The sequence below is a fragment of the Dolomitihabitans soli genome (assembly GCF_022213955.1).
GTDB classification, from domain to species: Bacteria; Actinomycetota; Actinomycetes; order Streptosporangiales; family Streptosporangiaceae; genus Streptosporangium_A; species Streptosporangium_A soli.
Genome location: NZ_JAKNTW010000018.1, coordinates 57,672 through 172,324, shown reverse-complemented (window position 1 = coordinate 172,324; position 114,653 = coordinate 57,672). Strand labels below are relative to the sequence as shown.

Genomic DNA, 114,653 nt, shown 5'->3' with positions numbered 1-114,653 from the left:
GAGTCCCTGCCGTTGTCGAAGGCGTTGGCCGCCTCGCCGAAGTTCATGTGCATCCGCATGTCGATGACGTTCATGCCGGACGCCTTGCTGTGGTCGGGCGCGTGGTAGGAGTTGCCGTTCAGGAAGGCGTTGGTGCTGGTGGGCTGGTTGCCCGTGCCCATCAGGTTCTCGTGGTCGAACTGTTCCACGACGGCCTTCGCGTCGTCGGGGTCGAACTCCCTGCGCTCCTTCCAGGTGTAGAACTGCGCGGAGTGGTTGACCGAGCCCCGGTTCCACTTGTCGTGCACGAACGCCGCGACCTCGCCGAAGACGTAGAAGTCCTTGCCCTTCTCCCCGTGCCTGCTCACCGCGTGCTCCCGCAGGGCCGGCAGGAAACGCCGGTTCCACATCAGCCGTGAGACGTGCACGGCGGTGTCCACCCGGAAGCCGTCGACGCCCATGTCGATGAACTTGTTGTAGACGTCGATCAGGTAGTCCTGGACGACCTTGCTCTCGGTGTTGAGGTCGGCCAGGTCGTCGTGCAGCCAGCAACTCTTGGAGTCCGCGCCCTCCCAGTTGCCGATCCAGCACTGGTGGTAGTAGCTCGCGGGGAACATGCCCGAGGTCGGGTTCGGCCACTGGCAGTTGTGGATCCGGAAGCCCTCCGGGCTGGTGTACTGGGTCGGCGTGCCGTAGTCCCTGCACGTGTTGCCCGCCGGGGCCGCGGTGGACCACTGGTCTCCGTTGTACGGCCGGCCCTTGGCCAGCGCGTTCTGCTGCGGCGTCAGGCCGGGGTCGTTCCCCTGGTGCTCCACCATCGGGTCGTACTCCCGGCCCGGCTCCTTCTCGTTGTAGAGCCACTTCCACTCGTCCCGCGCCCCCCACACGGTGGGGGTGAACAGATCCTTGACGCCCCACCGGGAGCTGTGGTTGTAGACCACGTCCTGGAAGATCTTGATGCCCTTGGCGTGCGCCTTGTTGATCAGATCCTGGTAGGTGGCGCCCGGGGTCTCCAGCCGGGTGTCGATCCGGTGGAAGTCCCACCCGTGGTAGCCGTGGAAGTCGTAGTCGGACCGGTTCAGCACCACCGGGGTGATCCAGATGGCGGAGAAGCCGAGCGCCTTCACGTAGTCGAGCTTGTCGATCAGCCCTTTGAAGTCGCCGCGGAACATCGGGTCGCCGTTCGCCGCGTTCCCCGACCGGACGTGCTGGCTGCCGCCCCGGTTGTTCGCCGGGTCGCCGTCGTTGAAGCGGGCGGTCATCACGAAGTAGATCGAGTCCTCGCGCGGGTCGCCGCCCAGCGGTGAGCCCTCGGCCGGCGCCGGCGGGGCGTCGCCCGTCGTGGCCGGGACCGCGCCGCCGTCGGCGGAGGCGTTGCCCGCGGCGTCGAGTGCCCTGACCCGGTAGGTGTAGGCCGTCCGCGGGTCGAGGCCCGCGTCGGAGTAGGACGTGCCGCCGGCCTTCAGCACCACCGGCGTGCCCGCGCCCTTCGCCCGTCTGATCTCGTAACCGGTGACCCCCACGTTGTCGGTCGCGGCCGTCCAGGACAGCTTGACGGTCGTGCCGCTCACGGTGGCGGTCAGCCCGGCGGGCACGGAGGGAGCGGTCTCGTCGGGAGTCGCCGGCGCGCAGGGTTCGGCGGCCCCCGCCACCACCACCCCGCCCTTCACCGTCGTACGGCCGAGCCCGATGGTGTAGTCGGCGCCGTTGTTGTTGTCCCAGGTGCCGGAGCCGTTGTTGAAGGCGGCCTTGAGGCCGGTGGCGGTGCCGAGGTCGATGGTCCGCTTCGCCCAGTCGGCGCAGGCGGTCTCGTTCATCGCCACGCCCGGCACCGGGGTCCACGAGCCGCCGGTGGGCTGGTAGTGGACGTTGGCCGAGGTCCAGCCCTTGGTCTTCGTGTGGAAATAGACGATGGCCTGGTTGCCGCCGGTCCCGGCGCACGGGTCGCCTGCCGTGACCTGGCCGTTCCGCACCATCACGGTTCCGGTGCCGAGGGTGTGGTCGGCGCCGTTGTTGTTGTCCCAGGTGCCGGAGCCGTTGTTGAAGGCGGCCTTGAGGCCGGTGGCGGTGCCGAGGTCGAGGGTCTTCTTCTTCCAGCCCGCGCAGGCCGTCTCGTCCATGGCGACGCCGGGGACGGCGGTCCAGGAGCCGCCGGTGGGCTGGTAGTGGATGTTCGCGGTGGGCCAGGAGGTGGCGTAGTAGACGGTCGCGGTGTTGGCGGCGTGCGCCGTCGTGGTGGGGACGAGCGCGGAGGTCAGGCCGACACCCGCCACGCAGAGCAGGGTGAGCGTCCGCCGGGGAAGGGCGCGCATGCCGTCACCGCCGGCCGTCGGCGAGGCGGGGCGGGGAGATCAGCGGACGGGGCCGCGTGACGGGCTGATCGTCCTGCTGCCGCCGGCGACGCGGCCGCGCGTCCGACGCGGTGAGCAGGCGGCCGGGTAACGCCGGCGGTCGTTTGTAGGATCTCAACGGGGGCCTCCAGGTTGTGTGGAAGGGATCCCTGGCCGGGCCGGGTGCGCCAACACCCGGCCCGGCGCTCAGGTCAGGATTGGACGAACACCGCCACCGTGCGGGCGGGCACCGTGATCGTGCCGGTCGCCCGGTCGAAGGCGGACTGCTTGACCACGGGGTCGCCGCCGGCCCGCTGGACCGGATGCAACTCCGCGGCCGTTCCCCTCAGCGCGGCGACCGTCTGCGGCCGTGCCTGGGGGGTCGCGTTGAAGACGACCGTGATCGACTTCCAGCGCGGATCGAGGCCCGCGGCGTCCAGGTGCATCGCGATCACACCGGGAGCCGCGGAGGCGGGGAAGGACAGCCGGCTCTGCACCTCGGCGAGCGAACCGAGGGCGAAGGCCGGTGAGGAGGAGCGGATCCGCAGGAACTCGCCGAACCCCGCCCTGGTCGCGCCGATCTCGGCGCAGCCCGGCTTCAGCGCGGGGTCGGCGAGCAACGGCCGGGCATAGGGCCACTTGGCCTCGTTGTCGGCCCGCGGCGGCAGCCCCGAGCCGAAGCCGTTGCCGTCGGCGCAGTCCCACAGCAGCCGGTTGAACCAGTCGCCCGAGTCGTAGGAGTTGCGGTCGAGCGACTTCGACCGCAGCCGCTCGCTGCCCGCGTGCACGAACGCCGTGCCCTGGGCGAGCGTGGCCGCCGCCAGCGACAGGGTCTGCATCCGCACCCGGTCGGCCATCGGGGCCGAGGCGGGCAGCTTGTAGGCGAGCGCGTCGAAGAGGGTCTCGTTGTCGTGGGCGTCCACATAGGTCACGGCCTCGCCCGGGGCCGCCGTGTAGCCGGCGGGGGAGCCGTTGTAGTCGACCTGCCCGCCGGTCACCTCCTTGCCGCTGGAATCGGTGAACCGGTAGTCGCGGAGGTTGCCGGTCAGGCCCACCTTGATCAGGTCGTGGTAGGCGAGCAGGCGGGCCTCCTGCTGCTGGGCGGTGCCGTTGGCCGGGGAGCCGTTGGGCGCGCCGGCCAGGCCGGAGCCGAAGCCCTGCACCCGGGGGTCCTCGTCGAACGGGCCGCCGCCGCGTACGGCGTCGCGCAGGCGGTCGTTGAAGGTGCCGACGCCGGTGCCCGCCATGTTCGCCTGGGTCGCCTGGACGAACCTGGCGTCGTTCGCCACCTCGCCGAAGTTCCAGCCCTCGCCGTACAGGATGATCGACCTGCCGTCCACGCCGTCCTCGCGGACGGTCAGCGCGTCGAGGGCGCGCCGTACGGCCGTGATGTTGGCCTTGGGGTGGTGGCCCATCAGGTCGAACCGGAAGCCGTCGATCTTGTAGTCGCGGGCCCAGGTGACGATGGAGTCGACCACCAGCCTGCCCATCATCAGGTGCTCGGGGGCGGTGTTGGCGCAGCAGGTGGAGTTCGCGACCGAGCCGTCGGGCAGCAGCCGGTGGTAGTAGCCGGGCACGATCCGGTCCAGGACCGACAGGGGGTCCTGGCCGGCGGCGTGGGTGTGGTTGTAGACGACGTCCATCACCACGCGCAGGCCGGCGGCGTTCAGGCCCATGACCATGCCGCGGAACTCCTTGGTCCGGGCGTCGGGATCGGTCGCGTAGGAGCCCTCGGGCACCGTGTAGTGCAACGGGTCGTAGCCCCAGTTGAAGGAGTCGCCGGCCGCCGTGGCCGTCACGCACGCCTGCTGCTCCTCCGAGTCGGGGGGCATGGCGGCCAGGTCGCAGCGGGGCTCGGTCCGGTCGGCCCGCCGCTCGGGGATGGTGGCGAGGTCGAAGACCGGCAGCAGGTGGACGTGTGTCAGGCCGTCCGCCGCCAGTTTCCGCAGCTCCCTCATGCCCGCCCCGTCGCCGGAGAACGCCGCGTAGGTGCCACGCTCGCCGGCCGGGACGGTCTTGTCGGAGGCGGAGAAGTCGCGCACGTGCAGCTCGTAGACGGACGTCGCCTTGCGCGGCTCCGGTTTGCGCAGGGCGGACCATCCGTCGGGCCGTTGCGACCGGCTGGACAGGTCGGCGAACCGGCTGCGGGCCGAGCCGGTGGCCAGCGCCAGGCTGTAGGGGTCGGTCACCTCGTTGGTGACCACCCGGCCCGCCTCGCGGGAGAAGACCGTGACCAGGAACGTGTAGTAGCGGTTCCGCCAGGTGGGCAGCCCGCGCACGGACCACACGCCGGTCTCGTCGTCGCGCCGCATCTCGTGGGTCGTACGGCCGCCGCCCGTCGCGTCCCGGTAGAGGGCGAGCGAGACCTTGTGCGCGGTCGGCGCCCAGACCGACGCCCTGGGCAGCAGCCCCGGCTTCGGCCCCAGCTCGGCCGTGGCCGCGCTCGCGTAGACGTCGTCGAGCACGCCGGGGATCTGCACGCCCGTGGCGGTGAGCAGCGCGCCCGAGGCGTCGCGCTCGACGGCGACCATCTGGCCGCGCAGCGCCCGCTTCACCAGGTCGGCGTCGCGCGGATCCACCGTGAGCGCGGTGTACGCGGCCAGGTGCGGCCACTTCTCCCGCTGCGCCGTGGTCAGCGCGCCCGGCTTGAGCCGGATCAGGCGCAGGTCACCGGTCAGATCGCCGTCCTCGTAGGCGAGGTCGCCCTTGCCGGAGAAGGCGAGGGAGTAGTGCTGCGATCCCGGCACCTGCCAGGCGATGGTGCCCGCGTCGATCCAGTGCGCCTTCGCCTTCGTCAGGTCGGCGTCGGCGACCGCGGAACGCGGCTGCGGGAGCAGCAGACCCTCGGTGCCGGCGAGCCGCCACACCTCGTGCCCCGTCGTGGCCAGATCGAGCGACTGGTCGGTGGGCAGGTCCTTCTCGTCGCCCTTGTGGATGATGTAGCTCAGGCTCTCCGCGCCCGGGGCGAGCGGCACCCGGAACGTCGCGCCGAACCCGTCCGTGCTCTCGGGCATGATCGGAGCCGCCCACTCGGTCGGTTCGGCCGCGCCGGACCACACGTGCAGGCCCCAGCCGTCGTAGTCGCCCCGCGGGCGGTGGTAGTGCACGACCGCGACGTTCCGCGCCGCCGCGCCGGTCGGGTGCACGGCCGCCTGGCCCGAGTTCACGTGCCCCTCGGGCGTCACCGCGGGCACGAACGACTGGTCGGCACCCGGATCCTTGGTGTCGCCCTGGTGAATGATGAAGTTCAGCGGAGCCGAGGCGTCCTTCAGCGGTACCTCCCAGAACGCGCCGGCGGCGTCGGTGCCGTCCGGCATGCGCGGTGCGGCCCAGTCGGTGCCCACGCCGTCGGCGAGTCCGTCTCCCCACAGGTGCAGGCCCCAGCCGTCGTACTTCGCGTCGGGCCGGTGGTAGCGGACCGTCGCGAAGCCCTGGGCGGCCGCGCGGGAGGTGTATACCCCGTCGTGGCCCTCCACCAGCCATATCTCGCCGGTTCTCGCCGGGTTGACCGTACGGTCGCCGCCGTCCTTCTCCTCCCCCTTGTGGGCGATGAGGCCCACCTCGGTGGCGCCGGGCTTGAGCCTGATCCAGGCGAACCGCCCGAACTCGTCCACGCCGTTCAGGGGCAGCGGGCTCGCCCAGTCGGTCGGCTGCTCGACGTCGCCCCAGGTGTGCAGGCCCCAGCCGTCGTGGTCGGCGCGCTGGTAGTGGACGAGCAGCCAGTCGCGGGTGACCGTGCCGGGATCGGGCTGCCCGGGTTCGGCGCCGACCGTGGCCGCGGCCTTCGCGGCGGCGAACCGGCCGGCGGAGTCCTTCACGACCGCCTTGTAGGTGATCGTCGTCCCCGGCGGAATATCCCTCAGATCATGAAATATCCGGAAGGTGCGGCCATTGGGGGCGTCATCGGTCCCCAGCACCCGCCAGTCGCCGTCCCCCGCCTTCGCGGCGAAGGTGACCTGGTCGAACCCGTCCCCGGGCACGGTCGCGGTGATCGGCACCCGGTCGTCCTCCGCGGTGCCGCGGATCTCGGCCCCGGGCAGGGTGATCGACACGGCGGGCTCCCGCGCGGGTACGGCGAGCTTCGCGGCGGCCCGGTAGACGACGGCCCCGAGCGCGGGCACCGTGACGGTCAGCCTCCCGTCCGCCCCCGAGGTGCGGGGCGCGGTCTCGCCGTACACGCCGGTGAAGGACATGGCGGGGGAGTAGGTCGGGACCGCGGCGGTCGCGGGGACTTCGGCGTTGTTGACCGCGACCACGTACTCGATCCCGGCGCGGGCGTCGATCCGGGAGAAGGCGTAGAGGCCGTCGGCGGCCAGCCGTTCCACCTGGGCGCCGTCGGCCAGCGCCGGATGGGCGTCCCGCAGTTTCGCCAGGGCGGAGATGCCCTGGTAGAGCGGGTGCGCGGGGACGCGGTTGTCCTGGGCGTGGGTGGCCTCGGTGCCGATCAGGTCGTCGGTCAGGTAGCTCTGGGTCGCCGAGGCGAACATCGGCTGCCGGGCGTCCTGGTCGCCGCCCTTGCCGGTGAAGCCCTGCTCGTCGCCGTAGTAGACGACCGGCTGGCCGCGGGTGAGATACATCAGCTCGTGGGCGAGCAGGTCACGCCGCAGCAGTTCCGAATCGGACGCGCCAGGGTTGTCCTGCGCGACGAACCTGCCGATCCGGCCCATGTCGTGGTTGCCGAGGAAGGTCGGCGCGGACGCCGCGTTGCCGTCGGCGTCGATGTGGTGGTCGTCGTCGGCGTAGAGCCGGGCCAGCCGGTCGGCCCGCGCGGTGCCGCCGCTGAAGGACCTGGCGGCCTCCTGGAACGGGAAGTCCAGCGTGGCGTCCATGCCGCCGCGGGTCGAGTAGCGGCTGGTCAGAGCCGGTTCGCTGGAGTAGACCTCGCCGAACATGAAGAACCGCTCGTTGCCGAGCCGGGCCGCGTAGCCGTCGAGGGCAGGGGAGAAGCGCTCCCAGAACCTCATGTCGACGTGTTTGGCCGTGTCGATGCGGAAGCCGTCGATCCCGGTGTCCCGCACCCAGGTCCGGTAGATGTCCGTCATCCCCTCGACCACCTCGGGGCGCTCGGTCCACAGGTCGTCGAGCCCGGAGAAGTCGCCGTACTCCGCGCTCTCCCCGGCGAAGGTGGAGTCTCCCCGGTTGTGGTACATCGTGGGATCGTTCAGCCAGGCGGGCGTCTTGGCCTTCGCCGGAGCCACCGGGCTGTAAGGGAAGGAGTCGGTGGTGACCTTCGGAAAGGGGCCGGCGCGATCGTCGAACGGGGCGCCGTCGGCGTCGAGGTAGGGGTAGGCCGCCTTGGACCGGTAGCCGTACGTCTGTTCCCGGTAGTCGATGACGTCGGCCGTGTGGTTGGTGATGATGTCGAAGAAGACCTTCATGCCCCGCTTGTGTGCCTCCTTCACCAGGTCCTTCATCTGGCGATTGGTACCGAGATGCGGGTCGATCCTGGTGAAGTCCGTGATCCAGTAGCCGTGGTAGCCGGCGGAGGCGTCCGCGTCCATGCCCTGGACGGGGCGGTTCTCGAACGCCGGGGTGATCCAGATGGCGGTGCTGCCCAGGTTCTTGATGTAGTCGAGCCCGCCGATCAGCCCCTTGAGGTCACCGCCCTGGTAGAAGCCCTTGTGGGCCGGGTCGAAGCCGGTGTTCAGCCGGTCTCCCGCGAGGCCGCCCCGGTCGTTGCCGGGGTCGCCGTTCGCGAACCTGTCGGTCATGGCGAAGTAGAAGCGCTCGCGTGACAGGTCGTCCCGCAGGGCGTTCCGCGCCAGGTCCTTGTCGGAGGGTTCGGCCTGCCGGCTCATCGGCGAGGTCACGGGCCTTTGCGCGGGCCGTACGTTCGTCGCGGTCGCGGTCGCGGTCGTGGTGCTCGCCGGTTGCCGTGGCGCGAGGGTTCCGGCCGTTCGCGTGGTGGCGGACGCGGGGGGAGGGGAGAGGGATAACAGGAGGGTGGCCGCGAGGGTGGTGGCGGCGATCCTGGTGACAGGGCTCGCGTGGGGGGTCCTCGCGTGCCGTGGGGCTAGTGGCCAGACCACCGGAACCTCCACGGGTTCAGTGTTTCAAGGGCGTTGCCCGGAAGTTACTCAGAAGAGCCCGCCTGTGCAATCCTTTGCTGAAATTTCCAGAAAAGTGGAGACCGCCCGTTTCGGGCGATTTGGCTACTCAAAGTAACCAAATGATCACGATTAGCGGCTTCATTCTTCCATTAGGGCACATCGGGGGAGAGTGGGCCTGTAGCGGATGCCCGGGTAGGTCATGCTTTGTAACGACTTTGCAGACGCTTGCAGAAAGTTCTTCCAATCGCGTTCACGTCGGCGTAACGTCCGGCGTACTTGAACCCCGGGCCGGGTGGCGGAGGTCCGCCGGCGGGCCGGACCCCCTGGATCATGAGGAGAATGTGATGCGGCGAGCCTTCTCGGCTGCGACCATCGTCGCGGCTCTGGCGCTGGCGGTCTCCGCCTGCGGCGGCGGTGAGGGTGAGGGGACGGCGGCTCCGGCGCAGAGCGCCGCCGCGGACCCGTCGGCGATCGCCGGCGAGATCACCTGGTGGGACACCGTACGGCCGGACAGCGAGGGCCCGACGTTCCAGGCGCTGATCAAAGAGTTTGAAGCGAAATATCCGAAAATAAAGGTCAAGTACGTCAATGTGCCGTCGGATCAGGCGCAGAACCAGTTCCAGACGGCGGCGCAGGCGGGCACGGGGGCGCCCGACGTGATCCGTTCGGAGGTGGCGTGGACCTCGCAGTTCGCCTCGCTGGGCTATCTGCAGCCGCTGGACGGCACGCGGGCGATCGACGCGGCGTCCGACTTCCTGCCCGGTCCGCTGAGCAGCACGAAGTACGACGGGAAGTCGTACGCGGTGCCGCAGGTCACCGACACGCTGGCGCTGATCTACAACAAGCGGCTGCTGAAGGAGGCCGGTCACGAGAAGGCTCCCACGACGGTCGAGGAGCTGAAGCAGGCCGCGCTGGACGTGAAGAAGAAGACGGGTGCCAACGGCCTGTCGCTGAACGTGGACGCCTACTTCCTGCTGCCCTTCATGTACGGCGAGGGCGGCGACCTGCTGGACGTGGCGACCAAGAAGATCACGGTGAACTCGCCGGCGAACGTCAAGGCGATGGCGTCGGTCGCGGATCTGGTCACCTCGGGCGCGGCGGCCAAGCCGGCCATCCAGGACAGTTACGCGAACGCGATGACTGCGCTGAAGGACGGCAAGACCGCGATGATCTACAACGGCCCCTGGGCGTTGTCGGAGATCTATCAGGGGAAGGAGTTCAAGGACAAGGAGAACCTGGGAATCGCACCGGTTCCGGCGGGGTCGGTGAAGGCCGGTGCGCCGACCGGCGGCTGGAACCTCGCGATCTACGCCGGCTCCAAGCACCTGAACGCCACGTATGAGTTCGTCCGGTTCATGAGCACGGCCGAGGCACAGGCGAAGGTCGCCAAGGAGATCAGCCTGCTGCCGACCCGCGCGTCGGTGTACGACAACCCGGACGTGCAGGGCAACAAGGACGTCGCGGTGTTCAAGCCGATCATGGACACGGCGACCGCGCGGCCGTGGATTCCCGAGGGCGGCCAGTTGTTCCAGCCGCTGCTGGAGGGTTACCAGGCGCTGGTGAACGGTTCGGCGACGCCGCAGGCGATGCTGGGCAAGGTCGACGAGCAGTACCGGGGCATCTTCAAGGACTGGAGCTGACCTGGTGCCGACCTCCACTGGGCGTGTGACTCGCGCGACCGGTGGCCGGGCCGCGGATGGTGACGCCACCCGCGGCCAAGGCCGGAGTCACCGCCGCGGCGAGCCGGGACGGTTCCGGCGATCGACCGGCCGGCACTGGTACGCCTGGGCCATGGTCACCCCCGTGCTGATCGTGGTGGGCGTCCTGGTCGGATGGCCGCTGGCCCGCGGCCTGTACCTGTCGATGACCGACGCCACCGAGGCCACCATGGGCCGCACCATCGGCGTCAACGTCATCCCCTCGACGTACGAGTTCGTCGGGATCGACAACTACCTCGCGATCCTCACCGGCGGCCTGTTCTGGCAGAAGCTGGCCTGGACCGTCGTGTGGACCGTCGCCTGCGTCGCGCTGCACTACGGCATCGGCCTCGGCCTGGCCCTGATGCTGCACCGCAAGCTGAGATTCCGCTCGGCCTACCGGCTGCTGCTGATCCTGCCGTGGGCGATCCCCGCCTTCGTGTCCGCCTTCATCTGGCGCTACCTCTACAACAGCGACTACGGCGTGATCAACGGGATGCTGGAGGCGGTCGGGCTCGGCGCGGTCGGCTGGCTCAACGACCCCTCCACCGCGCGGATCGCGGTGATCGCGGTGAACGTCTGGCTCGGCGTGCCGTTCATGATGGTCGCCATGCTGGGCGGCCTGCAGGCGATCCCCGGCGAGCTGTACGAGGCGGCCGAGGTCGACGGCGCGTCGCCCTGGCAGCGGTTCCGGCACATCACGCTAGCCGGGCTGCGCACCGTGTCCAGCACCGTCGTGCTGCTCGGCACGATCTGGACGTTCAACATGTTCCCGGTGATCTTCCTGATCAGCGGGGGAGGGCCGGGCAGCTCCACGGAGATCCTGGTGACCTACGCCTTCCGTGAGGCCTTCACCGGCGTGCGGAACTACTCGGGCTCCGCGGCCTGGGGCGTGATCATCCTGCTGGTGCTGATCCTGCTGGCCCTGGTCTACCGCCGCGCGTTGCGCAAGCAGGGGGAGGTCTGGTGAGTTCGACCACCGCGGGTACGGCCCGCCGCGCGAGAGGCAGGGGCGAGCGGAGCGTCGGCGCCTCGATCCTGCTGCACGGCACCCTTCTCGTCGCCGTCGTCATCTCGCTGTTCCCGATCGTCTGGCTGGTGCTGACCTCGCTCAAGCCGCGGGACGGATGGCTCTCCACCGAGTTGCAGTTCTTCAACCAGCCCTCGCTCGACAACTACACCCGGGTGCTGTCGGAGACGGCGTTCCCGACGTGGCTGCTCAACTCGGTGCTCGCCGCGGCGCTGACCATGATCCTGGGCGTGTTCATCGCCTCGACCACCGGTTACGCGATCAGCCGCTTCCGCTTTCCCGGGCACCGGGGGGTGATGTGGCTGCTGCTGATCACCCAGATGTTCCCGATGGCGATCCTGATCGTGCCGCTGTACAACCTGATGGCCTCCCTCGGGCTGCTCAACCAGATTCCGGGGCTGGTCATCGCCTACATGACGGTGGCCGTGCCGTTCTGCGCGTGGATGATGAAGAGCTACTTCGACTCCATCCCCATCGAGATCGACCAGGCGGGACTGGTCGACGGGCTGACCCCGTTCGGCGCGTTCTGGCGGGTCATCCTGCCGCTGGCCCGGCCCAGCCTCGCGGTCACCGCGTTCTACTCCTTCATGACCGCCTGGGGCGAGGTCGCCTACGCCACGGTGTTCATGTCGACGGAGGAGAAGCGGACCCTGGGCGTCGGGCTGCAGCAGTTCGTCGGGCAGCACTGGTCCGACTGGGGTCTGCTGACCGCCTCGGCCGTGCTGATCGCGGTGCCCGCGTCCATCGTGTTCCTTCTGGTGCAGCGCCATCTGGTGACCGGTCTGACCGCCGGCGCCACGAAGGCCTGACCCGCTGACGTGACCACTCATCCTGATCGGGGGAGCCCAATGACCGAACTGATCCAGCAGCACTCGCCGGACCCGGCGGCTGGAGAAGCGACCCGCTGGTGGCGGGATGCGGTGATCTACCAGGTGTACGTCCGCAGTTTCGCCGACGGCAACGGAGACGGGATCGGTGACCTGCTCGGCGTGCGCAGCCGGTTGCGTTACCTGTCCGGCCTCGGCGTGGACGCCATCTGGCTGACCCCCTTCTACACCTCGCCGATGGCCGACTTCGGCTACGACGTGGCGGACTATCGCGACGTGGACCCGATCTTCGGCTCGCTCGGCGACGCCCGGGCGCTGATCGGCGACGCGCACGCGCACGGCCTCCGGGTGATCGTGGACGTGGTGCCGAACCACAGCTCCGACCGGCACGAATGGTTTCGCGCCGCGGTCGCCGCCGATCCGGGCGGCCCGGAGCGGGAGCGGTACATCTTCCGGCCGGGCAGGGGAGAGGCGGGCGAGCTCCCGCCGAACGACTGGGAGTCGGTGTTCGGCGGGCCCGCGTGGACCCGGCTGGCCGGCGGCGAGTGGTACCTCCACCTGTTCGCCCCGGAGCAACCGGACCTGAACTGGGAGAACCCCGAGGTCCGCGCCGAGTTCGAGGACATCCTGCGGTTCTGGCTCGACCTCGGCGTCGACGGCTTCCGGATCGACGTGGCCCACGGCATGGTCAAGGCCGAGGGCCTGCCCGACATCGGCCACCACGACCAGGTGCGGCTCCTCGGCTCCGACGTCCTGCCGTACTTCGACCAGGACGGCGTGCACGAGATCCACCGCTCCTGGCGGCGGCTGCTCGACTCCTACCCGGGCGAGCGAATCGGTGTGGCGGAGGCGTGGGCGCCCTCGGCGGAGCGGCTCGCCCGCTACGTCCGCCCCGACGAACTGCACCAGGCGTTCAACTTCGGTTATGTGAACGCCGAGTGGGACGCCGGCTCCTTCCGCACCGTCATCGAGGAGTCGCTGGCGACGACCGCGCCGGTGGGGGCGCCCACGACGTGGGTGCTGTCCAACCACGACGTCAAACGGCACGTCACCCGGTACGGCGGCGGGGATCTCGGGGTGCGCAGGGCGCGGGCCGCCGCGCTGCTGACCCTGGCCCTGCCCGGCTCGGCCTACCTCTACCAGGGGGAGGAGCTCGGCCTGCCGGAGGTGCTCGACCTGCCGGAGGAGTTCCTGCGCGACCCGCAGCGCCTGCGCGGCCCCGACTCCGGCCGGGACGGCTGCCGGGTGCCGATTCCGTGGGGCTACACCGAGCCGCCGTTCGGCTTCTCCCCGCCGGGGATCTACCAGAGCTGGCTGCCGATGCCGGAGTCGTGGGGCCCGCTGAGCGTGGAGTCCCAGCTCCGCGACCCCTCCTCCACGCTGAACCTCTACCACGCGGCGCTCCGCCTGCGCCGGGAGCACCCTGGGCTCGGCGACGGCTCCCTGACCTGGCTCGACTCCCCGCCGGACACGCTGGCCTTCACGCGCGGCTCGCTGGTGTGCACGGTCAACCTCGGCCCGGAGGCCGTCGAACTGCCGACGCCGGGCAGGCTGCTGCTGGCCAGCGCCGAGCCCGCGACCGCCGGCGACGCCGTACTGCTGGCCCCCGACTCGGCCGCCTGGTGGGAGAGCCATGGTGGCTAACGGTCCGTTCAGCGGCGGGTTCGCCCGGCTGTCCGACATCGCCGCGCAGGCCGGGGTCAGCGAGGCGACGGTCAGCCGGGTGCTGAACGGCAGGCCGGGCGTGTCGCCGGCGACCCGGCAGGCGGTGCTCGTGGCGCTGGACCTGATGGGCTACGAGCGGCCGCAGCGGCTGCGCCGGCGCAGCAACGGGCTGATCGGCCTGGTGACCCCGGAACTGGACAACCCGATCTTCCCCGCCTTCGCCCAGGCCTTCGAGAAGGCGCTGACCCAGCACGGCTACACACCGCTGCTGTGCACCCAGCTTCCGGGCGGCGCGGTGGAGGACGAGTTCACCGAGCTTCTCGTGGAGCGCGGGGTGAGCGGCATCATCTTCGTCTCCGGGCTGCACGCCGACACCACCGCGCGCGCGGCCCGCTACACCACGCTCATCGGTCAGGGCGTGCCCATCGTGCTGCTCAACGGGCACGCGGGCGAGATCCAGGCGCCGTTCATCTCACCGGACGACCGTACGGCGGCGCGGCTCGCCGTACAGCATCTGGTGGATCTCGGGCACGAGCGGATCGGGCTGGCGGTGGGGCCGGCCAGGTTCGTGCCGGTGATCCGTAAGATCGACGGTTACCGGCAGGCCATGGCGCAGCTGCTCGGCGCCGAGCAGGTGGACGATCTGATCCAGCACTCGCTGTTCTCCGTGGAAGGCGGTCAGGCGGCGGCGGCGATCCTGCTGGACCGGGGTTGCACCGGCATCGTGTGCGCCAGCGACCTGATGGCGCTCGGGGCCATCAGGGCGTGCCGGGAACGCGGGATGCCGGTCCCCGGTGACGTCTCCGTCGTCGGCTACGACGACTCGCCGCTGATCGCCTTCACCGATCCGCCGCTGACCACCGTGCGCCAGCCCGTCCAGTCGATGGTCACGGCGGCGGTGCATACCCTGCTCGAAGGCGTCGCGGGGGCTCCGCCGCGGCACTCCGAGTTGATCTTCCAGCCGGAGTTGATCGTCAGGGGTTCCACCGGCTCCGGGCCGAAGGTCATCCGCTAGCCGTACTGCCCGGGCGTTCCGCATTCTGATCTGGATTCGGTTCCGCCCGCCATGGGGCAGAGCGGAATTTGGCTGACATGTACCTGGAATCCGGTGGAAACCTGTGTGCGAGAGTGTTTGTGTCGTCGTTAGGGGGTGATGGGCGATGCTGATGCGGCTGCGAGTGTCGATTCCCGACCGCCCGGGATCACTCGGACAGGTGGCCAGGGTTCTCGGGACGCTGGGAGCGGACATTCACCAGGTGACCGTCCTGGAGCGCGAGGGTGGCAGGGTCGTGGACGATTTCACGGTGTCCTGGCCGGGTCCGCCCGTGGTGGCGGATGTGCGCGACCGGCTCTCGGCGGTGCCCGGGGTGCAGGTGGAGGGGGCCTGGCTGACCAGGGAGGTGCCCGGGTCCGCCCCCGACCACGATCTGCTCAGGCAGGTGGTGACCGATCCCGCGCGGGCCTTCGCGACGCTCACGGACGCGGTGCCCGACCTCGCGGGGGCCGACTGGGCGGCCGTGGTCACGGCGGAGACGCCGCCGCCCGCGGTGGTGCACCGGAGTTGGCGCACGCCCCGGACCTACGTGCCTGTGGAACCGGTCCGGCGTCCCGCCGTGTTCGTGGACGGGGAGACGCGGTTGATGAGCGTGCCGCTGACGGGGGCCGGGCTCTGCCTGGTGGTCGCCCGCGAACAGGGCCCCGCCTTCCACCGCGCGGAGCTGGACAGGATCGCCCGCGTGGCGGAGATCGTCACCCTGCTCGCCATCGCGGGCGCCAGCCGTACCCTGGCTTGAGCGAGCTTCCCGGCGTCAGCGACGGGGTGGGTCGATGCGGTTGCCCTCGCTGGTGAAGAGCATGAGGCGATTGAGGTCGATGCCGACTCTGGCGGTCTCGCCCGCCCGCCAGACGGGGCGGGAACCGAGCCTGACGATCAGGTCGGCGCGGCGGTGGGTGCCGCTGAGGGCCTGGCCGTTGGTCTCCGGCGGTGTCTCGGGCTCGGGCTCGGCGCCTCCCGAGAGCAGGCGGCGCATCATCGAACGGGCCTTGCCGCCGGTGGCCCCGGCGGCGGCGGGGCCACCGGCGGCCCGCGGGTCGGGGGGCTCGGGAACCGTGACGGCGGGCAGCCCGGCTTCGACGTAGGCGAGCCACTCGTGGCCGTGGTACTCAAGCGTGCGGACCCTGCCGTGGAAGGACGGTCCGTCGAAGGTGTCCGGGACGGGGGCCAGGGCGTCGGGCCTGATGCCCACGATGATGTGGCCGCCGGTGTGCTGGGAGACCGCGTAGGCGCGCGGATCGGTCCACGGGATGGTGATCTGGTGCGGGCCGAAGTCGAGCAGGATGTACTCGTTCTGCGGGGTGCGCACCTGCGGGGCCAGCAGGTTGATCTGCTGGGAGCTGAGGAAGGCGGCCACGAACGCGGTCGCCGGGTCGTTGTAGATCTGCCCGGGGGTGCCGACGTCCTGCAGCACGCCGCGGTTCATGATGGCGATGCGGTCGGCGAGGGTGAGCGCCTCGACCTGGTCGTGCGTGACGTAGATCGTGGTCACGCCCAGCGCGCGGACCAGCGAGGAGATCTCCATCCGCAGTTCGGTGCGCATGCCGGCGTCGAGGTTGGACAGCGGCTCGTCCATCAGGAACAACGACGGCTGGCGCACGATCGCCCTGCCCATCGCCACCCGCTGGCGCTGACCGCCTGAGAGCGTTCCAGGGCGGCGCTCCAGCGTCTCGTCGATGTGCAGCGCCTTCGACAGTTCGGTGACGCGTTCCTTGACGAGCGCGGGGTCGGCCTTGGCGATCTCCAGCGGGAAGGCGATGTTGCCCCGCACGGTCCGGTGCGGGTAGAGGGCGCCGTTCTGGAAGACCATGGCCACGTCGCGGTCGCGGGGCGCGAGGTGGTTGGCGATCCGCCCGTCGAGCCACAGGTCGCCGGAGGTGATGTCCTCCAGACCGGCGATCATCCTGAGCAGGGTCGATTTACCGCATCCGGACGGGCCGAGCAGGACGAGCAGTTCGCCGTTCTCGGCGCGCAGGCTCAGCCGATCGACCGCTAGGTGCCCACCCGGGTACACCTTGGTCACGTCATCGAGGACGACCGTACTCATTGGTCTGCTCCGCCCGCATCCTGAAGGTTCTGATCATCCCCCCCACAGTGGGGCCGCGGATCCGCAGGTCGGAGGGCGGGCGAGAGACGCCGGCTGTGGCGGTGCTGATTGATGAGGTAGTACATCGCGCGGGGACGGCCTGTGTCCATACATGGCAGACAATTTTCGTATCCGTGATGTTTCGTAGGCGTCTTTTCGGTCGGCCGCTAATGCATTAGCAGTCAGGCCGCAGCTGTGCGCGCCCACCACGATCGGCGTCTGCCGCTAGGCTGTTCGTCCAGCTCATTCCCATGTTGACCTGCGTCCGCCCAGCCGTGGAAGTGGTTGCCGAAATTTTCGGCAACCGATTTATGGGTTCACACTTTTGTCATCCACTTGGTTACCATACTTCGGGCTACATGTCCGTTATGTCGGATGTCTTGCCGGTGATCCGGTGCGAAATCGGAGCGGGGGGCCCGCGTAAAGTACTCCTCATGAACGGCACCCGGCTCTCCGACATCGCAGCCCAGGCAGGGGTCAGTGAGGCCACGGTCAGCCGGGTTCTGAACGGCAAGCCGGGGGTGTCCGCCGCCACCCGGCAGGCGGTGCTCGCCGCGCTCGACCTGATGGGCTACGAGCGCCCGCAGCGGCTGCGGCAGCGCAGCAACGGCCTGATCGGCCTGGTCACCCCGGAGCTGGACAACCCGATCTTCCCGGCCTTCGCGCAGGCCGTGGAGAAGGCCCTGACCCAGCACGGCTACACCCCGGTGCTGTGCACCCAGCTTCCCGGCGGCGCGCCGGAGGACGAGTTCACCGACCTGCTGCTCGACCGCGGGGTCAGCGGCATCGTGTTCGTCTCCGGCCTGCACGCCGACACCACCGCCCGGATGGACCGCTACACCAGGCTGATCGACAGAGGCCTGCCGATCGTCCTCGTCGACGGCTACAACGACCGGATCCAGGCCCCCTTCATCTCGCCCGACGATCGGCTCTCCTCCCGCCTGGCCGTGCAACACCTGGTGGACCTCGGGCACGAGCGGATCGGCCTCGCCGTAGGGCCCCGCAGGTTCGTGCCGGTGATCCGCAAGATCGAGGGCTACCGGCAGGCGATGACCAGGCTGCTCGGCGTGATGGAGGAGGATCTGGTCGCGCACTCGCTGTTCTCCGTCGAAGGCGGGCAGGCGGCGGCGGGCGTGCTGCTCGAACGCGGCTGCACGGGCATCGTCTGCGCGAGCGACCTGATGGCGCTGGGCGCCATCCGCGCCTGCCGGGCCCAGGGACTGGCCGTCCCCGGCGAGGTGTCGGTGGTCGGGTTCGACGACTCGCCGCTGATCGCCTTCACCGACCCGCCGCTCACCACCGTGCGAAAGCCGATCGGAGCGATGGCCGCGGCGGCCGTCGAAACCCTGCTGGAGGAGATCAACGGAGCCCCGGCCAAGCACGTCGAGCTCGTCTTCCAGCCGGAACTCGTGGTACGCGGCTCCACCGGCTCCGGCCCGCTGGTCAACCGCTGAACAGAAGGAGACCGATTGAACCTCGATGTGCTGGTGATCGGGGGCACGGGCGTCGACACGACCGTCTACGTGCCCGAGCTGCCCCTGCCGTACGCCGACACCTACGCCGTGCCGCCCGTGATCGACCGGATCGGCAACACCGGCTCGGGCGTCGCGCTCGGCTGCCAGGCGCTCGGCCTGCGGGTGCGGCTGGCCGACATCATCGGCGACGACCCGCAGGGCCGTCTGATCCGTGACGTGCTCGCCGCCCGGGACGTCGATTTCAGCTGGGAGACCTCGCCCGCGGGCACCCGGCGCAGCGTACTGCTCGTCGGCCCGGACGGGCGCCGGCTGTCGTTGTTCGACCCGCGTGAGACGCAGGGCGAGCGACTCTCGCCGGACTACTACCGCGCCGCGCTCGGCCAGGCCCGGCACGTACACCTGTCGATCAACGACTTCTCCCGCCATCTCTACCCGGAGATCCGCGAGCTGGGCGTTCCCTGCTCGACCGACCTGCACGACTGGGACGGCCGCAACGACCATCACAAGGACTTCGCCTACGAATCCGACCTGGTCTTCCTCTCCTCGACCGCGCTCACCGACGTCGAGGCCACCATGCGCGACATCCTGGCGAAGGGGCGGGCCGAGGCCGTCCTGTGCACGGCCGGAGCCGAGGGAGCCTACCTGCTGACCCGTGCCGGCGACACCCTGCACCACCAGCCCGCCGCCCCGCTGCCCGGCCCGGTCGCCGACAGCAACGGCGCCGGCGACGCGTTCGTCTCGGGGTTCCTCTACGGCCGGCTGCGGGGCCACGGCGAGAGCGAGTGCATGCGGCTGGGCGCCGTCGCCGGGGCCCACGCCTGCGTCTCGGCCGGCACCCACGAGAATCCGATCACCGAGAAGGAACTGCTCACCCAGGCCGGGTGAGCAGTCCTCCGATGAGAAAAGGCCCGTGGCCGCATGGTGCGGCGGCCACGGGCCGTGCAACCTTGAGGACGGCACCGGGTCGCGGCGCCGTCCTCTGCCTGGTGGTCGCCCGCGAACAGGGCCCCGCCTTCCGCGCCTGGCACGTCGGCGGGGCCGAGAGCGGAAGGAGCCCGGCCGGCGTCGCCTATCTCAGCGCCGCCGCCTGCGCCGCGAGCTTCTCCACGCGGGCGAAGTCGCGGCTCGCGAGAGCGTCGGCGGGGGTGAGCCAGGTGCCGCCCACACAGCCCACGTTGGGCAGGGCCAGGTAGGCGGGCGCGGTCTCCAGCCGGATGCCCCCCGTGGGGCAGAACCGCACCTCGGGCACCGGCCCCGACAGCGCCTTGAGGTACGGCAGGCCGCCGGCGGCCTCGGCGGGGAAGAACTTCATCTCGGTGATCCCCTGCTCGGCGAGGGCCAGCACCTCCGACGCGGTGGCCGCCCCCGGGAGGAAGGGCACGCCGCTCGCCAGCAGCGCGGTGGTCAGCGCGGGCGTCGTCCCCGGGCTGACCAGGAACTTCGCGCCGGCCTTGATCGAGGCCGTCACGTCGTCGGCGGTGCGCACGGTGCCCGTGCCGATCACCGCGTCGGGAACCTCGGCGGCGATCCTGGCGACGGCCTCCAGGGCGGGGGCCGTGCGCAGGGTGACCTCGATCACCGGCAGCCCGCCCGCGACCAGCGCGCGGGCCATGGGTACCGCGGTCTCCAGATCGTCGATGACGACGACGGGCACCACGGGGGCGAGGTCGAGCAGGCTCATCCGGTCCTCCAGAGTCATGTCAATTCCATTCTGGCCGATCGCTGGACCAGGCACGCCGCCGCTCCCAGGAGCGCCGGATGACCGCCGACGATCAGGCGGGTCGGGATGGCGGTCAGATAGTCGCCCAGGTCGGGGGTGAGTTCGAACCTGCGGCGGAAGTCGCTGGCGCGCAGCCGGTCGGCGATCCGGGGCAGCACGCCGCCGCCGAGATAGACGCCGCCTCGGGCGCCGAGGGTCAGCGCGGTGTTCCCCGCGAAGCTGCCGAGCAGCCCGCAGAACACCTCGATCGTCTCGGCGCACCGCGTGTCGTCCCGGCGCAGCACGATCTCCGAGGCGGGCAGGGGGGTGGCCGCGACGCCGTCGACCAGCGCCAGCCCGTGGTGCAGCCGGCTCAGCCCCGGGCCGGACAGCAGGTGCTCGGCCACGATGACCTCCCTGCCCTGCGCGCGCAGGGCGCGCACGACCTCGATCTCGCGTTCGGTCACGACCGGCGCGGTCACGTGGCCGCCCTCGCACGCGATCGGCACCCACTCGCCGCCCGCCGGTACCAGCCCCGAGACGCCCAGCCCGGTGCCGGGCCCGAGCACGGCCTTCACCCCCCGCACCGGCTCCGGGCCGCCCAGCGACATCAGCATGTCGTCTTCGAGGTACGGCAGGGCGAACGCCAGCGCCTCGAAGTCGTTGAGCAGCACCGCGCCGGGCACACCGAGGTCGCGGGCCGACCCCGACCAGGCGGCGTTGGTGAGGTGGTAGCGGTCGCCGTCCACCGGTCCCGCGATCGCGAGGCATGCCGCGCCCGGCCGAACTCCGCCCGCATGATCTGCGAGATAGGCGGCTACGGCTTCGGGCAGGCCCTCGTGATCGGCCACGCGCAGGACGGCGATCGCCTCCGGATGCCCGTCCGGCCGGGTGACCAGGCCGAAGCGGGCATTGGTGCCGCCGATGTCGGCGACGAGCCAGGGAAGTGCGGGATGGGTCAACGGGCCGCGCCGTTCAGGGCGAAGATCCCCGCGCCGCGTTCGGCGGGTGCCGACGCCGCGCGGAACGCCGCGAACAGCTCGCGGCCGGTGCCCACCCACTGCGCGTCGGTGAGCGGCGCGCCCTCGGGGGTGCGGCGGGCGAGCTCCTCCTCCGCCACGAGGAGGTCCAGGGTCCCCTGCGCCGAGTCGAGCCTGATCGGGTCGCCCTCGCGGACCAGCCCGATCGGGCCGCCGCGCGCGGCCTCCGGAGAGAGGTGGATCGCGGCGGGCACCTTGCCGGACGCGCCCGACATCCGGCCGTCGGTGACGATCGCGACCCGCTGTCCCCGATCCAGCAGCACGGCGAGCGGCGAGGTGAGCTTGTGCAGCTCGGGCATGCCGTTCGCACTGGGTCCCTGGTGCCGGATGACGGCGACGAAGTCCTGCCCGTCGAGCTCGCCGGCCTCGAAGGCGCTCAGCAGTTCGAGCTGGTCCTCGAAGACCTTGGCGGGCGCCTCGATCAGCAGGTGCTCGGGCTTGACCGCGGACACCTTGCTGACGGCGCGGCCGAGGTTCCCGCTGATCATGTGGATGCCGCTGTCGGCGGAGAACGGGTCGGCCACCGGGCGCAGCACGCCGAGGTCGCCGCTGCCGGTGGTCCGCTCCTCCCAGACCAGGCCGCCGTCCTCCTTCAGCTCGGGGGCCGAGCGGTAGTGGTCCAGCCCCCGGCCGGCCACCGTGAGCACGTCGCCGTGCAGCAGCCCGGCGTCCAGCAGATCGCCGATCAGCACCTGCATGCCGCCTGCGGCCTGGAAGTGGTTCACGTCGGCCTCGCCGTTGGGATACATCCGGGTCAGCAGCGGCACCACCTTCGACAGCGCGGCCAGGTCGTCCCAGAGCAGCTCGATGCCGGCCGCCGCGGCGATGGCGACCAGGTGCAGGGTGTGGTTGGTGGAGCCGCCCGTCGCCAGCAGCGCCACGACGGCGTTGACGATCGCCCGCTCGTCCACGACATGCCCGGCCGGGGTGTACTCCCGCCCGTGCACGGTCAGCTCGACCGCGCGGGAGCCCGCCGCCCGGGTGAGCGCCTGGCGCAGTTCGGTGTGCGGGTTGATGAAGGTCGAGCCGGGCAGGTGCAGCCCCATGACCTCGACGAGGACCTGGTTGGAGTTGGCGGTGCCGTAGAAGGTGCAGGTGCCGGGGGAGTGGTACGACTTCGCCTCGGCGTCGAGCATCTCGCCTCTGTCGATCCGGCCCTCGGCGAAGAGCTGGCGGCTGCGCGCCTTCACCTTGTTGGGCAGGCCGGAGGTCATCGGCCCGGCCGGGACGAACACGGCGGGCAGGTGGCCGAAGTGCAACGCGCCGATCAGCAGGCCGGGCACGATCTTGTCGCACACGCCCAGCATCAGCGAGGAGTCGAACATGTCGTGCGACAGCGCGATGGCGGTGGCCATCGCGATCACCTCACGGCTGTAGAGCGACAGCTCCATGCCGGCCCGCCCCTGCGTGATGCCGTCGCACATCGCGGGCACGCCACCGGCGACCTGTGCCACCCCGCCCGCCGCCCGGACCGCGTCCTTCAGCGCCCGCGGGTAGGTCTCGTACGGCTGGTGCGCGGACAGCATGTCGTTGTAGCTGGTCACAATGGCGACGCCGGGCTTGGCCGAGCCGCGCAGGTCGCGCTTGTCCTCGGCCGGGCTGCCCGCGAAGCCGTGCGCCAGGTTGGCGCACCCCAGCGAGGCCCGCGCCGGACCGCGCTCCCGTGCCTCCCGCGCGGCCACTTCGATCCGCTTCAGATAGGCGGTACGGCTGGCGAGGCTGCGCGTCCGCATCCTGTCCGTGACCTCTTCGACGATCCTGTTCACGCCAAGTCCTCCTCATGCCAGGTGCGGTCGCTGCGGGCGAGTAGTTCGTGTGCCGAGGCGGGGCCGGAGCTGCCCGCCGGGTAGGGCTCGGGCGGCGTGCCGTTCGCCTCCCAGGTGGCGAGGATCGGGTCGATCCACCGCCAGGCCGCCTCCACCTCGTCGCGGCGCATGAACAGCGTCGGGTTGCCGCTCAGCACGTCCATGAGCAGCCGCTCGTAGGCTTCGGGGACCCGGGTGGCGAAGGTCTGCGCGAAGCTGAGGCTCAACGGCACCGGGCGCAGCGCGATCTCGCCCGCCCCCGGCTCCTTGGCCATGATGTGCAGGTGGATGCCCTCGCTCGGCTGTAGCCGCAGCACCAGCCGGTTCGGGGCGCCGCCGGGGAAGATCGAGTGGGGCACGTCCTTGAACTGCACCACGATCTCCGACCGGCGGCTCGGCAGCCGCTTGCCCGTGCGCAAGTAGAAGGGGACTCCGGCCCAGCGCCAGTTCTTGACCTCGGCGCGGATCGCGGCGTAGGTCTCCACCTGCCGGGAGGCGTCGGTCGGCGGGGTGCTCGCCGGCTCCTCCAGGTAGCCGGGCATCCCCGGCCCTTCGGTGTACTGGCCGCGCACGGTGAACCGGTCGGCCTCGGTGCCGGTGATCGGTCTCAGCGACTGCAGCACCTTGACCTTCTCGTCGCGGATCGACTCGCGGTCGTTGCGCGACGGCGGCTCCATGGCGACCAGGCACAGCAGTTGCAGCAGGTGGTTCTGCACCATGTCGCGCAGCGCCCCCGCGTGGTCGTAGTACCCGCGCCGGCCGGGCGTGCCGACGGTCTCGGCGACGGTGATCTGCACGTGGTCGATCCAGAGGGAGTTCCAGATCGGTTCGAGGAAGGCGTTGGCGAAGCGGAGGACCAGCAGGTTCTGCACGGTCTCCTTGCCGAGGTAGTGGTCGATCCGGAAGATCTGCGCCTCTTCGAAGATCTCGCCGACCTCGTCGTTGATGGCCTGGGCGCTGGCCAGGTCGCGCCCGAGCGGCTTCTCCAGCACGACCCGCGAACGCGGCGTCACCAGCCCGGCCGCGTCCGCCTCCCGGCAGAACGGGCCGAAGGTCATCGGCGGGCTGGCCAGGTAGAAGACCCGGTCACGCTGCTCGTGTCCGTGGAGCAGGGCGGCCAGTTCGGTCCAGCCGCCGGCGGCGTCTCCGCCCACGTCGACGGTCACGTGGTGGAGCCGGTGGAGGAAGCGCTGCCAGCCCTCGGGGTCCTCGGCCGGCACGGCCCCGGCGGTGTGCACCTCGGCGTCCACCTTGCCGCGGAAGTCTGCGTCGGTCAGGCCGCCGCGTGACAGCGCGATGATGCGCGTCTCGGGGGCCAGCCGGCCGTCACGGTCGCTGTGGTACAGGGCGGGGATCAGCTTCCGCATCGACAGGTCGCCGGTGCCACCGAAGACGACGAGGTCGGCGGCGTGCGGGACGAACGGGGGCGGCAAGGGGGACACGGCAGAAGCTCCGATGATCTACCAAGAAGAGGACAGATCGGACACTAGCCACATCTTCGGCTTCATACAACCTGAGTTTTGCTATTTGAGATGAATAAGTGGTGACTTCTCATTACCTAACAGGGTGTGATTCACTAAGCCGATGCCACGACGTTCCGCCGCCGCGCTCGCCACCAGCGGTGAGGTCCTCCGCCTCATCCGCACGGGCGAGGCTGTCACGCGTGCCGAGATCGGCAGGGTGACCGGACTATCGCGGCCGGCCGTGGCGCTCCGGGTCACCGAACTGCTCGAACGTGACCTGGTGGTGGAGGACACGGAGGGCCCTTCGACCGGCGGCCGTCCCCCGGCCCGGCTGGCGTTCAACGCCGCGGGCGGGGTCGTGCTGGCCGCCTCGCTGGGGGCGAGCCGTACCCAGATCGCGGCCTGTGACCTCGCGGGCGCCGTGCTGGCCCAGGCGGAGGTGGCGATCGACGTCGAAGAAGGCCCGGGAGTCGTCCTGCCGCTGCTGCTGGACACCTGGGAGGGGCTGCTCGGCGAGCTGCCCTCGGCGCGGGTGCGCGGCATCGGCATGGGGGTGCCCGCGACCGTGGAGTTCGCGGCGGGCCGTACGGAAAGCGCGCGGGTGATGGCGAGCTGGACCGGCGTGGTGATCCCGCCGATCCTCGCCGGGCGCTTCCCGGTGCCCGTCTTCGTCGACAACGACGTGAACGTGATCGCGATCGGCGAGCATCACGCGGCCTATGCCGGCGAGATCGACGACCTGCTGTTCGTCAAGGTCTCCACCCGGATCGGCTCCGGCGTCATCTCGGGCGGCCACATCCTGCGCGGGGCGCTCGGCGCGGCGGGCGAGATCGGGCACATCCCGGTCCGCGACGGCGGCGGCGTGCTGTGCCGATGCGGCACCATCGACTGTCTCGACTCGGTCGCCAGCGGCACCGCGATCCTGCGCGACCTGCGTGCCAAGGGCCGCGAGGTGGCCACCCTGTCCGACGTGGTTGCCCTGGTGCGAGCCGGCGACGCCGAGACGATGTCGGTGGTCCGCGAGGCGGCCCGCCAGCTCGGCGAGGTCGTCGCCAGTGCGGTCAACCTGCTCAACCCGGCCGTGGTGGTGCTCGGCGGCGACGTGGCGGAGACCTTCCAGCCGATGGTCTCCGGCGTCCGCGAGGTCGTCTACCGCAGGTCCACCGCCCTGGCCACCCGCAACCTGCGGATCGAGCGCAGCCGCCTCGGCCCCGGCGCGGGCATCACCGGCTGCGCCCTGATGGTCCTCGGCCAGATCCTGGCGCCCGACGCCGTCGACGCCTCCCTCGCGCGCTCCGTGCCCCGGGTGGCGCAGCTGCGGTGAGCTTGACGCCGCATCACATCAGGGCTGGATCAGGGCGCGTAGTGCGCTCTCCAGGGCGCCTTCGCAGGCGGCGGGTTGTGACCACGGCAGCCGGATGAGGTGCGGGTCGTCGAGGCCGGCCCGGAGCGTCGCGCCGTAGCGGTCGAGCTCCCACAACCAGACGTCGGACGCGATCGGCCCCGCGAGCCGGCCGGCCGTCCGCTGGAGTTGGGCCCGGTGGCAGGAGTTGACGTGCCTGATCATGCTCTCGGCCGCGTCGAGCAGCGGGTCGGGGGAGGCGCCGAGATAGTCCTCCGCGTCGAGCATTCCCGAGTCCTGCCCGACGAGGTAGATCACCTGCCCCACGTCCACTCGCAGCAGCCGGGGGGCGCCGGGCTCGCCCGCCCGCTCCACCGCCTCGAAGAGCGCCTCGTCCGGACAGCGTTCGGCGACGGCGACCGCGGCCTGCCGTGCCTCGCCGGGGGGTACGGACTCCAGCCAGCCCTGGGTCTTGAGCATGCCGCGCGGGCGCTCGGCGCCGCCGAGTTCACGGGAGGCGACCAGGTCCACGGTCACCACGATCTGCTCGGCCGTACCGTGCAACGGGTCTCCCGGCAGGGCCAGGAGGACGGGGCGGCCCGCGTGGTCCACGCCACCCCGCGCCGGTACGGCGGGCCGGTCGGGGGCGGCGAGCGCGACGTGGGTGGGCACGGCGGTCGCGGCGAGCGTGCGGACCCGCTCGGGGATGGGCGGAGCTGCGAGGGGCTGCATGGCCGGCCTCCTTGAGAAGCGCATTGTTATGAGGTTAGGCTAACCTTAGTAAGCATTACCTAATCACAAAGGGGTGAACGTGCGCTACACCGGTCCGAAGGTAAGGCTGTCCCGCCGGGCAGGCGTCCCGCTGACCAAGAAGGCGGTGCGCTACTTCGAGCAGCGGCCCTACCCGCCGGGCGAGCACGGGCGCAAGACCAACCGCCGCAGCACCGGCGACTACGGCCTGCGCCTGATGGAGAAGCAGAAACTGCGCTGGTACTACGACGTGTCGGAGAAGCAGCTGCGCAGATACTGGGACCTGGCGGCGCGCAGGCCGGGCAAGTCGGGGGCCGAGCTGGTGGTGCTGCTGGAGTCGAGACTGGCCTCCCTGGTGCTCCGCGCCGGCATCGCCCCCTCCATCTACGCGGCCAGGCAGTACGTCAACCACGGTCACATCACCGTGGACGGCCGCAAGGTCGACATCCCCAGCTACATCGTCAAGCCGGGCCAGACGGTCGCCGTGCGGCAGCGGTCACGGCTCATGCAGCCGTTCGTGGCGGCGGCCGAGGGCGTCCACGCCGACGACGTGACCGCGCCCTACCTGAACGTGAACCACGGTGAGCTGCGCTTCACCCTGGTCACCCGCCCCGAGCGGGAGCAGGTGCGGGTGCCGGTCGACGAGCAACTCGTGGTGGAGCACTACTCCCGCTGAGCGGGGACGACGGCCTCGCGGAGCAGGCTCAACTCCGTCCGGACCGCGGCCAGTTCCGCGAGGACCGTCTTGTTGAAGTCGTCGTTGGCGTGCAACGCGGCGTCCACGTGCTCCTCCTCCATCGCGCTGACCACCACGGCGATGAACAGGTTCAGCACCACGAAGGTGCACACCAGCATGAAGACGACGAAGAAGATCCACGCCGTGGAGTGCTCGTCCATCACCTCACGGGTGATGTCGGACCAGGCGTCGCCCGTCATCATCTGGAACAGCGTGAACAGCGAGGTCGGCAGGCTGCCGAAGTACTCGGGCGCGGTCTCGCCGTACAGTTTGGTGCTCATCACCGCCGCGACGTAGAGCACCAGGGAGAGCAGCACCACGATCGACGTCATCCCCGGAACCGCGGTGAGCAGCGCCGAGACCACCTTGCGCAGGCTCGGCACCACCGAGATCAGCCTCAGCGCGCGGAGCACCCGGAGGGCGCGCAGCACCGACATCCCGCCCGCGGTCGGCAGCAGCGAGATCCCGACGATCGCGGTGTCGAAGAGGTTCCACGGGTCGCGGAAGAAGCGCCACCCGTAGACGTACATCTTGGCGGCGAGCTCGGCGACGAAGATGTAGAGGGCGACATGGTCGACCAGGGCGAGGAACGTTCCGTAATTCGCGATCATCTCCTTCGAGGTCTCGAAGCCAAGGGTCGCGGCGTTGGCCACGATCACCGCGGTGATGAACCGCTGGAAGCCGGTGGACTCCACTGCGGCGCGGACGCGCTCGCGCATCGGCTGGAACTCTCCTGAAGATCGGGTGTGCGGCAAGATCCTAGTGGATCTTCTGTGAGTCACCGGTGAAAACGGCGCGTCTGCCCTGCTCTGTCCTGGATGGGGTCGCCTTCTCACAGAGACCTCCCAGGTTCTCTCCGGAACGCCTCAATCTGGTCGGCGAGTCTTCCGCCCATGAAGAGGCACACGTCATGATCGAGCTACGCGGGCTCACCAAGCGCTACGGCGACGTCCTCGCCGTCAGCGACCTCACCTTCGACGTACGGCCCGGCATCGTGACCGGGTTCCTCGGCCCGAACGGCTCGGGCAAGAGCACCACGATGCGGATGATCCTCGGCCTCGACGCGCCCAGTGCGGGCACCGCCGCCGTCCGCGGCCGCCGATACGCCGACCTGCCCTGCCCGATGCGCGAGGTCGGCGCCCTGCTCGACGCCCGCGCCGTGTACGGCATGCGCAGCGCCCGCACCCATCTGCGCTGCCTGGCCCAGAGCAACGGCATCCCGCCCGCCCGGGTGGAGGAGGTGCTCGACCTCGTCGGGCTGACAGGGGTGGCCCGGCGGCGCGTCGCCACCTTCAGCCTGGGCATGAGCCAGCGGCTGGGCGTCGCCGCCGCCCTCCTCGGCGACCCCGGGATCCTGATCTTCGACGAGCCGGTGAACGGGCTCGACCCCGAGGGCATCCGGTGGATCCGCACCCTCATGCGCGACCTCGCCGCCGAGGGCCGCACCGTGCTGGTCTCCAGCCACCTGATGAGCGAGATGGCGCTCACCGCCCACCACCTCGTCGTCATCGGCCGCGGCCGCCTCGTGGCCGACACGCCCCTCGACGACTTCGCCGCCACGGCCACCGTCCTGGTCCGCACGCCCGACGCAGCCGCCCTCGCCGCGCTCCTGACCGCGCACGGCGCCGACGTGGACCCCGGGCCGGGCGGGGTACTCCTGGTGACCGGCATGGACGCGCCCGGCATCGGTGAGCTCGCCGCCGCGGACGGCCTGGTCCTTTACGAGCTCACTCCTGGACGTGCCTCTCTGGAGGAGGCGTTCATGGAACTCACCCGGGACACGGTTGAGTACGCCCCTCGGGAAGGCGTGACACGATGACCAGGACGACACCCGCCCCCGCGACCTTCCTGGACGCGCTGCGCTCGGAGTGGTCGAAGTTCCGCACCGGCCGCGCCACGGTGGTCAACGCGCTGGTGACCGTGGTCCTCGGCACGGGAATCGCCGCGCTGTTCGGCTCCGCGGGAGCACGCGAGTACGCCGCCATGCCCGTCGCGGAGCAGACGGCCTTCGATCCGGGCGGCACCGTCTTCCGCAGCCTGCTCCTCTCACAACTCGCCCTCGCGGCGATGGGCGCGCTCACGGCCACCGCGGAGTACCGCGCGGGAACGATGGGCGTCAGCGTGACCGCGGTTCCCCGGCGTGGGCGCCTGCTCGCCGCCAAGGCCGCCGTGGTGGCGCTGGCCGGCCTGGTGGTGGGCGAGATCACCGCGTTCTCCGTGTTCCTGGCCGGCAACGCCATGCTGGCGGGACAGGGAGCCCCCCATCTCACGCTCGGTGATGACGGCGCGCTGGGCGCGGTGGCCGGCGCGGGCCTCTACCTCGCCTTGATCGGACTGCTCGGGCTCGCCACCGGGGTCCTGCTGCGCGCCTCCGCGGGGGCGATCACCGCCCTGGCGGCCGGCATCGTGCTGCTCCCCGCCCTGGCCACCAGCTATCCGGAATGGCTCGCCTCCCTGGTGCTGAGGTACTGGCCCTCCGTCGCGGGCTCCCAGATCTTCGCGTTCAGCCCGGATCCCCGCTTCCTGCCTCCGGGCCCGGGTTTCGCGCTCTGCTGCGCGTTCGTCGCCGTACTCGCGGCCGTCGCGCTGGCCGTCTTCCGGACCCGTGACGTCTGACCGGCGCACTCCGCGGGGCCATCGCAGGCGGTGCGCGGGCTTGGCACCACGATCCTGACCTATGGTGGCGGCCGGGCGGTTTCGACCGGATGTCCCGGCCGTGGCGGGAGATCTGGCGGGACCGGCCCGCTCTCGGCGCGGTGGGGGAGGAGGATCGTGAACATGCGGATCTCGGGGGCTGGGGAACGGTTGCTGGTAGTGGACGACGAGCCGACCGTACGGGAGTTGCTGTCGGCGACGCTGCGCTTCGCCGGGTTCGCGGTGGAGTCGGCGGCGACCGGTGCCGAGGCGGTGGAGACGGCCCTGAGAGAGGCGCCCGACCTGGTGCTGCTCGACGTGATGTTGCCCGACATGGAGGGATTCGAGGTCGTACGACGACTGCGTGCCCCCGTCCGGGGCCGGGCGCGGGAGGTGCCCGTGCTGTTCCTGACCGCGCGGGACTCCCCGGCCGACAAGATCAACGGATTGTCGCTCGGCGGCGACGACTACGTCACCAAGCCCTTCGACCTGGAGGAGCTCATCGCGCGGATCCGGGCGATCCTGCGGCGCACCGGTGGCGGACGTCTCGCGGGCACGCTGGTCGTCGGCGACCTGGAGGTCGATCCGGAAGGTCACCAGGTGCTGCGGGCGGGCGGGCAGGTCCGGCTGTCGCCGACCGAGTTCAGACTGCTGCACTACCTGGCGTCGAACGCGGGCCGGGTGGTCTCCAAGGCGCAGATCCTCGACCACGTCTGGCACTACGACTTCAACGGCGACGCCAGCATCGTCGACACCTACGTCAGTTACCTGCGCCGCAAGCTCGACACCACCGAGCCCAGGCTGATCCACACCGTCCACGGCGTCGGCTACGTCCTGCGCAGGCCGCGGGCATGATCGGCGGCCGGCCGTGGCGGCGGACGTCCCTCCGGGTACGGCTGCTGGTGATCACACTGGCGTTGCTGGCGGTGGGGCTGCTGGTCAGCTCGGCGGTGGTGATCGGGATGCTCAGGACGCATCTCGTCGGTCGGGTGGACGAGCAGCTCCGGCCGATCACCCGGTTGCTGGCCCGGCTGCACCCCGAAGCGCTGGGGCCGATGTCCTCAGCGGAGGGCAGGCAGGTGGTGCGGGCGCTGACCGGCGGGCTGGACCTGATCGACGGCGTCCACACCGTCTACCTGAACGCGGACGGCACCACCGGGATCGGCCCGGCCGATCCGGCACGCATGCCCGAGCTGCCGCGGCTCGACGCCGTGACCGTGGCCGGGCTGCGCGGCGAGCCGTTCGAGACGGATGACGGGGACTGGCGGGTGATGGCCCTGCCGAGGACGACCGCGCAACTGCCGGCGGACTCGTCTCCCGCCCCGCCCGGTAGCAGCGTGGTGGTCGCCGCCACCCTCTCCGGGGTCGACTCGACGGTCGCCAGACTGAGCGTGGTGTGCCTGTTCACGGCGGCGACCTTGCTGTCCCTGCTGACCGCGGCCGGATGGTACGCCGTGCGGGCCGGGCTACGGCCGCTGCGCCGCATCGAGGAGACCGCGGCGGCCATCGCCGGCGGGGACCTGTCGCGAAGAGTGCCCGAGACGGCCTCGCCGAGCAGTGAGGTGGGCCGGTTGTCGGCGTCGCTCAACGGCATGCTCGGCCAGATCGAGGAGGCGTTCGCGGCCAGGGCGGAGTCGGAGGCCCGGATGCGGCGCTTCGTCGCCGACGTCAGCCACGAGCTGCGCACCCCGCTCTTCGGGATCAAGGGCTTCTCCGAGCTGTACCGGATGGGCGGGCTGCCGGAACCGGACGACGTGGACCGGACCATGGAACGCATCCGGCGCGAGTCCGGCCGCCTGACCGGGCTGGTGGAGGACCTGCTGCTGCTCGCCCGCCTGGACGAGGGCCAGGCCGTGCTCCCGATGGACCTGGCCCCGATGGACCTGCGCGCCCTGGCCGCCGACGCCCGCCACGACCTGAGAGGACTCGACTCCTCCCGGCCGATCACCCTGACCGGCGTCGAAGGGGGAGCCCCCGCGAGCGCGCCCGTGCTGGCCGACGAGGCGCGGTTGCGGCAGGTCGTGACGAACCTGGTCGGCAACGCCGTCCAGCACACGGCTCCGGGCACGCCGATCCGTCTGGGCGTCGGCACCGAGGGCGGCGAGGCCGTGCTGGTGATCGCGGACGAGGGGCCGGGGCTGACCGCCGAGCAGGCCGCCCGGGTGTTCGACCGGTTCTACCGGGTGGACGGCTCGCGCGGCCGGGGGGCCGGCGGCGGAGCCGGTCTCGGGCTGGCCATCGCGTCGTCGATCGTGGGCGCCCACGGCGGCCGTGTCGAGCTGCGAACCGCTCCGGGAGCGGGCGCCGCGTTCCGGGTCGTGCTACCGGCCGTGACGGCCTGAGGGCCTGAGGGCCTGAGGGCCGCGACGGTCCGTGGGTCGCGACGGTCTGCGGGCCCGAGACGGTCTGTGGGTCGCCATTCCGCCGTGTCGCCCGCTCGCGCGGGATCTCGCGCCAAGCCGTACGCAATCAACCCTGGCACACACTGTTACTGAACCAATACTCTATGTGATGATGGAAGAGGTTCCCGTTACCTGTTCATGGAGGTCTTCATGCGTCACATCGCTCGTCTCGTTCTTACCGCCGCCCTCGCCACCGTCGGGTTGATCGCCGTCGGCTCCGCGGCGGGCGCCCAGGTTCCCGACCCCGCGGCGTTGGTCACCTGCCTGACCGAGAGCGCGCCCACCGCCCCCGAAGTGGCCGTCCCCAGTGAGGTCCCCGGGCTCGCCTGCGTCACCGCCCCCTGACCGGCTCCGATGGCGCGCGGCCCCGGCGCGGCGGAGCGCCGGGGCCCTTGCCGGCCTGCCCGGCGATCGCATGACCGCAGCCTGGCCGGCACCCCGACCCGTACCGGCGTGGCCGAGGGCCGGAGGTTCCGGCCTTGAGGCCGATTCGGATGCTGACCCTGACGTGCAAATCACAAAGTGATCGGAGACATCATGTCGAAGTCGAAAGTAGCGACCTTCGCAGCCGCCGTGGCCGCGGGCCTCACGCTGGCCGCCCTCACCGGCCCACCGGCCCTGGCCGCCTCGGCTCACCTCGTGGGCGGCAACCCTTCCCCGGTAGCCGTTGAAGCGGTCATCCACAGCGTCAACGCGAATCTTCTCACGTCATAGGGAATACCGAGTGCCTAAGCTACTTTCGGTCACTCAACCGGCGCTCGGGCCGGGCTCTATCAAGCGTCTTGGCTACTACATGTTCCTCAGTCGGTGGATACAAGCACCGCTCTATCTCGGGCTGATCGTCGCGCAGATCGTGTACGTATGGCGGTTCATGGTCGAGCTGAAACACCTGATCATGGTCGGGTTCGGCGGCATGGTGGCGGAGACCACCATCATGCTGATCGTGCTGGGCCTGGTGGACGTCGTGATGATCTCCAACCTGCTCATCATGGTGATCGTCGGCGGTTACGAGACCTTCGTCTCGCGGCTGCGTATAGAGGGACATCCGGATCAGCCCCAATGGCTCTCCCATGTCAACGCCAATGTCCTCAAGGTCAAACTGGCCATGGCGATCATCGGCATCTCCTCGATCCATCTGTTGCAGATATTCATCAACGCGGCCCAGCCGGGCATCACAGACAGGGAGCTGCTGTGGAAGACCCTGATCCACCTGGCCTTCATCATCTCGGCGGTCGCGTTGGCCGTGATCGACCGCATCATGATGGTCGGCCGGCCCGAGAACGCCATGTCCGTTCCGGGACAAGCCATGCCCGGTATGGACCAGGCGTCGCTGAAGGACCGGGTCGCCGCCGCCTGACGACGGCACGAGAAGGGCTCACGCCCGTCGGGACGGGCCGAGTGAGCGACCAATCGGGGCCGTGCGCCCGCGACACGCCACCAGGAGGTGTTCGATGCTCGGAAAGCCTCTGCTGAGGGTGACTTTCGGTGCCGTCACGGCAGCCCTGCTCGTGGCCGCTCCCGTCCATGCCGACGCTCCCGAACCACGGAAAAACTCCCCCCTCATCGGGAACACGGTGATCTTCAACGACGAGATCGTCGAACCCGTGTCGGTGCCGGTGGTCACCTGTGGGACCGCGACGCCGGTGCTCGGCCGTGCGAAAACGGTGTGCAAGGAAGGCGCGTCCGTGTCCGACGACGACGCCTGATCCGGCGGGTCGCCGGTCAGCAGGAGGTGCCGTTCGGTCTGCCGGGGCGACCAGATGGCGGTCCCGTTTCGACCGGTCAAGCAGGAAGCAGGTAGGTCGGGGCGGCCGGAAGGTCGCCGCCTGGCCCATCAGGAGGTGCCGCCCTTGCCGGGCACGAGAATCGGATGCGGGGCCGGACAGCCGGGGGCTGTCCGGCCCTGAACCGTTCGCGCCTCGTTCCGCCGTGACCTCGTTGCGCCGTTCCGCCGTGACTTGAGGTCATAAGTTCTGCGGGCATAGTCGCGGGCGCCGGATTCCAGGAGGGCGAAGGCGCGTTCGCCCTGGGCGAGGAGGACAGGGAGATCTCGGACCAGGTCTCGCCGGGGGCCTGCGCTGGGACCACCGCTTGGTGAGGACGCGGCAGCAGGCGGGCATTCTGTCCGGCGCCGGCCAGCCGCTGCGCTAATTGGTGATGTTCGGGCCGCTGTCCGCCGCCGCCCTCGTCACCGGGAGGTGCCGGTGCACGGCCTGATCATGCAGCACGCGAGGGTCAGCGCCGGACCGGCCGAGTCCGGCATCGACCGCGACGCGGGATCCGGCGCGCTGGATCGGCTGCGGGCGACCCGGCCGAGCAGGCGCTCGCGCTGCTGCCCGGCCGGGTGCTCTTCAAACGGGAGAACTCAATCCGGAGAACGCTTGACCGGCCCGTAAGGCTCGATCACCGGGTCGGCGTACGGCCCGGCCTCGCCCTCCATCCGGCCGCCGGCCTCGTCGGCGACGCGCAGGGCGTAGAGCCCCTCGGCGGGGTCGATGAGCACCAGCCCGTAATCGAGGTCCACCTCGCGCTCGGCCAGCCCCAGGCGCTCCCTCGCGTCGTCGATCGTGGCGCCTGGCGGCAGCCGTACGGTGACCAACACCATGTCCTCCACGCTACGCGCCGGACTCACGCGCGGTGCGTCCGGGCCGCCTAGGCCGCGCGCTTGGCCTTTCTGCGCAGGGCGGCGATCACTCCGGCGGCGTCGATGACGCCGTAGCCGTAGTCGTTGTCGAAGCCGACGTCGCTGCGGTCGTCGGCGGTGCGGCAGAGCAGGGAGCGGAGCTGTGCGGGGGACAGGCGCGAGGCGGGCCAGGCGGTGCGGACGGCGGTGACGAGGCCGGCCGCGACGGGGCAGGCGGCCGAGGTGCCCGAGTCCGGGGAACCGGCGCCGAACGCCTGGGAGCCGGCGAAGTGGGTGTAGGCGCACAGATCGGGCTTGCGGACGGCCAGCCGTCCGGGCCCCTGCGAGGAGTAGCCGACCCGCTCGCCACGGGTGTCGACGCCGCCGACCGACAGGACCCGCGGGTGGGAGTTGGCGCCCACGATGGGCCGCTCGGGGAAGGCGCAGCGGCCGTCGGGGCAGTCCCTGCCGCAGTTTCCGGCGGCGAACAGCACGTCGGCGCCCGCGCCGTCGAGGGCCGCCACGATGAGGTTGAACGGGTGGGCCGGGTTGTCGGAGTAGTTACCCGGATGTCCGGGCGGGAAGTCCCAGTGCGGGGAGAAGGATCCCCAGCTGTTGTTGACGACCAGTGCCTTCGTGTCGGCCGGCTGGGCGTCGATCACGGTCCGCAGGTGGGCGTAGGCGGCCACCGCGTCGGACAGCAGACCGTCGAGCGCGGAGCCGCCCGGGCGCCGCGACAGCAGCAGCGGGAGGTCGAGCAGGGTGGCCTGCGGCGCGCCGATCAGCGTGTCGAACGCGCACATCGAGCCGTGGTCGACCTCGAACTCGCCGGGACGGCCCTTCACGCTCGACGGCGACCAGCTCCGCTTCGCGTCGAGCGTGGCCTTGCGCCCCAGCACGCGCTCGACGTGCGCGAGGTTGATGCCCGAGTCGAGGACGGCGAGCGCCACGCCCTCGCCGTCGAGCCCTTCCTCCTTCAGCTTCGCCACGTCGAGCAGCCGCTCCACGTCGTGCCAGTCGCCGACCGGCGCGTCACCGCCGCACGTCGGGCTCGCCTCGATCACCGGGTCGGCGAACACCCCGACCACGTTGCGGTGTTGCGAGGAGAGCATGGAGAGACGGGTGGACAGCTCGTCGTCCGCGACCTCGCCGCGGACCAGGACCGTGGCGTCCGCCGCGGCCAGCGAGTAGCTCACATCATGGGCGAGCGAGAGCGGGTCGCCTCCCGGGCGCGGCATCGGCCTGGGCACGGCGACCGGGGTGAACGCCGAGTCGAGAACCACCCCCTGCAGCCCGTCCGCGACGTCGGCCACCGTCGCCGTGGCGGCGGGATCGGCGACGGCCGCGACGACGTCGGCCGAGGGGCGGAGCTGGATCATGACCCGCATTGCGCATCACCTGGTTTCCGTGGAGGGTGCTGACACGACTACGTTGCGTCATCGATCTGCTTTCCGTCCACCCGTCGAAACACCTCCCGACCGGTACGTCTGTCTGCAAACCGGCATGAATTTTTCGGCGTTCCGCTGTTCGAATCGATCTGCTTCCGTCCACCCATCGAAACACCTCCGACCGGTACGTCTGTCTGCAAACCGGTCTGAATATCCGGCACTCCGCCGTTCGAACGTTCGACGCGCAGGTTCGAAACCAGTGACCCCGAAGCCTCGGGCCACTACGGTTTGGGCATGACCGCACCGGCCGAGGCGCCGTCCACCCCCCGCCCTCCCGACCGCCCCGCGCACTGGCTGCCCGTCCGGTGGCGGCTCGTGGTGGCGAGCGCGTTCATGCTCTTCCTGGAGCTGGCGCTGATCAGGTGGACCGGGTCCAACATCGTCCATCTGAGCTACTTCACCAACTTCGTCCTCTTGGGGTCCTTCCTCGGCATCGGGCTGGGATTCCTGCGGGTGGGCAGGACCAGGCGCGAGCCGTACTACTCGCCGATCACGCTGGCCGTGCTCGTGGTGATCATCCTGCTGTTCCCCGTCACCGTGGACAGGAACACCGAGGGGGTCCTCTACTGGACGAGCCTGTCCACCGTCGGCCCGCCGCCGTGGCTGATCCTGCCGGTGATCTTCTGCGCGGCCGCGATCGTGCTGATGGGCCCGGCCGAACTCGTCGCGCGTTGCTTCCCCGAACTGCCCAGGCTCGAGGCCTACCGCTACGACCTGATCGGCAGTCTGACCGGGATCGCGCTGTTCACCGGGCTCTCGTTCATGAGCGCGCCGCCGGTCGTGTGGGGCTTCGTGGCCGCGGTCGCCTACGCCGCGCTGTTGTGGCCGCGCCGCCCGCTGGGCAGGCTGCTGATCGTGCTGCCGTCGCTGGTGGTGGTCGGCGCGCTCGCGATGGAGACGCTGACGGCGGGCGCGCTGTGGTCGCCGTACTACAAGGTGACCAACCACCGCTTCGACCGCGACGGCGTGCCGGTGATGGACATCCAGGTCAACGGGATCCCGCACCAGCAGGCCATCCCCGCCGCGAAACGGCTGGAATGGGAACAGCAGTACGCGCTGCCGTACGAGCGGGCGGCCTCGGGAAAGCTCGACGACGTGCTGATCGTGGGCGCGGGCAGCGGCACCGACGTGGCCATCGCCCTGCTCAAGGGCGCGAAGCGGATCGACGCGGTGGAGATCGACCCGCAGCTTCGCGGGCTGGGCGGTGACTTCCACCCCGACAAGCCGTACGAGGACCCGCGGGTCACCACGCACGTCACCGACGGGCGCGCCTTCCTGGAACGCACCTCGAAGAAGTACGACCTGATCCTCTTCGCGCTGCCCGACTCGCTCACGCTCGTGTCGGGGGCCAGTTCGCTGCGGCTGGAGAGCTACCTGTTCACCCAGGAGGCCATGGAGGCGGCCCGCGAGCACCTCAAGCCCGACGGCGCCTTCTCGATGTACAACTACTACCGCGAGCGCTGGCTGGTGGACCGGCTCGCGCTCACCGTGCAGACCGCGTTCCGGCACGCGCCGTGCGTCGACGTGGTCACCGAGGCCGGGCAGCAGGCGGTGATCACCGCGGGGTTCACGGCCGAGGCGCAGCGTTGCGGCATGCCGTGGGCGGGCGCCACCGCCGACACCCCGCCGCCGAGCGGTGACGACCGGCCCTTCCTCTATCTCAAGGACCGGACGATCCCGCAGATCTACATCATCACCCTGCTGCTCATCCTGATCGTCAGCCTGCTGGCCGTGCGCGTCGTCGCCGGACCTTATGGGCGCATGCGTCCCTACGGCGACCTGTTCCTGCTCGGGGTCGGCTTCATGCTGCTCGAAACCAAGAGCGTGACCGGGTTCGCGTTGCTGTTCGGCACCACCTGGGTGGTCAACGCCATCGTCTTCGCGGGGGTGCTGGTCGCGGTCCTGGCCGCCGTCGAGGTCACCCGCCGCTTCCGCACCCCGCCGCTACCCGTCATGTACGGCGTGCTGGCCGCCGGGCTGGTGCTCGCCTGGCTGGTGCCCAACTCGTGGCTGCTGTCGCTGCCCCTGCCGTTGCGGGCGGTCGCGGCGGTGGTGGTGGCCTTCCTGCCGATCTTCGCGGCGAACGTGGTCTTCGCCAAGCGCTTCGCCGACAGCTCCGACGGCACCCTCGCGTTCGGCGCCAACCTGCTGGGCGCGATGGTCGGTGGCTGCCTGGAGTATCTCGCTCTGCTGATGGGTTACCAGGGCCTGCTGATCATCGCCGCACTCGTCTATGTGGGCGCGTTCGCCCTGTTGCCGAAGAAGGCCGTGGCGACGCTCTGACGTGAAGCGGGGTCGGTGCCGGGCGGTGGACCATGCCCCCGTGTTGTCCGGGAAGGCCGTGAAGTGTTGGTGCGGGCCGGACTACACGGGGGCGGGCCTTCGTCTGCGCGGGTGCGTTCGTCCTGATGCCCGCGCAGGCCATGACGAGGCTCTGATCGGGGCGGGGTGCGGGCCCGTTGACGCGGGCCGATGCGTGGTGACGGGCTCACCGACCCACGGGCTCACGACCCACGGGCTCACGAACCACTGCCTCATCGAACCACGGGCGGGTCGCATCGTGCCGGGCGCCTGAACCCGGGCGGGCCGGGTTCAGGCGCCGTGCGTCAGAAGCCGCAGAGCTCGTCGAGCCCCTTGGCGCCCTTGTTGTTCTTGGTGGGCGTGGCGGTCGGCGACTTGGGCGTCTTGCGCGTGGGGGTCGCGCTCGGAGACTCGGCACCGGGAGAGGCGGTGACGTTGGCGGCCAGCGGCCGTCGGTCGGGCTGGAGCGACTGTTCCAGCGACTTGGCCGACTCGCGGCGGATCTTGGCCCAGTCGGGCGCGCCGGGCCAGAACTGCGGCGGGACGAACTGCAGGCTGGTGATCTTGGCGCCCCGGACCTTGAGCGCCAGATCGGCGAGGTGCTCAAGGAGGGCTCGCGGAATGTCGGTCGACGCGAGGCGCTTGGTGGCGTTGGCGATCTTGTTGAAGTTGGCCAGCACGACGGCCGGGGTGGCCTGCTGGGCGAAGGCCCCGATGACGCACCGCTGACGGGCCATCCGGGAGAAGTCGTCGCTGCCGACCCGGGAACGGCCGTACCACAGGGCCTCTTCACCGGAGAGCTTCCGGTATCCCGCCCTGATCGTGCCGGCCGTGCCGTAGTGGCCGCCCCACGGGATGTCACGCTCGACGCGGATCTTCAGCCCGCCGATGGCGTCCACCAGGTCGGCGAAGCCGTACATGTTGACCAGGGCGTAATAGTCGATCTTCATGCCCAGGGTGTGGCCGATCGCGTCCTTGAGGGCCTTCGGTCCCTGGTTCTTGCCGCCCATGATTTCCGGATGGTCGTTGGCGTACTGCCAGACCTCGTTGAGCAGGCCGCCGGCGCCCAGTTCGGCCATGAATCCGTTGGGGAACTGCTTGGCCAGCGGGCTGCTCGCGGGGAAACGGACGTGCTGGAGATTGCGCGGGAGGCTGTACATGACGGTGTTGCCGGTTTTGACGTGCACGCTGGCCACGTTCATGCTGTCGGTCCTGACGCCCGTCCTGTTGCCGGCCGCGTCACCGCCGACGAGCAGGAAGTTCACCCGGTCCTTGCCGTTCCACGGGTCCTCGTGCTTGATCGGGGCCGCGTTGCCCAGCGGTTCGTCCCGGAAGATCGAGTTGGCCAGTTCGCGGGCGGTGAGCACGCTGTTGGCCGTCAACGCGAACGGTGTCATCACCAGCACGCAGAGCACCCCGACCACGATGCCGGAGACGATCTGCCCGGCGCCGGTGAGCCGGTTGGGCTTGAGCGCGACGTAGGAGGTGAGCAGCAGCAGGAACCAGGCCAGCGCGCCCACCCCGGCCAGGACCGCCACGGTGATCAGCGTGCTGTCCCGTACGGCGAAGCCGACGCTGTCCATGTTGGCCAGTGCGACGGCCGCCCCCGCCAGCAGCAGGACGGCGAACGCGCCCAGCAGGGCGAAACCGGTACGGCGGCGCCCGGCGCGCAGGTGCGCCGCCCCCGGCACGAGAGCCGACAGGCTGGTCCAGCCGATGATCGAGGCGGTGGTCGGCTTGGTGGCGAATCGCGGCCCGGCCGGGGGTTTGGCCGACTGCCCGGGACTCCGGCGCTTCCTGCCCTGGCCCGGTGCGGAGGGGCGTCCGCGCTGTCTGCCCGCCGGACCGCTCCTGGCGGGTTTCGTGTACTGCTTGTCCGGAGGGCCGTCGTGCTCGTTCCCGTGGGCGGGCGGGTCGAGCGATGGGTAGGTGTGGGTCTCGCCCTGCGCGCCGCCGTGCTCGCCGCTGGGCGCGTCGGTGGAGCCCTCACCTGGCGCGTCCGGGCCGTCGGGGGCGGGCCGATCCTGTGGCCTTCCGCCCTCGCCCGGGCCTTTCCGGCGCGGCGGCGGACCCGGGCCGTCCTGGGGTGGGCGCGGTGCGCCCGCCTTGCCGGTGCGCCGGCGCGGTGCGCCCGCGTTCCCCCGGTGTGGCGAGTCCGGGCCGTCCTGGCCTGGCGAGCCGGATCCGTCCTGCGGCGGGGCGCCCCGGTCCGGGCGCGGGGCATCGGAGTCGTTCCGGCGGGCGCGGGGGGACCGGTCGTCCTGGGGCGGGCCGCCGTCCTCGGGTGGTGGACGCCGGTCTTCGCCGTCGGGGGACGGAGACGGGCGGGAGTCCGCGGGCGGGCGCGGCCGCCGGGTTCTGCCTCCGGCAGGACGCCGCCGGGGACGCCGGTTCCCGCCGTCCTCTGCGGGATCTCCCGATGTGTCCCCAAGGCGCATCGTCCCACTGCTCCCTCGTCTGTCGTGTGATATCCCTGCCAACCAGGCGAAACGTCGCCCTGGGCCCCGTTGTCCACGGAATTGCCCAGGATTCTACGCCCCATACTTGGACATCACTGACAGATAGCCAATCTGTGGTGAATAGCCCGTTAATCTACGACGTCGTGTTCGATGGCGCCAGCCACGTGTTGCACTGGAACGTCTTGTTCTTCTCGTAGCCCTGCCGGAACCACCGGTTGTTGTTGGCCGGTGAGCCGTGATCTCGCGGATATCCGGGCCAGTCGCCCACCCGTGAGTAGAAGTAGTAAAGGATCTGCCGTTTGGCGGGCGGGACCGGGTAGCTGGCCGAGGCCGCGCGCATGAACATGGCGCCGAAGCAGGTGGCCTGCAACTCGAACCGGCGGCTCAACGCCAGCTTTCCGCTGGTGCTGGTGGAGCGGAGCGTCTTCTGCCACCACGACTCGTTCAGCCCCGTCAGCTGCTGCACGTGGTGCCCGTACTCGTGCGCCATCATACTGATGATCGCCCCGTGCCAGGAGGTCAGTCCGCCGTATCCCTGGGCGTTGCCCGAGCCGCGCGACATGGCGGAGGTGGAGGCGTAGATCGTGTAGTTGCGCGGGCAGTAGTACGGCACGATGCTGCCCCGTGAGGGGTAGTCGCCGCACGCGCCCCTGCCGCTCTTGGCCGCGATCGCGTAGCCCGGCCTGCGCCATTCGATCCCCTGCTTCGACAGGGTCGGCGACCACGCCTTGTCCAGGCACCGGGACGTCTTCAGGATCAGCGCCTTGAGCTGCGCGTGGCTGTAGATGTTGGCCGAGCCCGCCGGGCAGTGCACCGTGGGCAGGCCGCCCGCCCGGTAGAGGGTGTTGTTCTGCAACGTGGTGTTCAGCACCGGCCGGGCCGGGCGGGGCACCTGCGTCTCGCGTTCCTGCTCGCTCTCGGTCTCGCTCGGTGTGCTGCTCGCGCGCGTCGGCTCGTCGGACGGGCGCTCGGTCTCCCTGAGGGTGGGCGGGGTGTACGTCGGCACCGACACCGGTGAGAGCGCCTCGGTGTCGCCGTCCGACTTGAACAGCGTCGTTCCGATCACCACGACGACGAACACCGCCGCGATCACGCCCACGAGCCCGCCGACGAGCGCTCCGCCGCTTCCCGACCGCTTCCGCCGCGGGTAGGGCGGATGATGCGGGCCGCGCCCGGGCGCCCCACCGTGGTGCCCCGGTGGGGGATGGGGCGCGGAGGTCCGGCCGGGCGGCGGGTACGGCGAGGGGTGCTGCTGGGGCGGAGCGTAGGCGGCGCCCTGTCCTGGGGGTGTGTACGGACCGCCTTGTCCGGGGGGCGGTGGCGGATAGGTCTGGGCATGCCCGGAAAGCGGAGAATAGGCGCCCTGTCCTGGGGGCGGATACGCCCCGCCCGGGCCGTGAGGGTTGGCCACGCCCTGCCCGTGCGCGCCCTGCCCGTGCACGTCCTGCCCGTGCGCGCCGTACGGGCCGTTCTGCGCGTAGGGCTGGGGGTCCTGTGGCGGGAGGCCGTAGGGGGACGGCTCTTGGCCGCGCTGTCCGTAGGCGCGCGGGTCCGGGCCCGGCTGGGCGTACGGCGTGCCGTGCCCTCCCGGAGGCGGCGGCGGATAGACCGGCCGGCCTGCCGGCGGCGGGTTCGGGCCTGCTTCCCCTCCCTGCCCGGGGTACGGCGCCTGCCGCCCTTGGCCCGGATGGCCCGGTCCTTGGCCCGGATATGCCGGGTAGGCCGGTCCTTGGCCGGGGTGGGCCGGGTGGGAGCCGCTTTGGCCTGGATACGGCGGGTGCGGACCTGGCTGGGAGCCGCCTTGGCCCGGATACGGCGTGCCCGGCTGCTCCGGCGAGTACGGCGTGCCGGGAGGGCCGCCGTAGGGCGTGCCGGGGTGGCCGGGCGGCGGCGGTGGAAAGGGGGACCGGCCGGGCTCGGGTCGTGGATGGTCGTGCTCGCCGTACGGAGGCCGGCCGTCCCGCGGGTCGTATGGGTTCTGCGGGTCGTAGGGCAGGGGCGGGGAGCCGGTGGGGCGGGGGTCCTCGTCGTTCGGCGGGTAGGGCGGGCGGGACCCCGGAGGGTGGTGCCCGTTGATCGCCATACTGTCGCCCCCTGTCCGCAAATGTCCGGTTTGGCGTCACCAAGGCGGACGTTTGCCGAATTTGGGGCAGAAGCATACTGATTTATCACCCGTCACGGATGTAGCCCTAATTGGTTACACTCTGAAATCGGCCAAGGTGATCTCCGCAATGTCCCGGACCGGGCAGGGTGCGGTGTCCTAGCTTCGTGGCATGAATCTGCAGCAGCTCCGCTACGTGGTAGCGACGGCGGAGCACCGCACCATGACCGATGCTGCCAGGTCGCTCTACATCGCGCAGCCTGCGCTTTCACGTGCGATCAGGGACCTGGAGCGCGAACTCGGGATGACGTTGTTCGCGCGTTCGGGACGTGGCGTGGTCGTCACGGCCCAAGGGCGGCGCGTCGTCAAGCTCGCAAGGGAGGCACTAGACGCAGTCCATGAGATCGAGTCACTTGCCAGCCATGGCCGTTCGGCGGACACGGAGCTCCGTATCGCCTCGACTCCCAGCTTGGAGCCGGGGCTGGCCGGGCGCCTGTTACCGGCCTACACCGAGAAGAACCCAGCGGTTCGCGTGCACATCGTGCGCTGTGACGGACGCGACGGCGTGGTGAGCGCCATCAGGGACCAGCGGGCCGATCTCGGCCTGACCGACCTGCCGGTCCCGACCGACCTGATCAGCCATCCGCTGGAACGACAGGAGATCGTGCTGATCTCGCCCCCCGGACTCGACCTGCCGGACACCGTGCCGATGACCCGGCTCACCGGCATGCGGCTGGTGCTCCCCGTGCGGGGCAGCGCCCGGCGCAGGGAGTTCGAGGCGATGTTCGCCAAGTACGGCGTGCGCCCGGTGGCGGCCGCCGAGACCGACGAGCGAGGTGGCTGGCTGTCGCCGGTGCGCGCAGGGGTGGGTTCCCTGCTGTGGTACCGCGGGATGGCCGAGCACGCCCTGCGCGCCGGGCTCGTGGTCCGCTCGCTGGATCCGCCCATCCGACGGGTGATCGCCATTGTGCACGCCCGGCGGCGTCTCCCCGTGATCGTGCAGGATTTCCTGACGCTCGCCGAAGGAGGTACAGCGGCATAGCCGTGAGTTCTGACGCCCCCGAGGGAGCGTTCCAACACCGGTGCCGGGTGGGGCGGCACCGCCGGCGATCAGCGGACCCCGCGAGGCGGTAGGCTCGATTCGATGTCTACTCTGCGCCTCGCCGACAGGGAGTTCCGCGCGGGCGAGTTCGCGGTGATGGCGGTGGTCAACCGCACCCCCGACTCGTTCTTCGACAAGGGCAGCACCTTCGGGTTCCAGGCCGCGCTCGACGCGGTCGACCGGGCCGTCGCGGGCGGGGCCGACATCGTCGACATCGGCGGTGTGAAAGCGGGCCCGGGCGACGAGGTCGACGTGGCGGAGGAGATCCGCCGGGTCGCCGATCTGGTCAAAGCCGTCAGGGACCGGCATCCGTCCCTCATCATCAGCGTCGACACCTGGCGGGCCGAGGTCGGCGAGATCGTCGCCGAGGCGGGCGCCGACCTGCTCAACGACACCTGGGGCGGGGTGGATCCCGGCCTCGCCGACGTCGCCGCGCGGTACGGCATCGGCCTGGTCTGCGCGCATGCCGGCCGGGTCGCCCCGCGCACCCGGCCGCACCGTGTCTCCTACGACGACGTGGTGCGCGACGTGATCGATCACACGGTCGAGCTGGCCGAGCGCGCGATCCGGGCGGGAGTCCGCCGTGAGTCGATCCTGATCGACCCGGCCCACGACTTCGGCAAGAACACCCGGCACTCACTGGAGATCAGCCGCCGGTTGGACGAACTGGTCGCCACCGGCTGGCCGGTCCTGGTGGCCGTCTCCAACAAGGACTTCGTGGGCGAGACGCTCGGCGGGCTGCCCGTGGCGGAGCGGCACGCGGGCACCCTGGCCACGCTGGCGGTCTCCGCCTGGCAGGGGGCCAGGGTCTTCCGTGTCCACGACGCCGCCTCGGCGCGCACCGCCCTCGCCACGGTGAGCGCCCTGAGACCAGCCTGAGCCCAGCACCCGGCACACCAGGCACACCCGCCGTGCCCGCCGCCAGACGTCGATGACGCACGCCGCGCTCCCGACGCGAAGGCGGTGACCCGCGCCCCCCGCGTCTCGATGTCCAGGAGCGCCGGGATCGGGCCGCGACCTCGTGGAGTGGAGTCACACGACTGCTTCGCGACGGCCGAGCCGGTGCACCACGACGATCTCGGCCCGTGCGAGCCGTACGGGCACGCCTGGCGTGCCGAACCTCGCCTCCGACGCCAGGGCCTCTGCCGTCAGGGCCTCCGCCGTCAGGGAAGCAGGAGCATGCGGTGGACCAGCAGGTGCAGGTGGGCGCGGAAGCGGCGCAGGGTCTCCGGGTCGTCGAAGCCGAGGCGTTGCCCCTCCTCGTTGACCACGCCGCCCCGTCCGAACGCGTTGACCAGCCAGATCACCGTCTGCACGGCGTAGCGCATGTCGACGCCGCTGTCGATCTGGTCCATGTACGGCTTGAGCGAGTCGAGCAGCAGCTTGACCAGCGGCCGCGCGTAGCGCTGCTCCAGCTCCGTCATGTCGGCGGCGTCGGAGAGCCAGCGGTGCATCCACAGCGACACCACGTCGGGATTGGCCGCGCAGAAGTCGACGTAGGAGTCGATGACGCCGTGAATGGTGGCGGCGGCGTCGGGCCCGGCGGCCTTCGCGACCGCCTGCTCGATGGCGGCGTGCTCCCGGTCGTGGGCTCGCCCCATCACGGCGAGGTACAGCTCCCGCTTTCCCCCCGTGACGCGGTTGACGGTCGCGACATCGAGCCCCGCCGCGTCGGCTATCTCCTGTGCGGACGTGCCGTCGTAGCCCAGCGCGGCGAACAGCTGGGTCGCCACCCGCAGGATCGTCTCATCCTGCCCATCGGCGAAAGTCATGGAACGGACGCTACGTGCGAAAGACATCGCAGGTCAATCACTTGATCGACGAGTCCTGACGCAATGGCAGAGCGACCACGGCACGCAGCCCGGGGCCGGCGTCGGCGAGGTGAACGCCACCGCCGTGGGCGCGGACGGTCTCGCGGACGATGGCCAGGCCGAGACCCGCGCCGCCCTCGTCGCGGCTGCGGGCGCTGTCCAGGCGGGTGAAACGGTCGAAGACCCGTTCCCGGTCCGCCTCGGGGATGCCGGGCCCGTCGTCGGTGACGGTCAGCAGGGCCTCGGAGCCCGAGACGCGGAGTTCCACCACGACGGCGGAGGCGGCGTGCCGTACCGCGTTGTCGATCAGGTTGGTGAGGACCCGGCCCAGGTCGAGGGCGTCGCCGGTCACCGTGATCTGCTCGTCGGGCACGGCGCGGCGGACCAGGACGGGGTTGTCGGCGTAGCGCTCGGTGCCCTGCCGTACGAGGGCGTCGAGGTCGACGGGTTCGCGGCGGGCGAGGGCGCCGCCGCGCTCGTCCAGGCGGGCCAGCGCCAGCAGGTCCTCCGCCAGCCGCGACAGGCGCATGGCGTCCTCCAGCACGCCCTCGGCGGTGTCGCGCCACTCCTGCCCCTCCGGATGGTCCAGCGCCACCTCCAGCTGGAGCCGGATGCTGGCGAGCGGGCTGCGCAACTCGTGCGCGGCGTCGGACACCAGCGCCCGCTGCCGGCCGTCGGCCGCCTCCAGCCGGGCGAGCATGTCGTTGAGCGTGGTGGCCAGGCTGTGCACCTCGTCCCGCGCCTCGGGCACCGGCAGCCGCCGGGAACGGGCGGTGCCGGTGATCTCGGCGGCGCCCCTGCGCAGCGACGCGATCGGCCGCAACGTCCGGCCGACGATCATCCAGCTCGCGCCGGCGAGCAGCACGATCAGGATCGGCGTGCCGAGGAACAGCACCCGCCCGGCCGCGGCGACGCTCTTCCCGACCTCGTCGAACGACCGCGCCGCGATCACCACCTGGCCCCGGTCCGCGGCCACCGCGGCGACCCGCAGCGGCCCGGGAATCCCGTACGGCCGGCCGTCGAGGAACCGGGCCTCGCGCGCCCTGATCGCGGACTGCCTGGCCTGGGGCCCGAGCAGCGGCACCAGCCGGTCGGTGCCCACGGTTGCGTGCGTGATCCGGCCGGTGGCGTCGATGACCTGGATGAGCGTGCCGTCGGGATTGCTGAGCTCGGGCGGCAGACGGTCGGCGTCGGCGTCGGCCCTGACCCGGTGCGCCCGCTGGTAGGCCGACTCGTCGATGGTGGCGATCAGCGACTGGCTCAGCACCCCGACGAGCACCCAGGCGGACGCGGCCAGCGCCAGCGCGAGCACGGCGGAGGCGGCGGCGGTCACCCGGAACCGCAGGCTCTGGCGCCGCCACCAGCCCATCGGGGAGGCCCGGCGCGCGGAACCGGTCCCGGCGGCGGGTTCAGCCACCATCGCCGGCCAGCCGGTAGCCCGCGCCCCGGACGGTCTGCAACGCGTTCTTGCCGAACGGGACGTCGATCTTGCGGCGCAGATAGCCGACGTAGACCTCGACCACGTTGGGATCGGTGTCGAAGGTGTCCCAGACGTGCTCCAGGATCTCCCGCTTGGACACCACCTCGTCGTGGTGGCGCATCAGGAACTCCAGCAGGGCGAACTCACGCGGGGTCAGCTCGACGTCGGCGTCCCCGCGGCTCACCCGCCGCCGCGCCGGGTCGAGCGAGAGGTCGCCCGCGAGCAGCACGGCGGGCCGCCGCCCCGCGTCGCGGCGCAGCAGGGCCCGCAGCCGGGCCACCAGCACCACGTAGGAGAACGGCTTGGTGAGATAGTCGTCGGCGCCGAGATCCAGGCCGTCGGCCATGTCGTACTCGCCGTCCTTGGCCGACAGCATCAGGATCGGCACCCAGTTCTCCTCCGCGCGCAACAGTTTGCACACGTTGTAGCCGGAGATCCGGGGCAACATGATGTCCAGCACGATCACGTCGTACTCCCCGTGTCTCGCCTGGTGCAGGCCGTCCTCGCCGTCGTGCGCGAGATCGACCGCGAACCCCTCCGCCTGCAGCCCCCGCTGGAGCGCGGCGGCCATCCGCCGTTCGTCCTCGACGACGAGAACCCGCATCAGCCGACCTCACCTCTGTTGTCCGTGTGTCCACCCATCCTGGTCAGGCGAGCTGAGAAGGCGCTGAGAAGGCTGAGGGCCCTCTCAGTCTGTCTCAGCTTCGGCACAGGCCGCACCGCGCATTCTTCGAAGGACGAAGCATGACGACGTACCTTGAAGGAGTGAAATGCAGCCTCAGACAAGACGTGGCCGCGCAGTGAGGTGGGGAGTGCCCGTAGCGGTGGTGGCCGTGATCGGCGCCGCCGCCGGGACGGGCCCCGTGATCGCCGCGGTCCAGGGCGAGCCGACCCTGCCCGAGCGTACGGCCGAGCAGCTCCTGGTCGAGGCGGCGGGCACCGCCAAGTCTGGTGAGATGCCCCCGATGTCGGGCACCGTGGTGGAGACCGCGTCCTTCGGCATACCCGGGCTCCCGCAGGTGACGGGCGAGTCGAGCTCGCCGTTGTCGCTGCTGTCCGGCTCGCACGAGGCGAAGGTCTGGTACGGCGGTGACAACCGGATGCGGCTGGCGCTGCCCGGACGGATGAGCGAGACCAACCTCATCGTGAACGGCGACCAGGCGTGGATGTATGAGAGCGAGGGCAACAAGGCCACCCGGATCAAGTTGCCGGCGGACGCCGCCGCGCAGCCGCAGCCGCCGCTGCCCACCGCCGCCGTGACCCCGCAGGAGGCCGCCAAGCAGCTCCTCGCGATGGCGGCGGAGCACTCGACCGTGAGCGTGACCAACAACGAGCAGGTCGCCGGGCGGACCGTCTACCAGCTGGTCCTCGCGCCCAAGGCCGCGGGCTCGCTGGTCAAGGAGGTCAGGCTCGCGCTCGACGGCGAGACCTACGTCCCGCTCCGGGTCCAGGTCTACGCCAAGAACGCGATCGAGCCCGCCTTCGAGGTGGGCTACAGCACGGTCACCTTCTCCCCGCCCGCCGCGGAGAACTTCACGTTCACCCCGCCCGCCGGAGCGAAGGTCGAAGAGATCACGCTGGGCGAGGCCGGCCCCGGCAAGCAGGAGAAGGAGGTCAAGAAGGAGGTCGCCGGAATGTTCGACCTCGTCGGCAAGGGCTGGACCACCGTCGCGGTCGTGCCCTTCGACCTGGCGAAGATGACCGCCGGGGCCGAGCGGGGCGAGCCTGCCGGGGCCGAGCAGGGCGAGCGGGGCGGCTTTGACGAGCCCGCCCTGGCCGAGACGGTGCTCAAGGCCGCCAAGCAGGTCAACGGCTCCTGGGGCAGCGGCAGGCTGATCGAGACCAAGCTGGCCACCGCCCTGCTGACCGACGACGGCAGGCTGCTGGCCGGCGCCGTCACCCCGGACGTGCTGTTCGAGGCGGCGGGCCGGAAGTGAACTCGACGACGCCGGGAGGCACACCGCTCCTGGCAGGGGACCGCGACGAGCGGGACGCGGCGGACGCCGCGTCCGGCGCGACCCGCGGTGCGGACCTCGCCGAGGTCCAGGGGACGCCCGAAGGGGCGTCCCCGCCCCGGGGCCGGGAGAACCACGCGATCGTCACCCGCGGCCTGACCAAGCGCTTCAAGGGCGGCCAGGTCGCCGTCGACGACCTCGACCTCGCCGTGCCCGGCGGATCCGTCTTCGGGTTCCTGGGTCCCAACGGGTCGGGCAAGACGACCACCATCCGGATGCTGCTCGGGCTCGTCACGCCCACCGCCGGCGAGTGCGAGGTGCTCGGCACGCCGATGCCCACGGGACTGCCCACCGCGCTGCCCAGGGTCGGCGCGCTGGTCGAGGGGCCGGCGTTCTATCCCTACCTCACCGGCGAGGCCAACCTGCGGCGCTTCGACACGGCCGACCCGACCGCCGACGGGCGCACCGCGCGGGAACGCATCGGTGTCGCACTGGACCGCGTCGGCCTGGCCGCCGCGGCCGGCAAACGCTACCGCGCCTACTCGCTGGGCATGCGGCAGCGCCTGGCGATCGCCGCCGCCCTGCTCGGCCCGCGCGAGCTGCTGATCCTCGACGAGCCCACCAACGGACTCGACCCGCAGGGCACCAGAGAGGTCCGCGCGCTGGTGAAGCAGATCGCCGCCGACGGCACCACGGTGTTCGTCTCCTCCCACCTGCTGACCGAGGTGGAGCAGATGTGCACCCACGTCGCCGTCATGCGCACCGGCCGGCTGGTCGCCCAGGGCCCGATCGCCGAGCTCAGCGGGGGAGGCGCCGAGCGCATCCAGATCCGGACGCCCGACGGCGGCCGGGCCGCCTCGGTCCTCGGCGCGCTGGGCCTGACGGAGGTGCGGATCGCGGGCGAGGAGGTGAGCGCCGAACTCGGCGCCGCGCTCGCCGAGCGGGTCTGCGTGGAGCTGGTCACGGCCGGCGTCGCGGTCCGCGGGCTGGCGGTCGTGCGGCCGAGCCTGGAAGACGTGTTCGTCGGGCTGACGGGGGAGGGTTTCGATGTCGACGGTTGAGACGCGGGCGCGTCCCGTCGTCCGCACGCGCAGGCCGGTGCTGGTGAGCTTCGGCCGGTTGCTCGGCTCGGAGCTGGGGCTGACCTTCCGCCGGCCGCGCAACCTGGCCATGCTCGCCGTACTGGGCGCCGTTCCGGTGCTGATCGGCGTGGTGTTGCGGATCGTGACCGGCGACGGCGCCGCAGGCGGCCCGGAGGCGATGCTCAGCATGGTGGCGGGCAACGGGCTCGCCCTGACCTTCGCCTCGATGTTCGTCCTGGTGCCGCTGCTGCTGCCGGTCACGCTGGCCGTCGTGGCGGGCGACTCGGTGGCGGGCGAGGCGAGCCTGGGCACGCTCCGCTACCTGCTCACCGCGCCGGCCGGGCGGACCAGGTTGCTCGCGGTGAAGTACGCCAACGCGGTGATCTTCGGGTTCGCGGTGACCTCGGTGGTGGCCCTCACCGCGCTGGTCACCGGATTCCTGCTGTTCCCCGCCGGGCCGATCACTCTGCTGTCGGGCAGCACCGTGCCGCTGGCCGAGGGCCTCCTCCGGGTGCTGATCATGATCGGGTACGTGGGGGTGGGGATGGCGGCGCTGGCCGCGGTCGCGCTCGCCTTCTCGACGCTGACCGAGGTGCCGATCGGCGCCATCGCGGCGACGGTGGTGCTGGTCGTCATCGCCCAGGTGCTCGGCACCATCCCGCAGCTGTCCGTGCTCCAGCCCTACCTGCTGACCTCGTGGTGGGGGAGCTTCGACGGGGTGCTGCGCGACCCGGTGGCCACCGGGGAGATGGGCGAGGGCCTGCTGGCCTTCGGCGCCTACATCGTGTTGTTCGGCTCGATCGCCTGGGCCCGCTTCGGCAGCCGCGACGTCACGTCGTAGGCGCCGCGGCGCCGTACCGGTCACCGGTCTCCCGGGACCGGTACGGCGGGACGCGGGTCAGGCGCGAGAGCGGCGGACGGCCACGACGCCGACGGCGGTGCCGATGAGGCCGGCCGCCAGGCCGAGACCGCCGATCAGGCGTGCGGTGCCGTCAGAGGCGGGCGCGGAGCCGGCCGAGGTGGCGGCGACCGGAGCGACGGACGCCTGCGTGGCGGCGGGCGAGGGGGCCGCCGCGTCGGCCGCGGCCGGCACCAGCTTGAGGAGCGGGGCCGGGCGTTCGGCCTCGGAGCCGTCGGCCTTGGGCTCGTCGACCCACTTGACGACCTCGCCGTTCGAGTAGGTCTGGGTCGCGGGGAAGATGAGCTGGTCGACGTCCTTGGGCATGAAGCCCATCGACACCTCGAACTCCTGGAACTGCCCGGGGTCGACCTTACCGCCCGACCAGGTGATCTTCGTGACCGCCTCGGTGAGCTCGCCCTCCTCGGTGGTGACCGGCTTGTCGAGCTTGCTCTCCTGCACCTCGACCTTCCAGCCGGGCACCGGGCGCACGGACACGAACGCCAGCGGGTGGTCGGTGGGCAGCGCGACCTCCAGCTTGGTGGTCGAGGCGTCGTCCCGCTCGTTCGGAACCCGGAAGGCGACCTTGGCGAAGCCGCCCTTCTCGGCGGTCTTCGGGTTGACGGTGACGTGGGCGAGCGCGGGAACGGCGAGCGCGAGGGTAAGGGCGGCGGTGCCGGCGGCGACGGCCGCCACCCGGCGGAACGCGATGGAGAATGACATTCTGCGGTTACTCCACTTCGGAACGTGCATGGGCCTGCGAAGACGCGCGGAAGGCCGCGCGAGAGGGCGTTGCGGAGGGTCAGGCGGCGCGGAGTGGAGGGCCGCGCCGGGTGACGGAATGCCGGATGAGCAGGGCGGCGGGGAGGCCGCGGGGGGAGCGTGTCCGGCGGATCCCGGGGCGGGGAGTGGCCGGAGCCGTGGCGCGGAGCAGGGCGTCGAGCCGCCGGGTGGCCGCGGCGCCGAGGCGGCGCAACAGCGACCACAGGGCGGCCTCGCCGCGCGCCAGCCACCACGCGGTGATCAGCGTGGCGGTGAGGTGCGCGACGAGCATGCCGGCGCTCTCGCCCAGGCCGGCGCCGGCGTGCCCGTGCAGGGCCAGGGAGATCCCCGAGGGGTCGTCGAAGGCGAACAGCTCGTGCAGGACGAGCTGGGTGGCGACCAGGCCGGTGGCGATCGCGGCGGCCGAGCGCTCCCGCCCGGCGAGCGCCGTCGCCAGCAGCATGACGGCCGTGCCGCCGGCCGTGACCGCCCAGGGCTCGGGGCCCGTGCCGCCGGCCAGGTTGTGGCCGAGGGCGGCGAGGGACACGCAGACAGCCGAGAAGGCGGCCGACCGCGTGAGCCGGAGAGGAAGCTGGGCGCGCATGGGTGAGCACATGTTCTCACGCCCGGCCCTGGCCGGGGGCGTTACCTGTGCGACAGTTGTGTGAGGCGATAAATCCGGACAACTCGCCCCTTGTCGCCCTGATGTGTCATTGGGCTAATGGATGACCATAAGCGTGATCTATCGCTAGGGTGGCCCGCGACCGAGGATCGTCCGCCCCCTGAACGCTAGGTGGTTGGAAACATGCGGCACATCGGAGGATTTCTCATCGGCCTGATCGTCACCGCCGGATTGCTGTTCGGTGGCGGATGGGCGACGAACAAGGCGATGGTCGAGGCGACCACGCCGACCACGTCGGGAGGCGTTCAGCTATGGATCGCCCTGGGCACGATGGCCGCGGTGGGCCTGGTGCTCGGGCTGGTGATCGCGGGCAGGGTCTCGCCGCTGGCCACGTTCGTGCCGTCGATGGCACTGCTGGCCTGGACCGTCGTCTACGCCCTCGACATGAACCGCGCGGTGTCGCTGATTCCCGACGAGCCGACGATGCACGCGTTGGTGGTCGAGGCCGGACACGGCATGCGGGCCCTGCTCACCACCGGCGTCTTCGCGATGCTCGGGGTGGCCCTCTTCCTCCCCGTCCTGATGCCCTCCCGCTGGGCGGGCCGCAGGCGGGAGGACGAGGAGTACGAGGAGGAGGAGGAGGCGACCGTGCCCGGCTACTTCTGAGCGCCCGGCTGCCCGGCTGCTTCCGGGCGCCCGGCTACTTCTCGGCGGCGGTGTAGAGGCGGGTGACCACGTCCTCGATCGAGGACTCCTCCGGCGCGGTCGCCCGCAGGGCGTCGACGGTGCCGTCGAAGGTCAGCCGGCCGTGGTCGATGACCATTACCCGGCGGCACAGCCGTTCGATGTCGCCCAGGTCGTGCGTGGTCAGCAGCACCGTGGTGCCCTGCTCGGCGTTGAGGTCGCGCAGGAAGCCGCGCATGGCCGCCTTGCTCACCACGTCGAGCCCGATCGTCGGCTCGTCGAGCACCAGCACGGCGGGATCGTGCAGCAGGGCGGCCGTGATGTCGCCGCGCATCCGCTGCCCCAGGCTGAGCTGCCGCACCGGAGTGCGCATGAACTCGCCCAGCCCGAGCACTTCGGTGAGCTGGTCGAGCCGTTCCCGGTGCTTGACGCGATCTACTTTGTAAAGGTGCCGGATCAGTTCAAAGCTGTCCCGCAGCGGCAGATCCCACCACAACGTCGTCCGCTGCCCGAACACCACCCCGATCCGCCGCGCGAGAGCCGTACGGTGCTTGGTGGGATCGAGACCGGCCACCTGGATGTGGCCGCTGGTCGGCGCCAGGATGCCGGTGAGCATCTTGATCGTGGTCGACTTGCCCGCGCCGTTCGGCCCGAGATACCCGACGAACTCGCCGGCCTCGACCGTGAACGACAGATCCCGTACGGCGTGCACGACCCGCCGTTCGCGCCGGAGCAGCCCCGTACGCCTGCTGATCGTGAACGACCGGCCGGCCTGATGAACCTCGATCATCTTCAACTCCCGGTGGATCGGTAACGGCGCAGGCCCGCCCGCCAGGCCAGCGCGGAGATCGCCCCGAGCAGCAGCGCGGCGAGAGGGGCGGCGAACCGCAGCCAGTACGGCAGGCCGAACGGGTCCTCGTGGCCGAGCACGAAGAGCCCGGGCTGCCAGTTGACGAAGGCGAGTGGCAGCACGAAGGTGACTCCGCGCACCAGATCAGTCCCGTAGACGCTGAGCGGATACTGGGTGAGCGCGCTTCCTCCGTAGGTGAAGGCGTTGGCCACTTCGGGCGCGTCGGTGAGCAGGAACTGCAGCGCCCCGCCCAGGGTGAACACGGCGGTGAAGATGACCGTCCCGCAGAACACCATCACCGGCACCATCCACACCCGCGACGACGGCACGTCCAGCTGGGGGAGCGCGATGACCAGGACCACCACCGCCTGCACCAGCTTGCCGAGCCGCTGCACGGCGAACCTGTCCACCGCCATCTGCACGAACGGGCTCACCGGGCGGATCAGCATGGAGTCGAAGGTGCCCGCCCTGACGTGCGCGCTGAGCTTGTCGACGTTCCCGAACAGCAGGTCGGCCAGGGAGAAGGAGACCATGGCCGTGCCGTACAGGAACATGACCTCGGGGAGGGTGAAGCCGCCCAGGGTGCCGGTGTGCTCGAAGATGATCCAGATGGCGATGAGGTCGAGGGCGCTCACCACGAAGGTGCCGATGGTGAGCAGCGCCATCGACAGCGGGTACTGGGCGCCGGCGCGCAGCCAGGTCCAGGCGAGCAGCGTGTAGGTCCTAACCACCCTGGATCACCACCTTGCGGCGGGCGGCCCGGGTGGCGAGCGCGCCCAGGGCGATCAGCACCGCCGCCCAGCCGAGTTGGAAGCCCAGTGCGTGCGCCACGTCGGTCTTGCCGAGATAGACGTCGGCGGGCACCTGGACCATCGCCGCCCACGGCAGCGCGTTGGCCACGGTGCCCAGCCAGCCGGGCATGATGTTCAGCGGCACGACCATCCCGCTGAAGAACAGGCAGAGCACCAGCGACAGCGACTGGATCCCCCGGTCGTCGAGGATCCAGCAGGCCGACAGCGCCACGAGGTAGCGCACGCCGAAGCTGACCAGGACCCCCGCGACGACGCTGGCCGCGAAGAGGAGCCAGGTGAGCGGTCCGGCGGGCACCACGATGCCGAACAGCGCCGCACCGATCAGCGTCGGCGGGATGCTGCGCATCAGGAACAGGTAGAGCGCCCGTCCCAGGTCGTCGGCCATCGACCAGAACTGCAGCGAGGCGGGCCGTACCAGGTCGACGGCGGCGTCGCCGGTGCGGACGCGCTCGGCGAGGCCGAGGCCGCCGCCGAAGACCTGCATCGGGCCGATGAACGCCTGGCTGAGGAAGCAGAAGGTGATCGCGTCGGCCACGTCGTAGCCGGCGAGGCCCGGCCTTGCCTCCCAGAGCGCGATGAGGATGTAGGCCCGCAGGATGCCGAAGACGGTGTTGGTGAACGCTCCCGCGATGGCGGCGGCACGGTAGGTCGAGTGGCGGCGGAAACCGTACACGGCGAGGTGGAGATAGAGAAGGAAGGCTGCCTCCTCGGCGGTGTGGGCGTGGGCAACCGTCCTATCTTGCCGGTGGCCGAAAGGGCGGGCAACTTGTTTTCGGCGGGCGGAACCCGGTGTGTGTCGCGGCGATTAAGCTGCCAGGCGTGCTGGCCGATTCCGGGAAGACGGACGTGAGAACTCGATGATCAGAGTGTTGCTGGCCGACGACCAGACCCTGGTGCGGGCCGGGTTCAGGTCGATCCTGGAGGGTGAGGACGACCTCGAGGTGGTGGCGGAGGCGGGTGACGGTTCGCAGGCCGTACGGCTGACGCGCGAGCTGAGGCCGGACGTCGTGCTGATGGACATCCGGATGCCCGAGCTCGACGGGCTGGAGGCCACCCGGACCATCGTGGCCGACCCGAGGCTGGACGCGGTGCGGGTGGTCATCCTGACCACGTTCGAGCACGACGACTACGTCTATGGCGCGCTCAAGGCGGGGGCGGGCGGTTTCCTGGTCAAGGACACGGAGCCGATGGAGCTGATCCACGCGGTCCGGGTGGTGGCCCGGGGCGACGCGCTGATCGCGCCTTCGGTGACCCGCCGGCTCATCGCGGAGTTCGCCGCCCGGGTGCGCAGGCCGGCGCCCGGCCCGGAGCTGAACGGGCTGACCGAGCGTGAGCGGGAGGTGATGACGCTGATCGCCTCGGGGCTGAGCAACGACGAGATCGCGGAGCGCCTCGTCCTCAGTCCCGCCACGGTGAAGACCCACGTCAGCCGTATCATGACCAAGCTCCGCGCCCGTGATCGCGCCCAGGTGGTGGTGCTCGCCTACGAGGCCGGTCTGATCACGCCGGGCTGGCTCTCCTGACCCCGCGGCGTACGGCAGAGCAGCACGTCCAGCCCCTGCGGTCCACCTGGTCCCATCGGTGACTTACCCGAGGGGACCAGTCGTCTTACCTGCCATATCTCTTGTCTCCGCTTAGCAGCAAATGTCGCTCATATCCGGTCACAGTGTGCTTGCCGTATCCCACAACGGAGAGGCGCTACCCGGATGGCTCGCGGTGGACCCGGCTCCGAGGGCGGCATGCCGCCAGGCGTGCGCCCGCTCACCGTGGGTGATCCGATCATCGTCGGACGCTACCTGATGCTCGGCCGTCTCGGCGCCGGCGGGATGGGCATCGTCTACCTCGCCGAGGGGGCCGGGGGCGGGCTGGCCGCCCTGAAGACTCCGCACGCCGTCCACCTGAACGACCCGACGCTGCGCGCCCGCTTCGCCGAGGAGATCGAACACTCCCGCCGCGTGATCCCGTTCTGCACGGCAGCCGTGGTCGAGGACGGCATCGACGGGGATCGGCCCTACCTCGTCACCGAGTACATCCCCGGCCCCGGGCTCTCCCAGGTCGTCGCGGCCCGCGGCCCGCTCACCCCCGACCTGGCGTACGGCGTGGCGCTCGGCGTGGCCGCCGCCCTGGTGGCCGTGCACGGGGCCGGACTCGTCCACCGCGACCTCAAGCCGGGCAACGTGCTGCTGTCGCCGCACGGTCCCCGGGTGATCGATTTCGGCATCGCCAGGGACGTGGACACGCTCTCCGCGCACACCCGGACCGGGCAGGTCATGGGCTCGCCCGGCTGGGTGGCGCCCGAGCGGCTCACCGGCGGGCTCGCCGTACCGGCCTCCGACGTGTTCTCCTGGGGCTGCCTGGTCGCGTACGCGGCCACCGGTCACCACCCCTTCGGCACGGGCGAGCTCGACGTGGTGACTCGGCGGATCATGATCGAGCCACCACGGCTGACGGGGGTGCCCGCGCTGCTGGCCCGTGCGGTCGAGGCCGCCTTGGCCAAGGCTCCCGCGGAGCGCCCGTCCGCCGCCGAGCTGCTCGGCGCGCTGCTCGCCGCCGGTGGCGTCGGCGCCCCGCGGGATCTGCGGGAGGCGGTCGGCGAGGTGCTGGAGGAGATCTGGACGCCCGTGCCGTACCCGGCGAGCGGCAGGCGGGTGCGGCTGGGTCCGGTGCCCGCCGCCCCGCCGGACCCGGCCGGGCGGCTCGAACCCGCGCGGCGGAGAGGCGCGCGCCGGCGCGGCGGCCGGCTGTCGCACGCCGGCTTCGCCGCGCTGGCGACGGTGTCCATCGCGGCCGTGGCCGTGGTGGCGGCCACGGGCGGCGGCGGTGGGGCCGGTCTCGACGACGTGGCCCAGGCACCGCTCGTCGCGCCCGACGCCGGGACGCTGCCGGCCACCGCCCGTCCCGGCCGGGTGACGAGGGTGGCGGGGACCTCCAGCGGACCGGGCGCGATCGTCACCCCCGGACTGCCGAGCGTGGTCGTGGCGACCACCGACCATCCGCCGACCGGCGGGCAACCGCGTCCCACCCCGGCCCGTACCTGGACGGCGCCGGAACCGGAGGGCACCGGCCTCGCCGACCCCTTGCCGCCCGACGACGACCCGAGCTGCACGAACAGCCGTGGCGGACCTCCGCCCTGCCACCCCACCGGAGGGCCCGTCCCCTCCGGCGACATCAGCACCGAACCCCAGTGGGGCGACGGCGAGTCACCCACCCCGAGCGTCACTCCCACCCTCTCTCCGACTCCGACGCCGACCCCGACGCTCTCCTCCTGACCTGCGCTCCCTGCCGCCGGGGGGACGGTTCTGCGGGAGACGCGGTTCGCGCTCGGCGTGCCTGAGGACCGGGTCTCCAGCGACCGCGGAATCCCGTATCCGATGCGGCCCTCTGCGGCGGCAGAGCGGACACCTCTGCGCCGACCACAGCGTCCTGACCTGCGAGCACGCCGGAGGCCGCCCCAGACGGCGAGAGTTTCCTCAGGTCAGAGGCGGGTCGTGGATTTCGCGATTGCTACTGGTCCCCCGGATCCGGGGCTTGCAGATCGGCGGCTCTGAGCTACTGTTCTAGAACAGTCGAGAGAGAGAAGACGATCATGGGCGAGATGTCCTGGTCCGGTCGGCAGGGCGTCACGGTGCCCGCCGCCGCCCGCGCGATGAGCGACCCCGGCGCCGTCGGCCGGTTCGGAACCTACGGCGGGCGGTACGTGCCGGAGTCGCTGATCCCGGCCTGCCACGAGATCGAGGCGGCGTTCCGCGAGGCCTGGAGCGACCCCGAGTTCCGCAGCAGGCTCGACACCCTGCTCACGGTCTACGCCGGGCGTCCCACTCCGTTGACCCCCGCCTGGCGGCTCTCCCATGAGCTCGGCATCACCCTGTTCCTCAAACGCGAGGATCTCGCGCACACCGGCTCACACAAGATCAACAATGTGATCGGCCAGGCGCTGCTCGCTCACCGGATGGGCAAGGAACGGCTGCTGGCCGAGACCGGCGCGGGCCAGCACGGTGTCGCCACGGCCACCGCCGCGGCGCTCCTGGGCCTCAAGGCGACCGTGTTCATGGGCGAGCGCGACATCGAACGGCAGGAGCTCAACGTTGTGCGGATGAACGTGCTGGGCGCGGAGGTCGTGCCGGTCACGACCGGGAGCCGCACCCTCAAGGACGCCTGCAACGAGGCGATGCGGCACTGGGTGTCATCGGTGGACGACTCCTACTACTGCATCGGGTCGGTGCTGGGCCCGCATCCCTATCCGTGGATGGTGCGCGAGTTCCAGCGGGTGATCGGTGAGGAGGCCCGCGCCCAGTGCGCCGCCGAACTCCCCGTCGGTGTGCCCGACTACGTGGTCGCCTGCGTCGGCGGCGGCTCCAACGCCGCGGGCACGTTCGCCGGCTTCGTCGACACCACTGCCCGGCTCATCGGGGTCGAGGCCGAGGGCGGCGCGGCGGCGACCTTCGGCAGGGTCGGGGTGCTGCACGGTGTCCGCTCGCTGGTCCTCCAGGACGAGGACGGCCAGGTGACGGAGGCCCATTCGGTCGCGGCCGGCCTCGACTATCCGGGGATCGGCCCCGAGCACGCCCATCTACGCGACGGGGGCCGCGCCCGCTACGAGACCGTGAACGACGAAGAGGTCGTCCAGGCGCTGCTCTGCCTGGCCCGTACCGAGGGGATCCTGGCCGCGCTGGAGTCCTCGCACGCCGTGGCCTGGGTGATCCGGGCCGCCAAGTCCGGCGAGATCGCGCCGGGGTCGACCGTGATGCTGACTCTCTCCGGCAGGGGAGACAAGGACATCGCCTCCATCAAGGAGCTGCTGTGACCGATTCCCTGGAAGAATTCCTGATCGCACGCCGTGGCACGGGGCGTCCCCTGCTGGTGCCCTATGTCACCGCCGGGGTCACCCCCGGGTGGACGGACGTCGTCCACGCCTACGCCGACGCCGGAGCCGACGCCGTCGAGCTGGGCTTCCCCTTCTCCGATCCCATGCTGGACGGCGTCACGATCCAGGAGGCCTCCGACCGGGCGATCGCGGCCGGGACCACGGTCAGGGGGATCCTCGAGGAGGTCGCGACGCTCGACGTCGACGTGCCGCTCATCGCGATGACCTACAGCAATCTGGTGGTGCAGCAGAGCGCCGCGGAGTTCTGCGCGGCGCTCACCGCGAGCGGGCTGCGCGGGCTGATCGTGCCCGACTCGCCCCTGGAGGAGGTCGGGGAGCTGGCGGACGCCGCGGCGGCCGAGGGCCTGGATCTCGTGCTGCTCGCCGCTCCATCCTCCTCCCGGGCCAGACTGCGCGAGATCACCGAGCGCAGCCGGGGCTTCGTCTACGCCGTGACCCGCATGGGCACCACCGGAGAGCGCGGCGAGATTCCCGAGCAGGCCGCCCGGCTCGGCCGCGAGCTCAAGGAACTCACCGACCGGCCGGTCCTGTTCGGTTTCGGGGTCTCCAACCAGGCGCAGGCCGCCGAGCTGGCGGGTCATGCCGACGGCGTCGTGGTGGCTTCGGCGCTGATGCGCAAGCTCCTCGACGGCGCCCGGCCACGCGAGCTGGGAGAATATGTGGCGAGCATTCGACGCGCACTCGGCCAGGGAGTCAGATGAGTAGTACGCCCCGCTACCGCGCCATCGCCGACGACCTGACCCACAAGATCAAGTCGGGCCACTACCGCGCGGGCGAGGCATTGCCCGCGCAGCGTGAGCTCAGCGCCTTCTACGGCGTGACGATGATGACGCTGCGGCAGGCGTTGCAGGTCCTCAGCGGCGAGGATCTGATCGTCCAGCGGGCCGGCCGCGGCACTTATGTGACGTCGGCCAGTGCGGAGTACCCCCTCGACACGCTGCGCAGTCTCGGCGACGACCTGCGCAGGCAGGGTTACCCCCTGCGGACCGAGGTGCTGTCGGCCGCGATCCGGCAGGCCCCGCGCTCGCTCACCCGGCTGCTGGGCGACGCGCCGGCCGACCGCCGGGCCCTCCGGCTGGCACGCGTACGGCATCTGCTGGGCCGGCCCGCCGTCCACCAGATCTCCTGGATCGTCGAGCCGCACGCCTCGGCGATCAAGGGGACCGATTTCACCGAGACCCCGCTGTACACCGCGCTCGTCGACGTCGGCGCCCGAGTGCACCGGGCGACTGAACGGATCAGGCCGGCCCTGCTCACCGCCCTGGTCGCGGCGCGGCTGCAGCACCCGGCGGGCAGCCCGGTCTTCGTCAGCGAACGGGCGACCTATGACGACCAGGGCGCCCTGGTCGTCATGGACCACGCCACGATCCTCGGCGAGTGGATGGAGATCAGGGCCGAGCGCAAGGCCACGGACCTGTCGCTGCACTGGGTCTCCCAGCGCTGACCGTTCACGGTTTGACGAGAAGATCCAGACGGCGACCCATGGGCGGAGTATCTACTCAAGACCGCTACCGCCGCCCTCGACCCGCACGGGACCGGCCGGACGCTCCACTCCTCAGCACCTGGCCGCCACCCCGCTCACAGCACGAACAACGACTTCAGGTAACCGACACGCCTCATGGTGCGAACAGGACGCGGGATTCGAGGTCGAGGTGGGTGGTGGGTGAGGATCCAGGCGGGCTCATCAGCGACATCACTGTCGGGGACTGCGTGCTGCTGTTCGACACCCAACGTCGGGTCCACGTCCGCGGCGGGCAGCACAAGGTCGACTTCTACCTGCGACTGCGGACGCTGGGAGTCTTCCCCGAAGACGCTCCGGCGACGATCCGCGGCCGTCGTCATGCACGTCGGCTCGATCCTGCTGAAGCTGGATCTGCCACCCGCCCCGGGCGACCACCGTCGCGTCCTCGCCGTCCTCGCGCACCGACGCGGCTGATCCGGTCACCCGGCCGCGATCGTCCAGAGATAGACGGGCGGGCCGGCGTCGACATCCCGGCCTGCGGCGGCGAGGCGACGGCCGTCGACGAAGACGACAGCGGTCATGGATTCCTGCACTCCGCGCAGTCGTTGCAGGTGCCGACCGGTGCCAACCTCCCAGGTGTGGACGTCGCCATTGTCGTGCGCCGAGGCCAGCAGCGTCCCGTCGGGCGAGAAGGCCAGGTCCGTGGGTTTGCCGGGACCTGACGCATCGGCTGACGGCGGCTCGAACGTCCGCCCGGCGGCGAAACCGTCGTCTCGCCGATGCCACAGCCGGATGTGACCCGACTTCTGGTCCGCGGTCGCCAGGATTCGGTCATCGGAGGACCACGCCAGGCAGGAACATATCCGCGGGGCGGCGCGGATCAACTCCGGATCCCGCCGCAATGACCCGTCGGACGCGTCCACCAGCGCGACGCCTTTGACGCCTACGTCGCCGGTCAACGCCAGCAGCGTCCCGTCACCGCTGAACTGCAGGCCGGACGCCGGGCGGGCCAGCCGCCACAGCTCCTGTCCGGTGGCGACGGCGAGCGCTTGGACGAACCCGTCGCAGGCGGCGACCATGATGGCGCCGTCAGGGGAGACCGCGATGGCGCGAGCGTCCGGAATGCCCAGGTCGTGGCGCGTACCGCCGGGCAGTTCGACGCGCAGCAGCCGCTTGTGGTCGGTGACCAGCAGCGTCCGGCCGTCCGCCGAGATCGCGGCGCCTCGGTAGCTCGCCTCACGTGCGGTGGCCGGGAGTTCACGGTCGTCGTTCAGGTCCCAGGCGAACAGCTCACCGTGGGAGCCGCACGCCACCAGCAGTCTTGCATCGGACGCGTATGCCAGGGCGTTGATCTGGTAGGCGCCTTTCGATCCGAGCGTGACGAAGTCACCGATGGGCTTGGGGACGTTCAGGTAGCGCTCCAGGCGCGCGACAGCGGCGGGCGGGTTGAGTCGTCGCGCGTTCTCCAGCCGGCTTCGGTCGCTTTGGTCGCCCTGGAGCAGGGTGACGATCACCCGGTCGCGTTCGGCGTCCTGGCCGAAGAATCCCTCCGCATCCAGGAGGGCCAGCGCGCGAAAGCACGCCTCGAAGCGGGCGTTCACCTCGGCGTCGAGGCCGTCGTCATCGCGCTGCCATGGGTCACCACGGCTTTCGAGCAGCTCAAGAACACCGGTGAAGTGCTCTTCCCCGAGCATGTGGTGCGGCCAGTCCGGCGGATTCCAGCGGAGACCATCCGCCTGCTCCGCTACGGTGTCCCCGAATTCGTCGGCGTACCGGCGCGCCACCTGCCGCAACCCCTCCTCAGAGCTGCAGGTCGGCAAGATGTAGGCGGCGAACGCGTCGGTGTACAGCGCGTAGCAGTAGAACGACTCATCTGGGTGCAGCTGACGCGCCTGCGTGAAGGCGGCACGAGTGGCGGCGAGCAGACGAGTCACCAGATCCTCGATCGTCATGCCGCGATCCTTTCAAACGATCACGGAACGCTGGACCGGATGCTTCTGGTTCCTCCCACTCCTTGCGGTCGGGAGGCCCTGGCGCCGAAGGCATGTCGACGTGCCACGAACCATCTCCGGTCAAGTTGATCAACGTTATCTGAGAGGCTTCGTGACCACCATCCTGGTACAGCGGCCTGCGCCCTGATCACCTCTGCACGTTTGCCGGCTCTGTCGCTGATCTTGTGACGTGGTCATCGGGCGATAGCCGGCTCAGGAGGCTTCCGCATTCTGCCGTGCGGCCAGGAAGTCACTGAGTTCGGCCTGTTGCTCGCTGTCGAAGGCGCATTTGGGGAGGAACGCCGCAGGCTGCCTGCTCACGAAGAACAGCCAGAACTCTTGAGTTGTCGCGACTTGCCCGAACATGGACCACTGCATTGTGGTGCTGTACTGGTCGGTTCGGCATTCGTACCCGTCGTTGGTCACCCGAATCGTAGTAGGTACGCACATGTAGGCGAGCTGTCGCGTGGCGATCCGGCGGATCGCCCAGGTCGCCACAAAGGGAGCCACGATCGCTGCGACGAGCATGCCCACACCCATGAAGACGGCATCGGCCCAGATGCAAGCGAGTCCTGCCACGACCAGGACCGAGGGCAAAATCCGATAGACCGTGATGAGTTGCCGTTTGAGACCTTGGCGTAGTGCCCGCGCCACTTCGTCGGGAGCGGGTTCATATCTGATCGTGAAGTCCACAGTGCTCCTTCGCCTGAGCTGCCGATCATCATTCACGGACCAGCACCACGTCGCAACCCTCACGCCTGGTCAGCGAGGGGCCGAGCCTTCTCAACTCCTTGTGTTCATAAGCATGCATGTGTCAGATGTTCGCTCCTGCGGCCGGACTCGGCCCAGCGCGGCCGACTGGAGGAGATCCGCGATAACCTCATCGCCCGCATTGCCGAGGCCTAACGTGAAGGCTGGCTCGGCGAAGTCGAAGGGCTCCGCGTCAGCTTGGCCGACGCCCAAGACAAGCTCACTCAGCTCGGTCGAGGCCACGGGCAGCATATGGCCGTGGACCTTGGCATCCCCACCGCGCGTGGTGATCGATGAATCCACGCAGGTGACTGCCGCATGGCCCTCAACCAAGATCGAGACAAGTCAAAGCAGCGTGCGTCAAACGCCCTTCAGAACACGATCAAGTGCCGCCCGGCCTGCAGGTCCCCAGTTCGGCTTGCCGCCGGGAAGGCCCCGATCTCCGTTCTGCCCCATGAGCATCAGGAAGAGGCTCTTCATAGCGGCCAGCCCGCGGGCGCGCCGGATCGCCGCCTCGTCTGCATGCGCGTACATGTCGAAGAACCGTGAGGCCGTGCCCGCGGGTAGCAGCACCCAGGCGGCGGCGAGGTCCCACGCCGGATCGCCGGCGAACATGTCACCGAAGTCGACGATGCCCGAGAGCGTTCCGTCCGAGACGACGACGTTCGCGGGATGGAGGTCGCCGTGCACCCACACCGGCGGGCCCTCCCACGCGTGAGCCGCAACGGCGTCGTCCCAGACGGCCCGGACATCGGCAGCGATGTCATCGGGGGCAACGGCCTGGAAGAAGCTCTCGAAGCCGTCCGTGCAGTTCCTGGGATGGGCGCCGCGGTCCGTAGCGATCGGCGCCTCGGCGGGCGCCTCCACATGGAGCGCCTGGAGGAAGCCCGCCAGCGTGTCGGCCGCGTGGGCGCCGCGGCTGATCGAGCCGTGGTCCAGCGGCTCGCCGGGAACCCACGTCATCACGGTCCAATGCTTGGGGAAGCGCTCGGACGGTTCGCCGAACCGCACCGGGGTCGGCACCGGGAGCGGCAGGCGCGGGGCCAGCACGGGTAGCCACCGCCGCTCCTTGAGCTGGAGCTCCGGGGTGGGGTCCATGCGCTGCATGCGCACGGCCAACTCGTCCCCGAGGCGCCACATTTGGTTGCCCCAGCCGCCCGCCACCTCGCGGATGGCCAGCCCTGCAAGGTCTGGATGTTGCTCCTGCAGCAGGTCGCGGACCAGGTCTGCGGTGATCTCGATCTCGGTGTCGGTCATGCGAAGTGACAGTACTGAGGCGGCAGTCGGAGCGGCTCTCGCTCTCCGCAACATCTCGCCGTGATCCCTCTGGCATCACCGATTCGGTTTCAGAGAGCTGCAGATCAGAGGCTTTGGGACGGACCGGGCCCCAAGTGCAACCGTTGTCTGATCGGCTGGCGGCAGCGGTCCTGGGTGTGCGCAGGCCGGGCATGCCGAGGTGGATCGGGGCAAGGCACGCGCCCCGCGTCGGTCTGCTGCCTGATCCGCTCTCCCACCTGGGCATTGCGGCTCTGATGGTCCGCACCCGAGATACCGGTGCCTGGTTCCCGGCGCCGACCTCCTATCCTTCTCCGGGGAAAGGAGCCGCAGATGATCGACGAGATCGTGCCGGACCGGACGGGTGCCGCGGTGGACCTGGCCGGGGTGGGTGTCCGGGTGAGCGGCCGCTGGCTGCTCGCCGAGGTCGACTGGCGGGTGGAGTACGGCCAGCACTGGGTGATCCTCGGGCCCAACGGCGCGGGCAAGACCACCATGCTGTCGATCGCCGCCTCCGTGCGTCACCCGACGGCGGGGAACGCGACCGTACTCGGCCGCCGGCTCGGCCGGGTCGACCTGCGCGAGCTGCGCCGCCACATCGGCCTGGTCGCCGCCAGCCAGGGTCTCGTCGACGAGGCGCTGATGGAGGAGGAGGGCGCGACCGCCCACACCGTCGTGCTGACCGGTCACACCGGCACGGCCGCGCCCCTGTGGGACAGGTACGGCCCGGCGGAACACGACCGGGCGCACCGGCTGCTGGCCGAGCTGGGCTGCAAGGATCTGACCGAACGGCCGTTCGCCGTCTGCTCCCAGGGCGAACGCGCCCGGATCCGGGTCGCCCGCGCGCTGATGGCCGATCCCGCGATCGTCTTCCTCGACGAGCCGTCCGCCGGCCTCGACCTGCCCGCCCGTGAGGACCTCATCCTCGCGGTCGAGGACCTCGCCACCACCCGTCCCGGCCTGACCACGGTGACCGTGACCCACCATCTCGAAGAGGTCCCGGCCACCACCACCCACGCCCTGCTGATGCGTGACTCCCGCATTATGGCGGCGGGCCCCGTCGACCGGATCCTGACCGGCGACAACCTGTCCGCCTGCTTCGGCCGCCCACTCCGCCTGGACCGTCTCGACGGCCGCTGGTCCGTCCGCGCGCTGCGCGTCTGACGGCCGCCCGCAGCGACCGTCACCGCCGACCGCGGTCGCGACGCCCGCCACTCGCACCCTCCGGCCCCGCACTGACGCGACGACGAAGCCCCGCCGTACGGGGTCCGGGGGGGAGACTCCGTACGGCGGGGCGTTTCGACCTGGTCGTGAGGCCGTCCGGGGGAACCGTCCCATGCCCTGGAGGTGGTCCGGACGAGCCCAGTTCGAGAGTGGTCAGTGAGCCGCTTCGAACTGCTCCGCTTCGGTGGAGCCCGCGAGGGCCGTCGTCGAGGAGTCGGGCGCGATGGCCGTGCTGACCAGGTCGAAGTATCCGGTGCCGACCTCGCGCTGGTGGCGGGTGGCGGTGTAGCCGGCCGCCTCGGCGGCGAACTCCGCCTCCTGCAGGCTGACGTAGGCGGTCATGCCGTCCTCCGCGTAGCCCTTGGCGAGGTCGAACATGGAGTGGTTGAGCGAGTGGAAGCCGGCCAGGGTGATGAACTGGAACTTGTACCCCATGTGGCCCAGCTCGCGCTGGAACTTGGCGATGGTCGAGTCGTCGAGGTGCTGCTTCCAGTTGAAGGACGGCGAGCAGTTGTAGGCCAGCATCTGGTCGGGGAACTCCGCCTTGATCGCCTCGGCGAACTGGCGGGCCACGTCGAGGTCCGGCGTGGAGGTCTCCATCCAGAGCAGGTCGGAGTGCGGCGCGTAGGCCAGGCCGCGCGCGACGCACGCCGCAAGGCCGTTGCGGACCCGGTAGAACCCCTCCGCGGTCCGGTCACCGGTGGTGAAACGCTGGTCGCGCGGGTCCACGTCGCTGGTCAGTAGCGTCGCGGCCTGTGCGTCGGTCCGCGCGATGATCAGGCTGGGCACTCCGCACACGTCCGCGGCGAGCCGGGCGGCGTTGAGCGTCTTGATGTGCTGGCCGGTCGGGATCAGCACCTTGCCGCCCAGGTGGCCGCACTTCTTCTCCGAGGCGAGCTGATCCTCCCAGTGCACGCCCGCCGCACCGGCGGCGATCATGCCCTTCATCAGCTCGAAGGCGTTGAGCACCCCGCCGAAGCCCGCCTCGGCGTCGGCGACGATCGGGGCCAGCCAGTGCGGGGCGTCCGCCGATCCCTCGGACCAGGTGATCTGGTCGGCGCGCAGCAGCGCGTTGTTGATCCGCCGGACCACGGCCGGGACCGAGTTGGCGGGGTAGAGGCTCTGGTCGGGATAGGTCTGCCCGCCGAGGTTGGCGTCGGCCGCCACCTGCCAGCCGGACATGTAGATCGCCTTCAGGCCGGCCCTGATCTGCTGCACCGCCTGGTTGCCGGTCAGCGCGCCGAGCGTGTGCACGTACTCCTCTGTCTGCAGCAGTCCCCACAACCGCTCCGCGCCGAGCCGGGCCAGGGTGTGCTCCTCCTGGACGGAGCCCCGCAGCCTGATCACGTCGTCCGCGGTGTAGGTCCGTTCGATGGAGTTCCACCGCGGGTCGGTCTCCCACTCGTGGCGAAGCTCCTCAGCTGCTCCCTTGAGGCGATCGTTCATCGTTCACTCCTTTGTCGTCCCCTGGGTGCCTGATTCGAGTGTGTGCAGATCGCAGAGGGACGAACAGTCGAACAATCTCGGAAATTATTGCGAAATTTCTCTAGAGTGAAGACTTGTCAGTATTCAGCGGAGAAGAATCCTTGAGTTTTCGCTATGGACTAGACCAATCGCACTGACTCGCCCCAGCTCGGCCGGGCGTGTCTGGAAGATGCCCAGAAATTTCACCTAAGATCCTGGTATGGCATCTCTGGTGAGCGAAGAACCGCTGTCTTTGACGCAGGAGCTCGATCTCATCGCGTTCGGACAGCGGCTACGCCACCTGCGCAAACAGCGCGGCCTCACGCTGTCCGACCTCGGTGGGCGGGTCAGCCGCGCGCCCAGCCAGCTCTCCCTGCTGGAGAACGGCAAGCGCGAGCCCAAGCTGTCGCTGCTGAAATCGCTGGCCGCCGCGCTGAACGTGCCCGTCGAGGAACTGCTGCGCCGCCAGGCCCCCAACCGCAGGGCGCAACTGGAGATCGCGCTGGAGGAGGCGCAACGCGACCCCATCTACACCGGGCTCGGCCTGCCCCGGCTGAAGGTCTCCGCCCGGGTGCCGAACGACGTCCTGGAGCACATCCTGGGGCTGTACGAAGAACTGCGCTCCCGGCAGGCGAAGGGCACGGCCACCCCCGAGGAGGCCAGGGCCGCCAACGCCGAGCTGCGCCGGATGCAGCGCGAGCGGGGCAACTACTTCGTGGAGATCGAACAGGCCGCCGCCGAGGCCCTGTCCGCGGTGGGCTATCGCTCCGGCGCGCTGTCACAGAGCACGATCTCGGCCCTGGTGACCCACTTCGGGTTCACCGTGCACACCGCCCAGGACCTGCCGCGAACCGTGCGATCCATCACCGACCTACGCAACCGCCGCATCTACGTCAAGCACGAGCAGCTCGGCATGCACTCCCCGCGCACGATCCTGCTGCAGACCCTCGGTCATCTCGCGCTCGGCCACCACAAGCCGCGTGACTTCGCCGACTTCCTCCGTCAGCGCACCGAGGCCAACTATTTCGCCGCCGCCGTGCTCGTCCCCGAGGCGGCCGCCGCGCCGTACCTCCGCGAGGCCAAGCAGGACAGGGCCCTGTCGGTGGAGGACCTGCGCGACGTCTTCGCCGTCTCCTACGAGATGGCCGCCCACCGCTTCACCAACCTGGCCACCACCCACCTCGATCTGACCTGCCATTTCGTGCGCAACGACGCGGGCGGCATCATCTACAAGGCGTACGAGAACGACGGGATCGTCTTCCCCGCCGACGAGCAGGGGGCGATCGAGGGGCAGCGGATGTGCCTCCAGTGGTCGGGCCGTCAGGTCTTCCTGTCCGCCGACAGGTTCTCCGCCTACTGTCAGTACTCCGACTCGCCCACCGGCACCTACTTCTGCGTCGCCCACGTCGATCCGTCCCGGGAGCGCGACTTCGCCATCACCCTCGGCGTGCCGTACCGCGAATCCCGATGGTTCCGGGGTCGCGAGACCACGATCCGCACCAAGTCCGCCTGCCCGACGGGGGAGTGCTGCCGTCGCCCGCCCGTCGAGCTGACCCAGCGCTGGGAGGGTTACGCCTGGCCCTCCGCCCGCGCCAACTCCCACATTCTCGCGGCCCTGCCGCCCGGCTCCTTCCCCGGCGTGGACGAGGCCGACGTCTACACCTTCCTGGAACGCCACGCCGCGAGCTGACGCCGGAGTCCGGCCCCGGCGCTTCTCGCGCTGGGCCCGCCGGCGGTCGCCGAGGTCCATGGCAGGCGACGACGCGGTGACCTGGCCCGTCCTGCCTGTTCGGGCCCGCCGGTAAGGGGGCCGGGGCCCGCCCTTCGCGGGCAGGCCCCGAATCGGTGACGTGTCAGCCGAGGTGGGAGGCGGTCCAGCAGTCGGCGTTGCCGGGCCGGCCGCAGTTCTTCAGGCCCTGAAGTGCCTTGCCGAGGTCGGCCGTACGGGCGTTGTCGGGGTCGTTGGTCTCCTGGTGCGGATCGGTGACGGTGTCGTAGTACTCCGGCTTCGGGTCGCCCTCGTACTCGACGTAGAGGTCGCCGGTGGTGCGCACCGCGGTGTACGTGGGCGGTTGCGCGTTGCCCGCCTTGAGGCCGTCGGCGTCGGGGTCGGCTGTGCCGGGGGCCGCCGGGTTCGGCTTGACGTGCTCGATCAGGGCCGCGTCACGCCAGTCCGGCGTCTTGCGGCCCTGGACGAGCGGGAGCAGACTGCGGCCGTCGCGGCTGTCGCGCGTGGCCCGGTCGGCCCCCGCGATGTCCAGGAAGGTGGCGAACAGGTCCACGTTCTGCGCGATCCGGCCGGTCACGAAGTCGCCCTGTCGCCCCGCCGCCGGGCGTTTGACCAGCAGCGGCACCCGGATGTCGTGGTCGTAGGCGGTGGACTTGCCGCGAACCAGGCGATGCTGGCCGAGATGGAAGCCGTTGTCGGAGGTGAACACCACGTAGGTGTTCCGCTTCTCGGCGGCGGTCAGCGTGGACAGGACGCGCTCCACCATGTCGTCCACGGACTGCACCATCCGGATCCGGTTGCGGAAGTCCTGGCGCAACTGCCTGACCAGTTTGTCGTCGGTGCCGATCGCCTGCCTGCGGACCCACGAGGGCTTGTCGGCGGTGTCCTCGTCGAAGGCGGGCAGCGTGCTGACGTCGATGCCGTTGCAGTCGGGCCCGCCGCAGTCGCCGTGCGGGAATTGCCCGGCCGGCCACTCGGTCTTCGGCCGGTCGCGGCGCGCGGGCGGGAACAGCGGCTCCTTCTCGCCCGGTTTCATGCCGACCCTGGAGTGCGGCGAGAACGGCGCGACCTGCAGGAAGAACGGCTTGCCCGGGGCGTGTTCGCGGGAGCGCTCGATGAAGTCGGACGCCCGCTGCCCGAGCACGTCCACGAGGTACTTGCCGCCGGAGGGATCGATCGGCTTCTCGCCCGGAGTCTCCTCCTGGACGTACCCGGTGAGCTGGTAGTTGAACTCGTTGTAGCCGCCGCCCGCGGCCACGTGCCACTCGTCCCAGCCCGGCGGCACCCGGTAGTCCGCGCCCACCGGGTACTCGTTGATGTACTTGCCCAGGTAGCCGGTGCGGTAGCCGGCCTGTTCGAGGGAGACCGCGTACGTGCTGCTCTCGTGTTTCTCGAACGCCGCGTAACCGCCGTGGTCGGACCCCTTGTTCGTGAGCACACCGGTGTTGTGCGGGAACCGGCCGGTGAACGTGGAGGCCCGCGACGGGCAGCAGAGCGAGTTCGACACGTAGTAGCCGGTGAAGGCCGTGCCGTTCTCGCCCAGGCTCTTGACGGTGTCCATGTACTCGATCAGCTCGGCCGACAGGTCGTCGACGAGGAAGAAGACGATGTTCGGCCGTTTGGGCGCGGTGGTCGTTCCGGCGCCCGCCTGCGACGCCGCGACCACGCTCAGCACGACGGCTGACGTCACCGCCAGCACGCGCCGGAGAGTTGCGGTCATTGACATGACAGCCTCGTTTACAACAGGGGGAGTTGAGGGTTGCACAGCAAGCTAACCGGTGCCGGACCGTCTCATCAATCACTCGATCCTATGGATTTCCTGGCAAATCGGCCGTCAGTCGCGCGCATGGTGCCCTGGTGGCCCCGCTCGGCGAGCAGCATCCCCGAGTCGAGTCGGCGACCCGGACGCGGTCGGGGCAGGCCACCTGATTCCCTGCGATCCGGGTACCTAGATCGAGGAATCTCCGTAATCGGGCACGTCACCAGGGTGATTGCGGACCGGGGCGCGCGAACCCGGTGGGTACCGTACATGGCATGCGGGTTCACCGAACGGGAGCGATGATCTGTGCCGCGCTGGTGGTGTCGTCCACCGCGTGCGGAGGGGCTCCGGCCGCACGGAGCCCGGTCGTGCCGGCCGCCGTGACCGTCTCCGCGACCGCTTCCGCGACCGCTTCCGCGACCGCTTCCGCGACCGCCTCCGTGCCGGCGAAGGCGCCGACGGCCGGACCGGTGCTCGCCGGGAAGGTGATCGCGATCGATCCCGGCCACAACGGAGGCAACGCCGCGCATCCGGACGAGATCAACCGGCAGGTGGACATCATCACCGGGCGGAAGCCGTGCAACACGACGGGGACCGAGACCGACGCCGGCTACCCCGAGCACGCGTTCACCTGGGATGTGGCACGCAGGCTCAGGACGCTGCTGGAGAAGAGGGGGGCGAAGGTCGTGCTGACCCGGCCGGACGACACCGGGGTCGGGCCATGCGTCACCGAACGGGCCGCCATCGGCAACAAGGCCGAGGCGGACGCGGTCGTGTCCATCCACGCCGACGGGGCCGCGGCGAGCGGGCACGGCTTCCACGTGATCCTTCCCGGTCTGGTGGCGGGGCACAACGAAGCGATCGTCAAGCCGTCCCGGCGGCTGGGCCTCGCGATCCGGGACGCCTACCGGAACGGCACCGGCATGCCGTACTCGACGTATCTGGGGAAGAAGGGGCTGGACACCCGCACCGACCTGGGCGGGCTCAACCTGTCCACCCGGCCCGCGGTGTTCGTCGAATGCGGCAACATGCGTAACCGCGGTGACGCCGCCAAGATGTCGAGCCCGGCCTTCCGCGAACGCATCGCCGCCTCACTCGCCGCCGGGCTCAGGAACTATCTCAACGGATGACAGGCGACCGCCGTCGCGGGCGGATCTGGTGCCGAAGGCGACCTCCAGCGACGACCTTTCCACCACGGTTGTCTAGGGTTGTCCCTGGACTGACGTGGACGATCGGGGGATACGGGTGCTTCCTGAGGTGGAGGCCTGGTCGCGCCGCCGTACCTCCTCGTCGGACGGCTGGCCGGTGGGGGCGCTGCTCGACGCCAAGGGAGCCGCGACCGTCAGCGTCGTCCTGCCCGCGAGGAACGAGCAGGAGACGGTGGGAGAGATCGTCACGGCGATCCGCACGGGACTCATGGAGGCGGTGCCGCTCGTCGACGAGCTGGTGGTGATCGACTCACGGTCCACCGACGACACCGCCGCCCGCGCCTCGGCGGCCGGGGCCAAGGTCTTCGCGCAGGACGAGATCCTGCCCGGTCTCGAACCGCTGGAGGGCAAGGGGGAGGCGTTGTGGAAGTCGCTCGCGGTGACCTCGGGAGACGTGCTGGTCTTCGTCGACGCCGACCTGCGTGAGTTCCGCTCCTCGTTCGTCACCGGGTTGCTCGGGCCGCTGCTCGCCGACCCAGCCGTGGTCTACGTCAAGGGCTGTTACGACCGGCCGCTGCAGGATGTCCCGATGGCCGGCGGGCGGGTCACGGAACTCGTCGCCCGGCCGCTGCTCAACCTGCACTGGCCGCGGCTCGCCGGGTTCGTCCAGCCACTCGCGGGCGAGTACGCGGGGCGGCGCTCGGCGCTGGAACGGGTGCCCTTCGTCACCGGGTACGGAGTGGAGTTCGGGCTGCTCGTCGACCTGCTCGAACTGGCCGGTCTGGACGCCCTCGCCCAGGTCGATCTCGGCAGCCGGGTCCATTCCCACCAGTCGACCGAGGCCCTCGGCGGGATGGCCGCGCAGATCATGCACACCGCCTGGGCGCGGCTGGCCCGCCAGGGCATCGTGCTGCCCGGCTACGAGCCGGCGGCCACGCTGGCCCAGTTCCGGCGCGAAGCCGCCCGCCACGAGCCCGTCGTCCGGGACGTCACCGTTCCGGAACGACCTCCTATGATCAGCTTGCGCTGACTATGCTACTGGCCGGTAGATTACGGGTGGTGACCTCACAGGGAGTGAACGAATGGCCTTCTGCCCGGAGTTGAGCGAGGACGTGCGCGAGGTGCGCGCCTGGGTCCACACCTTCGCCAGCGACGTGATCCGCCCGGCCGCCGCCGAGTGGGACGAGCGCGAGGAGACCCCCTGGCCGATCATCCAGGAAGCCGCCAAGGTCGGGCTCTACTCCCTCGACTTCTTCGCCACCCAGTGGTTCGAGGAGAGCGGTCTCGGCATCCCGGTCGCCTTCGAGGAGATCTTCTGGGGCGACGCGGGCATCGGCCTCTCCATCGTCGGCACCGGCCTCGCCGCCGCCGCGGTCGCCGCCGGGGGCACCCCCGAGCAGATGGGGGAGTGGCTGCCGCAGATGTTCGGCACTCCCGGCGACGTTAAACTGGGCGCCTTCTGCGCCTCAGAACCCGACGCCGGCTCCGACATCGGCTCCATCCGCACCCGTGCCGTCCCCGACGGGGACGACTGGGTGCTCAACGGCGTGAAGACCTGGGCCACCAACGGCGGCATCGCCGACGTCCACGTCGTCGTCGCCTCCGTCGACCCCTCCCTCGGCACCCGCGGCCAGGCCACCTTCGTCATCCCGCCCGGCACACCCGGCCTCTCCATGGGCCAGAAGTTCCGCAAGCACGGCATCCGCGCCTCCCACACCGCCGAAGTCGTCCTCGACGACGTCCGGATTCCCGCCGCCTGCCTCCTCGGCGGCCGGGACAAACTCGACCATCGCCTCGCCAAGGCCCGCAGCGGCGAGAGGTCCGGCGAGCAGCACGCCATGCGCACCTTCGAGACCACCCGCCCCACCGTCGCCGCCATGGCCGTCGGCACCGCCCGTGCCGCCTTCGAGTACGCCAGGGACTACGCGGGCCAGCGAGAGCAGTTCGGCCGCAAGATCGGTGAGAACCAGGCCGTCGCCTTCCTCCTCGCCGACATGGCCACCCGCGTCGACACCGCCCGCCTCCTCACCTGGCGCGCCGCCTGGATGGCCCGCCACGCCCGCCCCTTCGACCAGGCCGAGGGCTCCATGTCCAAACTGGTCGCCGCGGAGACCGCCGTGTGGGTGACCGAACAGGCCATCCAGATCCTCGGCGGCGCGGGCTACACCCGCGACCACCCGGTCGAACGCTTCCACCGCGACGCCAAGATCTATACGATCTTCGAGGGCACCTCGGAGATCCAGCGGTTGATCATCGGCCGGGCCGTGACCGGGTTGCCGGTGCGCTAACGTTTCCGCACGTCAGCGGCCTACCGCCGGGATCTTTGGGTCGGCGGTGGTAGAACAGGTGTGCTGGAATCACGTTCGAAGTCGGATGGCAGAATGCCCGTTATTCCTTGTTTGTCCCCGTTGTTTCCCAATGGCGTGCTGACTTGGTGCTGGCTTCGTATACACTACGGGGGTACCGTATATGATCCGACACCTGCATGCGGCGATCTTGCACGTGCATGGAGCCGTACAGCTCAGGCCAGCCCGGTCCGGGGATCGAGCACGGTATCGCCGCACAGCACGTTCAGCGGATTGGGGCTCGCCGAGCTTCTTGACATCGACGTGCAGCATCGCGCCGGGCACGTTCATCTGGATGTTGGTGGACGAGCCAGGCAGGACTTTGATGACCGGGTCGGGGGCGGTCGCTCCACCGGGTCGGCCGGGTTGGGTTGGCGGTCGCGTTGTGCACGTTGCCGTGGCTGGGGTTCGTCCCGGACAAGGTGTCGTTGGCGCCGCCGGTTGCGGTGGCCAGGCTGGCCACCCGACTGGGCGTCGATCCGGGCGAGTTACGGTCCTACGGCCGGCGGGCGAAGACCCGGACCGAGCATCTGCGAGTGGTGGCGAGATATCTGGGGTGGCGGCTGCCGACGACGGTGGAGCTGAAGGAACTGGATGAGTTCCTGCTCGCGCGGGCGCTGGAGCATGAAAGGCCCGTCACTATCTCTGCTCCGGAGTCAGGACGTGTCGGGTCCGGTCCCCGATCCAGGCCGCTTCGAGGATCGCGGTCAGGCTGGCGGTGTCGGTCGGGCCTGGATGGTTCTGGATCAAGCGGGTGACGCCACTGGCCATCTCCGCGAAGCGCGGGAGGTCGGCGCGTGCCACGCCAATGTCCGCCAAGGTGGTAGGGATGCCGATGTCGGCAAGGAGCCCGTCGAGCCAGGTGAGGAACGTATCTGCGGCCTCGGCATCCGAGGCGTCGGTCACGTCGAGCCCGCACACCCCGGCGAGGATGGTCAACCGGTCGCCGATGGCATCCCTGGCCGCGTCCAGCGCGTAGGGCAGCAGCAGCCCGACGCCCAGGCCGTGCGGTGTGTGGGTGGCTGCGCCGATGGGGTACTGGAGGGCGTGCGGAGCCGCGTTGCCTGCGTGGGAAAATGCGAGCCCGGCTAGCATGGACCCATAGGACATGTCCGCGCGCGCGTCCTTGTCGCCTCCGTCCCTGACGACATGGGGCAAGCTGCGGGCGATCCGCTCCGCGGCCAGGAGCGCGTAGTGATCGGTGATCGGGTTGCGGCCGAGGAAGACCTGCTCCACCGGGTCGCGCGGTCCGTGGGCCCGGGGTCGCGCGGTGTAGCTCTCCACCGCGTGACAAAACGCGTCGATGCCGGAGTGGGCAGTGACGGTCGCAGGGCAGGTGTAGGTGAGCTCGGGGTCGATGATGGCGAAGTCGGGCACGATGTGGACGCTGGAGACCCCCACCTTCAGCTCGCGGTCCGGGTCGGTCAACACCGAGACGGGCGTGAGCTCGGAGCCGGTTCCTGACGTCGTCGGGACCGCGACGAGAGGAATCGTCGGCCCCGGCACCTTTGACTCGCCGTAGAAGTCGCGCGGCGTCCCACCGTGGCGCCGGATGACGCCGACGATTTTGGCGAGGTCGATCACCGTGCCACCCCCGATGGCGAGGATTACGTCGGCGTCCACCTCTGCGGCGACCGAGACGGCCAGGGCGACATCGGCGAGTGGCACGTCCGGAGTCGCGTCGGCAAACACCCCGACGACTTCGACCTTCTCCCGCACGGCGGCCACGATCTCGGCCACGCCCGGCTGCCCCAGAAGAACCCGGTCGGTCACGATGAGGACTCGCGAGCCACACTCGGCCACCACTCGTGGGATGTTCTGCGCGACCCCTTCGCCCACTATCAGCTGGCGTGGTCCGCGGACGGTCTCAAGCATGTCAGTGCCTCTCTGGAACGTCGGCGGTGATTTGCTGGGCGGACGTCCAGGTCACCTGCGAGACCGGGACGGCGTCGGCAAGGTTGGCTGCCGGGTGACGCAGGCACGCGCCGGGCTCCCAGACTCGGTCGTGCCCGGGCGCCCTCGGGTCCATCGCGATGAAGACGTCGCCCTTGGTGGGCGGGTCAGTCGGGTCGAGGGTCCCGCGGACATCGTCGCCAAGGGCGGTACGAGTCAAGGTCGCGACCAGCACCTCGATCATGAGCCCGAGGGCGTAGCCTCCTGGACCGCCGAAAGGGCTGATCGCCCCATCCACCGCCGCGGCCGCGTCTGTGGCGCGCACACCGGCGGAGTCGACGGCGTCCCCGGGTGCCAGCGGATTCGTGCCGGCCATGGCCCGGGTCCCGCCCCACGGGTGGAGGCCGGTCAGGTCATGTGTGCACAGGGCGCGGTGATCCTCGGCGGGCACCCGGAGCAGCAGGCCGGTCACGGTAGGTCGATCGCCGCGTAGGTGACGTCGAGGTACTCAAGGATGCCCTCGTGCGACCCCTCCTTGCCGATCCCGGACTGCTTCACGCCTCCGAACGGAGCTGACGGGTCCGAGATCAGACCACGGTTGATGCCGAGCATCCCCGTCTCTAGCCCCTCGGTGAACCGGAGCGCCCGCTGGAGGTCACGGGTGAAGACGTATCCGACCAGGCCGTGCTCGGTGTCGTTGGCCTTCGCCATTACCTCGTCGTCGGACGTGAACGAGATGATCGGCGCCACCGGGCCGAAGATTTCCGCCTCCAGCATCCGCGCGTCTTCGGGCACGTCGACGAGGACCGTAGGCGGGTAGAAGTGGCCCGGCCCGTCCGGACGCTCGCCGCCCACCAAGACACGGGCGCCGCGATTGACCGCGTCGGCGACGAGCTCGTCGATCTTGGTGACCGAGGCCTCGTCGATCAACGCCCCGACGTCCACGCCGTCGTCGAGACCATGGCCCACCGAGAGCGCGCCCATCCGCTTGGCGAAGCGCGCCGTGAACTCCTCGCGCACCGGCTCCTCGACGTAGATTCGGTTGGCCGCGATGCAGGACTCCCCGATGTTGCGCATCTTGGCCACCATGGCACCGTCGAGCGCGACGTCCAGGTCCGCGTCGGCACACACGATCAAGGCCGCGTTGCCGCCCAGTTCCATGGAGGTGCGCAGCACGTTGTCCGCCGCCTGTCGTAGCAGCACGCGCCCGACCTCGGTCGACCCGGTGAACGAAAGCTTGCGGGTCCGACGGTCGGCTAGCAATGCTGAGACCACCTCGCCGGCACGCTCGGTTGTCACGACGTTGACGACGCCCGGGGGAACGCCGACCTCCTCCATGATGCGGGCCAGGAACAGCATGGTGAGTGGCGTCTGGGCTGCTGGCTTGGTGATCGTCGTGCAGCCCGCCGCCAGCGCAGGAGCGATCTTGCGGGCACCCATGGCCAACGGAAAGTTCCAGGGCGTCACGAAGACGCACGGTCCGACCGGCTTCGGCACGGTGAGGATGCGATATCCACCAGCGGGAGCGGTGTTGTAGCGCCCCTCGACGCGCACCGCCTCCTCGGCGAACCAACGGAAGAACTCGGCGCCGTAGGCCACCTCTCCCCGAGCCTCGGCGAGCGGCTTGCCCATCTCGAGCGTTATCAGCCGGGCGACCTCCTCGGATCGCTCGGTCAGTGCCCGGTACGTCGCGGTCAACAACTCTGACCGTTTTCGCGGCGGGGTCGCCGCCCACTCCGCCATTGCCTTGCTCGCCACGTCCAGAGCGGCGAGCCCGTCAACGACGTCGGCGTCCGCCACCTCGGCGATGGTCTTGCCGGTGGCCGGGTCCTCGACGACAAAGGTGGCACCGCTGGCGGCGTCGCGCCAGGCGTCGCCAATCCGGAGCCGCCGGTGCTCGGGGGCCAGGACGTTCATCGGGTCACTCATTGCGTCGCCTCCTGTGATGTTCTTGGTGATGTCCAGCGTGACCTCAGCGATCGCGCCACGCGCGTTGACGAACGGGTCACACGACCTCGTCGGGGTCGAGGTTGCCGAGCGGGTCGAACGTGGCTTTGGCCCTGGCTGCAGGGCGACGCCCCGCGCCACCGATCGCCTTCTCGGGCCATGGCTGCTTCAGCGTCGTCAGGCCGTGCTCACCGGTGACGGTCCGCCGAGGCTCGATTGCCACGTGCCGGCGCATGTTGCCGTTGCCGCCCGGCGCGGTTACTGCCCGGCCTCGGACAGCGACAGCCCGGTGCCCGCATCGAACAGGTGCGCACGGTCCAGGTCGACCGTGACATGCAGCCGCTCGCCCGGCGTACCGGTGACGGTGGGTCGTGCCTTGACCTTGACAATCTCCGTCCCCACTCGGACGTCGACCACCGTTCGGTCACCGAGCGGCTCAAGCCCGTAGAGTTTCCCCGACAACGACGCGTCCCCACGCTGCTCGACGGACAGGTCCTCCGCGCGCAGGCCCAGCAGCAGCGTACGACCGTCCTCAGCCGTGGTCCAGCTGGGCCGCGGCAGCGTCCAGCCTTCCGCACCGACCAGACGATCTCCCTCGGCGTGGCAGGCGAGCAGGCTGATCGGCGGGCTCCCGACGAAGCCTGCGACCCACTGGTTGGCTGGACGCTCGTACACCTCGGTCGGCGTTCCGACCTGTTGCACCTTCCCCTCCTTGAGGACCGCGACCTGGTCGGCCATGGACAGGGCCTCGACCTGGTCGTTGGTCACGTAGACGAAGGTTGCTCCGAGGCTCCGGTGGATGCGGGTGAGCTCGGTGCGCATCTCGACGCGGAGCTTGAGGTCGAGGTTCGTCAGCGGCTCGTCCATGAGAAACGCGCGCGGGCGACGGACCAGCGCCCGGGCCAGGGCGACACGCTGCATCTCACCGCCCGACAACTGCGCCGGACGACGCTGCAGCAGACGTTCGATGTGCAGCAGGCTCGACATCTGCTCGACGGCAGCGGCGATCTCGCTCGAAGAACAGCGGCGTGCCCGCAGCGGCGAAGCGATGTTCTCGTACGCCGTGTGTCGCGGGTAGAGGGCGTAGTTCTGGAAGACCATGGCCAGGTCGCGTGCGGCCGGGGCGTCACCGGTCGCGTCCCTCCCGTCCAGATGCACCGACCCGGCGTCAAGCTTCTCAAGGCCGGCGATCGCTCGCAGGGTCGTCGTCTTGCCTGCCCCGGAGGGTCCGAGCACGACGAAGAACGAGCCGTCCGGCACGTCCAGCGTCACCCCGTCCAGGGCCTGGACTTTACCGAAGGACTTGCACAGCCCGTGCACTGCCACGGTTCCCATCAGGCCACCAGCTCTTCCGTGCTCACGTCGTAGACCGGCGGGGGCCCGCCGGAGTGCCGCAGCCCGACCGGTGCGTCAGCAGCGAAACGGACAGTCGATGGCATCCGAACCCGTACGTCGCGCTGGCCGCCGTGGTCAACCACGTAGATGATTTCGTCGCCCAGCCACTCCGCCGAGACCACGCGGGCCGGGACCGAACGTTCCGCCCCTGGTTCTGTGACTTCCAGCGCCTCCGGCCGGACGCCTGCGACCAGGCAACGGTCGCGCGGCAGGCCTGGCGGTGGCGTGAGGACCAGTCCGCTCTGACTGCGCAGCTTCCCGTCGGCCACCTCCACCTCAATCAGGTTCATCGGCGGGGAGCCGATGAATGCGGCGCAGAAAAGACTCGCCGGACGGTCGTACACTTCCAGCGGCGTGCCGATCTGCTCGACGCGGCCCTTGTTGAGGATGGCGATTCTGTGACCGAGCGACATCGCCTCGACTTGGTCGTGGGTGACGTAGACCATCGTCGTCCCCAGCTCCCCCTGCAGGTGCTTGATCTCCGTGCGCATGTCCGCCCTCAGCTCCGCGTCCAGATTGGTGAGAGGTTCGTCCATGAGGAATGCGCGCGGTCGTCGCACCAGGGCGCGAGCAAGCGCGACGCGCTGCTGCTCCCCGCCGGACAGCCGGCGCGGTCGCCGGTCCAGGAGCGGACCGAGCCGCATCAGCCGGGCGGCCTCGTCGACCCGCTCGCGCACCTCCGCCTTGGGCAGTCCCTCGGCCCGCAGTGGGAACGCCAGGTTGTCGCGGGTTCTCAGATGCGGGTAGAGAGCGTAGAACTGGAACACCATGGCGATGTCGCGCTCGGCGGGCGGCAGGTCGTTGACCAGCGTGTTGCCGATGCGGATGTCGCCCGTCGTCTGCCTCTCCAGGCCGGCTATGGCCCGCAGCGTGGTCGTCTTGCCGCAACCCGAAGGGCCGAGCATCACGAACAGCTCGCCGTCGCCGATGGACAGGTCCACGTGATCAACTGCGACCGTCCCGTCCGGGTAGCGCTTGTGCAGGGCGGTCACCTCGATGCCCGCCATCAGCGTCGCACCGCCCCGAGCGTCACACCGGCGACGAGGTGCTTGCGCACCAGGTAGGCGAAGACGAGCACCGGTAGGGCGAACACTACGGAGGCGGCGGCCACGAGACCCCAGTCCACAGTGGTTCCACCGATGAGGCCGGCGATGGCGGGTGGGGCCGTCCGCACGTTGTCGCTGGAGGTAAGGAAGGTGGCGAACACGAACTCGTTCCACGAGAAGATGAGTGCGAAGACCGCCGTCGCGGCGATGCCGGGCAGGAGCAGGGGAAGGGTAAATCGCCAGAACGCCTGCAAGCGGGTGTAGCCGTCGAGCATGGCGGCATCCTCGTACTCTGCGGGCACCTCGTCGACGAACCCCTTCATCATCCAGATCGTGAACGGGACGTTGAACGCGGTGTAGATGAGGATCAGGCCGAGCTGGGTGTCGATGAGTCCGACTTGGCGGTACATGAGGAAGATCGGGATCACGACCACCACGGGCGGCATGAAGCGGGTGGACAGGATGAAGAACAGTTGGTCCTTCTTGGCCTTCACGGCGAAGCGTGAGTAGGCCCAGGCCGCCGGGACCCCCAGCACGGTGGCCAGCGCCGTGGAGACCCCGGCGACCACGACGGAGTTGAGGAACGAGACGGACAAGGTCGAACGACCGCCGCCGGAGGCGACGAACACGTCCTTGAAATGGTCCATAGTGACCTTGAAGTCGAAGAACTTGGCCGGGATGGCGTAGACGTCCCGGTTCTCCTTGATGGACGTCTCGATCATCCACAGCACCGGAAAGAGCATCACGACGGCCAGCACGGTCAGCAGCGCGACCTCCAGCACGAAGCGGCCCCGGCCGCCGAAGCGGCGCGCCGAGGGCGTGTGATCCCGGACAGGACCTGTGGACACGGCCTCGTCGACGGAGACGGCCATCAGTCCTCCTTGAGCTTGTTCAAGTAGCGCAGGTAGAGCTGCGTGAGGACGATGACGATGAGGACCATGAGGATCCCGTACGCCGAGGCGGTTCCGGTGTTGAAGCCCAGGAACGCGACCTTGTAGACGTGGAACGACAACGTCTCGGTGGAGACCCCCGGACCTCCGCTGGTGAGGATGTAGACGAGGTCGAACAGCCGGAAGGCCTCGATGGCCCTGAACAACACGGCAATGAGGAGCAGCGGCCACACCAGCGGAAGAGTGATGGTGCGGAACCGGAACCACTCGGACGCCCGGTCGATCGAGGCGGCCTCGTACAAGTACTTGGGGACCGCGGTAAGGCCCGCAAGTGCGATGAGCATGATGAACGGCGTCCATTGCCAGGTGTCGACCACGATCAGGGAAATCAGTGCCGTTCGCTGCCGGGTGAGCCACTCCACCTGCCCCAGGCCGAGCGAGCCGAGCATGCTGTTGATCACGCCGAATTGCGCGTCGAGCATAAATCGCCAGAACAGCCCGACCACGACCGGCGACAGCATCATCGGAACCAGGAACAGAGTGGTCAGCAGTCCTCGCCCGTGCGTGCGCCGTGAGATCAGGTAGGCGATGGCGAAACCGAGCACGGTCTGCAGGGTGACCGCGCCGAACACGTAGATCAACGTCGTCAAGGCCCTCAGGTGGACCTGCGCCGAAGTCAGGATGGCGGTGTAGTTCTCGAACCAGATGAAATGGGCGGGCCCCCCGCGGGTGGCCGAGTAGTCGGTGAAAGACAGGTACAACGCCCACAGCAACGGGAACACCGACATTGCGAGCAACAGCAGCAGCGCGGGGGAGATGAAGGCCACGGCGAGCCCGCGGTCGCTCAACCGGCGGGACCGACCCGGTGCAGGCGGCGTCGCGGACGCCGCCTGCCCGGGGTGGTCGGTCGTCAGAGGGGCGGGGTCACTCACAGTCCGCCGCCGCCCTTGCGGCTGCCGGAGTCGAGTACGCCCTGCTGCTCCTTGGCGATGTCGTCGAGCGCATCCTTCGGCTTTTTCGCGCCGTTGAGAGCCGCGTTCACGTTGGTGTTCTCGATGTCGACGAGGCGCGCGTACTCGGGCACGTTCCACATGTCCCGCATCCGCGGAACCGAGTCGGTGTACACCTGGTTGAACGGCCCGGCATTGAGGAACTCGGGCGACTCCAGGGCGTCCTTACGCGATGGCACGCCACCAGCGGCGGCCCACTTCTTCTGGATGTCAGCCCGCTCGAACCACTTCATGAAGTTCAGGGCCTCCGCCTGGTTCGTCTTGGAGGAGTAGGCCGACACGTGCATCCCCATGCCGCCGAGAGGCACCAGGTTCGTCTTCTGGCTCGGCAGGGTGGCAAAACCCAGCTTGTCGAGAATCTGCTCCCGCGTGGTGCCGAGCGTCGACTGCTTCGGGTCAAGCAGGCCGCCGCTCGCGGCGATCCAGTTGAACGCGATGCATGCCTTGCCCTGGGCGACCGCCGCGTTCACCTCGTCGATGAACCAGTTGCCGGAGCCCTTGGCGGTCAGCGGCTTCATCTTGTTGACCAGGACGTCCATCGCCTCCTGGCCCGCAGTGTCGTTGAGGACGCCGTCGATCTTGCGCGTCTTGGAGTCCCAGAGGTTGCCGCCGTAGACGCCGTTGACCGTGTTGTAGGTTACGGCCGCGGCGTCGGAGCCGTTGGCCTGGTGGAAAGCCAGCCCGCTGACGCCAGGGTGGTCCGTCTGGCACTTCTCGGCGACTGAGATCATCTGGTCCCAGGTCTGCGGTGGCTTGTCGCCGATCAGGTCCTTGCGGTAGATCATCGTCCAGGTGTCGCCGAGCAGCGGCAGTCCGTACAGGCTGGCGTTTTCGTCGCGCTTGCCGGTTTCCGCCTGGGGGAATTGGCCGTAGGCCGCCAGGAGGTACGGGTTGTAGGCCTTGACGTCGATGTTCGTCTTGACGAAGTCGGTGATGTCGAGGATGTTGCCGTTCGTCACGGCCTCGCCGATGTGTTGCGAGTCCAGGATCGGGATGTCGAAGTCGGTCTTGTGCGCTGCGAACTGGGTGAATATCGCGTCGTGCCAGTTCGCGTTCGGCACGGTGTTGACCTTGATGGTCGCGTTCGGCCGCTCTTTTTTGTACTCCGCGTTCGCGAAGGCTTCCAGCGCGTGGGCGGGGGGCCAGTCGAACCAGATGAAGCTGAGGGTCAGCGGGTCCTTGGTGAGCTCCGGGATGGTCGCCGGTGCCTTGGGGGCGCTCGCCTTCGCGCCGTCGTCCTGGCCGCCGCAAGCCGCCACGGTCGTGGCCACTAACATGGCCGCCGTCGCCAGCTGCACCTTTCGACCGGGAACGGACAGCCGTCCTATTCGCTTTGGATACCGCATCTTCTTGCCTGCTTTCTGGGTGGGGACTTCTGGAGCCTTGCTGCGTGCTTCGCCGAGCAGTTGCTGGGTTCAGGCGTGTTGCCGGCTGTCGCAGGGGCTGACCCGCGGACCGGCGTCACGAGTACGTCGCGACGTCATGGGGCTTCAGGCAGTCGAGAAGTCCTTCGGTCCTTGTGCGGCCCGGTGGCGAACCGAGTAGGACGTCGAGCATGCTCATGGGAGCTCCAACTGATCGAAGCGGAGCGATGGCGGGCGGTTCCCCGATGGGTGAAGGATGGCTGGCATCCGTCACCTTTCCTATTCGATCCGAGTGGGAGCGTCAACATCCCGCAGCGTTGCGACCGATGTCAACAGGTTCCCGAAGACGCAAGAAAGGACCTCACGTCACGATGGACGACGAAGCGATGATCGCGCGGCGCCGTGGAGCCATGGCGAGCGGAATGCCGCCGGGAAGATCTCGCGGCCGCCGGCTTGCCGACGAGGTGTACGACACGCTGCTCGGACAGCTGATGTCGCTACGGATCGAGCCTGGCTCCCGCGTCACGATCGACGTCCTGGCGCGAGAGCTGGGGGTCTCGCAGACGCCGATCCGAGACGCTCTGAACCGCATGGAGGCCGAGGGCCTGGTCGTGCGTGTGCCCCATGCCGGCTATCGCATTCCCCCCCAAATCACCCGTGACCGATTCGAGGACATGCTTGAGGTCCGCCTGCTCCTCGAGCCGGCAGCGGCGCGCAGATCCGCCGAACGCGCATCCTCGAAGCAGGTGGCCGGTCTGCGACGAATGCTGGAGGAGATGGCGGAGCTGGAGGGGGGCAACGGGCCCATGGCCTATGGCGCCTTCGGGCTACGCGACGCCGCTTTTCACGATCTCGTCGCCCTGAGCGCGGAGAACCAGGTCATCCGCGAAGCGCTCGCTCGCCTGCACACGCACGTGCACCTGTTCCGGCTTCTCCACGACACCCAGGTCACTCACTTGGCCATGGCCGAGCACGAAGAAGTTCTGGCCGCGATCGCCGCGCGCGACCCCGACGCCGCCGCCTACGCAATGCGTCGGCACATCCTGCTGTCCGGCGAGCGGTTCCGACGATTGTTCGACGAGGCCAAGGGCGCGGACGGAATGGCGGTAGAGGCTTGACGGGCGGGCTGGGCCGAGGAATGCTAACTCAATCGGATCGGATTGGATCGGATTGGATCCACCTCACCCGCCCCAGATGCGAGGAGAAGCAGGTGCCCAGAGCGCTGCTCCTGACCGGCGACGCCGCCGAGGAGCTCGACACCATGTATCCCTACTATCGCGTGCAGGAGGGCGGCTGGGACGTTGACGTCTCGTCACGGACGATGCGTGACGTTCAGCTGGTCATCCACGAGTTCGACCCCAACTCCGACGCCTACGTGGAGAAGAACGGCCGAAAGTTGCCGGTCGACGTGCCCTGGGCCGAGGTCGACGTCGAGCGCTATGACGCCCTCATCATCCCTGGGGGACGTGCCCCCGAGTGGATCCGGGTCGACGCCGACGTCAGGCGCATCACCGAGCACTTCTTCGCGCGCGACCTCCCGATCGCGCTGGTGTGCCACGGCGCGCAGGTGCCAGCTGTGTACGGGCTGCTGAAGGGTCGAAAGACGGCGTGCTTCCCCCCCATCACCGGTGACATGGAGAACGCGGGCGCGACGGTCGTCGACGCTCCCGACGTCGTGGACGGCAACCTCGTCTCCTGCCGGGGGTGGCCCGACATGCCGCAGTTCGGCAGGGCGATGATGGAGCTCTTTTCGAAGTCCATCAACTCCGCATCGGCATGAGCACACCTGGCCTGTCTCGGTGACGGCACTTCGGACCGTCACAGTCGACGGCTCCCCCGTCCACGTCCTGGAGAGCGGCACCGGGCCCGCGGTGCTGATGCTGCACGGCTCCGGACCCGGTACGACCGGATCCAGCGCCTGGGCAACGACGGCACAGGCGCTGGGCACGTCCTGGCACCTGGTGGCTCCTGACCAGGCGGGGTTCGGCCGTACACCAATCCCGGCGGGCTCCAGGGGTGGGCTCCGGCTGTGGACGGAGCAGGCCGCGGGCCTGATGGATGCTCTCGGTGTCGAGTACTACGCCGTGGTGGGCCACTCCATGGGCGGTGCCGTTGCGCTGGCGTTGGCGGCCGCGCGTCCCCAGCAGGTCACCCGTGTCGTGGCGGTCTCGACGATGGGCGCCCCCGGGGCGCCGCTGTCCGCCGAGCTCGACGCGGTCTGGGCCGCCCCCGCCGGCCCGCTCGGGGCACGAGACATGTTGAGTCGCCTCGTTCTCGACCAAGCGCTCGTGACCGAGTCGGCCGTCGCTGGCCGTGCAGCTGCGATGCGAGCGGGGGCGGCCGCATTCGCGTCGTTGTTCCCTCCACCTAGGGCACGTTGGGCCGACGAGCTCACCCTCTCGGCGCAAACGCTGGCAGGGGTCCGCGCGCCCGTGCTGCTCGTCCACGGCGCCGAGGACCGAGTCACCCCGCTCGGGACAGCAGCCCTGCCCCTGCTCGAACACCTGGCCGATGTCCGTCTGCACGTGCTCGGCCGATGCGGGCACGTGCCGGCGCTCGAGCACCCGCACGACTTCAGGCGACTCCTGTCGTGCTTCCTCGGCCGGGAACGAGGTCACTAATTGCTGCGACAGGTCCGCAGCCCGTGCTCAAGCAGATCAGCATGAAGCAGGCGTGATCCGCGCAGAAGCTAGCGCCCTCCCCGAGACCCGAGCCATGACGAGGCAGTGGCCGTGGTCATCGCTCGACATGGTCGCATCGACATCCTCGTGAACAACGCCGGACGTAGCCACGTCGGTGCCGAGGACGAAACCGGCGAGGCCGAGCAGCGGGCCCTGTTCGAGGTCCACTTCTTCGGCCCCGCCGCGCTCCTTCGGCCCCCCAGTACCGAGGTCGCCGCAGGCCGGAGACACTGCGCCAGATCCCGCCTCCGGGCCTGAGGGTCCGGCTGGGTCGTGAGCAGCACGCCGGGTACGCACAATCAGATCACCGGCGGGTTGTAACCCGCCCGAGACCCAGACGTATCCAGATACTTCACAGTGCACGGGGCGAGCCCAATGCAGTGCGCGCCGGTTGTTGCGTCGTGGGCGGCGTTCTACATCCACACGCCGGTTACGCAGGAGCGGGACTTCTACCTGCCTACTGTCGATCAGTTGGAGGCGCTGGCCGGGGGACTGCCGGTGGATTGGGCGGCGACGATCTGGCTCATGCAGGGGTGCGGACTGCGTGTGGGGGAGGCGCTCGCGGTCACAAGAATATCGAGATTACTCACCAGATCTATGGGCACTTGGTGCCGGCTCCCGTGACCGCGCTCGGGACGTCCTGGATAAGGCCTTCAGGTCTGGCGTATAGGCAGGTTCACCGCGTTTTGGCTGTTGGGTCGTGTGTTCGGTCAGAGCGGGGACCGGATTTGCAGTACGTTCCCTGGTTGACCAGTGGCGGTTTGCGCATGATTTTGGCCGGTGCTTGCTTGGTGCTGGCTCGTGGGTATTTATCGCGGGGTTGACCTGCGTAAATTGCATATCGATCGACGGGCTATACGATCTTCGAGGGGACCTCGGAGATCCAGCGATTGATCATCGGCCGGGGCCGTGACGGGGTTGCCGGTGCGCTAGCGTCTCCATACGTCAGAGGCCTGCCGCAGGGATCGTTGGGTCGGCGGTGGGGGGCAGGTGTGGCTGGGATCACGTGGATGTCTGCGTGCCGGACCAGCTGAGGAACGCCGGTGGTTCAGAATCCGATGGTTTCACGGAGCAGCAGGACGGTGCCGCGCCCCGGATAGGGCTCCGCGTTGAGGATGAGAAGGCGGTTGAGAGCACTGGGCTTGCCGTACGCCCTCATGGCACGGTCGTTTTCCAGCGGAAGGCAGTGCTCTTCGACGCGGCGCAGCGCGGCGGGAAGGTCGGCCACCACCTTCTGCGCCCCCACGATCCAGATCGCATGGGCGGCGGCGCCGGCGTAGCCGGGCAGCTGGCTTCCGGTGGCCGAGGCGACCACGAGCGAGCCGGTTTCGGTGACTGCGGCGACACTGCCCACGATGACGTCGGGGGTGGACATCAGCCGCCAGATCTCGCGCAGCTGGGTGGCGCGGTCCATGGCCAGGCCGCGTGGCTTGACGGCGTCGTAGCGCCCGCCGGCGTTGATGTCCTCCTCGATGCCGGACAGGCGGAGGGTCTCGCTGGCCCCGGTGAACACGCTGGCGCCCTCGGGTATCAGCTCTTGGACGCGGGTACGCGCGGCGGCGGCGTCATCGAGGATTTCCACGGTGAAACCGTGTCCTGTCAGCGCAGCGGCCGCCCGCTCCAGGCCCTGTGCCGGTGCCGGACCGGCGAACGGTGATGTCGGCATTGAGGTAGTCATGATGTCTCTGAGTTTCCTGTTCGCTGGATGATGATGTGTTCGTCTCGGCAGTACGACGACACAAACCCGCGGAATGTCAGGCGACGCGCCGACCTCACAGGTCGGCGCGCTATCTCGTCGAACAGGTGAGGGCAGAAGCGACCTAGGGAGCCATCGACACCATGACCACCCGATCCGAGTCAGGACACGGCCTGAGTGCGATCATGAGCGAGCGGCGCCAGCTGATCAATTTCGCCTACCGGCTCCTCGGCTCCCTGGCCGAGGCCGAGGATGTCGTGCAGGAGACCTACGCCCGCTGGTACGCCATGTCCCGGCAGCAGCAGGACGTCATCGAGTCCCCCGGCGCCTGGCTGACGAGGGTCGCCGGGCGCATCTGCCTGGATGTGCTCGGCTCGGCGCGCGCGAGGCGGGAGCGGTATGTGGGGGAGTGGATCCCCGAGCCGCTGCCCGAGCGTACGGAGTGGATCAGCGCGCGACCGGGCGGTGCGACGGTCGACCCGGCCGACTGGGTCACCCTGGACGAGTCGGTCAACATGGCCTTCCTGGTCGTGCTCGAATCGATGACCCCGGCCGAACGCGTCGCATTCATCCTGCACGATGTCTTCTGCCACTCCTTCGCCGAAGTGGCCGAGATCGTCGGCCGGACTCCGGCGGCATGCCGCCAGCTGGCCTCCTCGGCCCGCCGCCGCATTCGCGAATCGCAGAGCCCTGCGAGTCCGACAGCCCAGCAGGCCCGCATCGTCCGGGGCTTCAAGCAGGCATGGGAGGCCAAGGACATCGACGCCCTGATCGGCCTGCTCGACCCCGACGCCATGGCGATCGCCGACGGCGGCGGCCTCGCCATCACCTTCCTGCGCCCCATCGAGGGCGGCGAGCAGATCGCGCGCGCCTGGGTCGAGATCGCCGAGCGGAGGCCCGGCAACATGACGTTCCTGGAGCGTACGGTCAACGGTCAGCCCGGTCTGGTGGCTCAGCAGGACGGCGTCACCGTGACGGTGTTCGCGTTCGAGGTCGCGGGCGATCGAATCAAGCACATCTGGGCGGTACGCAACCCCGAGAAACTCCGTCGCTGGACGACGGGCTGAGGCGCGTCTCCATGCCGGCGACCTCCCAGCGGATCACCGCGCGGGCAGGCCGCCCAGCCTCCACCGTCAGCGATCAGATCGGAGCGGAGATGAGCCTGGCCAGGCTCGGGGGTCCAGGGAAGACGCCCTGGCCCGGAGTGAGGATTCCGTCGGGGTCGTAGCGTTCATGGGCCGCCTCGAAGGCGGCCCATGCGGGGCCGTAGTGGGTGCGCCACTCCTCAGGCGTGGTGGGTATGGAGCCGACCGGGTACTGGTAACCCCCGACGGCTTGGGCGCGCAGGTAGAGGGAGCGGTTGGCCTCCACCATGTCCTGCGGGCTCTCGGCTCCGTGCGAGGCGGTTCTGAGCAGTGTGAAGAGGAAGACCGTCTCCTCGTCGGGCATGCGCAGCAAGGGCAGGTGCAGGCGGGCGCGGGGGAAGGGATAGAGCAGGACCACGCCGCTGGCGCCGACCTCGGTCTCGGCCAGGTCCTTGATGGCGGCCTCCACGAAGGCGTCGGTGCGGCTCGCGGGCAGGAATATGTTCCACCAGGGGTGCGGGCGGTACCGACACGGCGCCGGGCTCCAGCACGGCCCCGGGGGTCCGATGGACCAGGTGCCCGAAGTCGTCGGCTGCCTGGCCGCGCGAGGCGGGATCGGTCACCACCTTGCCCTTCAGCGGCGGCAGGTCGACCATCCCCTGAGACTGGGCGGCGTCGGTGACCCACGTGCGCGTGGACGGGTCGAAGCCGACCACGGTCGCCCCCTCCGTGAGGAACGCCCGTCTCCACGGATGCCACGTCATATCCGATCCTTTCGCAGCGCGGTCACGTCGCGTCGATAATCGCCGACGGCACCCGGCGACGCTACCCGCACGAAACCGGATGACAGCTACAAAAGGGTTACTACGGCGCTTCGGGCCTCGACGGGCGAGCCGTGGGCAGGCGAGCATCATCGGGGCAGGATGGCAACCTCATCCGCCCCTCCACGGTTCCGCCCGGTTCGGTGCACCTCGCAGGTCTGAATGCCAGCGGCGTGGGCCTCTGCAACAGCAGACGGCTGCTATTGGCCAAAACGCGGAGGATTCACGGGTATGCCATGACCGCAATCAGGACAGATACGTCCATAACGGTCGCTACCTGGCGCGCCGTCCATGTTGTCCCATCTGACCGCGCCGACGATTGTTGTCACGCCATGGCACAGGGAACGCGGCTACGCGACCCCTTACAGGATCATCTGCTCACTCCCGACACCTCGATGATCATCCTCATCGACAGCACCGATCACGCCCTGGATGTCGACGACCTGCAGGACACCTACGAGGCCGCCGCCGAGCTCGCCCACTGGGACCGGGCCGCCCTGGAGGCCGACCCCGCCCGCTGGGCGCACAAAGCGCACCACAACCTGTGATGAGGGGATGAGCATGGTCGACCGCAAACAGCTGCCCGCGCCCGTCGAGGGGCTCGTGGTCACGCACTTCCTGACCGTCCGGGACGTGGCCCGCTCGCGCGCGTTCTACGCGGACGTCCTGGGCGGCGAGGTCGTCCTTGAAGAGAACCCGGCGATCGTGAAGGTCGCCAACACGTGGATCATCATGAACCCCGGCGGCGGCCCCACCCCGGACAAACCGGACGTCACGCTGCGGGCGCCCGAGCCCGGCGACCCGGCGACCGCGTTCATGAACGTCCGTGTCGCCGACATCGCCGCCTTCCACGCGCACGCAACGTCGCTCGGCGCCCGGTTCCTCACCGAGCCGATCGACCGCAAGGTCGAGATCCGCTGCTACATGCGCGACCCGGACGGGCACCTCATCGAGGTCGGCCAGGCCACCGGCATGCTGCACGGCGTCTACGCCGACCCGCCCGCCTGACCCCGTCAGGCCGGGGACGGGCGCGAGCGGCGTATGCCGAGATCAGCAGATCATCCTTGCAGGTGCGCCTGTCGAGAATCACATCCATGCAGTTCAAGCGGCATGTGAGTACTCGTGGAGGACTCCACCGAGCCGGTCTCGTTGGCGTATTTTCAGGTCGACGATTCGCTCGAGATCGATGATCGGATCAGGGACGGCACGCAGCGGGGCCGCTTGAGCCAAGGCTTGATGGGCTCGGTGCTGGTTGTAGAACTCCTCGTACTCGCGCAGGGGCGTGACACAGGTGGCGTTCGTTCCACAGTAAGCAGCGGTCCAGAAGCTCCTGGCGGCACGACTGCACCCATCGTTCCATGATCGAGTTCACTTCGCCCCCTCAGCCACCCTGTGATCTCTCAGCGAGGGGAGAACTGTGGCCCGTGGTTGGCCACCGCGTCGCAGAAGGCCAGTTCTGCGTGGGTGAGTGGCGGGTCGAAGCGCTCGCCGCGCCGGGCGTCCGCGGAGATCCGGCAGGGGCTCGCCGCATGCCGCCAACGCTACCCCCCTTGCTCATTTCTGCTCATTCATGATACGAATTGCGCAAATATCGGCCCGGTCCGTAATTCAGAGGAACCCGTTATGCCGTTTAACGCACTAGTCGCGGTCGCCGTGGCGGTCGGTATGATCACCGCTCCCGCGATCGACGACTTAGGTCCCGCCTCCTCCGTGACGTCGATCAGCGCGGCCGAGTTCGTGGGTGACACGCTGTATCTGGGGACAGGCGGCATCACGCCGACCCAGATGGGCGCCTATGACCCCGCGCAGCGCAGGGTCACCTCGATCACCGCGTTGCCATCCGGTGGAGGCACCTGGGCGACCGCCGCCGTCGGCACCGACCTGTATGTCGGCACCTACACGCCAGGTCACATCCACAAGGTCGACACCACGACAGGCACTGCGGTGAAGGTGGCCGATCTCAAGCCGGATAACTTCATCTGGTCACTCGACGCCTCCTCCGACGGGAAGATCTACGCCGGGACGTATCCGGGCGGGCGAGTCGTGGAGTACGACCCGGCCACGGGCGGTACCAAGGACTTCGGTCAGGCCGCCGCCGGTGAGCAGTACGTGCGCAGCATCGCGGTGGACGACTCCACGATCTACGCGGGCGTCGGCGCCAAGGCCCATCTGGTCGCGATCGACCGCGCCACGGGGGCCAAGAAGGAGATCCTGCCGCCCGCGCTGGCCGACCGCACGTTCGTCGGCACTCTGGCGCTGGAGAACGGTCTCCTCGCCGCCGGTCTGTCGGCGACGGGTGACCTGCTGCTCATGGAGACGGCAGATCCGTCGAAGCACACGCTGGTGGACGCGCCCGGCGACTCCTACATCACGGCGATCAGCATCGACGCGGCCAACAACGACGTCTACTTCGGCGCCAGGCCGTCGGGGACGCTCTACCGCTATGGCCGTGACACGGCCGCGCTGGAGAAGCTGGCCGTGCCGTACGACGGAGCATATTTCAACCGCATCTTCATCCGCGACGGAAAGGTCATCGGGGCGCTGACCAGCCAGGTCGTCGAGTATGACCTCGCCACGCGCGAGCTCACCGGCGTGGATCTCACCGAGGCGGGCATGCCGCCGGCGCCGGAACTGCCGATGGCGATCACAGCGACCAAGGACAAGGTACTGGTCAGCGGCAAGGCCGGGATCCAGGTGCATGATCTGGCGACCGGGACGAGCAAGCGTACGTTCCTGCCGGGCGAGGCCAAGGTCATGACCCCGATCCGCGACCAGGTGTATCTGTCGGTCTACACGCTCGCCTACCTGTTCAAGATGCGGCCGGACGGCTCCGACCTGACCCGCTTGACCCGCGTCGGCGAGGCGCAGAACCGTCCGCTCGACGCGCACTACGACCGGCTCTCCGGGAAGCTTCTGGTGGGCACTCAGCCGGAGTACGGCCTGCACGGCGGCGCGCTCGCCCTCTACGACCCGCGCAGGGAAAAGATCGAGACGTTCCGCGACGTCATCCCCAACCAGTCCATCCGCTCGATCACCAGCCTGGCGGGCACCGCCTACCTCGGCAGCGAGATCCAGGGCGGCCTCGGCACCACGCCGATCGAGAAGGAGGCCAAGCTCGCGGCCTTCAGCCTGCTCACCAAGAAGGTCAGCTGGACGGTCACCCCGGTTCCCGGCGCCACGCGGATCTCCGATCTGGTGCCGTTCCACGGCAAGGTGTACGGCATCGCCTCCACAGGTGTGGCCTTCGAGTTCGACCCGTTGCGCAAGAAGGTCACCCGCACGGTCCAGGTACCGATCCACAGCTCAGGAACGGGCACGCTGATCTCGGCGGGCGACCGCCTGTATGGCGCGGACGGCAAGCAGATCTATCGCCTGGACGCGCGCACGATGACGGTCTCGACGGTCGTCGACGGGCTGGCCGGCGAGGACTTCGGTAACCAGCCGCTGCTGGCAGCCTCGCCGGACGGGAGCACGCTGTACACGCTGCGCCAGCGCAACCTCGTCCGCATCAAACTCTAAGCGGATCACCAAGCGCTTGCTACGCTCCGGCGTATGATCTCCACGATGGTCTGGGGTACCGGCAACATGGGCCGAGCGGCCATCCGCGCGGTCCCAGCCCACCCGGCGCTGGAGCTGGCAAGCGTGCTCGTGCACGATCCAGCCAAGGTCGCCCGCGATGCGGGCGATCTTGGCGACCTCGGCCGTGACCTGGGGGTCGCGGCCACGGACGACGTCGGTGCTGAGCAGTGATCTCCACAGTGCGGTGCCGATGAAGGTGCCGCGCACCGCGACGCGTGCCGAGGTGGAGCGCGTCTTCGAGTAGAGCGTTGGCGAGGAACAGCGGCGATGTCGCCCTACCTCCCCAGTTCCCTTGATGCACATCAGCGGATTATTTTGGGTTGTATGAAGTGGATTGCACTCTTGTCAGGCTTCTTGTCCGATAACCGGGTGTGCAGTGGCGGGACAACGAGGTAGTGCCTCGATTCCGGGCGCGGCGATCAAGTCGTCTCGCCTGGATGATCTGCTGATTGAAGCCGTGTTCAGTGTGGGAGCTCATTTCGGCATCGTGTATGTCCTGGACGAAAGCCGCGAGCTGCTGCAGATGGAGACGACGATAGGTCTGCCCGCCGCCCTCGCCCGAACCTGGTCCCGGGTCAGAACGAACGATTGCGTGCCGGTTGCGGTATCGGTGCGCGAGCGGCGGCTGATCTGGCTCAGCGACCGGGTGGCCCTGGCCCGCGAATTCCCGGCGGCGGCGCTGGCGTTGCCGTACCACTTCGCGGTGGCCGCCTCGCCGGTCTGCTCCGGCGGCGACGTGTGGGGCGGGTTCGTCCTGGGGTGGCCCACGGGAGGCGAATCCGGGCTCACCCGGCGCCAGCTTGACGTCATCGACGACAGCTGTGCGAGGATGGGCCGCCTGCTCCGCCGGGCGAGCGAGCAGGGCCGGCCGATCACCCCAGGGCCGCGGCCTCGGATCCTGGATCCGGTTCACGCTCACCGGCCAGGTCCGTACGCCGGCCTGACAGCACTGACGTGCCTCAACTGCCTGCCCGAGGGCTACTGCCACCTGGACGCGCAGGCGCGGGTGACTCTCGTTACCGCGCCCGCCGCGGAGCTGCTGGATGCGAAACCGTCCGAGATCGTCGGCCGGCGGCTGTGCAAGGCTTTGCCCTGGCTGGACGACCCGATCTACGAAGACCGCTACCGGGCCGCGATCGTCAGCCACCAGGCCACGCAGTTCACCGCCCGCCATCCCGACGGGCGGCAGCTGTCGTTTGAGTGCTACCCGAGCCTGCCCGGCATCACCATCCGGATCACCCCCACCACCACGTCCGAGACTCCCGCCGACGATCCCGGCCTGCGTCCGCGGGTGATCGGGCTGCACGACATGCTGCACCTGACGACCTACCTGGCACGGGCGATGACCGCGCAGGACGTGGTCGACCTGGTGGCCGATCACGTCATGCCGGTGTGCGACGCTCAGGCCATGGCCATCCTCACCTGGGAGAGCGGCCGGATGCGCGTACTCGCCTCGCGCGGCTACAGCCGCTGGGGCCTGGAAGGGTTCAATGGCCGCCCGGTGGTCCACGCGGTCCGCGGGGCGCGCGGCTACGACCAGGGTAAAGCGGCGTTCTACGCCACCTGGGAGGAGTTTCGCCGGACCTACCCCGACGCCGTCAACATCGACAATATGGGCGCCTGGGTGCTCCTGCCGCTGGTCGCGTCAGGCCGGTCCGTCGGCACGTGCGTCCTGGCCTACGACCGTCCCCATCAGTTCAGCGACAGCGAGCAGGCCATGCTCACCGCACTCGGCGGTCTGATCACTCAGGCGTTCGAACGCGCCTGGCTCTACGACAACAAGCACCAGCTCGCCCAATCCCTGCAGACGAGCCTGCTGCCGCGGGACCTCCCCGAGATTCCCGGCCTGGACGTGGCCGCCCGGTATCTGCCCGCCACCCCCGGCATAGAGCTCGGCGGCGACTTCTACGACCTGATCCGCCTCAGCGACACCGAAGCCGCGGCCGTCATCGGAGATGTGGAAGGTCACGACATGGCCACCGCCGCGCTCATGGGCCAGGTACGTACCGCCATCCGCGCCCACGCCACCGCCGGCGCCGACCCGGGCGAGGTGCTGACGCACACCAACCGGCTGCTCACCGAGCTCGCCCCGGACCGCTTCACGAGTTGCCTGTACGTCAGCTTCGACCTGCGCCGGCGCACCGCCAACCTGGCCAGCGCGGGGCACCTGCCGCCGGTCCTCGGCCTCCCCAGCGGTCCGGCCGAGATCATCGACACCCCTTCCGGTCTGCTGCTCGGCATAGACTCCGACGCCGAGTACGTCGCCACGGACCTGAACGTGCCGCCCGGCGCGGTCATGGCCCTCTACACCGACGGCCTCATCGAGAAACCCGGGCTCGATCTGGGCGACGCCATCGCCGCCCTGGCCGCCCGATTCACTCCCGCGCCCAGCCAGCCCCTGCACCGCCTGGCAGCCTCGCTCATCGGACCGGCCACGAACCAGCAGCGCACGGACGACACCGCCCTTCTCTTGCTGCGAAGCACCCCGGCGCCCGCCAGCGACTCGCGACGACCGCCAGTTCGACGAACCTCCAAGCGCCGGCACGCCAATTCTCCCGAGGGGACAGAACTTCCGTGAAGTAAGCGGGTGCAGATCGCGCGGGCCGTGCAGGACCGCCACCTTCCGGAGCATTCTCGACCGCCATACCTTGCCGCCGGGCGGCGGCTTCAGGTCCTCGGCGGTGACCACACCGGGGATCTGTGCGGGCAGGCGGGCGGCCTCGGACACCGACAGGCTGAACGCCATGGGCGGCGCGGTGTCGGCTGCGGCACCCGACCAGGTGTGGCCGGCCGCTCGCGCAGGGGAGCTCTAGCTCGCAGGCGGCGACCAAGCGCTGGGATGGCGGGTCATGGCGGTTGGTCCCTACGCCGAAGATCGCCAGGGCCCGTAAACCAGCTCATCCCAGTCACCTCTGCGCCGGCCGAGCGCACCGTCAGGCGTAGTGATCCTGCTCCTGCTCGCGAAGACGGTGTGGCCGATCACCGTCCCTGGCGCGATTTCTAACGGAGATGCTCGGTGACGGCCTGGGCCATACCCGGCGCGAGAGGACCGTACAGCATCTCCACCCGGTGCACCACGCGCGGCGCGGTCAGCGGCACTCCGGCCGCCACCGACGAGGGCAGCAAGGTCAGGCCGTGTCCGGCGGCGGCGAGGTTCAGGAGGGTGTGCATGTCTTCGCCGCCGTAGCGGAATCCGACACGGAACCCGTCCATACCCGCCACCTCGCGCAACCGCTCCACCGACACGGCGGTAGGGGCCTGCAGCCACAGCGCGTCGGCCAGGTCGGCCAGCGCGAGCCCGCGCCTGCGAGACAACGGGTGATCGCCGGGCAGGACCACCACCAACTCCTCCTCCGCCACGCCGACGGCGGTCAGCGGTCCCACGTCCGGCAGGCGCAGCGGGTCGCTGGGCGCGGCGATCCCGTCGACGAACCCGAGGTCGGCGGCGCCGGAGGCGACCTGCTGGGCGACGTTCTCACGTCCGGCTGTGCGAAGCGTCACCGCCAGCCGCTCCTGCGCCAGGCTCCGGGCGATCGCCGGAGTGCACGCCAGCGGGGAGGCCACCACGGTCAGCCGCTCGATCGGGCCGGCGGCGGCGCGCAGGACGTCGGCGCGGGCGGCTCGATGGCGTAGCAACAGCGGACCGGCGTGTTCCAGCAGGCGTTCCCCCGCCGGGGTGGGCGTCACCGGGCGGCGGTGCAACAGAGCCAGCCCCAGGTCCGCCTCCAGCACGGCGATCTGCTGGGACACCGCCGACTGGGTGTAGCCGAGATCCTCAGCCGCGGCGGAGAAGGACCCCCGGTGAACGACGGTCACGAACGTGCGCAGCAGATGTGGATCCACGATGCATCAGTATCGCTTATCAAGCCAGTAAGAATCATCGTTGGTGCTTACCTGGGAGTTCCGGTGAGGATGAGGCATGACGATCGCAAGAGTCGCCCTGATCGGCGACAGATCCCCGAGTGTCCAGGCCCATGTGCGCATCCCGTCGATCCTCGGGGCGCTGCGCGAGCGCGACGGGTTGACGCTGGACGCCTACTGGATCCCCACAACCGAGGCTCAGGACTTGGAAGGGTTCGACGGCATCTGGATGCTGCCCGGCAGCCCCTATCGCAGCGAGGCAGGCGCAGTGAACGCCGCCCGATTTGCCCGCGAGCGTGGTATCCCGTTCCTGGGCACCTGCGGCGGCTTCCAGCACACCTTGCTGGAATACGCGCGCAACGTCCTCGGCCTGCCGGTCGCGCACGCCGAGAACGACCCGGGTGCCGATGACTTCCTGCTGCTGCCGCTGGCGTGCTCGCTCGCTGGCCATGAGGATGAAGTCCTGCTGGCGCCCGGCTCGCTGATCGAGAGGATCATCGGCGCAGGCAGGAGCGTGGAGAAGTACTCCTGCAGCTTCGGACTCAACCTCGCCTACCTGTCCGTGCTGGAAGAGGGTGGCCTGATCTTCACCGGCCGTGACAGTGCCGGAGCCGTACGAGTGCTCGAGCTGCCCGGTCACCCATTCTTCCTGGCCACGCTATTCCAGCCCGAGCTGGCAGGGGACGGCAGTCGGCCGCACCCGATCATCACCGCGTTCGCCTCTGCCTCTGTGGCGCTGGCCGCCTCGGGAGTCCCGACCTCGCTCTAGCGGCCCGTCACGCAGCCTCGGCCGGGTAACGGGTAACAGGTCCATGATCGCGGCGACGACGACGATGCCGAACCCTGCCGCGACGCCGACGACGACCTGCGCCGGGGCGGGCAGGGCCAGCGCGCCCAGGGCGGTGGTGTGGGTGAGCACCAGGGCGCCGGCCATGACTACCATCAGGACCGCCAGCACCTTGTACAGAGTGGCGGTGCGCATCCGTACCGCCCAGGCACCGCGCCGACTGGCCCAGACTCGGGGCCCCGGGCAGAAGCACCATGGTGGGCGGGCCGGAAACTGGCTCAACGACAACGTTTCGATGCTGGCCGCGTGGCCTGGTCGAACAGTCAGGGGATGAGGATCGGCCGGACGGCGGTGCCTGAGGCGGGCCGTTCGAGCGCGACTTTCACGTCGTTGAGCGGGAAAGTCTCGCCGAGCAGTTGATCGACGGGTAGCGAGCCTGCTCGCCACAATGTGAGATAGCGGGGAATATCCCGTTGTGGCACGGAGTCGCCCAGGTAGCCGCCCAGCAGCGTGGTCAGGATGCGGCCGGCGAAGCGGGGCAGCGGGCCGGCAGGCAGCGTGCGCAGGTAGGGGTCCTGTGGTCGTGCCGGTCGAGGCTGCTGCCGACTGACGCAGCGGAGGCGAGGTGGCTGTGATCACGCATGAGCGCCTCCTTGGGCGATGGCGAACGCTGACGTCCGATGCGGTGGGATGGCGTCGGCGGCGCCGCACCCGCTTATCCGCCGACCGCCGGATTTTCCTGGCCTTCCGCGGGCCGCGATCCCGGGAAGCTTGTCCCCCTGGACATGCGAAAAGCCCCGGACCGGATGGTCGCGAGGCCTGGATTTCGCTGGGCATGGATCGCCCAAGGAGGCCAGGTTATCCACAGGGTTTCGACCTGGTCAAAATGACAGCCCTACGATTCCGGGCGAGGCCTATGTGACGTTTGGGTCTGGCGAGGGCTACGAGCAGTCCTTCTGTGTGGGAAGGACCGCCTTACGCACTGGAGATTCGCGCCGTTAGCCAAAGCTCAGCAGAGCTTTCTGGTCAGGTCCCATTCGGGCGGACCTATCGAGCAACACTCCAGGTCGAGCAGCAGCACCACCGCGCCATCATCGATGGACACCACGTTTCCGACCCACGCGTCTCGGCGTACCCCACGAACCATCCCCGCGAGCGGGGGCCGACCTGCGCGTACGGAGTGACCGAATAGTCGGCGAGGGACCATCCGGCGGAGCGTGAGCCAACCGGCGTTCCCACCTCCGGCACGCTGCCCGACGCTGTAGCACAACCATGACACGGTGATCACGGCGCGCGGAAACAGTCCGGCCACGGTGAACGCGTGCGTATTCGTTCCTTACTTCTCGTCACCGCCGTCATTGCCACCGTCTGCACGACGGTCACCGGCATCGCCACCGCCACGCCGGCCAAGGAGAACCAGCTGCTCGACGCTTCGGGCCGGGGACTGGCGGCCGACATCCGCTACACGGAGCACGGCATACCGCATATCAAGGCGGACAACTTCGCGGGACTCGGCTACGGCTTCGGGTTCGCCACGGCCAAGGACAACATCTGCGCGCTGGCCGGCACCTACCTTACGGTCGGTGCGCAGCGATCTCGCTATCTCGGCCCTGACGCGCCACCCGGCGATGTCTTAGCACCGGCGTCCTCCAACCTCGCCGGCGACCTGTTCTACCAACAGATCAACGACTCCCGAGTGATCGACCGGGCCTTGGCCGCCGGCCCGCCGTACGGGCCGGGAACCGAGGCGCGCGAGCTCATTCGAGGCTACGTCGCCGGGTACAACCGGTTCCTGCGCGAGACCGGGGTGCGCAACATCTCCGATCCCGCCTGCCGTGGCGCCGACTGGGTGCGGCCGATCTCGGAGATGGACGTGTACCGGCACTTCCACGCCCTGATGGCGCTGGACGCCCGGATCCCCGGGAAGATCGGCGCGATCGTGTCGGCGCAGCCTCCGGGCGCCTCGGCGGCAACGGTCGCGCCGCGGATGCCCGCCGATGCCACCGACCGGGTGCGCCCGGCCTTGGACACCGGGGCCACCGGGGCCACTGCGGACATGGGCAGCAACGCGATCGCCATCGGCTCGGCCGGTACGGCGAACCGGCGCGGGCTCATGCTCGGAAACCCGCACTTCCCCTGGCAGGGCGCCCTGCGCCTCTGGCAGTCCCAGCTGACCGTGCCCGGACGGCTCGACGTCAGCGGGGCCGGCCTGCTGGGCATGCCGATGGTCCAGATCGGATTCAACCGCGACGTGGCGTGGAGTCACACCGTGTCGACGGTGACTACGTTCGGCCTCTACGAGGTGCGGTTGGTTCCCGGGGACCCGACGACCTATCTGGTGGACGGCAAGCCGGAGCGGATGACCAGCCGGCGGGTAGCGGTGCAGGTGCGCAACGCCGACGGGTCGATCTCCACCGTCGAGCGGACGCTGTACTCGACTCGGTACGGGCCGGTGATGTCGCCGGTCCGCGGGCTTCCGTTGGCGTGGACGGCAACCAGCGCGTACACGATACGCGATGCCAACGAGGGCAACCTGCGCGGCCTGAACACCTGGCTCGGGCTGGGACAGGCGCGCGACACCCGGGAGATCGTCGACGTGCTGTCCCGGACCCAGGGCGTGCCGTGGGTCAACACGATCGCCACCGATCAGGCCGGCCGGGCCCTGTACACCGACATCCAGGTCGTTCCACACATCACCGACGAGCTGGCAGGGCGCTGCAACACGCCGCTCGGGCAGACGGTCTTCCCGCGCACCGGGGTGGCCGTGTTGGACGGATCCCGGGCCGACTGCGCCTGGGGCAACGATCCGGACGCCCTGGTGCCGGGGATCTTCGGTCCGCGCCGGATGCCAGCGCTGACCCGGTCGGACTACGTGGAGAACTCCAACGACAGCGCCTGGCTGACCAACCCGCGCCAGCCGATCACCGACTACCCGCGGATCATGGGCGACATCGGCACCGAGCGGAGTCCGCGTACCCGCATGGGGATCACGCAGATCGAGGAGCAGCTGGCGCGCGGCCGGTTCACCCGCGAGACGATGCAGGACCTGCTGTTCTCCAACCGCAGTTGGGTCGGCGAGCGGGCGGCCGCGGATGTTGCCGCCATGTGCGCGGCCTTCCCCGGCGGCCAGGCGCCGACCTCCACCGGTGACACCGTGCCCGTCGGGCCGGCCTGCTCCGCACTCTCCGACTGGGACCGCCGGATGACCGTGGGCAGCGGCGGTGGGCTGCTGTTCGACCGGTTCGTGCAGCATCTCGGCCGCCGGCCGGACGTCTGGCGGGTGCCGTTCGACCCGGCCGATCCGGTCAATACACCGAACACTGTGGACACGTCCAAGCCGTTGGTGCGGACCGCCCTGGGCGACGCCATCGCCGAGCTGCGGGCGGCCGGGATCGCCCCGGACGCGCCGCTCGGCGAGCACCACTATGTGGTGCGCAACGGCCGCAAACTCGCCATGCCCGGCGGGGACTCGCTCCAGGGCGTGCTAAACATGATCACCCCGGTCTGGGATCCCGCCCGCGGCAACCCCGAGGTGGCGAGCGGATCCAGCCACATGCAGGTGGTGTCGTTCACCGGCGGTCCCTGCCCGGACGCGACAACGCTGCTCAGTTACTCGCAGTCCAGCGACCCGAACTCGGTCCACTTCGCCGACCAGACTGCGCTGTTCTCGGCAAGCCGATGGGTACGATCTCGCTTTTGCGAGCACGACATCCTGTCCTCGCCCGAGCTGAGGGTGGTGCGGCTCCGGGAGCGCTGATCAGGTGCCGGCAAGGTCGTCGTCCGCAACGGCAAGGGCGAGACCTCCCGCGAAGCCCCCTGCTGGACGCCCCCGTGCGCGAGGCCGTCAAGGACTGCAAGACCGAACGCGCCCACCGGACCGGCGGCGACAGCCCGGCGCTGTTCCTCAACCGCCACTGCGGCGGCCGGCTGTCGGCTGGCGCGCTGCAGGCGGGTGCGCAGCAGGAGCCGGTGAAGACCTTGGCCGAGATCCACCGGCTGCCGCCGATCGCCGTCAACCAGGGCAACGGGCTCGGGCACCTGCCACCGGTCCGCCATGCGTGGAGACCCTTCTCCCATTCGGCCCTCGAAGCGCCGCGTCGGGGTAGGCCGGCGGCTGGGAGAAGCCACCGTGCTGCGGCAAGAATGGTCCGCCGGTAGCGGGCTCGGGGAAGGTAGGGCAGGTTGGCGCCCACCGCTGCACACGCCGATTTGACCTGGTGTGCACTCCAGGATGCAGGCTGCCTTCATGCACCACCTGATTCCTGCCGACCCCAACGCAACAACACGCGGTGCGATGCCGGGAGCATGTCACACCGGCGTGGACCGCGGTCCACGCCCACAGGAAAGAGAGCAAGTGTGGTAAGTGCAGCCGTCACGCGGGCCAGGGTGTTGTACGGGTGCATGGGGTTGGGGGGCTCCTGGGATGCCGCACCCTATGGGGCATCCGACATCGCCGCGGCCGAGACGGCGATCAGCGCGGCGCTCGACAGTGGCATCACCGAGTTCGACCACGCCGACATCTACCGGCTCGGCAAGTCCGAAGCGGTCTTCGGAGAGGTGCTGGCCCGTGCGCCGGACCTGCGCAAGAAGATCATTGTGCAGACCAAGTGCGGCATCCGCCTGGCGCAGGATGATCGGCCCGGCCTGTACGATCTGCGCAGCTCGAGCATCGAACAGCGCGTCCACGAGAGCCTCGCCCGGCTGCGCACCGACGTGATCGATGTGCTGCTCCTGCACCGGCCCGATCCACTGGCCGACCCCGAAGACGTGGCCGAGGCCCTGTCGTCGCTGCACCGCCAAGGCCTCGTGCGGCGCTTCGGAGTGTCCAACATGGGCGCCGCCCAGATCGCCGCCCTCCAGGCTCACCTGGATCTGCCCCTGGAGTTCAACCAGATCGAGATGAGCCTGCATCGGCGCGACTGGGTCGAGGCGGGTGTCCTGGTGAACACCTCGCAGGCGGCGGCCTGTGGCTTCCCGCTCGGGACACTCGAATACTGCCGGGCCCACGGCATCACCCTGCAGGCCTGGGGCGCCCTGGCTCAGGGCCGTTTCACCGGCCGCCAGCAAACCCCCGCCGAGCACTCCACTGCCGAACTCATCGCGCGGCTGGCCGAAGCCAAGAACACGACACCCGCCACGGTCGCGCTGTGGTGGCTGCAACGCCATCCGGTCGGAATCGTGCCGATCATCGGCAGTACCCGCCCCGAACTGATCCGCGCCTGCGCCGACGCCGTCCAGCGCGAACCCGACCTCACCCACACCGAGTGGTACGAGTTGTGGATCAGCGCCCGCGGCGCTCCGCTCCCCTGACCCGACCCGTACGGCAAGCGTTACGTCGAGACCCGTGGCCATGCGTGATCAACAGTGGGATCGCGTCGTCGCGTTCGGACCTGACGTGCGGGAAGTGAATGCGCTGGCCGTCGATCTCTGTGATGAACTGGGGGAACCGATTCAACCGCGCCTCAGCCGCTCGCCAGTCATACCCTGTGCACCAGTACTCGGCCAGCGCTCTAACCATCTTCAGCGGGATGCCCTGGCTCCACTCGTGTCCAGGATGGTCACCGCCTGCCAACGCGACGGCTGAGTGTCGCGCCATGAGAGCCGCATCGTTCTGGGGCCGCGCGCCGGCCTGCTCGGCCATGGCGGGCCCATGGATCAGAGCGTGCGCCAGGCCGAACCGCTGGTGCACGCCATCGCCGGCGTCACCGGCCTCATGACACAGGCCTACGGCCTGGTCGGCACACAAGCGCTCGTGTCATCGAAGGTTGAGCGGCTCAGGGCGCGCTCTGGGATCAGGGCTCGCCCTGATCGCCGGTCGGCGTCGCTATCTGGATACGCGCTTCCTCGACCTGGCGCATGATGCGTTCCGCACCGCAGGCCTCGGCGGTGACGTACGCCTCCCTCGCCAGTGCCAGCGCGTCGTCACGACGGCTCTGTGCAGCGGCGATGTAGATCAGCCCGACCTGATTGGCCGCGACACCGGCCAAGTGCCCGCTCTCCCGGCGCAGCCGCACCGCATTCTCCAAAAGCTCTCGCGCAGCATCCAACCGGCCCGCGGAATGCTCCGCTATCCCCAGATGCCGAAGCGCCTCAGACTGGGTAGCCCGGTCTCCGGCCTGCGTGGCCAAGTCGTATGACTGCTCAAGAAGGGGAACGGCTGTCCCGACATCACCACGTACGACCTGGTGAAAGCACCCCACCCAGAACAGCGACTCGGCTTCGCCCGTTGCATCACCGAGCAATCGATACAGCTGCGTCGCGCGCTCGAACAAGGCCAGCTCGAGCGGATCTTCGCGCCGTCCTTCCAGAAACCGCGCGTGCAGGATCCGGCCCCGAGCCAACGCAAGATCAGCCTCGACCTTGTCCAGTTCCCGGTCCGCTTCCGCCGGCACACCGACATCGCCGGTGTATACAGCGCGCTCGTATAAGAGCCTGGCCTGCTCGATACGTCCTTCAACACCCATCCCGCTCACCTCGTCTCAGTCCTCGATGGTCAGCACTGCTCCCCTGTCACGCCATTGACGACACCGTACGCCGGCAATCTTGACAGGATCGAGCTCCGCGACGAAGTCAGAACATGATCAAGGACGGTCGCGGCCCGCGGTCGTGGATTGGGTGCAGCACCACCGGGAGCCGCTCAAACATCGATGCCACGCGCTGGCGCTGGATGGGCCGGTCCTGGCCGACCGGACATGTTCTGCCCATCCAACCGGCTCTGGCGGCTACACGCGACCCGGTGATCGGTCACAGCACAAGATAGTCCCGACTGACGCTTCCGGGGACGATTTTCCCCGTTTCCGCAGCCTAAGAAGGCGGCGATCCCATTGCCGCTGTGGCCGTTCTCTCTTCAATCCGTGGCGGCGCGTGGCGTGCCGATGTAACGTATCCGATCTCTAAGAAGGGATCCGATGAGCAGCCCGACCCCGAACTCGGCCCGGCACGAGGACGGCGCGGTCGACCGGCGCCGCTTTCTGATGGTCCTGGTCGCCGCCCCTACCCTGACGCTCGCGCTCAGCGCGGAGACGATAGCCCCGGCGGACGCCAGCTCTAGCGCACCGCAACCCGCAGACATCGTGGACGCCGGCGACGCACTCATCCTTGCCGGAACCCCGACCGCGCACCTGATGATGGTCTTGGAGGTGACCGAGAACGGCGAGGTCCGCGCTGAGTTGCCCCGTGCCGAAGTCGGTCAGGGCATCACCACGGCGGTGGCGATGCTGGTCGCCGAGGAGCTGGACCTCCCGCTGCGTAAGGTGCGCGTCGAGCTCGCCGCCGCGCGGCCCGAGCTGGTGCTGAACCAGCTCACCGGTGGTTCCAACTCGGTCCGATCGCTCTACGATCCGGTGCGCAAGGCGGCCGCCGCCGCGCGGGCGCGCCTGGTCGCCGCGGCGGGCGAGTTGTGGGACGTGCCGTCCGTCCGGCTGGTCACCCGTGGCGGCATGGTGGTCGCGCCGGACGGGCGCAAGGCGACCTACGGCTCCCTCACGACCCGCGCGGCGAAACTTCCCCTGTCCCGTATCACCGCCAAGCCCAAGCCGGAGGCCGAGCACAAGCTGGTGGGCACCGCGACCTCGCGCGTGGACGCTCGCGCCATGGTCACGGGCCAGATGCGGTACGCGCTCGACCTTGATGTGCCGGGTGCCAAGCCGACGATGGTGCGGCGCCCGCCGACGATCAACGGCACGGTGCGGTCGATGAAGAACGAGGCTGCCGTCCGGGACATGCCCGGCGTGATCGACCTCGCCGTCATCCCGACCGGTGTCGCGGTCATGGGCGAGACGTTCGGTCAGGTGAGGGACGCCGTCGAGGCGCTCGACGTCACCTGGGGCGCCGGGACCGTCGACTCCCTGTCTGACGCGGGGATCCGCAAGCGCTTGCGCGCCGCCGTACTGCCGCCTGTGGTGCCGCGGTTGACCGGCTACGTTGAGGCGGAGTTCGACTTCGCGTTCGTCAGCCACGCACCGCTGGAGACCAACTGCGCGATCGCCGACGTACGGAAGGACCGGGCCGAGATCTGGGCCGGGCTGAAGTCGCCGATCCTCGCGCAGCAGGAGATCGCCGCAGCGCTCGGCCTGCCGCAGCGACAGGTCACCGTGCATGTGGCGCAGAGCGGTGGCTCGTTCGGCCGCAAGCTGTTCCCCGACGCCGCGATCGAGGCGGCGCGGATTTCCAAGGCGATGGGCAGACCGGTGAAGCTGATGTGGTCGCGGATCGACGACATGCGGCACGGCCGTACGCGTCCGGCGAGCCACCACAAGATCCGCGCTACCTACGCGGGCGGCAAGGTCCTGACCTACGAGCACAGGGTGGCCGCCGTGGAGACGGATTTCCGCCACGGTGTCGGCGAGATGCTCACCGCCGTCGCGACCAGGCTCCCGGTAGTCGGCAACATGAGTTTCGCGCAGGTGGTCTTTCATTTGAGCGTCAAGGTCCCCTACCGCTTCGGCGTCGTCACGGGGCTACTCAAAGAGGTGCCGCTGAAAATGCACACCGCGAGTTGGCGGTCGGTGTGGTCGGCCAACACCCGCGGCGCCGATGAGATCGTCGTCGACGAGCTGGCGAAGAAGATGCGCAAGGATCCCGTCGCGTTCCGCCGTGAGTCCCTCAAGACCGCCCGGCAGCGCGCGGTGCTCGACAAGGTGGCGGAGGAGGGGAACTGGGGCCGCGACATGCCGGAGGGCTTCGCCCAGGGCGTGGGGTTCCACGACGAGTACAAGTCCTGCACCGCCTGCTTGGTCGAGATCGACGCGCGGAATCCGAGGAAGCCGAGGGTGGTCAAAGCCGTCATCGCCGCCGACGTCGGCCGCCCGATCAACCCGCGCGGGGTGGAGGCGCAGCTGCTCGGCGGTCTGACCGACGCGATCTCCACCACCCTGCGCGCGGGCCTGCACATCGACAGGGGCCTGCCGCTGGAAGGCAGCTACTCGCAGTTCCACTACGCGCGGCAGAAGGATTCGCCGACCGACGTGCAGATCTTCATCATGCCCGCCAACGGCGAGCCGGGCGGCGCGGGCGAGCTCGGCTTGCCCGCAGCGGTCGGCGCCATCGCCAACGCCTACGCGCGGGCCACCGGCATCAGGCCGCGCAGCTTCCCGATCAACTTCGACGTCGACTTCACCCCCTTCCCTCGTTGAGGAGCCACGAGATGCCCCGCTACACCTTTTCGGTGAATGGGAGGACCGTCACTGTCAACGCGCCCGCCGATCTGCCACTGCTGTGGGTGCTGCGTGATCGGCTCGGCGTGACCGGCCCTAAGTACGGCTGCGGCATCGATGTCTGCAAGGCGTGCACCAGCCACCTCGACGGAAAGGCGATCAACCCGTGCGTTGTCCCGGTGTCCGAGGCCCAGGGCAGGGAGGTCACCACGATCGAGGGCCTGGCCGAGGGCGACAGGCTGCACCCGGTGCAAGAGGCGTGGCTTGAGCAGGACGTCGCGCAGTGCGGCTACTGCCAGCCAGGCCAGATCATGGCCGCCGTGGCGCTGCTGCGGGAGACCAGGAACCCCACTGACGCCCAGATCGACGCGATCGAGAACGTCTGCCGCTGCGGCACCTACTTCCGGATCCGGGAGGCGATCAAGAACGCGGCGGCGAAGATGCGGGCCGTCGACGGACCCGGCCTTCGGAAGAGATCATGACGAGATGATCGGTAAGGTGGGTGAGATCGTCTGTGCAAGGCTAGGAGTAGGCGTGACTGAGCAGGAACGAGCCCCAGCAGGGATTGATCCCACGGTGCCGAGCGTCGCCCGGATGTATGACTACTTGCTCGGCGGCAAGGACAACTTCGCCTCTGACCGCGAGGCCGCCGCGCGAATCCTGGAGATCTCGCCCAACGGGAAGGAGATCGCGCGAGACAACCGGGCGTTTCTTGGGCGCGCCGTACGCGCGGTCGCCGAGCTTGGGATCCGCCAGTTCCTTGACATCGGCACCGGCCTGCCGACCCAGGAAAACGTCCACCAGGTGGCGCGGCGCGCCGCTCCGGATTCCCGGGTGGTCTACGTCGACAACGATCCGATCGTGCTCACGCACGCCCGTGCCCTGCTGGCGACGACCCCGGACACCATCGTGGTGAATGGCGACATGCGTGATTCCAAGGCCATCCTCGATGACCCGGAGGTCACGCGACACCTCGACCTGCGGCGTCCTTTGGCTGTGCTCCTGGTCTCCGTGCTGCACTTCATCGCCGACGACGACGAGGCCTTCGGCATCGCCCGTGACATCCGCGAAGCCCTGCCCTCCGGAAGCCATCTGATCCTCTCCCACGTGACGGCGGGCGTGCTCGGCAGTGAGGACGTCGGCAAGGGCCGCGCGATCTACAAGGGGACCACGTCGGGGGGCCTGGCGCCACGCTCGCGCGAGCAGATCGCCGCCTTCTTCGAGGGCCTGGAGTTGTTGAAGCCGGGCTTGGTGGAGACGACCGCCTGGCGCGCCGATGGCCCTGCGGAGCTGTCGATCGACGGGCCGGCGGGAGCCGGGTTCCTCTGCGCCGTCGGGCGCGTCCCCTGACCGGGCGGCCCTCGGCGCAGGCTTCCCGATAAGCAATGCACCGCGGCTACCCGGCGGGTGGAGGGTTGGATCAGGCCGCCTCGTCCTTGGGCTTGGGCTTGGGAACTGGAGCTAGCCGTACGCGGCCGGGGTGGGCCTCCTCGTCGGGGAAGACCCACTTCCGGAACGCCCAGAAACGGAAGACCATGGCGATCAGCGTGCCGATGACCTGCGCGCTCATGAAGTCGGCGATCTCCTGGGTGACCAGGCTCACGTCCGGGGTCTCCAGCAGGAACACGTACCGGGAGATCCATAGCGGCACGGAGCTGAGCACCAGACCGACGCCACTGACCAGGAAGAACAGCGCCGCCTCGTGATGGCGCTCGCGACCGCCCCTGGTCCGGAACGACCATTCACGGTTCAGCACATAGGACACGATCGTCGCCACGAGCACCGCGATGACCTTCGCGGTCACCGGCTTCGGTTCCAGAATGGTCAGCTTCAACCCATAGAACACCGTGTTGTCCACCAGGAACGCTGTTCCACCCACCACCGCGAACTTCAGCAGCTCACGGTGCTTCAGCGCAAGGGCGTGCAGCGGTCCCGGCAATCTTGCGAGTACTGCGTTTGCTGTTTCGAAGCATCCCGATCTTCTCACCAGCCGGACACCCTGGTCTCAAGACTCACTGACACGGCCTTTCCGGCTCGGGCGGCTGGAGCCGCACTTGACGGCATCTGGTATCAATCCTCACTCACACCACAGTCGAGTACTTCGCGGTGGAGCGCCCGTCAGGGTCCGGACCGTCTCGGTGACCGGATGAGCCACCCGGCAGTCCAGCCCGGACACGACGTTGGGGATGACTCCCCGCCGAAAGCGGATGCTCAACACCGATCAAGCGGCCACCATACATTCGTTCCATTGCGCCCCACCACTGATGCCGTAGGAGACGTCGAGGTCGACGGCGACCAGGATCGAGCGGCCACGGAGCTCGGTGGCCGCAAGCGACCGGCTGCTACTCGCCAGAATGCCCTCGGGCAGCAGTTCGCGGACGAGAGCGGCGGTACCCGGTGATCCGGCTCACGACACGCTGACCGTTGCGAGCGCCGCCGAACCCGGTGGCTTGTGATCGACAATGGGGGTATGTCCAAGCCACCACTGCCGCCCGAGGCGCAGGAGATGCTGGTCCGGCCCAACCTGTGTGTGATAGCCACGTTGCGCTCCGATGGTGCGCCGGTGACCACGCCGACCTGGTACCTCTGGGAGGACGGCCGCGCGCTGGTCAACATGGACGAGGCCCGCGTACGGCTGCGGCACCTGCGCCGGGACGAGCGGGTCTCGCTCACCGTGCTCGACACCCCGGACTGGTACACCCACGTCACGCTCATCGGGCACGTCTCGGAGCTGTACGAGGACCAGGGCCTGGCCGACATCGACCGGATCGCCCGGCACTACACCGGCAGCCCGTACCCGACCCGCGAACGCACCCGCTTCAGCGCCTGGATCACCGTCGACCGCTGGCACGGCTGGGGCGAACACCGCGACAGCGACCAGCCCACCACCAACCAGTCCACGGGACGCTAGCCGTACGGGCTCGCCCGCCGCCCGCGCTCACGCCTGAAGGTTGGTGCACTGATCCGCCCTCAAACGCGGGAGCGTTTCCATAGAAGATCAAGATCCGATTGATGCCGGGCGTGGTCCGTACGGGCCGCGCCCGGCGTTGCGAGCTGGAGGCCGAACTCCCGGCGGCGCGTGAGCAGCTGACAGCCCGTTCATGCCTCGGCCGTGGTTCCGCGACCGGTTGCTGTCGCAACTTCCGGCGATGTACGTGCCGGCGCTGTCGGCGACCCTGCGCGTGACCGCGATTGCCTTCGCCGTGGCGCTCGCGGCCGGGATCTAGCGCGTCAAGCGCAGGTCTTCGTCTGCGGCCGGCAGAACGTGATCTCGGTGTAGCTCGCCGAAGGCTTGCTCAGCAGAGACTGAGGCTTGTCGCGCAGGTGCTGGTCGAAGAAGGCCGTGACGTACCTGCGGGTGATGGCCATGGCGCGGGCGCCGCCGATGTCGGAGCCGTCCTCGATGCCGAGCTGGTCGACCAGCACCCCCAGGTCGGTGAAGGACACGTGCACGGCTCCGGTCATCAGCAGCCAGCGCTTCCAGCCGGTCAGCCCCGTCCAGACGCGCTCCCACGAGGCAGCAGGCTCGCCCTTGCCCGGCGTGTAGGTCGCGGGCTTGCCCAGGAAGAGGAACGGCCGGGACAACCCCGATGCGGGGATCGTGCTCTCCACGGTTCCGTCCATATCGATACCGGCGCGCAGCCGAGAGTCCTCCAGCATGGCCGTGACGGTGCTCGCGCCGCCGGCCGATTGACCGGCCATGGCGATCTTCGACGTATCGATCAGGCCGGCGCTTCTCCACTTCGGGTGTGCGCCGGTCAGCTGGTCGAGCACGAAGGACACGTCGGCGGCCCGGCTCTTCTCCAGCTTCCCCCACCAGCCCTTCTCCTTGGAGATCTCGCATGTGACACAGGTGGTGACCCGTCCGTCGGGGAAGGTCGTGGCGACGTTCTCGTAGGTGTGGTCGATGGCGGCCACCACATATCCGCGGCTCGCCAGTTCCTCGGCGAGGCCCGTGAGCTCGCTGCGGGGCTTGCTGTGCCCGGGGGAGAGCACCACGAGGGGCAGGCTGTGCTTACGCCCGGTGGGACGGGCGTCGGTGAAGGCGTTGGTGCGGGTCTTGCTCAGCGTGTCGTAGGGGATGCTGGTGATCTCTCCGTCCTTCAGGAGCAGCTCGGACTCCTTCGCCGTCATGTACTGCGCCCGCTTGCGGCCTGGCGATTTGGCCGGGTACCACAGCGAGACCATGAGTTCGCGGTACTTGACGGCGGGGACCCAGGGGTCGGGGCGCGAGGTGTCCTTCATGTACAGGGATGTGATGCCGACCGACTGGGAGCCGGTCGGTTTGGGCAGGTACGGCGTAGCCGTCTGGGACGCGGCGGCCGGCGGGGCCTGGACGAGTCCGGTGGTGGCCAAGATGGCGACGAGTCCGGTGATGGTGGCCAGCCGTCCACGCCTCCGAGGTTTGCGCAGCTCGCCGCGGCCATCGCCCGGCGGGATCCGGTTCGGGGATTCGATCATGCTAGGTGAATATACACTCAAGATATATACGCAGTGTACAACTAGCGAATCTGGCAAGCAATCGATTGACGACGCTCCGTAGTAATGGCGTCCTGCAACCAGGTTCTGGCCGTGTCGGATCCCACCAGCACCCAGACCGTGTGGAGCGCCGGCTACGCGGGGGTCAGCGCGGAACGGCTGATGCCGCGCGCCCTGCCGTACACGTGGCTCATCGCGATCGGCGGCCAGATCCTCACCGCCGGCCGTTTCCTGCCCTGAAGCACCGGGCCGGTCGGGCCGAGGCCTCACTCGGGGGCGCCGGCGGCCATCGTTGATGGCGGCAGCACCGCCGGCCACCATGGGGGCCGGGGACGAGGGGCGTCGCCAGGAACGTCCCCGACATGATCAGCGAGGTGGTCCCGGCCGCCATGAACGTTTCACCTTCGTCACCCGCTTTCCCGCCCATCGCTCGTGGTCGCGCCTGCTTCCCGCGCCGCGGGAGGGCCGCGGCCTGTTCGTCGCGGGTCACGGATGCGATAGTGCGGGCACCGCTCACACAGCAGCGATCCGCGGGTCTCTTCGCGACAGCGTCCCCGTACGTTCCCCATACGTCACTCGTGCGGGTGTCCCACCGGGAGGAATTGGATGCGCAAGTTACGGGCTCTACTCGTCTCCGCCGCTCTGACCACTGGCGTGGTTCTGACGATGACCGCCGCACCCGCACAGGCCGAGAGCATCCGGTACGTCTACTACATGGAGGCCGACTGCCACAACGGCGGGAACCTGGGCATCCAGTGGGGCTGGTGGACCTCCTACCGGTGCGTCTACGAGAGCTACGGCGGCTCCCAGGGGCGCTGGTTCCTCTGGGCCTGAGCCGGGCGGAAACCGCACGGGGAAGGCCGGTCCCACCCGGCCGTCCTTCCCGGGCCGGGCTCCCCGGCCGTCAGTTCGCCGTCCCGCCGGCGCCGCGCACCGCCCCGGCGGCGAGCCATTCCACCCGCGTGATCGCGTACCCGGGCGATGCGGTGCCGAACCGTCGCCAGTAGACGGACCCGAGCCTGAGGCGTCGCTCTCGTCTGAGAGAGCGGCGCCTCCGCCGTTCCAGCGGCCGGTGACGCATGACCTGAATGCTTGTCAAGACACTGAGAACATTGCCATATCGCCCCGTTATGGCTTCTTGATTGCTCTTGTCACGCTCCAATACTGCCGTTTGGATCTAGGGGAGTGGTCTTCTGCGCTGCGTCACAAACGGCGGGTTCGGATGCGTCACCCGCGTCGCCGCCTGCCCTGACGGCTTTTAGTAGTGAGCAGATCACCTGGATGAGACTTACCCACAAGGAGGCTATTCCGCATGCCCGACGCCCCTCTGCTGCACTACAGCACCAGCACCGCGCCCCTCCAGGCAGGCACCCCCGACAAGCCTGCCGCCAACACCATCGACATCACCGTCTCCAGCCCGGCCGGCCAGAAGATCTACTGCAGCAAGATCGACGTCGCCGTCCCGATCAGCGCACCCGACGACGCAGGCGCGTACTTCACCGAGCCCCCGCAATCCTCGATCACCGGCAAATGGAGCCCCGCCTCCGCCCAAATGAAGACCGGGCAGGAACTCGGACTCGAACCGGCCACGAACTACTACCACGTCGTCTTCCAGGCCCCACCCATACCGGGATTCGACCTCATCGACACACCGCTGAAAATCAGCATCACCGGCAACGTCGCCGCCACCCCCGGCAGCGAACTCACCTGCCCGGTCACCGAAACCTCCGGCACGACCAGCGGCAAATACACCCGCAAGACACCCCAGGAACTGACCTGGGACACCGCGCAGCCCGTCTTCTACCTGCACAACTTCCTGGCCGGCGCCCCGGACAGGCCGACCGTCCCGAGGACGAAGTTCAACGCGGGCGACGAGGT

The 114,653-nt window shown here is 69.7% G+C and carries 98 protein-coding genes and 2 pseudogenes (2 of these 100 cut by a window edge); 57 read left to right on the top strand and 43 right to left on the bottom strand.

Annotated features, from left to right (window positions below):
- Together MBA17_RS29600 and pulA are read right to left on the bottom strand one after the other, a co-directional pair.
- On the bottom strand, positions 1-2,291 hold the 5' portion of the coding sequence (locus MBA17_RS29600) for a carbohydrate binding domain-containing protein (RefSeq protein ID WP_238499940.1). Its footprint begins 682 nt before the window's first position; 2,291 of the gene's 2,973 nt are visible here — the first part of the coding sequence; its start codon is at positions 2,289-2,291; the stop codon falls past the left edge of the window.
- A 230-nt stretch (positions 2,292-2,521) separates the two neighbouring features.
- Entirely contained in the window at positions 2,522-8,338 is a 5,817-nt protein-coding gene (gene pulA / locus MBA17_RS29595; RefSeq protein ID WP_238499938.1) for a pullulanase-type alpha-1,6-glucosidase, read from the bottom strand.
- Positions 8,339-8,703: 365 nt separating this feature from the next.
- Between pulA and MBA17_RS29590 the strand changes: the two genes are divergently transcribed.
- The 6 genes from MBA17_RS29590 (at position 8,704) to MBA17_RS29565 (ending at position 15,371) form a co-directional block, all read left to right on the top strand.
- A complete protein-coding gene (locus MBA17_RS29590) occupies positions 8,704-9,999 on the top strand; it encodes an extracellular solute-binding protein (RefSeq protein ID WP_238499936.1) in 1,296 nt (431 codons plus the stop codon).
- Positions 10,000-10,024: 25 nt separating this feature from the next.
- Positions 10,025-11,026: a carbohydrate ABC transporter permease gene (locus MBA17_RS29585; RefSeq protein WP_238499930.1), complete on the top strand. Its 1,002-nt coding sequence runs from the start codon at positions 10,025-10,027 to the stop codon at positions 11,024-11,026.
- Positions 11,023-11,895, top strand: a complete 873-nt coding sequence (locus MBA17_RS29580; protein ID WP_238499928.1) for a sugar ABC transporter permease — start codon at positions 11,023-11,025, stop codon at positions 11,893-11,895. Before MBA17_RS29585 ends, MBA17_RS29580 begins: the two co-directional genes overlap by 4 nt.
- 39 nt (positions 11,896-11,934) lie before the next feature.
- Positions 11,935-13,557 carry a glycoside hydrolase family 13 protein gene (locus tag MBA17_RS29575; RefSeq protein ID WP_238499927.1) on the top strand — a complete coding sequence of 541 codons (1,623 nt, stop codon included), beginning with the start codon at positions 11,935-11,937 and terminating at the stop codon, positions 13,555-13,557.
- On the top strand, positions 13,547-14,593 hold the full coding sequence (locus tag MBA17_RS29570) for a LacI family DNA-binding transcriptional regulator (RefSeq protein WP_238499926.1): 1,047 nt from the start codon (positions 13,547-13,549) through the stop codon (positions 14,591-14,593). Before MBA17_RS29575 ends, MBA17_RS29570 begins: the two co-directional genes overlap by 11 nt.
- A 145-nt stretch (positions 14,594-14,738) precedes the next feature.
- Positions 14,739-15,371 carry an ACT domain-containing protein gene (locus MBA17_RS29565; RefSeq protein WP_238499925.1) on the top strand — a complete coding sequence of 211 codons (633 nt, stop codon included), beginning with the start codon at positions 14,739-14,741 and terminating at the stop codon, positions 15,369-15,371.
- 15 nt (positions 15,372-15,386) lie between these two features.
- Here the strand turns inward: MBA17_RS29565 and MBA17_RS29560 are convergent, their stop codons facing one another.
- On the bottom strand, positions 15,387-16,679 hold the full coding sequence (locus MBA17_RS29560; RefSeq protein ID WP_238499924.1) for an ABC transporter ATP-binding protein: 1,293 nt from the start codon (positions 16,677-16,679) through the stop codon (positions 15,387-15,389).
- 473 nt (positions 16,680-17,152) lie between these two features.
- Between MBA17_RS29560 and MBA17_RS29555 the strand changes: the two genes are divergently transcribed.
- Together MBA17_RS29555 and MBA17_RS29550 are read left to right on the top strand one after the other, a co-directional pair.
- The gene (locus MBA17_RS29555; RefSeq protein WP_238499923.1) at positions 17,153-18,172 is read left to right on the top strand and encodes a LacI family DNA-binding transcriptional regulator; all 1,020 of its coding nucleotides are present in this window, start codon (positions 17,153-17,155) and stop codon (positions 18,170-18,172) included.
- A gap of 15 nt (positions 18,173-18,187) precedes the next feature.
- On the top strand, positions 18,188-19,078 hold the full coding sequence (locus MBA17_RS29550) for a carbohydrate kinase family protein (protein ID WP_238499922.1): 891 nt from the start codon (positions 18,188-18,190) through the stop codon (positions 19,076-19,078).
- A gap of 184 nt (positions 19,079-19,262) precedes the next feature.
- Here the strand turns inward: MBA17_RS29550 and eda are convergent, their stop codons facing one another.
- From eda to zwf, 4 genes are read right to left on the bottom strand one after another with little or no spacing between them, the layout of a single operon-like run.
- Positions 19,263-19,892 (bottom strand): bifunctional 4-hydroxy-2-oxoglutarate aldolase/2-dehydro-3-deoxy-phosphogluconate aldolase, encoded by a 630-nt coding sequence (eda, locus tag MBA17_RS29545; RefSeq protein WP_238499921.1) that lies wholly within the window; start codon positions 19,890-19,892, stop codon positions 19,263-19,265.
- Positions 19,889-20,854 carry a glucokinase gene (locus tag MBA17_RS29540; RefSeq protein WP_238499920.1) on the bottom strand — a complete coding sequence of 322 codons (966 nt, stop codon included), beginning with the start codon at positions 20,852-20,854 and terminating at the stop codon, positions 19,889-19,891. The genes eda and MBA17_RS29540 overlap by 4 nt, the downstream gene beginning before the upstream one ends.
- Entirely contained in the window at positions 20,851-22,698 is a 1,848-nt protein-coding gene (gene edd, locus MBA17_RS29535; protein WP_455432880.1) for a phosphogluconate dehydratase, read from the bottom strand. Before edd ends, MBA17_RS29540 begins: the two co-directional genes overlap by 4 nt.
- Positions 22,695-24,170, bottom strand: coding sequence for a glucose-6-phosphate dehydrogenase (zwf, locus tag MBA17_RS29530; protein WP_274386170.1), 1,476 nt, complete (start codon positions 24,168-24,170; stop codon positions 22,695-22,697). The genes edd and zwf overlap by 4 nt, the downstream gene beginning before the upstream one ends.
- 151 nt (positions 24,171-24,321) lie before the next feature.
- Between zwf and MBA17_RS29525 the strand changes: the two genes are divergently transcribed.
- Positions 24,322-25,524, top strand: a complete 1,203-nt coding sequence (locus tag MBA17_RS29525; protein WP_238499919.1) for an ROK family protein — start codon at positions 24,322-24,324, stop codon at positions 25,522-25,524.
- 18 nt (positions 25,525-25,542) lie between these two features.
- On the opposite strand, the gene MBA17_RS29520 is transcribed toward MBA17_RS29525, so the two are convergent.
- The gene (locus MBA17_RS29520; RefSeq protein ID WP_238499918.1) at positions 25,543-26,274 is read right to left on the bottom strand and encodes a DUF2470 domain-containing protein; all 732 of its coding nucleotides are present in this window, start codon (positions 26,272-26,274) and stop codon (positions 25,543-25,545) included.
- 79 nt (positions 26,275-26,353) lie between these two features.
- On the opposite strand from MBA17_RS29520, the gene rpsD reads away from it, so the two are divergent.
- Positions 26,354-26,968, top strand: a complete 615-nt coding sequence (gene rpsD / locus MBA17_RS29515) for a 30S ribosomal protein S4 (protein ID WP_238499916.1) — start codon at positions 26,354-26,356, stop codon at positions 26,966-26,968.
- Here rpsD and MBA17_RS29510 read toward each other — a convergent pair.
- Complete coding sequence (locus MBA17_RS29510; RefSeq protein ID WP_238499914.1) at positions 26,956-27,747, bottom strand: ion transporter; 792 nt, start codon at positions 27,745-27,747, stop codon at positions 26,956-26,958. The two genes, rpsD and MBA17_RS29510, sit on opposite strands and share 13 nt — an antisense overlap.
- A 191-nt stretch (positions 27,748-27,938) precedes the next feature.
- On the opposite strand from MBA17_RS29510, the gene MBA17_RS29505 reads away from it, so the two are divergent.
- From MBA17_RS29505 to MBA17_RS29470, 8 genes are all read left to right on the top strand, one after another.
- Complete coding sequence (locus MBA17_RS29505) at positions 27,939-28,847, top strand: ATP-binding cassette domain-containing protein (protein ID WP_238499913.1); 909 nt, start codon at positions 27,939-27,941, stop codon at positions 28,845-28,847.
- A complete protein-coding gene (locus tag MBA17_RS29500) occupies positions 28,844-29,644 on the top strand; it encodes a hypothetical protein (protein WP_238499912.1) in 801 nt (266 codons plus the stop codon). The genes MBA17_RS29505 and MBA17_RS29500 overlap by 4 nt, the downstream gene beginning before the upstream one ends.
- Before the next feature lie 162 nt (positions 29,645-29,806).
- Positions 29,807-30,517, top strand: coding sequence for a response regulator transcription factor (locus tag MBA17_RS29495; protein WP_238500148.1), 711 nt, complete (start codon positions 29,807-29,809; stop codon positions 30,515-30,517).
- Positions 30,514-32,004: a sensor histidine kinase gene (locus tag MBA17_RS29490; RefSeq protein ID WP_238499911.1), complete on the top strand. Its 1,491-nt coding sequence runs from the start codon at positions 30,514-30,516 to the stop codon at positions 32,002-32,004. Before MBA17_RS29495 ends, MBA17_RS29490 begins: the two co-directional genes overlap by 4 nt.
- Positions 32,005-32,214: 210 nt before the next feature.
- A complete protein-coding gene (locus MBA17_RS29485; protein ID WP_238499910.1) occupies positions 32,215-32,409 on the top strand; it encodes a hypothetical protein in 195 nt (64 codons plus the stop codon).
- A gap of 192 nt (positions 32,410-32,601) precedes the next feature.
- Positions 32,602-32,778 carry a hypothetical protein gene (locus MBA17_RS29480; protein ID WP_238499908.1) on the top strand — a complete coding sequence of 59 codons (177 nt, stop codon included), beginning with the start codon at positions 32,602-32,604 and terminating at the stop codon, positions 32,776-32,778.
- 10 nt (positions 32,779-32,788) lie between these two features.
- Entirely contained in the window at positions 32,789-33,421 is a 633-nt protein-coding gene (locus tag MBA17_RS29475; RefSeq protein ID WP_238499907.1) for a TIGR00645 family protein, read from the top strand.
- Between the two features lie 94 nt (positions 33,422-33,515).
- The gene (locus MBA17_RS29470; protein WP_238499906.1) at positions 33,516-33,770 is read left to right on the top strand and encodes a hypothetical protein; all 255 of its coding nucleotides are present in this window, start codon (positions 33,516-33,518) and stop codon (positions 33,768-33,770) included.
- A 659-nt stretch (positions 33,771-34,429) separates the two neighbouring features.
- Here the strand turns inward: MBA17_RS29470 and MBA17_RS29465 are convergent.
- Positions 34,430-34,669: a hypothetical protein gene (locus MBA17_RS29465; RefSeq protein ID WP_238499904.1), complete on the bottom strand. Its 240-nt coding sequence runs from the start codon at positions 34,667-34,669 to the stop codon at positions 34,430-34,432.
- A 47-nt stretch (positions 34,670-34,716) separates the two neighbouring features.
- Entirely contained in the window at positions 34,717-36,075 is a 1,359-nt protein-coding gene (locus tag MBA17_RS29460) for a S8 family peptidase (RefSeq protein ID WP_238499903.1), read from the bottom strand.
- Positions 36,076-36,369: 294 nt separating this feature from the next.
- Between MBA17_RS29460 and MBA17_RS29455 the strand changes: the two genes are divergently transcribed.
- Positions 36,370-38,418, top strand: coding sequence for a spermine/spermidine synthase domain-containing protein (locus tag MBA17_RS29455; RefSeq protein ID WP_238499902.1), 2,049 nt, complete (start codon positions 36,370-36,372; stop codon positions 38,416-38,418).
- A gap of 323 nt (positions 38,419-38,741) precedes the next feature.
- Here the strand turns inward: MBA17_RS29455 and MBA17_RS29450 are convergent, their stop codons facing one another.
- Together MBA17_RS29450 and MBA17_RS29445 are read right to left on the bottom strand one after the other, a co-directional pair.
- The gene (locus MBA17_RS29450; protein WP_238499901.1) at positions 38,742-40,874 is read right to left on the bottom strand and encodes an LCP family protein; all 2,133 of its coding nucleotides are present in this window, start codon (positions 40,872-40,874) and stop codon (positions 38,742-38,744) included.
- A gap of 154 nt (positions 40,875-41,028) precedes the next feature.
- On the bottom strand, positions 41,029-42,978 hold the full coding sequence (locus tag MBA17_RS29445) for a neutral zinc metallopeptidase (protein WP_238499899.1): 1,950 nt from the start codon (positions 42,976-42,978) through the stop codon (positions 41,029-41,031).
- A 190-nt stretch (positions 42,979-43,168) separates the two neighbouring features.
- Between MBA17_RS29445 and MBA17_RS29440 the strand changes: the two genes are divergently transcribed.
- The gene (locus MBA17_RS29440; protein ID WP_238499898.1) at positions 43,169-44,038 is read left to right on the top strand and encodes a LysR family transcriptional regulator; all 870 of its coding nucleotides are present in this window, start codon (positions 43,169-43,171) and stop codon (positions 44,036-44,038) included.
- A gap of 102 nt (positions 44,039-44,140) precedes the next feature.
- A complete protein-coding gene (folP, locus tag MBA17_RS29435; protein ID WP_238499897.1) occupies positions 44,141-44,977 on the top strand; it encodes a dihydropteroate synthase in 837 nt (278 codons plus the stop codon).
- A 284-nt stretch (positions 44,978-45,261) separates the two neighbouring features.
- On the opposite strand, the gene MBA17_RS29430 is transcribed toward folP, so the two are convergent.
- Genes MBA17_RS29430 through MBA17_RS29420 form a run of 3 tightly spaced genes read right to left on the bottom strand, consistent with a single transcriptional unit; the run spans position 45,262 to position 47,993 of the window.
- Positions 45,262-45,870: a TetR/AcrR family transcriptional regulator gene (locus MBA17_RS29430; RefSeq protein ID WP_238499896.1), complete on the bottom strand. Its 609-nt coding sequence runs from the start codon at positions 45,868-45,870 to the stop codon at positions 45,262-45,264.
- A gap of 37 nt (positions 45,871-45,907) precedes the next feature.
- Positions 45,908-47,329 (bottom strand): sensor histidine kinase, encoded by a 1,422-nt coding sequence (locus MBA17_RS29425; RefSeq protein WP_238499894.1) that lies wholly within the window; start codon positions 47,327-47,329, stop codon positions 45,908-45,910.
- A complete protein-coding gene (locus tag MBA17_RS29420) occupies positions 47,319-47,993 on the bottom strand; it encodes a response regulator transcription factor (RefSeq protein WP_238499893.1) in 675 nt (224 codons plus the stop codon). The genes MBA17_RS29425 and MBA17_RS29420 overlap by 11 nt, the downstream gene beginning before the upstream one ends.
- A 208-nt stretch (positions 47,994-48,201) precedes the next feature.
- Here MBA17_RS29420 and MBA17_RS29415 point away from each other — a divergent pair, with 208 nt between their 5' ends.
- From MBA17_RS29415 to MBA17_RS29405, 3 genes are read left to right on the top strand one after another with little or no spacing between them, the layout of a single operon-like run.
- Positions 48,202-49,326 (top strand): LolA family protein, encoded by a 1,125-nt coding sequence (locus tag MBA17_RS29415; RefSeq protein WP_238499889.1) that lies wholly within the window; start codon positions 48,202-48,204, stop codon positions 49,324-49,326.
- Positions 49,323-50,405 carry an ABC transporter ATP-binding protein gene (locus MBA17_RS29410; RefSeq protein ID WP_238499887.1) on the top strand — a complete coding sequence of 361 codons (1,083 nt, stop codon included), beginning with the start codon at positions 49,323-49,325 and terminating at the stop codon, positions 50,403-50,405. Before MBA17_RS29415 ends, MBA17_RS29410 begins: the two co-directional genes overlap by 4 nt.
- Positions 50,392-51,267, top strand: coding sequence for an ABC transporter permease (locus MBA17_RS29405; RefSeq protein ID WP_238499885.1), 876 nt, complete (start codon positions 50,392-50,394; stop codon positions 51,265-51,267). The genes MBA17_RS29410 and MBA17_RS29405 overlap by 14 nt, the downstream gene beginning before the upstream one ends.
- 57 nt (positions 51,268-51,324) lie before the next feature.
- On the opposite strand, the gene MBA17_RS29400 is transcribed toward MBA17_RS29405, so the two are convergent.
- Positions 51,325-52,047, bottom strand: coding sequence for a YcnI family protein (locus tag MBA17_RS29400; RefSeq protein ID WP_238499884.1), 723 nt, complete (start codon positions 52,045-52,047; stop codon positions 51,325-51,327).
- Positions 52,048-52,126: 79 nt separating this feature from the next.
- On the bottom strand, positions 52,127-52,633 hold the full coding sequence (locus tag MBA17_RS29395; RefSeq protein ID WP_238499882.1) for an MFS transporter: 507 nt from the start codon (positions 52,631-52,633) through the stop codon (positions 52,127-52,129).
- 258 nt (positions 52,634-52,891) lie between these two features.
- Here MBA17_RS29395 and MBA17_RS29390 point away from each other — a divergent pair, with 258 nt between their 5' ends.
- Entirely contained in the window at positions 52,892-53,374 is a 483-nt protein-coding gene (locus MBA17_RS29390; protein WP_238499881.1) for a hypothetical protein, read from the top strand.
- Between the two features lie 34 nt (positions 53,375-53,408).
- Here the strand turns inward: MBA17_RS29390 and MBA17_RS29385 are convergent, their stop codons facing one another.
- The 3 genes from MBA17_RS29385 to MBA17_RS29375 are packed head-to-tail and all read right to left on the bottom strand — an operon-like array spanning position 53,409 to position 55,727.
- On the bottom strand, positions 53,409-54,182 hold the full coding sequence (locus MBA17_RS29385; RefSeq protein ID WP_238499880.1) for an ABC transporter ATP-binding protein: 774 nt from the start codon (positions 54,180-54,182) through the stop codon (positions 53,409-53,411).
- Positions 54,183-54,184: 2 nt separating this feature from the next.
- The gene (locus MBA17_RS29380; RefSeq protein ID WP_238499877.1) at positions 54,185-54,973 is read right to left on the bottom strand and encodes an ABC transporter permease; all 789 of its coding nucleotides are present in this window, start codon (positions 54,971-54,973) and stop codon (positions 54,185-54,187) included.
- The gene (locus tag MBA17_RS29375; protein WP_238499876.1) at positions 54,966-55,727 is read right to left on the bottom strand and encodes an ABC transporter permease; all 762 of its coding nucleotides are present in this window, start codon (positions 55,725-55,727) and stop codon (positions 54,966-54,968) included. The genes MBA17_RS29380 and MBA17_RS29375 overlap by 8 nt, the downstream gene beginning before the upstream one ends.
- A 184-nt stretch (positions 55,728-55,911) precedes the next feature.
- Between MBA17_RS29375 and MBA17_RS29370 the strand changes: the two genes are divergently transcribed.
- The 5 genes from MBA17_RS29370 (at position 55,912) to MBA17_RS29350 (ending at position 61,383) form a co-directional block, all read left to right on the top strand.
- Positions 55,912-56,577, top strand: coding sequence for a response regulator (locus tag MBA17_RS29370; RefSeq protein WP_238499874.1), 666 nt, complete (start codon positions 55,912-55,914; stop codon positions 56,575-56,577).
- Positions 56,578-56,760: 183 nt separating this feature from the next.
- On the top strand, positions 56,761-58,323 hold the full coding sequence (locus tag MBA17_RS29365; protein ID WP_238499872.1) for a serine/threonine-protein kinase: 1,563 nt from the start codon (positions 56,761-56,763) through the stop codon (positions 58,321-58,323).
- Between the two features lie 326 nt (positions 58,324-58,649).
- Complete coding sequence (gene trpB / locus MBA17_RS29360; RefSeq protein ID WP_455432879.1) at positions 58,650-59,858, top strand: tryptophan synthase subunit beta; 1,209 nt, start codon at positions 58,650-58,652, stop codon at positions 59,856-59,858.
- Complete coding sequence (gene trpA / locus MBA17_RS29355; RefSeq protein WP_238499870.1) at positions 59,855-60,640, top strand: tryptophan synthase subunit alpha; 786 nt, start codon at positions 59,855-59,857, stop codon at positions 60,638-60,640. Before trpB ends, trpA begins: the two co-directional genes overlap by 4 nt.
- A complete protein-coding gene (locus MBA17_RS29350; protein WP_238499869.1) occupies positions 60,637-61,383 on the top strand; it encodes a GntR family transcriptional regulator in 747 nt (248 codons plus the stop codon). The genes trpA and MBA17_RS29350 overlap by 4 nt, the downstream gene beginning before the upstream one ends.
- Before the next feature lie 497 nt (positions 61,384-61,880).
- Here the strand turns inward: MBA17_RS29350 and MBA17_RS29340 are convergent, their stop codons facing one another.
- The 3 genes from MBA17_RS29340 to MBA17_RS29330 all read right to left on the bottom strand — a co-directional run bounded on the left by MBA17_RS29340 (position 61,881) and on the right by MBA17_RS29330 (position 65,399).
- A complete protein-coding gene (locus tag MBA17_RS29340) occupies positions 61,881-63,353 on the bottom strand; it encodes a DUF4303 domain-containing protein (protein ID WP_238499868.1) in 1,473 nt (490 codons plus the stop codon).
- Positions 63,354-63,605: 252 nt separating this feature from the next.
- Positions 63,606-64,085, bottom strand: coding sequence for a YcxB family protein (locus MBA17_RS50605; protein WP_238499867.1), 480 nt, complete (start codon positions 64,083-64,085; stop codon positions 63,606-63,608).
- A 417-nt stretch (positions 64,086-64,502) separates the two neighbouring features.
- Positions 64,503-65,399: an aminoglycoside phosphotransferase family protein gene (locus MBA17_RS29330; RefSeq protein ID WP_238499866.1), complete on the bottom strand. Its 897-nt coding sequence runs from the start codon at positions 65,397-65,399 to the stop codon at positions 64,503-64,505.
- Between the two features lie 351 nt (positions 65,400-65,750).
- On the opposite strand from MBA17_RS29330, the gene MBA17_RS29325 reads away from it, so the two are divergent.
- The gene (locus MBA17_RS29325; RefSeq protein WP_238499865.1) at positions 65,751-66,581 is read left to right on the top strand and encodes an ABC transporter ATP-binding protein; all 831 of its coding nucleotides are present in this window, start codon (positions 65,751-65,753) and stop codon (positions 66,579-66,581) included.
- A gap of 213 nt (positions 66,582-66,794) precedes the next feature.
- Here MBA17_RS29325 and aceA read toward each other — a convergent pair whose 3' ends face one another.
- Positions 66,795-68,087, bottom strand: a complete 1,293-nt coding sequence (gene aceA / locus MBA17_RS29320) for an isocitrate lyase (RefSeq protein ID WP_238499859.1) — start codon at positions 68,085-68,087, stop codon at positions 66,795-66,797.
- Positions 68,088-68,325: 238 nt separating this feature from the next.
- Here aceA and MBA17_RS29315 point away from each other — a divergent pair, with 238 nt between their 5' ends.
- Positions 68,326-69,795 (top strand): helix-turn-helix domain-containing protein, encoded by a 1,470-nt coding sequence (locus MBA17_RS29315; RefSeq protein ID WP_455432878.1) that lies wholly within the window; start codon positions 68,326-68,328, stop codon positions 69,793-69,795.
- A gap of 163 nt (positions 69,796-69,958) precedes the next feature.
- Here the strand turns inward: MBA17_RS29315 and MBA17_RS29310 are convergent, their stop codons facing one another.
- Positions 69,959-71,554: a sulfatase family protein gene (locus MBA17_RS29310; RefSeq protein ID WP_238499857.1), complete on the bottom strand. Its 1,596-nt coding sequence runs from the start codon at positions 71,552-71,554 to the stop codon at positions 69,959-69,961.
- Positions 71,555-71,868: 314 nt separating this feature from the next.
- On the opposite strand from MBA17_RS29310, the gene MBA17_RS29305 reads away from it, so the two are divergent.
- From MBA17_RS29305 to MBA17_RS50600, 4 genes are all read left to right on the top strand, one after another.
- Positions 71,869-72,723 (top strand): N-acetylmuramoyl-L-alanine amidase, encoded by an 855-nt coding sequence (locus MBA17_RS29305; protein WP_238499856.1) that lies wholly within the window; start codon positions 71,869-71,871, stop codon positions 72,721-72,723.
- 115 nt (positions 72,724-72,838) lie between these two features.
- The gene (locus MBA17_RS29300; RefSeq protein ID WP_238499854.1) at positions 72,839-73,771 is read left to right on the top strand and encodes a glucosyl-3-phosphoglycerate synthase; all 933 of its coding nucleotides are present in this window, start codon (positions 72,839-72,841) and stop codon (positions 73,769-73,771) included.
- Between the two features lie 52 nt (positions 73,772-73,823).
- Positions 73,824-75,029, top strand: a complete 1,206-nt coding sequence (locus MBA17_RS29295; protein WP_238499853.1) for an acyl-CoA dehydrogenase family protein — start codon at positions 73,824-73,826, stop codon at positions 75,027-75,029.
- A 428-nt stretch (positions 75,030-75,457) separates the two neighbouring features.
- Complete coding sequence (locus MBA17_RS50600) at positions 75,458-75,844, top strand: DUF4158 domain-containing protein (RefSeq protein ID WP_455432877.1); 387 nt, start codon at positions 75,458-75,460, stop codon at positions 75,842-75,844.
- Here MBA17_RS50600 and MBA17_RS29290 read toward each other — a convergent pair.
- From MBA17_RS29290 to MBA17_RS29250, 9 genes are all read right to left on the bottom strand, one after another.
- A complete protein-coding gene (locus MBA17_RS29290; protein WP_238499852.1) occupies positions 75,726-76,961 on the bottom strand; it encodes an iron-containing alcohol dehydrogenase in 1,236 nt (411 codons plus the stop codon). The two genes, MBA17_RS50600 and MBA17_RS29290, sit on opposite strands and share 119 nt — an antisense overlap.
- Position 76,962: 1 nt before the next feature.
- Positions 76,963-77,451 (bottom strand): Ldh family oxidoreductase, encoded by a 489-nt coding sequence (locus MBA17_RS29285; RefSeq protein WP_238499850.1) that lies wholly within the window; start codon positions 77,449-77,451, stop codon positions 76,963-76,965.
- The gene (locus MBA17_RS29280; RefSeq protein ID WP_238500146.1) at positions 77,448-78,908 is read right to left on the bottom strand and encodes an NAD-dependent succinate-semialdehyde dehydrogenase; all 1,461 of its coding nucleotides are present in this window, start codon (positions 78,906-78,908) and stop codon (positions 77,448-77,450) included. Before MBA17_RS29280 ends, MBA17_RS29285 begins: the two co-directional genes overlap by 4 nt.
- Positions 78,909-78,984: 76 nt before the next feature.
- Positions 78,985-79,149 carry an FAD-linked oxidase C-terminal domain-containing protein gene (locus tag MBA17_RS29275; protein WP_238499846.1) on the bottom strand — a complete coding sequence of 55 codons (165 nt, stop codon included), beginning with the start codon at positions 79,147-79,149 and terminating at the stop codon, positions 78,985-78,987.
- 35 nt (positions 79,150-79,184) lie between these two features.
- Positions 79,185-80,261 (bottom strand): ABC transporter ATP-binding protein, encoded by a 1,077-nt coding sequence (locus MBA17_RS29270; protein WP_238499845.1) that lies wholly within the window; start codon positions 80,259-80,261, stop codon positions 79,185-79,187.
- Positions 80,261-81,328, bottom strand: coding sequence for an ABC transporter ATP-binding protein (locus tag MBA17_RS29265; protein ID WP_238499844.1), 1,068 nt, complete (start codon positions 81,326-81,328; stop codon positions 80,261-80,263). Before MBA17_RS29265 ends, MBA17_RS29270 begins: the two co-directional genes overlap by 1 nt.
- A complete protein-coding gene (locus tag MBA17_RS29260; protein ID WP_238499842.1) occupies positions 81,328-82,239 on the bottom strand; it encodes a carbohydrate ABC transporter permease in 912 nt (303 codons plus the stop codon). The genes MBA17_RS29265 and MBA17_RS29260 overlap by 1 nt, the downstream gene beginning before the upstream one ends.
- Positions 82,239-83,105, bottom strand: a complete 867-nt coding sequence (locus MBA17_RS29255; protein WP_238499840.1) for a carbohydrate ABC transporter permease — start codon at positions 83,103-83,105, stop codon at positions 82,239-82,241. The genes MBA17_RS29260 and MBA17_RS29255 overlap by 1 nt, the downstream gene beginning before the upstream one ends.
- Positions 83,106-83,185: 80 nt before the next feature.
- Complete coding sequence (locus MBA17_RS29250; protein ID WP_238499838.1) at positions 83,186-84,565, bottom strand: extracellular solute-binding protein; 1,380 nt, start codon at positions 84,563-84,565, stop codon at positions 83,186-83,188.
- A 437-nt stretch (positions 84,566-85,002) separates the two neighbouring features.
- Here MBA17_RS29250 and MBA17_RS29245 point away from each other — a divergent pair, with 437 nt between their 5' ends.
- The 4 genes and pseudogenes from MBA17_RS29245 to MBA17_RS29230 form a co-directional block, all read left to right on the top strand.
- Positions 85,003-85,749 carry a GntR family transcriptional regulator gene (locus MBA17_RS29245; protein WP_238499835.1) on the top strand — a complete coding sequence of 249 codons (747 nt, stop codon included), beginning with the start codon at positions 85,003-85,005 and terminating at the stop codon, positions 85,747-85,749.
- A 92-nt stretch (positions 85,750-85,841) separates the two neighbouring features.
- On the top strand, positions 85,842-86,411 hold the full coding sequence (locus MBA17_RS29240) for a DJ-1/PfpI family protein (protein WP_238499834.1): 570 nt from the start codon (positions 85,842-85,844) through the stop codon (positions 86,409-86,411).
- Positions 86,412-86,430: 19 nt separating this feature from the next.
- On the top strand, positions 86,431-87,252 hold the full coding sequence (locus tag MBA17_RS29235; RefSeq protein WP_238499831.1) for an alpha/beta fold hydrolase: 822 nt from the start codon (positions 86,431-86,433) through the stop codon (positions 87,250-87,252).
- Positions 87,253-87,354: 102 nt separating this feature from the next.
- Positions 87,355-87,570 (top strand): annotated as a pseudogene (locus MBA17_RS29230) (SDR family NAD(P)-dependent oxidoreductase); the annotation flags it as partial.
- A gap of 790 nt (positions 87,571-88,360) precedes the next feature.
- On the opposite strand, the gene MBA17_RS29225 reads toward MBA17_RS29230, so the two are convergent.
- Entirely contained in the window at positions 88,361-88,978 is a 618-nt protein-coding gene (locus tag MBA17_RS29225) for an LUD domain-containing protein (RefSeq protein WP_274386132.1), read from the bottom strand.
- A gap of 173 nt (positions 88,979-89,151) precedes the next feature.
- On the opposite strand from MBA17_RS29225, the gene sigJ reads away from it, so the two are divergent.
- Positions 89,152-90,075: an RNA polymerase sigma factor SigJ gene (gene sigJ, locus MBA17_RS29220; RefSeq protein ID WP_238499826.1), complete on the top strand. Its 924-nt coding sequence runs from the start codon at positions 89,152-89,154 to the stop codon at positions 90,073-90,075.
- Positions 90,076-90,148: 73 nt separating this feature from the next.
- Here sigJ and MBA17_RS29215 read toward each other — a convergent pair whose 3' ends face one another.
- On the bottom strand, positions 90,149-90,661 hold the full coding sequence (locus tag MBA17_RS29215; protein ID WP_455432885.1) for a hypothetical protein: 513 nt from the start codon (positions 90,659-90,661) through the stop codon (positions 90,149-90,151).
- 585 nt (positions 90,662-91,246) lie between these two features.
- Between MBA17_RS29215 and MBA17_RS29210 the strand changes: the two genes are divergently transcribed.
- From MBA17_RS29210 to MBA17_RS29190, 5 genes are all read left to right on the top strand, one after another.
- The gene (locus MBA17_RS29210) at positions 91,247-91,462 is read left to right on the top strand and encodes a hypothetical protein (RefSeq protein WP_238499824.1); all 216 of its coding nucleotides are present in this window, start codon (positions 91,247-91,249) and stop codon (positions 91,460-91,462) included.
- 7 nt (positions 91,463-91,469) lie between these two features.
- Complete coding sequence (locus MBA17_RS29205) at positions 91,470-91,922, top strand: VOC family protein (RefSeq protein ID WP_238499823.1); 453 nt, start codon at positions 91,470-91,472, stop codon at positions 91,920-91,922.
- Positions 91,923-92,537: 615 nt separating this feature from the next.
- Positions 92,538-94,433, top strand: coding sequence for a ligand-binding sensor domain-containing protein (locus MBA17_RS29200; RefSeq protein ID WP_238499822.1), 1,896 nt, complete (start codon positions 92,538-92,540; stop codon positions 94,431-94,433).
- Positions 94,434-94,466: 33 nt separating this feature from the next.
- Positions 94,467-94,664, top strand: coding sequence for a hypothetical protein (locus MBA17_RS29195; RefSeq protein WP_238499821.1), 198 nt, complete (start codon positions 94,467-94,469; stop codon positions 94,662-94,664).
- A gap of 421 nt (positions 94,665-95,085) precedes the next feature.
- On the top strand, positions 95,086-97,071 hold the full coding sequence (locus MBA17_RS29190; RefSeq protein WP_238499820.1) for a PP2C family protein-serine/threonine phosphatase: 1,986 nt from the start codon (positions 95,086-95,088) through the stop codon (positions 97,069-97,071).
- A 422-nt stretch (positions 97,072-97,493) separates the two neighbouring features.
- Here the strand turns inward: MBA17_RS29190 and MBA17_RS29185 are convergent, their stop codons facing one another.
- Positions 97,494-98,336 carry a LysR family transcriptional regulator gene (locus MBA17_RS29185; protein WP_238499819.1) on the bottom strand — a complete coding sequence of 281 codons (843 nt, stop codon included), beginning with the start codon at positions 98,334-98,336 and terminating at the stop codon, positions 97,494-97,496.
- A gap of 76 nt (positions 98,337-98,412) precedes the next feature.
- Between MBA17_RS29185 and MBA17_RS29180 the strand changes: the two genes are divergently transcribed.
- Together MBA17_RS29180 and MBA17_RS29175 are read left to right on the top strand one after the other, a co-directional pair.
- Complete coding sequence (locus tag MBA17_RS29180) at positions 98,413-99,123, top strand: CTP synthase C-terminal region-related (seleno)protein (RefSeq protein ID WP_238499818.1); 711 nt, start codon at positions 98,413-98,415, stop codon at positions 99,121-99,123.
- 1,339 nt (positions 99,124-100,462) lie between these two features.
- The gene (locus MBA17_RS29175; protein WP_238499817.1) at positions 100,463-102,898 is read left to right on the top strand and encodes a penicillin acylase family protein; all 2,436 of its coding nucleotides are present in this window, start codon (positions 100,463-100,465) and stop codon (positions 102,896-102,898) included.
- Between the two features lie 334 nt (positions 102,899-103,232).
- Here the strand turns inward: MBA17_RS29175 and MBA17_RS50595 are convergent.
- Positions 103,233-103,334, bottom strand: a pseudogene (locus tag MBA17_RS50595) (lantibiotic dehydratase); the annotation flags it as partial.
- A 163-nt stretch (positions 103,335-103,497) separates the two neighbouring features.
- Between MBA17_RS50595 and MBA17_RS29165 the strand changes: the two are divergent.
- Positions 103,498-104,451 carry an aldo/keto reductase gene (locus tag MBA17_RS29165; protein WP_455432875.1) on the top strand — a complete coding sequence of 318 codons (954 nt, stop codon included), beginning with the start codon at positions 103,498-103,500 and terminating at the stop codon, positions 104,449-104,451.
- Here the strand turns inward: MBA17_RS29165 and MBA17_RS29160 are convergent.
- Positions 104,423-104,737, bottom strand: a complete 315-nt coding sequence (locus MBA17_RS29160) for an epoxide hydrolase N-terminal domain-containing protein (RefSeq protein ID WP_455432884.1) — start codon at positions 104,735-104,737, stop codon at positions 104,423-104,425. The genes MBA17_RS29165 and MBA17_RS29160 overlap by 29 nt on opposite strands.
- A 196-nt stretch (positions 104,738-104,933) precedes the next feature.
- On the bottom strand, positions 104,934-105,605 hold the full coding sequence (locus tag MBA17_RS29155) for a tetratricopeptide repeat protein (protein ID WP_238499814.1): 672 nt from the start codon (positions 105,603-105,605) through the stop codon (positions 104,934-104,936).
- A gap of 444 nt (positions 105,606-106,049) precedes the next feature.
- Between MBA17_RS29155 and MBA17_RS29150 the strand changes: the two genes are divergently transcribed.
- From MBA17_RS29150 to MBA17_RS29140, 3 genes are read left to right on the top strand one after another with little or no spacing between them, the layout of a single operon-like run.
- Positions 106,050-108,275, top strand: coding sequence for a xanthine dehydrogenase family protein molybdopterin-binding subunit (locus tag MBA17_RS29150; protein ID WP_238499813.1), 2,226 nt, complete (start codon positions 106,050-106,052; stop codon positions 108,273-108,275).
- 11 nt (positions 108,276-108,286) lie between these two features.
- A complete protein-coding gene (locus MBA17_RS29145) occupies positions 108,287-108,778 on the top strand; it encodes a (2Fe-2S)-binding protein (protein ID WP_238499812.1) in 492 nt (163 codons plus the stop codon).
- A gap of 16 nt (positions 108,779-108,794) precedes the next feature.
- Positions 108,795-109,646, top strand: a complete 852-nt coding sequence (locus MBA17_RS29140; RefSeq protein ID WP_238499811.1) for an SAM-dependent methyltransferase — start codon at positions 108,795-108,797, stop codon at positions 109,644-109,646.
- A gap of 70 nt (positions 109,647-109,716) precedes the next feature.
- Here MBA17_RS29140 and MBA17_RS29135 read toward each other — a convergent pair whose 3' ends face one another.
- Positions 109,717-110,235: a GtrA family protein gene (locus MBA17_RS29135; protein ID WP_238499810.1), complete on the bottom strand. Its 519-nt coding sequence runs from the start codon at positions 110,233-110,235 to the stop codon at positions 109,717-109,719.
- A 531-nt stretch (positions 110,236-110,766) separates the two neighbouring features.
- Between MBA17_RS29135 and MBA17_RS29130 the strand changes: the two genes are divergently transcribed.
- Positions 110,767-111,207 carry a PPOX class F420-dependent oxidoreductase gene (locus tag MBA17_RS29130; protein WP_238499809.1) on the top strand — a complete coding sequence of 147 codons (441 nt, stop codon included), beginning with the start codon at positions 110,767-110,769 and terminating at the stop codon, positions 111,205-111,207.
- A gap of 190 nt (positions 111,208-111,397) precedes the next feature.
- Positions 111,398-111,523, top strand: coding sequence for a hypothetical protein (locus MBA17_RS49725; protein ID WP_274386130.1), 126 nt, complete (start codon positions 111,398-111,400; stop codon positions 111,521-111,523).
- 4 nt (positions 111,524-111,527) lie between these two features.
- Here the strand turns inward: MBA17_RS49725 and MBA17_RS29125 are convergent, their stop codons facing one another.
- The gene (locus MBA17_RS29125) at positions 111,528-112,757 is read right to left on the bottom strand and encodes an alpha/beta hydrolase family protein (RefSeq protein ID WP_238499808.1); all 1,230 of its coding nucleotides are present in this window, start codon (positions 112,755-112,757) and stop codon (positions 111,528-111,530) included.
- Between the two features lie 111 nt (positions 112,758-112,868).
- Between MBA17_RS29125 and MBA17_RS29120 the strand changes: the two genes are divergently transcribed.
- From MBA17_RS29120 to MBA17_RS29110, 3 genes are all read left to right on the top strand, one after another.
- Entirely contained in the window at positions 112,869-113,015 is a 147-nt protein-coding gene (locus MBA17_RS29120; RefSeq protein WP_238499807.1) for a hypothetical protein, read from the top strand.
- Positions 113,016-113,381: 366 nt separating this feature from the next.
- The gene (locus MBA17_RS29115; RefSeq protein ID WP_238499806.1) at positions 113,382-113,609 is read left to right on the top strand and encodes a hypothetical protein; all 228 of its coding nucleotides are present in this window, start codon (positions 113,382-113,384) and stop codon (positions 113,607-113,609) included.
- A gap of 478 nt (positions 113,610-114,087) precedes the next feature.
- On the top strand, positions 114,088-114,653 hold the 5' portion of the coding sequence (locus tag MBA17_RS29110) for a hypothetical protein (RefSeq protein ID WP_238499805.1). 817 nt of this gene lie beyond the right edge of the window; only the first 566 of its 1,383 coding nucleotides appear in the window; its start codon is at positions 114,088-114,090; its stop codon lies beyond the right edge, outside the window.

What these genes read in the sequence shown, in the direction of transcription:
- MBA17_RS29590 (WP_238499936.1), top strand. Translation starts at nt 8,704, where the DNA reads ATGCGGCGAGCCTTCTCGGCTGCGACCATCGTCGCGGCTCTGGCGCTG.
- MBA17_RS29575 (WP_238499927.1), top strand. Translation starts at nt 11,935, where the DNA reads ATGACCGAACTGATCCAGCAGCACTCGCCGGACCCGGCGGCTGGAGAA.
- MBA17_RS29570 (WP_238499926.1), top strand. Translation starts at nt 13,547, where the DNA reads ATGGTGGCTAACGGTCCGTTCAGCGGCGGGTTCGCCCGGCTGTCCGAC.
- MBA17_RS29565 (WP_238499925.1), top strand. Translation starts at nt 14,739, where the DNA reads ATGCTGATGCGGCTGCGAGTGTCGATTCCCGACCGCCCGGGATCACTC.
- MBA17_RS29560 (WP_238499924.1), bottom strand. Translation starts at nt 16,679, where the DNA reads ATGAGTACGGTCGTCCTCGATGACGTGACCAAGGTGTACCCGGGTGGG.
- MBA17_RS29555 (WP_238499923.1), top strand. Translation starts at nt 17,153, where the DNA reads ATGAACGGCACCCGGCTCTCCGACATCGCAGCCCAGGCAGGGGTCAGT.
- eda (WP_238499921.1), bottom strand. Translation starts at nt 19,892, where the DNA reads ATGACTCTGGAGGACCGGATGAGCCTGCTCGACCTCGCCCCCGTGGTG.
- MBA17_RS29525 (WP_238499919.1), top strand. Translation starts at nt 24,322, where the DNA reads ATGCCACGACGTTCCGCCGCCGCGCTCGCCACCAGCGGTGAGGTCCTC.
- MBA17_RS29520 (WP_238499918.1), bottom strand. Translation starts at nt 26,274, where the DNA reads ATGCAGCCCCTCGCAGCTCCGCCCATCCCCGAGCGGGTCCGCACGCTC.
- MBA17_RS29510 (WP_238499914.1), bottom strand. Translation starts at nt 27,747, where the DNA reads ATGCGCGAGCGCGTCCGCGCCGCAGTGGAGTCCACCGGCTTCCAGCGG.
- MBA17_RS29505 (WP_238499913.1), top strand. Translation starts at nt 27,939, where the DNA reads ATGATCGAGCTACGCGGGCTCACCAAGCGCTACGGCGACGTCCTCGCC.
- MBA17_RS29500 (WP_238499912.1), top strand. Translation starts at nt 28,844, where the DNA reads ATGACCAGGACGACACCCGCCCCCGCGACCTTCCTGGACGCGCTGCGC.
- MBA17_RS29495 (WP_238500148.1), top strand. Translation starts at nt 29,807, where the DNA reads ATGCGGATCTCGGGGGCTGGGGAACGGTTGCTGGTAGTGGACGACGAG.
- MBA17_RS29490 (WP_238499911.1), top strand. Translation starts at nt 30,514, where the DNA reads ATGATCGGCGGCCGGCCGTGGCGGCGGACGTCCCTCCGGGTACGGCTG.
- MBA17_RS29485 (WP_238499910.1), top strand. Translation starts at nt 32,215, where the DNA reads ATGCGTCACATCGCTCGTCTCGTTCTTACCGCCGCCCTCGCCACCGTC.
- MBA17_RS29480 (WP_238499908.1), top strand. Translation starts at nt 32,602, where the DNA reads ATGTCGAAGTCGAAAGTAGCGACCTTCGCAGCCGCCGTGGCCGCGGGC.
- MBA17_RS29470 (WP_238499906.1), top strand. Translation starts at nt 33,516, where the DNA reads ATGCTCGGAAAGCCTCTGCTGAGGGTGACTTTCGGTGCCGTCACGGCA.
- MBA17_RS29465 (WP_238499904.1), bottom strand. Translation starts at nt 34,669, where the DNA reads ATGGTGTTGGTCACCGTACGGCTGCCGCCAGGCGCCACGATCGACGAC.
- MBA17_RS29460 (WP_238499903.1), bottom strand. Translation starts at nt 36,075, where the DNA reads ATGCGGGTCATGATCCAGCTCCGCCCCTCGGCCGACGTCGTCGCGGCC.
- MBA17_RS29455 (WP_238499902.1), top strand. Translation starts at nt 36,370, where the DNA reads ATGACCGCACCGGCCGAGGCGCCGTCCACCCCCCGCCCTCCCGACCGC.
- MBA17_RS29450 (WP_238499901.1), bottom strand. Translation starts at nt 40,874, where the DNA reads ATGCGCCTTGGGGACACATCGGGAGATCCCGCAGAGGACGGCGGGAAC.
- MBA17_RS29445 (WP_238499899.1), bottom strand. Translation starts at nt 42,978, where the DNA reads ATGGCGATCAACGGGCACCACCCTCCGGGGTCCCGCCCGCCCTACCCG.
- MBA17_RS29440 (WP_238499898.1), top strand. Translation starts at nt 43,169, where the DNA reads ATGAATCTGCAGCAGCTCCGCTACGTGGTAGCGACGGCGGAGCACCGC.
- folP (WP_238499897.1), top strand. Translation starts at nt 44,141, where the DNA reads ATGTCTACTCTGCGCCTCGCCGACAGGGAGTTCCGCGCGGGCGAGTTC.
- MBA17_RS29430 (WP_238499896.1), bottom strand. Translation starts at nt 45,870, where the DNA reads ATGACTTTCGCCGATGGGCAGGATGAGACGATCCTGCGGGTGGCGACC.
- MBA17_RS29425 (WP_238499894.1), bottom strand. Translation starts at nt 47,329, where the DNA reads ATGGTGGCTGAACCCGCCGCCGGGACCGGTTCCGCGCGCCGGGCCTCC.
- MBA17_RS29420 (WP_238499893.1), bottom strand. Translation starts at nt 47,993, where the DNA reads ATGCGGGTTCTCGTCGTCGAGGACGAACGGCGGATGGCCGCCGCGCTC.
- MBA17_RS29405 (WP_238499885.1), top strand. Translation starts at nt 50,392, where the DNA reads ATGTCGACGGTTGAGACGCGGGCGCGTCCCGTCGTCCGCACGCGCAGG.
- MBA17_RS29400 (WP_238499884.1), bottom strand. Translation starts at nt 52,047, where the DNA reads ATGTCATTCTCCATCGCGTTCCGCCGGGTGGCGGCCGTCGCCGCCGGC.
- MBA17_RS29390 (WP_238499881.1), top strand. Translation starts at nt 52,892, where the DNA reads ATGCGGCACATCGGAGGATTTCTCATCGGCCTGATCGTCACCGCCGGA.
- MBA17_RS29385 (WP_238499880.1), bottom strand. Translation starts at nt 54,182, where the DNA reads ATGATCGAGGTTCATCAGGCCGGCCGGTCGTTCACGATCAGCAGGCGT.
- MBA17_RS29370 (WP_238499874.1), top strand. Translation starts at nt 55,912, where the DNA reads ATGATCAGAGTGTTGCTGGCCGACGACCAGACCCTGGTGCGGGCCGGG.
- MBA17_RS29365 (WP_238499872.1), top strand. Translation starts at nt 56,761, where the DNA reads ATGGCTCGCGGTGGACCCGGCTCCGAGGGCGGCATGCCGCCAGGCGTG.
- trpB (WP_455432879.1), top strand. Translation starts at nt 58,650, where the DNA reads ATGTCCTGGTCCGGTCGGCAGGGCGTCACGGTGCCCGCCGCCGCCCGC.
- MBA17_RS29350 (WP_238499869.1), top strand. Translation starts at nt 60,637, where the DNA reads ATGAGTAGTACGCCCCGCTACCGCGCCATCGCCGACGACCTGACCCAC.
- MBA17_RS29340 (WP_238499868.1), bottom strand. Translation starts at nt 63,353, where the DNA reads ATGACGATCGAGGATCTGGTGACTCGTCTGCTCGCCGCCACTCGTGCC.
- MBA17_RS29330 (WP_238499866.1), bottom strand. Translation starts at nt 65,399, where the DNA reads ATGACCGACACCGAGATCGAGATCACCGCAGACCTGGTCCGCGACCTG.
- MBA17_RS29325 (WP_238499865.1), top strand. Translation starts at nt 65,751, where the DNA reads ATGATCGACGAGATCGTGCCGGACCGGACGGGTGCCGCGGTGGACCTG.
- aceA (WP_238499859.1), bottom strand. Translation starts at nt 68,087, where the DNA reads ATGAACGATCGCCTCAAGGGAGCAGCTGAGGAGCTTCGCCACGAGTGG.
- MBA17_RS29315 (WP_455432878.1), top strand. Translation starts at nt 68,326, where the DNA reads ATGGCATCTCTGGTGAGCGAAGAACCGCTGTCTTTGACGCAGGAGCTC.
- MBA17_RS29310 (WP_238499857.1), bottom strand. Translation starts at nt 71,554, where the DNA reads ATGACCGCAACTCTCCGGCGCGTGCTGGCGGTGACGTCAGCCGTCGTG.
- MBA17_RS29305 (WP_238499856.1), top strand. Translation starts at nt 71,869, where the DNA reads ATGCGGGTTCACCGAACGGGAGCGATGATCTGTGCCGCGCTGGTGGTG.
- MBA17_RS29295 (WP_238499853.1), top strand. Translation starts at nt 73,824, where the DNA reads ATGGCCTTCTGCCCGGAGTTGAGCGAGGACGTGCGCGAGGTGCGCGCC.
- MBA17_RS29290 (WP_238499852.1), bottom strand. Translation starts at nt 76,961, where the DNA reads ATGCTTGAGACCGTCCGCGGACCACGCCAGCTGATAGTGGGCGAAGGG.
- MBA17_RS29280 (WP_238500146.1), bottom strand. Translation starts at nt 78,908, where the DNA reads ATGAGTGACCCGATGAACGTCCTGGCCCCCGAGCACCGGCGGCTCCGG.
- MBA17_RS29270 (WP_238499845.1), bottom strand. Translation starts at nt 80,261, where the DNA reads ATGGGAACCGTGGCAGTGCACGGGCTGTGCAAGTCCTTCGGTAAAGTC.
- MBA17_RS29265 (WP_238499844.1), bottom strand. Translation starts at nt 81,328, where the DNA reads ATGGCGGGCATCGAGGTGACCGCCCTGCACAAGCGCTACCCGGACGGG.
- MBA17_RS29260 (WP_238499842.1), bottom strand. Translation starts at nt 82,239, where the DNA reads ATGGCCGTCTCCGTCGACGAGGCCGTGTCCACAGGTCCTGTCCGGGAT.
- MBA17_RS29245 (WP_238499835.1), top strand. Translation starts at nt 85,003, where the DNA reads ATGGACGACGAAGCGATGATCGCGCGGCGCCGTGGAGCCATGGCGAGC.
- MBA17_RS29225 (WP_274386132.1), bottom strand. Translation starts at nt 88,978, where the DNA reads ATGCCGACATCACCGTTCGCCGGTCCGGCACCGGCACAGGGCCTGGAG.
- sigJ (WP_238499826.1), top strand. Translation starts at nt 89,152, where the DNA reads ATGACCACCCGATCCGAGTCAGGACACGGCCTGAGTGCGATCATGAGC.
- MBA17_RS29210 (WP_238499824.1), top strand. Translation starts at nt 91,247, where the DNA reads ATGGCACAGGGAACGCGGCTACGCGACCCCTTACAGGATCATCTGCTC.
- MBA17_RS29205 (WP_238499823.1), top strand. Translation starts at nt 91,470, where the DNA reads ATGAGCATGGTCGACCGCAAACAGCTGCCCGCGCCCGTCGAGGGGCTC.
- MBA17_RS29200 (WP_238499822.1), top strand. Translation starts at nt 92,538, where the DNA reads ATGCCGTTTAACGCACTAGTCGCGGTCGCCGTGGCGGTCGGTATGATC.
- MBA17_RS29195 (WP_238499821.1), top strand. Translation starts at nt 94,467, where the DNA reads ATGATCTCCACGATGGTCTGGGGTACCGGCAACATGGGCCGAGCGGCC.
- MBA17_RS29180 (WP_238499818.1), top strand. Translation starts at nt 98,413, where the DNA reads ATGACGATCGCAAGAGTCGCCCTGATCGGCGACAGATCCCCGAGTGTC.
- MBA17_RS29160 (WP_455432884.1), bottom strand. Translation starts at nt 104,737, where the DNA reads ATGGCGCGACACTCAGCCGTCGCGTTGGCAGGCGGTGACCATCCTGGA.
- MBA17_RS29155 (WP_238499814.1), bottom strand. Translation starts at nt 105,605, where the DNA reads ATGGGTGTTGAAGGACGTATCGAGCAGGCCAGGCTCTTATACGAGCGC.
- MBA17_RS29150 (WP_238499813.1), top strand. Translation starts at nt 106,050, where the DNA reads ATGAGCAGCCCGACCCCGAACTCGGCCCGGCACGAGGACGGCGCGGTC.
- MBA17_RS29145 (WP_238499812.1), top strand. Translation starts at nt 108,287, where the DNA reads ATGCCCCGCTACACCTTTTCGGTGAATGGGAGGACCGTCACTGTCAAC.
- MBA17_RS29130 (WP_238499809.1), top strand. Translation starts at nt 110,767, where the DNA reads ATGTCCAAGCCACCACTGCCGCCCGAGGCGCAGGAGATGCTGGTCCGG.
- MBA17_RS49725 (WP_274386130.1), top strand. Translation starts at nt 111,398, where the DNA reads ATGCCTCGGCCGTGGTTCCGCGACCGGTTGCTGTCGCAACTTCCGGCG.
- MBA17_RS29125 (WP_238499808.1), bottom strand. Translation starts at nt 112,757, where the DNA reads ATGATCGAATCCCCGAACCGGATCCCGCCGGGCGATGGCCGCGGCGAG.
- MBA17_RS29115 (WP_238499806.1), top strand. Translation starts at nt 113,382, where the DNA reads ATGCGCAAGTTACGGGCTCTACTCGTCTCCGCCGCTCTGACCACTGGC.